Annotated in this window: 111 protein-coding genes, 1 riboswitch and 2 other annotated features (1 of these 114 running past the window's edge); of the genes, 70 read left to right on the top strand and 41 right to left on the bottom strand. The window is 38.9% G+C overall.

All coding sequences use genetic code 11. From position 1 onward, the window contains the following. A partial coding sequence (locus AC5WOF_RS08035) for a helix-turn-helix domain-containing protein (RefSeq protein ID WP_496049425.1) occupies positions 1 to 1,203 on the bottom strand: 1,203 nt, incomplete at its 3' end. 313 nt (positions 1,204 to 1,516) lie between these two features. Here AC5WOF_RS08035 and AC5WOF_RS08030 point away from each other — a divergent pair. The 5 genes from AC5WOF_RS08030 to AC5WOF_RS08010 all read left to right on the top strand — a co-directional run bounded on the left by AC5WOF_RS08030 (position 1,517) and on the right by AC5WOF_RS08010 (position 3,836). Then, positions 1,517 to 1,783: a hypothetical protein gene (locus AC5WOF_RS08030; RefSeq protein WP_496049424.1), complete on the top strand. Its 267-nt coding sequence runs from the start codon at positions 1,517 to 1,519 to the stop codon at positions 1,781 to 1,783. Between the two features lie 22 nt (positions 1,784 to 1,805). Next, a complete protein-coding gene (locus AC5WOF_RS08025) occupies positions 1,806 to 2,126 on the top strand; it encodes a hypothetical protein (RefSeq protein WP_496049423.1) in 321 nt (106 codons plus the stop codon). 264 nt (positions 2,127 to 2,390) lie between these two features. Beyond that, positions 2,391 to 3,266: an Rpn family recombination-promoting nuclease/putative transposase gene (locus tag AC5WOF_RS08020; RefSeq protein ID WP_496049422.1), complete on the top strand. Its 876-nt coding sequence runs from the start codon at positions 2,391 to 2,393 to the stop codon at positions 3,264 to 3,266. 26 nt (positions 3,267 to 3,292) lie between these two features. Beyond that, a complete protein-coding gene (locus AC5WOF_RS08015) occupies positions 3,293 to 3,559 on the top strand; it encodes an Rpn/YhgA-type helix-turn-helix domain-containing protein (protein WP_496049421.1) in 267 nt (88 codons plus the stop codon). A 22-nt stretch (positions 3,560 to 3,581) separates the two neighbouring features. Then, positions 3,582 to 3,836: an Rpn/YhgA-type helix-turn-helix domain-containing protein gene (locus tag AC5WOF_RS08010; protein WP_496049420.1), complete on the top strand. Its 255-nt coding sequence runs from the start codon at positions 3,582 to 3,584 to the stop codon at positions 3,834 to 3,836. 192 nt (positions 3,837 to 4,028) lie between these two features. Here AC5WOF_RS08010 and AC5WOF_RS08005 read toward each other — a convergent pair whose 3' ends face one another. After that, positions 4,029 to 5,378 (bottom strand): tetratricopeptide repeat protein, encoded by a 1,350-nt coding sequence (locus AC5WOF_RS08005; RefSeq protein ID WP_496049419.1) that lies wholly within the window; start codon positions 5,376 to 5,378, stop codon positions 4,029 to 4,031. A 180-nt stretch (positions 5,379 to 5,558) separates the two neighbouring features. Between AC5WOF_RS08005 and AC5WOF_RS08000 the strand changes: the two genes are divergently transcribed. Then, positions 5,559 to 5,723, top strand: a complete 165-nt coding sequence (locus AC5WOF_RS08000) for a hypothetical protein (RefSeq protein ID WP_496049418.1) — start codon at positions 5,559 to 5,561, stop codon at positions 5,721 to 5,723. A 221-nt stretch (positions 5,724 to 5,944) separates the two neighbouring features. On the opposite strand, the gene AC5WOF_RS07995 is transcribed toward AC5WOF_RS08000, so the two are convergent. From AC5WOF_RS07995 to AC5WOF_RS07975, 5 genes are all read right to left on the bottom strand, one after another. Beyond that, complete coding sequence (locus tag AC5WOF_RS07995; protein WP_496049417.1) at positions 5,945 to 7,051, bottom strand: GerAB/ArcD/ProY family transporter; 1,107 nt, start codon at positions 7,049 to 7,051, stop codon at positions 5,945 to 5,947. Between the two features lie 26 nt (positions 7,052 to 7,077). After that, positions 7,078 to 7,281, bottom strand: a complete 204-nt coding sequence (locus tag AC5WOF_RS07990; protein ID WP_496049416.1) for a hypothetical protein — start codon at positions 7,279 to 7,281, stop codon at positions 7,078 to 7,080. A 6-nt stretch (positions 7,282 to 7,287) separates the two neighbouring features. Continuing rightward, positions 7,288 to 8,505 (bottom strand): Ger(x)C family spore germination protein, encoded by a 1,218-nt coding sequence (locus AC5WOF_RS07985; protein ID WP_496049415.1) that lies wholly within the window; start codon positions 8,503 to 8,505, stop codon positions 7,288 to 7,290. Continuing rightward, positions 8,498 to 10,087 carry a spore germination protein gene (locus tag AC5WOF_RS07980; protein WP_496049414.1) on the bottom strand — a complete coding sequence of 530 codons (1,590 nt, stop codon included), beginning with the start codon at positions 10,085 to 10,087 and terminating at the stop codon, positions 8,498 to 8,500. The genes AC5WOF_RS07985 and AC5WOF_RS07980 overlap by 8 nt, the downstream gene beginning before the upstream one ends. Before the next feature lie 203 nt (positions 10,088 to 10,290). Then, the gene (locus AC5WOF_RS07975) at positions 10,291 to 11,478 is read right to left on the bottom strand and encodes a glycosyl hydrolase family 18 protein (protein ID WP_496049413.1); all 1,188 of its coding nucleotides are present in this window, start codon (positions 11,476 to 11,478) and stop codon (positions 10,291 to 10,293) included. 172 nt (positions 11,479 to 11,650) lie between these two features. Between AC5WOF_RS07975 and AC5WOF_RS07970 the strand changes: the two genes are divergently transcribed. The 7 genes from AC5WOF_RS07970 to ilvD all read left to right on the top strand — a co-directional run bounded on the left by AC5WOF_RS07970 (position 11,651) and on the right by ilvD (position 17,913). Continuing rightward, on the top strand, positions 11,651 to 12,169 hold the full coding sequence (locus AC5WOF_RS07970; RefSeq protein WP_496049412.1) for a hypothetical protein: 519 nt from the start codon (positions 11,651 to 11,653) through the stop codon (positions 12,167 to 12,169). Positions 12,170 to 12,448: 279 nt separating this feature from the next. Continuing rightward, positions 12,449 to 14,137: an arginine--tRNA ligase gene (gene argS, locus AC5WOF_RS07965; RefSeq protein WP_496049411.1), complete on the top strand. Its 1,689-nt coding sequence runs from the start codon at positions 12,449 to 12,451 to the stop codon at positions 14,135 to 14,137. 44 nt (positions 14,138 to 14,181) lie between these two features. Then, positions 14,182 to 14,302, top strand: a sequence feature (ribosomal protein L20 leader region). 24 nt (positions 14,303 to 14,326) lie between these two features. Beyond that, complete coding sequence (gene infC, locus AC5WOF_RS07960; protein ID WP_496049445.1) at positions 14,327 to 14,848, top strand: translation initiation factor IF-3; 522 nt, start codon at positions 14,327 to 14,329, stop codon at positions 14,846 to 14,848. Positions 14,849 to 14,868: 20 nt separating this feature from the next. Further along, positions 14,869 to 15,066 carry a 50S ribosomal protein L35 gene (rpmI, locus tag AC5WOF_RS07955; protein WP_496049410.1) on the top strand — a complete coding sequence of 66 codons (198 nt, stop codon included), beginning with the start codon at positions 14,869 to 14,871 and terminating at the stop codon, positions 15,064 to 15,066. A 21-nt stretch (positions 15,067 to 15,087) separates the two neighbouring features. Beyond that, positions 15,088 to 15,441: a 50S ribosomal protein L20 gene (gene rplT / locus AC5WOF_RS07950; RefSeq protein ID WP_496049409.1), complete on the top strand. Its 354-nt coding sequence runs from the start codon at positions 15,088 to 15,090 to the stop codon at positions 15,439 to 15,441. Between the two features lie 238 nt (positions 15,442 to 15,679). After that, positions 15,680 to 16,087, top strand: coding sequence for a hypothetical protein (locus AC5WOF_RS07945; protein ID WP_496049408.1), 408 nt, complete (start codon positions 15,680 to 15,682; stop codon positions 16,085 to 16,087). 155 nt (positions 16,088 to 16,242) lie between these two features. Next, positions 16,243 to 17,913 (top strand): dihydroxy-acid dehydratase, encoded by a 1,671-nt coding sequence (gene ilvD, locus AC5WOF_RS07940; RefSeq protein ID WP_496049407.1) that lies wholly within the window; start codon positions 16,243 to 16,245, stop codon positions 17,911 to 17,913. A 41-nt stretch (positions 17,914 to 17,954) separates the two neighbouring features. On the opposite strand, the gene AC5WOF_RS07935 is transcribed toward ilvD, so the two are convergent. The 4 genes from AC5WOF_RS07935 to AC5WOF_RS07920 all read right to left on the bottom strand — a co-directional run bounded on the left by AC5WOF_RS07935 (position 17,955) and on the right by AC5WOF_RS07920 (position 23,646). After that, complete coding sequence (locus AC5WOF_RS07935) at positions 17,955 to 19,517, bottom strand: SagB family peptide dehydrogenase (RefSeq protein ID WP_496049406.1); 1,563 nt, start codon at positions 19,515 to 19,517, stop codon at positions 17,955 to 17,957. Between the two features lie 14 nt (positions 19,518 to 19,531). Next, positions 19,532 to 21,475, bottom strand: a complete 1,944-nt coding sequence (locus AC5WOF_RS07930) for a TOMM precursor leader peptide-binding protein (RefSeq protein WP_496049405.1) — start codon at positions 21,473 to 21,475, stop codon at positions 19,532 to 19,534. Next, positions 21,472 to 23,238, bottom strand: a complete 1,767-nt coding sequence (locus AC5WOF_RS07925; protein ID WP_496049404.1) for a hypothetical protein — start codon at positions 23,236 to 23,238, stop codon at positions 21,472 to 21,474. The genes AC5WOF_RS07930 and AC5WOF_RS07925 overlap by 4 nt, the downstream gene beginning before the upstream one ends. A 117-nt stretch (positions 23,239 to 23,355) precedes the next feature. Then, positions 23,356 to 23,646, bottom strand: coding sequence for a heterocycloanthracin/sonorensin family bacteriocin (locus AC5WOF_RS07920; RefSeq protein WP_496049403.1), 291 nt, complete (start codon positions 23,644 to 23,646; stop codon positions 23,356 to 23,358). 712 nt (positions 23,647 to 24,358) lie between these two features. On the opposite strand from AC5WOF_RS07920, the gene ilvB reads away from it, so the two are divergent. The 9 genes from ilvB to AC5WOF_RS07875 all read left to right on the top strand — a co-directional run bounded on the left by ilvB (position 24,359) and on the right by AC5WOF_RS07875 (position 33,064). Then, the gene (gene ilvB / locus AC5WOF_RS07915; RefSeq protein ID WP_496049402.1) at positions 24,359 to 26,092 is read left to right on the top strand and encodes a biosynthetic-type acetolactate synthase large subunit; all 1,734 of its coding nucleotides are present in this window, start codon (positions 24,359 to 24,361) and stop codon (positions 26,090 to 26,092) included. Further along, positions 26,089 to 26,592 (top strand): acetolactate synthase small subunit, encoded by a 504-nt coding sequence (gene ilvN / locus AC5WOF_RS07910; protein ID WP_496049401.1) that lies wholly within the window; start codon positions 26,089 to 26,091, stop codon positions 26,590 to 26,592. The genes ilvB and ilvN overlap by 4 nt, the downstream gene beginning before the upstream one ends. Positions 26,593 to 26,622: 30 nt before the next feature. Continuing rightward, positions 26,623 to 27,633 (top strand): ketol-acid reductoisomerase, encoded by a 1,011-nt coding sequence (gene ilvC, locus AC5WOF_RS07905; RefSeq protein WP_496049400.1) that lies wholly within the window; start codon positions 26,623 to 26,625, stop codon positions 27,631 to 27,633. A 31-nt stretch (positions 27,634 to 27,664) separates the two neighbouring features. Then, the gene (locus AC5WOF_RS07900) at positions 27,665 to 29,227 is read left to right on the top strand and encodes a 2-isopropylmalate synthase (RefSeq protein ID WP_496049399.1); all 1,563 of its coding nucleotides are present in this window, start codon (positions 27,665 to 27,667) and stop codon (positions 29,225 to 29,227) included. 3 nt (positions 29,228 to 29,230) lie between these two features. Further along, positions 29,231 to 30,307: a 3-isopropylmalate dehydrogenase gene (gene leuB, locus AC5WOF_RS07895; protein ID WP_496049398.1), complete on the top strand. Its 1,077-nt coding sequence runs from the start codon at positions 29,231 to 29,233 to the stop codon at positions 30,305 to 30,307. 446 nt (positions 30,308 to 30,753) lie between these two features. Next, a complete protein-coding gene (locus AC5WOF_RS07890; RefSeq protein ID WP_496049397.1) occupies positions 30,754 to 30,909 on the top strand; it encodes a hypothetical protein in 156 nt (51 codons plus the stop codon). Between the two features lie 103 nt (positions 30,910 to 31,012). Then, complete coding sequence (locus tag AC5WOF_RS07885) at positions 31,013 to 31,267, top strand: hypothetical protein (protein ID WP_496049396.1); 255 nt, start codon at positions 31,013 to 31,015, stop codon at positions 31,265 to 31,267. A 291-nt stretch (positions 31,268 to 31,558) separates the two neighbouring features. Next, on the top strand, positions 31,559 to 31,741 hold the full coding sequence (locus AC5WOF_RS07880; RefSeq protein ID WP_496049395.1) for a hypothetical protein: 183 nt from the start codon (positions 31,559 to 31,561) through the stop codon (positions 31,739 to 31,741). Between the two features lie 1,023 nt (positions 31,742 to 32,764). Then, entirely contained in the window at positions 32,765 to 33,064 is a 300-nt protein-coding gene (locus AC5WOF_RS07875; RefSeq protein WP_496049394.1) for a hypothetical protein, read from the top strand. A gap of 174 nt (positions 33,065 to 33,238) precedes the next feature. On the opposite strand, the gene AC5WOF_RS07870 is transcribed toward AC5WOF_RS07875, so the two are convergent. After that, complete coding sequence (locus AC5WOF_RS07870) at positions 33,239 to 34,447, bottom strand: PhoH family protein (protein WP_496049393.1); 1,209 nt, start codon at positions 34,445 to 34,447, stop codon at positions 33,239 to 33,241. 279 nt (positions 34,448 to 34,726) lie between these two features. Next, positions 34,727 to 35,767 (bottom strand): aldo/keto reductase, encoded by a 1,041-nt coding sequence (locus AC5WOF_RS07865; protein ID WP_496049392.1) that lies wholly within the window; start codon positions 35,765 to 35,767, stop codon positions 34,727 to 34,729. Positions 35,768 to 35,993: 226 nt separating this feature from the next. On the opposite strand from AC5WOF_RS07865, the gene AC5WOF_RS07860 reads away from it, so the two are divergent. The 4 genes from AC5WOF_RS07860 (at position 35,994) to AC5WOF_RS07845 (ending at position 38,604) form a co-directional block, all read left to right on the top strand. Further along, positions 35,994 to 36,677, top strand: a complete 684-nt coding sequence (locus AC5WOF_RS07860) for a DsbA family protein (protein WP_496049391.1) — start codon at positions 35,994 to 35,996, stop codon at positions 36,675 to 36,677. Continuing rightward, positions 36,674 to 37,087 (top strand): disulfide oxidoreductase, encoded by a 414-nt coding sequence (locus tag AC5WOF_RS07855; RefSeq protein WP_496049390.1) that lies wholly within the window; start codon positions 36,674 to 36,676, stop codon positions 37,085 to 37,087. The genes AC5WOF_RS07860 and AC5WOF_RS07855 overlap by 4 nt, the downstream gene beginning before the upstream one ends. A 95-nt stretch (positions 37,088 to 37,182) precedes the next feature. Then, positions 37,183 to 37,350, top strand: a complete 168-nt coding sequence (locus tag AC5WOF_RS07850) for a hypothetical protein (RefSeq protein WP_496049389.1) — start codon at positions 37,183 to 37,185, stop codon at positions 37,348 to 37,350. Between the two features lie 162 nt (positions 37,351 to 37,512). Continuing rightward, the gene (locus AC5WOF_RS07845) at positions 37,513 to 38,604 is read left to right on the top strand and encodes a M42 family metallopeptidase (protein ID WP_496049388.1); all 1,092 of its coding nucleotides are present in this window, start codon (positions 37,513 to 37,515) and stop codon (positions 38,602 to 38,604) included. Between the two features lie 200 nt (positions 38,605 to 38,804). On the opposite strand, the gene sspI is transcribed toward AC5WOF_RS07845, so the two are convergent. Next, entirely contained in the window at positions 38,805 to 39,014 is a 210-nt protein-coding gene (sspI, locus tag AC5WOF_RS07840; protein WP_496049387.1) for a small acid-soluble spore protein SspI, read from the bottom strand. A 47-nt stretch (positions 39,015 to 39,061) separates the two neighbouring features. Between sspI and AC5WOF_RS07835 the strand changes: the two genes are divergently transcribed. The 5 genes from AC5WOF_RS07835 (at position 39,062) to sleB (ending at position 45,084) form a co-directional block, all read left to right on the top strand. After that, a complete protein-coding gene (locus AC5WOF_RS07835; protein WP_496049386.1) occupies positions 39,062 to 39,871 on the top strand; it encodes a TrmH family RNA methyltransferase in 810 nt (269 codons plus the stop codon). A gap of 105 nt (positions 39,872 to 39,976) precedes the next feature. After that, positions 39,977 to 40,192 (top strand) — a binding site (T-box leader). Positions 40,193 to 40,229: 37 nt separating this feature from the next. Beyond that, positions 40,230 to 41,231 carry a phenylalanine--tRNA ligase subunit alpha gene (pheS, locus tag AC5WOF_RS07830; protein WP_496049385.1) on the top strand — a complete coding sequence of 334 codons (1,002 nt, stop codon included), beginning with the start codon at positions 40,230 to 40,232 and terminating at the stop codon, positions 41,229 to 41,231. A gap of 15 nt (positions 41,232 to 41,246) precedes the next feature. Then, complete coding sequence (gene pheT / locus AC5WOF_RS07825; RefSeq protein WP_496049384.1) at positions 41,247 to 43,673, top strand: phenylalanine--tRNA ligase subunit beta; 2,427 nt, start codon at positions 41,247 to 41,249, stop codon at positions 43,671 to 43,673. Between the two features lie 12 nt (positions 43,674 to 43,685). Further along, entirely contained in the window at positions 43,686 to 43,937 is a 252-nt protein-coding gene (gene zapA / locus AC5WOF_RS07820; protein WP_240874653.1) for a cell division protein ZapA, read from the top strand. 427 nt (positions 43,938 to 44,364) lie between these two features. Further along, the gene (sleB, locus tag AC5WOF_RS07815; RefSeq protein WP_496049383.1) at positions 44,365 to 45,084 is read left to right on the top strand and encodes a spore cortex-lytic enzyme; all 720 of its coding nucleotides are present in this window, start codon (positions 44,365 to 44,367) and stop codon (positions 45,082 to 45,084) included. Between the two features lie 35 nt (positions 45,085 to 45,119). Here the strand turns inward: sleB and AC5WOF_RS07810 are convergent, their stop codons facing one another. Continuing rightward, on the bottom strand, positions 45,120 to 45,455 hold the full coding sequence (locus tag AC5WOF_RS07810; protein WP_496049382.1) for a phage holin family protein: 336 nt from the start codon (positions 45,453 to 45,455) through the stop codon (positions 45,120 to 45,122). Between the two features lie 97 nt (positions 45,456 to 45,552). On the opposite strand from AC5WOF_RS07810, the gene AC5WOF_RS07805 reads away from it, so the two are divergent. The 8 genes from AC5WOF_RS07805 (at position 45,553) to AC5WOF_RS07770 (ending at position 55,409) form a co-directional block, all read left to right on the top strand. Then, positions 45,553 to 47,904: an endonuclease MutS2 gene (locus tag AC5WOF_RS07805; protein WP_496049381.1), complete on the top strand. Its 2,352-nt coding sequence runs from the start codon at positions 45,553 to 45,555 to the stop codon at positions 47,902 to 47,904. 139 nt (positions 47,905 to 48,043) lie between these two features. Then, positions 48,044 to 48,985, top strand: coding sequence for an aromatic acid exporter family protein (locus tag AC5WOF_RS07800; protein ID WP_496049380.1), 942 nt, complete (start codon positions 48,044 to 48,046; stop codon positions 48,983 to 48,985). A gap of 49 nt (positions 48,986 to 49,034) precedes the next feature. Continuing rightward, a complete protein-coding gene (locus tag AC5WOF_RS07795; protein WP_496049379.1) occupies positions 49,035 to 50,603 on the top strand; it encodes a M2 family metallopeptidase in 1,569 nt (522 codons plus the stop codon). Between the two features lie 134 nt (positions 50,604 to 50,737). Continuing rightward, positions 50,738 to 51,001 (top strand): hypothetical protein, encoded by a 264-nt coding sequence (locus tag AC5WOF_RS07790; RefSeq protein ID WP_496049378.1) that lies wholly within the window; start codon positions 50,738 to 50,740, stop codon positions 50,999 to 51,001. Between the two features lie 151 nt (positions 51,002 to 51,152). After that, positions 51,153 to 51,743, top strand: coding sequence for a TetR/AcrR family transcriptional regulator (locus tag AC5WOF_RS07785; RefSeq protein WP_496049377.1), 591 nt, complete (start codon positions 51,153 to 51,155; stop codon positions 51,741 to 51,743). A 20-nt stretch (positions 51,744 to 51,763) separates the two neighbouring features. Then, the gene (locus AC5WOF_RS07780; RefSeq protein WP_496049376.1) at positions 51,764 to 52,198 is read left to right on the top strand and encodes a DoxX family protein; all 435 of its coding nucleotides are present in this window, start codon (positions 51,764 to 51,766) and stop codon (positions 52,196 to 52,198) included. A gap of 317 nt (positions 52,199 to 52,515) precedes the next feature. Beyond that, the gene (nrdJ, locus tag AC5WOF_RS07775; RefSeq protein ID WP_496049375.1) at positions 52,516 to 54,780 is read left to right on the top strand and encodes a ribonucleoside-triphosphate reductase, adenosylcobalamin-dependent; all 2,265 of its coding nucleotides are present in this window, start codon (positions 52,516 to 52,518) and stop codon (positions 54,778 to 54,780) included. A gap of 182 nt (positions 54,781 to 54,962) precedes the next feature. Further along, entirely contained in the window at positions 54,963 to 55,409 is a 447-nt protein-coding gene (locus AC5WOF_RS07770; RefSeq protein WP_496049374.1) for a GNAT family N-acetyltransferase, read from the top strand. 134 nt (positions 55,410 to 55,543) lie between these two features. Here AC5WOF_RS07770 and AC5WOF_RS07765 read toward each other — a convergent pair whose 3' ends face one another. Beyond that, positions 55,544 to 55,912 carry a hypothetical protein gene (locus tag AC5WOF_RS07765; protein ID WP_496049373.1) on the bottom strand — a complete coding sequence of 123 codons (369 nt, stop codon included), beginning with the start codon at positions 55,910 to 55,912 and terminating at the stop codon, positions 55,544 to 55,546. Between the two features lie 275 nt (positions 55,913 to 56,187). Between AC5WOF_RS07765 and AC5WOF_RS07760 the strand changes: the two genes are divergently transcribed. Next, positions 56,188 to 57,471: a phytoene desaturase family protein gene (locus AC5WOF_RS07760; RefSeq protein ID WP_496049372.1), complete on the top strand. Its 1,284-nt coding sequence runs from the start codon at positions 56,188 to 56,190 to the stop codon at positions 57,469 to 57,471. Between the two features lie 14 nt (positions 57,472 to 57,485). Here AC5WOF_RS07760 and AC5WOF_RS07755 read toward each other — a convergent pair whose 3' ends face one another. Next, positions 57,486 to 58,055 (bottom strand): UbiX family flavin prenyltransferase, encoded by a 570-nt coding sequence (locus AC5WOF_RS07755; protein WP_496049371.1) that lies wholly within the window; start codon positions 58,053 to 58,055, stop codon positions 57,486 to 57,488. 158 nt (positions 58,056 to 58,213) lie between these two features. On the opposite strand from AC5WOF_RS07755, the gene AC5WOF_RS07750 reads away from it, so the two are divergent. Then, on the top strand, positions 58,214 to 58,504 hold the full coding sequence (locus AC5WOF_RS07750; protein ID WP_496049370.1) for a YciI family protein: 291 nt from the start codon (positions 58,214 to 58,216) through the stop codon (positions 58,502 to 58,504). 43 nt (positions 58,505 to 58,547) lie between these two features. On the opposite strand, the gene AC5WOF_RS07745 is transcribed toward AC5WOF_RS07750, so the two are convergent. After that, positions 58,548 to 58,718: a hypothetical protein gene (locus tag AC5WOF_RS07745; protein WP_496049369.1), complete on the bottom strand. Its 171-nt coding sequence runs from the start codon at positions 58,716 to 58,718 to the stop codon at positions 58,548 to 58,550. Positions 58,719 to 58,803: 85 nt separating this feature from the next. Then, positions 58,804 to 60,189, bottom strand: coding sequence for an RsmF rRNA methyltransferase first C-terminal domain-containing protein (locus tag AC5WOF_RS07740; RefSeq protein ID WP_496049368.1), 1,386 nt, complete (start codon positions 60,187 to 60,189; stop codon positions 58,804 to 58,806). 60 nt (positions 60,190 to 60,249) lie between these two features. On the opposite strand from AC5WOF_RS07740, the gene AC5WOF_RS07735 reads away from it, so the two are divergent. Both AC5WOF_RS07735 and AC5WOF_RS07730 read left to right on the top strand, forming a co-directional pair. Next, positions 60,250 to 61,509, top strand: a complete 1,260-nt coding sequence (locus tag AC5WOF_RS07735; RefSeq protein ID WP_496049367.1) for a purine/pyrimidine permease — start codon at positions 60,250 to 60,252, stop codon at positions 61,507 to 61,509. A gap of 127 nt (positions 61,510 to 61,636) precedes the next feature. Continuing rightward, positions 61,637 to 63,307, top strand: coding sequence for an AMP-binding protein (locus AC5WOF_RS07730; protein ID WP_496049366.1), 1,671 nt, complete (start codon positions 61,637 to 61,639; stop codon positions 63,305 to 63,307). A gap of 100 nt (positions 63,308 to 63,407) precedes the next feature. On the opposite strand, the gene AC5WOF_RS07725 is transcribed toward AC5WOF_RS07730, so the two are convergent. After that, a complete protein-coding gene (locus tag AC5WOF_RS07725; protein ID WP_496049365.1) occupies positions 63,408 to 63,689 on the bottom strand; it encodes a hypothetical protein in 282 nt (93 codons plus the stop codon). Positions 63,690 to 63,918: 229 nt separating this feature from the next. Between AC5WOF_RS07725 and AC5WOF_RS07720 the strand changes: the two genes are divergently transcribed. The 12 genes from AC5WOF_RS07720 to AC5WOF_RS07665 all read left to right on the top strand — a co-directional run bounded on the left by AC5WOF_RS07720 (position 63,919) and on the right by AC5WOF_RS07665 (position 76,644). Further along, positions 63,919 to 64,749: a metallophosphoesterase gene (locus AC5WOF_RS07720; protein ID WP_496049364.1), complete on the top strand. Its 831-nt coding sequence runs from the start codon at positions 63,919 to 63,921 to the stop codon at positions 64,747 to 64,749. A 132-nt stretch (positions 64,750 to 64,881) separates the two neighbouring features. After that, on the top strand, positions 64,882 to 66,636 hold the full coding sequence (locus tag AC5WOF_RS07715) for an ABC transporter ATP-binding protein (protein ID WP_496049363.1): 1,755 nt from the start codon (positions 64,882 to 64,884) through the stop codon (positions 66,634 to 66,636). Position 66,637: 1 nt separating this feature from the next. Further along, positions 66,638 to 68,458 carry an ABC transporter ATP-binding protein gene (locus AC5WOF_RS07710; RefSeq protein ID WP_496049362.1) on the top strand — a complete coding sequence of 607 codons (1,821 nt, stop codon included), beginning with the start codon at positions 66,638 to 66,640 and terminating at the stop codon, positions 68,456 to 68,458. 212 nt (positions 68,459 to 68,670) lie between these two features. Next, positions 68,671 to 69,267: a fatty acid metabolism transcriptional regulator FadR gene (fadR, locus tag AC5WOF_RS07705; RefSeq protein WP_496049361.1), complete on the top strand. Its 597-nt coding sequence runs from the start codon at positions 68,671 to 68,673 to the stop codon at positions 69,265 to 69,267. A 1-nt stretch (position 69,268) separates the two neighbouring features. Then, a complete protein-coding gene (locus AC5WOF_RS07700) occupies positions 69,269 to 70,048 on the top strand; it encodes an electron transfer flavoprotein subunit beta/FixA family protein (protein WP_496049360.1) in 780 nt (259 codons plus the stop codon). A gap of 13 nt (positions 70,049 to 70,061) precedes the next feature. Next, a complete protein-coding gene (locus AC5WOF_RS07695; protein ID WP_496049359.1) occupies positions 70,062 to 71,045 on the top strand; it encodes an electron transfer flavoprotein subunit alpha/FixB family protein in 984 nt (327 codons plus the stop codon). Positions 71,046 to 71,134: 89 nt separating this feature from the next. Beyond that, positions 71,135 to 71,458: a thioredoxin gene (gene trxA, locus AC5WOF_RS07690; protein WP_240874681.1), complete on the top strand. Its 324-nt coding sequence runs from the start codon at positions 71,135 to 71,137 to the stop codon at positions 71,456 to 71,458. 128 nt (positions 71,459 to 71,586) lie between these two features. Then, complete coding sequence (gene trxA, locus AC5WOF_RS07685; protein WP_496049358.1) at positions 71,587 to 71,907, top strand: thioredoxin; 321 nt, start codon at positions 71,587 to 71,589, stop codon at positions 71,905 to 71,907. A gap of 53 nt (positions 71,908 to 71,960) precedes the next feature. Further along, positions 71,961 to 72,386 (top strand): GTP pyrophosphokinase, encoded by a 426-nt coding sequence (locus tag AC5WOF_RS07680; RefSeq protein ID WP_496049357.1) that lies wholly within the window; start codon positions 71,961 to 71,963, stop codon positions 72,384 to 72,386. Positions 72,387 to 72,452: 66 nt separating this feature from the next. Further along, on the top strand, positions 72,453 to 74,225 hold the full coding sequence (gene uvrC / locus AC5WOF_RS07675; protein ID WP_496049356.1) for an excinuclease ABC subunit UvrC: 1,773 nt from the start codon (positions 72,453 to 72,455) through the stop codon (positions 74,223 to 74,225). Positions 74,226 to 74,467: 242 nt separating this feature from the next. Next, a complete protein-coding gene (locus tag AC5WOF_RS07670; RefSeq protein ID WP_496049355.1) occupies positions 74,468 to 75,124 on the top strand; it encodes a TetR/AcrR family transcriptional regulator in 657 nt (218 codons plus the stop codon). A gap of 29 nt (positions 75,125 to 75,153) precedes the next feature. Beyond that, positions 75,154 to 76,644, top strand: coding sequence for a phytoene desaturase family protein (locus AC5WOF_RS07665; protein WP_496049354.1), 1,491 nt, complete (start codon positions 75,154 to 75,156; stop codon positions 76,642 to 76,644). Between the two features lie 50 nt (positions 76,645 to 76,694). Here the strand turns inward: AC5WOF_RS07665 and AC5WOF_RS07660 are convergent, their stop codons facing one another. Continuing rightward, entirely contained in the window at positions 76,695 to 77,318 is a 624-nt protein-coding gene (locus tag AC5WOF_RS07660; protein ID WP_496049353.1) for an FMN-dependent NADH-azoreductase, read from the bottom strand. A gap of 62 nt (positions 77,319 to 77,380) precedes the next feature. Further along, positions 77,381 to 77,995: a superoxide dismutase gene (locus AC5WOF_RS07655; protein WP_496049352.1), complete on the bottom strand. Its 615-nt coding sequence runs from the start codon at positions 77,993 to 77,995 to the stop codon at positions 77,381 to 77,383. 227 nt (positions 77,996 to 78,222) lie between these two features. On the opposite strand from AC5WOF_RS07655, the gene AC5WOF_RS07650 reads away from it, so the two are divergent. Next, positions 78,223 to 78,861 carry a helix-turn-helix transcriptional regulator gene (locus AC5WOF_RS07650; RefSeq protein WP_496049351.1) on the top strand — a complete coding sequence of 213 codons (639 nt, stop codon included), beginning with the start codon at positions 78,223 to 78,225 and terminating at the stop codon, positions 78,859 to 78,861. A 405-nt stretch (positions 78,862 to 79,266) separates the two neighbouring features. Continuing rightward, a riboswitch (Lysine riboswitch) is annotated at positions 79,267 to 79,449 on the top strand. Positions 79,450 to 79,611: 162 nt separating this feature from the next. Beyond that, positions 79,612 to 80,844 (top strand): aspartate kinase, encoded by a 1,233-nt coding sequence (locus AC5WOF_RS07645; RefSeq protein ID WP_496049350.1) that lies wholly within the window; start codon positions 79,612 to 79,614, stop codon positions 80,842 to 80,844. A 12-nt stretch (positions 80,845 to 80,856) separates the two neighbouring features. Here the strand turns inward: AC5WOF_RS07645 and AC5WOF_RS07640 are convergent, their stop codons facing one another. Beyond that, on the bottom strand, positions 80,857 to 81,690 hold the full coding sequence (locus tag AC5WOF_RS07640) for a lipase family protein (protein ID WP_496049349.1): 834 nt from the start codon (positions 81,688 to 81,690) through the stop codon (positions 80,857 to 80,859). Between the two features lie 251 nt (positions 81,691 to 81,941). On the opposite strand from AC5WOF_RS07640, the gene AC5WOF_RS07635 reads away from it, so the two are divergent. Further along, the gene (locus AC5WOF_RS07635) at positions 81,942 to 82,514 is read left to right on the top strand and encodes an acetylglutamate kinase (RefSeq protein WP_496049348.1); all 573 of its coding nucleotides are present in this window, start codon (positions 81,942 to 81,944) and stop codon (positions 82,512 to 82,514) included. A 45-nt stretch (positions 82,515 to 82,559) separates the two neighbouring features. Here AC5WOF_RS07635 and AC5WOF_RS07630 read toward each other — a convergent pair whose 3' ends face one another. The 7 genes from AC5WOF_RS07630 to AC5WOF_RS07600 all read right to left on the bottom strand — a co-directional run bounded on the left by AC5WOF_RS07630 (position 82,560) and on the right by AC5WOF_RS07600 (position 88,590). Next, positions 82,560 to 82,745 (bottom strand): hypothetical protein, encoded by a 186-nt coding sequence (locus AC5WOF_RS07630; RefSeq protein WP_496049347.1) that lies wholly within the window; start codon positions 82,743 to 82,745, stop codon positions 82,560 to 82,562. Positions 82,746 to 82,802: 57 nt separating this feature from the next. Then, complete coding sequence (locus AC5WOF_RS07625) at positions 82,803 to 83,915, bottom strand: hypothetical protein (RefSeq protein ID WP_496049346.1); 1,113 nt, start codon at positions 83,913 to 83,915, stop codon at positions 82,803 to 82,805. Between the two features lie 302 nt (positions 83,916 to 84,217). Beyond that, positions 84,218 to 85,249: a type 2 isopentenyl-diphosphate Delta-isomerase gene (gene fni, locus AC5WOF_RS07620; RefSeq protein WP_496049345.1), complete on the bottom strand. Its 1,032-nt coding sequence runs from the start codon at positions 85,247 to 85,249 to the stop codon at positions 84,218 to 84,220. A 35-nt stretch (positions 85,250 to 85,284) separates the two neighbouring features. Further along, positions 85,285 to 85,665: a globin domain-containing protein gene (locus AC5WOF_RS07615; RefSeq protein WP_496049344.1), complete on the bottom strand. Its 381-nt coding sequence runs from the start codon at positions 85,663 to 85,665 to the stop codon at positions 85,285 to 85,287. A gap of 33 nt (positions 85,666 to 85,698) precedes the next feature. After that, positions 85,699 to 86,355 (bottom strand): pyrophosphatase PpaX, encoded by a 657-nt coding sequence (gene ppaX, locus AC5WOF_RS07610; RefSeq protein WP_496049343.1) that lies wholly within the window; start codon positions 86,353 to 86,355, stop codon positions 85,699 to 85,701. 479 nt (positions 86,356 to 86,834) lie between these two features. Continuing rightward, positions 86,835 to 87,551: a hypothetical protein gene (locus tag AC5WOF_RS07605; protein ID WP_496049342.1), complete on the bottom strand. Its 717-nt coding sequence runs from the start codon at positions 87,549 to 87,551 to the stop codon at positions 86,835 to 86,837. A gap of 226 nt (positions 87,552 to 87,777) precedes the next feature. Then, positions 87,778 to 88,590 carry a DUF4238 domain-containing protein gene (locus AC5WOF_RS07600; protein WP_496049341.1) on the bottom strand — a complete coding sequence of 271 codons (813 nt, stop codon included), beginning with the start codon at positions 88,588 to 88,590 and terminating at the stop codon, positions 87,778 to 87,780. Positions 88,591 to 89,324: 734 nt separating this feature from the next. Between AC5WOF_RS07600 and AC5WOF_RS07595 the strand changes: the two genes are divergently transcribed. The 6 genes from AC5WOF_RS07595 (at position 89,325) to AC5WOF_RS07570 (ending at position 93,099) form a co-directional block, all read left to right on the top strand. Further along, a complete protein-coding gene (locus tag AC5WOF_RS07595) occupies positions 89,325 to 89,468 on the top strand; it encodes a hypothetical protein (RefSeq protein ID WP_496049340.1) in 144 nt (47 codons plus the stop codon). A 135-nt stretch (positions 89,469 to 89,603) separates the two neighbouring features. Continuing rightward, positions 89,604 to 90,017, top strand: coding sequence for a hypothetical protein (locus AC5WOF_RS07590; RefSeq protein WP_496049339.1), 414 nt, complete (start codon positions 89,604 to 89,606; stop codon positions 90,015 to 90,017). Positions 90,018 to 90,258: 241 nt separating this feature from the next. Continuing rightward, positions 90,259 to 91,368 carry an ABC transporter ATP-binding protein gene (locus AC5WOF_RS07585; protein WP_496049338.1) on the top strand — a complete coding sequence of 370 codons (1,110 nt, stop codon included), beginning with the start codon at positions 90,259 to 90,261 and terminating at the stop codon, positions 91,366 to 91,368. A 164-nt stretch (positions 91,369 to 91,532) separates the two neighbouring features. After that, on the top strand, positions 91,533 to 91,919 hold the full coding sequence (locus AC5WOF_RS07580) for a carboxymuconolactone decarboxylase family protein (RefSeq protein ID WP_496049337.1): 387 nt from the start codon (positions 91,533 to 91,535) through the stop codon (positions 91,917 to 91,919). 23 nt (positions 91,920 to 91,942) lie between these two features. Continuing rightward, on the top strand, positions 91,943 to 92,353 hold the full coding sequence (locus AC5WOF_RS07575) for a MerR family transcriptional regulator (protein WP_496049336.1): 411 nt from the start codon (positions 91,943 to 91,945) through the stop codon (positions 92,351 to 92,353). Positions 92,354 to 92,355: 2 nt separating this feature from the next. Further along, entirely contained in the window at positions 92,356 to 93,099 is a 744-nt protein-coding gene (locus AC5WOF_RS07570; protein WP_496049335.1) for an SDR family oxidoreductase, read from the top strand. Positions 93,100 to 93,134: 35 nt separating this feature from the next. Here AC5WOF_RS07570 and AC5WOF_RS07565 read toward each other — a convergent pair whose 3' ends face one another. Further along, complete coding sequence (locus AC5WOF_RS07565; RefSeq protein ID WP_496049334.1) at positions 93,135 to 93,719, bottom strand: LysE family transporter; 585 nt, start codon at positions 93,717 to 93,719, stop codon at positions 93,135 to 93,137. 111 nt (positions 93,720 to 93,830) lie between these two features. Between AC5WOF_RS07565 and AC5WOF_RS07560 the strand changes: the two genes are divergently transcribed. The 3 genes from AC5WOF_RS07560 (at position 93,831) to AC5WOF_RS07550 (ending at position 95,992) form a co-directional block, all read left to right on the top strand. Beyond that, entirely contained in the window at positions 93,831 to 94,385 is a 555-nt protein-coding gene (locus tag AC5WOF_RS07560) for a helix-turn-helix domain-containing protein (protein WP_496049333.1), read from the top strand. Between the two features lie 301 nt (positions 94,386 to 94,686). After that, entirely contained in the window at positions 94,687 to 95,109 is a 423-nt protein-coding gene (locus AC5WOF_RS07555) for a MarR family winged helix-turn-helix transcriptional regulator (RefSeq protein WP_496049332.1), read from the top strand. Between the two features lie 70 nt (positions 95,110 to 95,179). After that, on the top strand, positions 95,180 to 95,992 hold the full coding sequence (locus tag AC5WOF_RS07550) for an SDR family NAD(P)-dependent oxidoreductase (protein WP_496049331.1): 813 nt from the start codon (positions 95,180 to 95,182) through the stop codon (positions 95,990 to 95,992). Positions 95,993 to 96,156: 164 nt separating this feature from the next. Here the strand turns inward: AC5WOF_RS07550 and AC5WOF_RS07545 are convergent, their stop codons facing one another. The 5 genes from AC5WOF_RS07545 to AC5WOF_RS07525 all read right to left on the bottom strand — a co-directional run bounded on the left by AC5WOF_RS07545 (position 96,157) and on the right by AC5WOF_RS07525 (position 101,659). Continuing rightward, positions 96,157 to 96,984, bottom strand: coding sequence for a carbohydrate ABC transporter permease (locus AC5WOF_RS07545; RefSeq protein ID WP_496049330.1), 828 nt, complete (start codon positions 96,982 to 96,984; stop codon positions 96,157 to 96,159). Positions 96,985 to 96,997: 13 nt separating this feature from the next. Further along, on the bottom strand, positions 96,998 to 98,299 hold the full coding sequence (locus AC5WOF_RS07540; protein ID WP_496049329.1) for a carbohydrate ABC transporter permease: 1,302 nt from the start codon (positions 98,297 to 98,299) through the stop codon (positions 96,998 to 97,000). A gap of 65 nt (positions 98,300 to 98,364) precedes the next feature. Further along, positions 98,365 to 99,639 (bottom strand): ABC transporter substrate-binding protein, encoded by a 1,275-nt coding sequence (locus AC5WOF_RS07535; protein ID WP_496049328.1) that lies wholly within the window; start codon positions 99,637 to 99,639, stop codon positions 98,365 to 98,367. A 17-nt stretch (positions 99,640 to 99,656) separates the two neighbouring features. Continuing rightward, positions 99,657 to 100,679: a Gfo/Idh/MocA family protein gene (locus tag AC5WOF_RS07530; RefSeq protein WP_496049327.1), complete on the bottom strand. Its 1,023-nt coding sequence runs from the start codon at positions 100,677 to 100,679 to the stop codon at positions 99,657 to 99,659. Between the two features lie 11 nt (positions 100,680 to 100,690). After that, positions 100,691 to 101,659, bottom strand: a complete 969-nt coding sequence (locus AC5WOF_RS07525) for a sugar phosphate isomerase/epimerase family protein (protein WP_496049326.1) — start codon at positions 101,657 to 101,659, stop codon at positions 100,691 to 100,693. 313 nt (positions 101,660 to 101,972) lie between these two features. On the opposite strand from AC5WOF_RS07525, the gene AC5WOF_RS07520 reads away from it, so the two are divergent. Further along, positions 101,973 to 102,983 (top strand): LacI family DNA-binding transcriptional regulator, encoded by a 1,011-nt coding sequence (locus AC5WOF_RS07520; protein ID WP_496049325.1) that lies wholly within the window; start codon positions 101,973 to 101,975, stop codon positions 102,981 to 102,983. 4 nt (positions 102,984 to 102,987) lie between these two features. Here AC5WOF_RS07520 and AC5WOF_RS07515 read toward each other — a convergent pair whose 3' ends face one another. The 5 genes from AC5WOF_RS07515 to AC5WOF_RS07495 all read right to left on the bottom strand — a co-directional run bounded on the left by AC5WOF_RS07515 (position 102,988) and on the right by AC5WOF_RS07495 (position 105,566). Beyond that, on the bottom strand, positions 102,988 to 103,347 hold the full coding sequence (locus AC5WOF_RS07515; protein ID WP_496049324.1) for a hypothetical protein: 360 nt from the start codon (positions 103,345 to 103,347) through the stop codon (positions 102,988 to 102,990). Positions 103,348 to 103,425: 78 nt separating this feature from the next. Further along, positions 103,426 to 103,584, bottom strand: coding sequence for a hypothetical protein (locus tag AC5WOF_RS07510; protein ID WP_496049323.1), 159 nt, complete (start codon positions 103,582 to 103,584; stop codon positions 103,426 to 103,428). 515 nt (positions 103,585 to 104,099) lie between these two features. Beyond that, on the bottom strand, positions 104,100 to 104,408 hold the full coding sequence (locus AC5WOF_RS07505; protein ID WP_496049322.1) for a hypothetical protein: 309 nt from the start codon (positions 104,406 to 104,408) through the stop codon (positions 104,100 to 104,102). Positions 104,409 to 104,619: 211 nt separating this feature from the next. Then, on the bottom strand, positions 104,620 to 105,177 hold the full coding sequence (locus AC5WOF_RS07500) for a hypothetical protein (RefSeq protein ID WP_496049321.1): 558 nt from the start codon (positions 105,175 to 105,177) through the stop codon (positions 104,620 to 104,622). A gap of 80 nt (positions 105,178 to 105,257) precedes the next feature. Then, positions 105,258 to 105,566: a hypothetical protein gene (locus tag AC5WOF_RS07495; protein WP_496049320.1), complete on the bottom strand. Its 309-nt coding sequence runs from the start codon at positions 105,564 to 105,566 to the stop codon at positions 105,258 to 105,260. A gap of 306 nt (positions 105,567 to 105,872) precedes the next feature. Here AC5WOF_RS07495 and AC5WOF_RS07490 point away from each other — a divergent pair, with 306 nt between their 5' ends. Then, the gene (locus AC5WOF_RS07490; RefSeq protein ID WP_496049319.1) at positions 105,873 to 106,643 is read left to right on the top strand and encodes a hypothetical protein; all 771 of its coding nucleotides are present in this window, start codon (positions 105,873 to 105,875) and stop codon (positions 106,641 to 106,643) included. 206 nt (positions 106,644 to 106,849) lie between these two features. After that, on the top strand, positions 106,850 to 107,200 hold the 5' portion of the coding sequence (locus tag AC5WOF_RS07485) for an HAD family hydrolase (protein WP_496049318.1). Its footprint extends 423 nt past the window's final position; 351 of the gene's 774 nt are visible here — the first part of the coding sequence; its start codon is at positions 106,850 to 106,852; its stop codon lies beyond the right edge, outside the window.

The raw sequence follows: 107,200 nt of genomic DNA, 5'->3' as shown, positions 1-107,200 counted from the left end.
TTGTTCCGCCTCAGTATAAATGCTGATTGCTTCATCGTACATCTTATTGTGCAAATACCATTTTCCTAAAACAAGTAATGAACGAGTGTAATAACTTTGATTGTTGACGGATTGACTGATCTTGATGGCTTCTTCAATGTATTCTTTTGCTTCGTGTAATCGATTAAGTTTTATTAATAGATTCCCATAATTCATGTAACAAAAAGGAAATTTTTGGGATGTAGGGGCTTTTTTGCGAATATCTAATGCTTTCACATAGTATCTTTCTGCCTCCTCGTTATTTCCCAGTTTTGAGTATGCAGTACCCACGATTGTCCATAATACAAAAAGACGTCTATATCTACGATTAATACGTGCAATGTTAATTCCTTCCTCTGCAAATTCCAAGGCAATTTCAGGTCGGTTCATTTTTGTTAAAACATTCGCAAACATCGAATACATTTGGATGAGTGTCTCTAATTCGACTCTTTGGAACAGATCGTAATTTTCTTGCTTTAATTGTAAAATTTCTTCCTGCATTTTTTCTAACCCACGTAATGATTTTTCATAATGACCAAGTTCATCAAGGTAGATTGTTTTATTAAGGAGTAGCGAATATTTGCGATCTGGTTTCCCTTCATCGGGAATAAACGCTTGTAAGCCAGCTTCTGCGTAAATTAATGCTTGTTTATAATCGTTCTCAAGATAGGCGATTCTGCTTAATTCATTTAAGGTAATTGCTTTGTAATTGGTGCTTTCTAACGAAGGCACCGAATCAATGGTTTTCACCGCAATCGAAAAGTTCTCTTTTGCTTTGGGAGAGACTTTATTTTTTTTTCGATTTTCCAGATAGCATTTTCCATATAGGTAGTGGGCAACAGGTGCAAAAGTGCTCATTTTTAATATGTTGTTCTCTTTGTTTAAGTCATTTAGAGAAGAAAGTGCTTTATCTGGATCAGAATTAAGCATTTCTTCAATGTCAAATAACCTCTTTTTTATTTTCCGTTCCTCTAACTCTGATTCGCTGACAATCCCAAACAGTTTTTCTGCAAGTCCTAATAATTCTGCATACATCACATATTTGTCCTTAATGACATTGGGCAATCCTCGTTCGATATTGCTTAGTGTTGTTACCGATAGATTTTCATTTGCTAAATCTTCAAGTCTAAGCTCTCGATTATTCCTTTCGATGCGTAGAATCATGCCGATTTTTTGCAAGTTCACAGCCAAAACTCCTTTTTATAAAAAACGGAAATTTGATTTTCAAAATACAGTACAATACACGGCATAAATAGTCAAACTATTTTTTATTATAAAAATAATACTTATTAATATAATTTTGAAAATAATTGGTAATTATTTTATGATTTTAGTACACCTTACCAAAGAGAGGAAGGTTGTCCTAGCTGCTTTCTTCTTCTCTTTTATAAATAAATAGGAGGTGTATCCTATGGGTGATCGAAATTAAATTGATTCATAGGGATAGTTATTTTTATATATTTTTTGGAATGTCAGTAGTTTTGCGGGAGGGATGAGGATGGGGTTCAGAAGATCAGTAAGTCTCGACTGGATCATCGAGAATCGCACCATCCCGCTGGAAGTCACTGATGTTCTTCAACAGGTAGCAGATGAATATGGATATTCTGCTGATCAGATGTATCAACAGAGACAAGGTATCGTGGATGAACTCCAAGCAAGAGGAAAGGGGTACATCGTAAAGTTTCTGTTTCCAAATAGCATCAAGGACGAGGAACGCTTTATTCATGCATTGATCCGAATGGAAATAAGGCGTTTGCAAAAATAAAAGGAAAAGGCTGTGGTCAAAAATGGCATTGAAATTGTGCGTGGAGGGCAGCAGAGATAAAGTGAGAGATTTTGTGGAGTCGATCCGAATGATTCCTCAGTGGCGGTTTTACAGCGGATCAAAGGTGACGATTGGAGCAGACGAACTGAAGATGGAATACTACTTTGATAAAAAGCCTTATGAGAAACCTTCTTTACAAACGAGAAAAACGTCAAGGTTAACGATTACGAGTATCGACGATCAAAAAATTGAAATCGATCTATTAGATGCAGAAGTGACAGATATGGGGAATGGAACTACTTTTGTTCAAGGTAGAAATTTTGATATTTTTGCAGATAAGTAATTGACTAGGTTTAAGACAGGTAAATCTTATGGTACTACAAAGTACTGATACTTAGATTTGCCTTTTACTTTTAAAAAATAAATACTTTTCATCTTCGAGGTGATTTGCATAGCTGATGGTATAAATTAAAAATAATATTCCAAAAAATACTTGATTTTTGAAAATAAATCCTTTATGATATCCGCAACGATCCGAACATACATACGATATAAACAGATAAAGGCTTCGTGATATACTAATATTAAGCATAGGGGCTGACTTTGCGTGACTTATGATTTGCTCGATCCGAAGAATGATTTTGTGTTTAAACGTATTTTTGGCAGTGAGAAAAATACCCAAATTTTATTGGCTTTTCTTAACAGCATCTTGCATAAAGATGTGGAGGAACCAATGCTCACGGAGATTGTTTTGTTAAATCCGTACACGGATAAGGACTCACCAAGTGATAAGCAGTCCATTTTTGATATAAAAGCAAAAAGAGCGGACGGTTCCATCGTAAATGTGGAAATGCAGTTGTTTAACCGGTATGATAATGAAAAACGAGCATTGTATTATTGGGGTAAACAATATACGGAACAACTAAAGGAAGGCGATCCCTACAAACAGCTAAAAAAATGCGTTGTGATTAACATCTTGAATTTTTCGATTATCTCAAACGACAGGTATCACAACGTATTTCGTTTATGGGAAGACAGCGAACGGATTCTTTTTTCAGAGGATGAAGAGATTCACATCTTGGAATTATCCAAGCTGGTAGGGAAAAGTGCCCCTAAAACAAGCGGTTTACTCAATTGGTTATTGTTTTTGAAAACCAAAGACAAACGATATTGGGAGGTGTTGAAAATGAATGAGCCAATTCTTGGGAAAGCGATGAAGGAATTGGAATATTTAAGTCAAGATGAAGAAGCACGCAGACTGTATGAAATGCGCCAAAAAGCACTTCATGATGAGGCATCTTCTATAGCAGGAGCGAAAGAAGAGGGAATAAAAGAAGGGGAAGAGAAGTTGAAAGAAAAGATAGTGAAGATGATGCTACAAGAAAAAATGGATATTCAACTGATATCGAAATTAACTGGGATAGAAAAAGAGGTTATCTTAAAAATGAAATCAAATATTTCAACTTCTAATACGAAAGCATGAATCTTCAAGAAGAACAGGCCAGAAAAATGATACAACATAACGAAGAAGCGCGCAGATTGTATGAAATGCGCCAAAAAGTACTTCATGATGAGGCATCTTCTATAGCAGGAGCGAAAGAGGAAGGGCTAAAAGAAGGTGAGAAGAAAGGGATAAAGAAAGGAACGGAAAAGGTAGCGAAAATGATGCTACAAGAAAACATGGATGTTGGGCTAATATCAAAGCTAACTGGTTTAACAGAGGATGTTATCTTGCAGTTAAAATCAAATATCTCAAGTTCCAAATCGAATGAATAAAGGTTTCAGGAGAGGCTGAATAATGCAAATAGGACGGACAATGACAGAAAGACAATTGCTGAGTGAAGAGGAAGAAGCGCGCAGACTGTATGAAATTCGTCAAAAAGCCCTTCATGATGAAGCCTCTTCCATTGCTGGAGCGAAAGAAGAGGGGATAAAAGAAGGGAAAGTAGAGGTAGCAAAGATGATGCTACAAGAAAAAATGGACATTCAACTGATATCGAAGTTAACTGGTCTAGCAGAAGATGTCGTTTTGAAGTGGAGAAACAAAAGTTAGTGTGATCTTTGCAATGTAATGCTTTAAAGTATCCAAATGGATATTTTAAGGCTTTTTTTGTTTTTCAAAATGAAAAAAGACAGCATCTCTGCTGTCTTAGTAGATTATAATTCCAAAAAATTAAACTTCTCTTAAATATGTATTATTTGCCAATAGGGTCTTTGCGTCCAAAATAGGTCATAGAGACACCCCCTATACATGAATCCCCCACTTCATATTGGCTTGAAGTTCAAACATTTTTTCGAGACATTGCATATAGGAAGTGTGGTCTTCTGTTTTTTTATAACCATAGCATAAACCTAAAATTACTTCATGTTGTTTTTTTATTAATTTGTATTTTTTTGCTAATTCGAATGCTTTTTGTAGGGGATTTATCGCTTTTTGGTACTGTTTTTGCTCATGATAGCAATTTCCTAACAATATTAAGGAATCTAACATAGCTAATTCATCTCGATTATTTTCGGAAATCAAAAATGCTTCAGATATAAAGGAATGCGACTTTTCATATTCTTGTTTAGCGATATATAGTTTGCCTAAGTTTGTCAATGCGTAAAAAATATCTTGATCTTCTACTTTTTCTCTGATGGACAATGCTTGAAAATAATATTTTTCAGCTTCTATTGTGTCGTTCATGCTTTCGTATATCTCTCCGATCGTAATCCAAAGCGACACTAATTTATCAAACTTACCATTGATTCTAGCTATTCTTACTCCTTCATCAGCAAATTCAAGAGCGCTTTTATAATGCTTGGATTTCGTGAGTACTCCAGCAAAAATGACATACATCTGTAAGATGGAATTAAGTCCGATGAGCGTCAAAACCTTTGTTCCGTCTATAGCAGAAAGTCTTTCCCATAGTTCTTCCAGTGTTTTTAAAGATAGCTCATCTCTGTTCAATTGTTCAAGATAGTTTGCTTTATTTAAGAGTAAAAAATAGATATTTTCTTGTCGTTGTCCATTCTCGCGAAATGCTTTTATCCCATTTTCCGTGAGTTCCAAAGCTTTTTCGATGTCGAGTAGATGATAATAAATTCTTCCTTGTTCATTTAAAGAGGCTGCTTGCAGGTTAGAATCACTTAATTCTGGACTTTTTTCTACCAGACGAAGAACTTCACTGTAATGTTTTTCTGCTTTTCGCAGCATGATATCATTATTTTTCTTTCTCTTTCCAAAATAACAGCTTCCTAATAAAAAGTGATATAAAGCAGAAAGTCTGCTGTCTCTTTTTAAAAAGCTCCATTCTCCCTCTAATCTATGGAGAGAATTATCGATATCAGCAGAAATGATATCTTCTAAATATAATAGCTCCGCTTCTAATTCTTTATCTTTTTTCTCCGCTGCGCTGATAATGCCGAAGAGTTCACCGCCCATGCCTATTTTTTTCGCATAATACTCCATTTTTTCTTCTGTGACATTTGGTAGTCCGCGTTCAATATTGCCGATCGTAGCAGCAGATATAAATTCATCTGCTAAACTTTCCATGCTCTCTTTTATTTCCTTTCTTCGTTCTTTTAGTTTTGCCCCTAGTATTTTTCTATTCATTTGTCACATCTCCCATAATAGAGAATGTATTTTTTATTATAGATTCGCAAGGGAATTGCAATTTCCTCTAAAAGGAGAGAAAAACATAATAAATATCCCGTTAAATATAAATATTGAAATATTTAGATTTTGGATTTATAATTCTAATATATACCAAATCGATTAGAGGGAGTCTTTTAGATGCTAAACGTACAAGATATATCGAGAACGAAACCTCACTCATCAGATTTAACGCTATTTATTGAAGGTGAGGAAGGGTTTGAGTCTGGCTTTATTCATCTTCAAAATGTTACTTTTTTCCGTTCTCCGTCAGGTATATCTATAATATTTAGCTATGAAGATTAAAAATATAATTTTTTCAACAGAAAGAATCTACCTAATTTGTGAAGGTAAATACGACAATCGGAATAAAAAATGATTGTAAATGGTGTACCAGTTAGTAACTGCTATTTTTACTTCCAACTTTCTGGCTGGAAAGTTGATTTTTTTTGCAGTCAAACGGAATTCAGTGAAGGATATTTTTATGTTCAAAGCGTCCTGAGAGAGTCGCCAATCTAGTTTTTTTGTCAAGACGATTTCTTTTTAGCAAATTTCTTCTTGATTAGTGCCACTCCTAACAAAAGTAAGGGAAAAATAAATCCAAATGTCAAGGCATAGAGGGGCCAAACAGTGATATTAAAGGAAAGAAGATAACTTAAATTTGGAGTAATGATGATAGATAATGCAAATAAAATCATAGCCAATGGCAGTGTGAGTGGTCGATAATCGGAGAGATTTAACGTCTGGGCAAGACAAACCACTGTTATATAAAAACAAATGGCTATCTTAAAGAAGATGGTGATAAACCAAATGAGTGCAATGATAGCTTCTATCCTTTGAATAAATTCACCTATTTCAATTTTCTTCGCTAATTCAAAACTTGCATAGATATCATTAGCAGAGCTCTCCGCACCTAAAACTAATATACTTATCAATGTAATGGTAAATAAGACAAGTCCACCAATCAACACTCCCATATAAAATGCTTTTCCTGCTTTTTTTGGATTTCCTACGTTTGGGAAGATCATTAGTATTAAGATTAATTCTAGAAATGGAAACCCAATATAGGGGAATGAAGATTGTAGGACAGGGGTTACTCCTTTTGCTAGTACCGGTTGAAGGTATTTCCATTCGAATTTAGGGATTAGCAATAGGACGAATATGAAAAAAAGCGAAACAATCCATGGAAAAAAGAGATCCGAAGTTCGAGCAATATTGGAAAGTCCATAGCGAACTCCGATTACCACTATACATAAGTATACAATATGAATTGCTTCAATTGGTGTTTCCGGCAGCATGGTTGAAGCAAGAAAGTCACCGAGATCTCGCAGGACAAGCGTATTTAAAATGAGGAAAAACGAAAAAAATAGAATGGAAAGGAGTGTACCAAGCCATTTCCCCAAGATTTCTTTGCTAGATTCTATTAAGGTTTTGTCAGGAAAGAAACTGCCTAATACATTATAGAGCCATACTAATAAAAATCCAGCACCCATTCCAATAATTGCGGAAATCCAAGCATTCTGTTTGGCACCAGCAGCGAGTAAGGACGGAATCAATAGGATGGAGGTACCAATGATGTACATACTAATCAGTTTTTGAAATTGTTCGGCTTTGATTTTTTCTTTTTTCACCATTAGTGTTATTCCTCTTTCATCCCTTGCTAATATCCGTAAATGATCCTAATCCATTCTAGGGGAGTTGGGACTTCGATTCCGATACTTATGACTATATTTAGTGAAATACCTACAAGCAGCAAAATAGAAAAAGTATATAATTCTTTTCGTTTTTTTTGTTTGACCAGAGATGGAACTTCGATGACTGCGATGATGATTCCAACGACTAGACTGATGATGACAAACCACACTGTATTTTATTCCCCCATTCTTTCTGTTAAAGATTTTGAGGTTTTATACATACGCCTAATTTTTGATTCTACTTCAACCTTTACTTCGATACCGGGGAATACTTGACTCCACTTCTTTTTCACTCGTTCCCAATATTCAGGGGAACTTCTCTCAACTTCTTCTCCAAAGCCAAAAATGTCTGATTTATATGTTTGTTGTACGGTATTTACCGCTGAGACGATAGAGTTTTTAATTTGCTTTTCCGTAAGTTGTTCTACTAGTGTGATGTCAGATGGTGTTGTAAAATCCATATCACATTGTGCATCACTGATGACACCTTCTGTTTTTAATTTGAGATGAATTACCGGTTTATCATGTTGTTTCATGATCACTTTAATATCATTTTTTGTGTGGAGTAGTTCTACGGTTATGTTTTTGTAGCTATCTTTTGGACAAGTTAGAAGGACTGAAGTACTTTTTATGTTTCCCTGGGTATAATTGTATCCAATACTTTCTTTCTGATTTAACCAACCGAGTAGTTTATCTTTTTTAAAAACAGCCAGCTCTCCGTAAGCTAGTCTGAGGGGAGTAGAGATTTTCTCTGCATTTTCTTTCTCATTTAGAAACTTTTGATCACCAGTCATCTTAATTCCTGATAATACTGGTTCTCTTCCTTTGCTGATGATAGAAGAAATAAAGTCGTCAATTTTAACTGCTGTGGTTTCTCCCCATGCTTTAGATGAAAATTCAAGAGCAGCTCTCAGTTTCGTTGCAGGTGTTTTTTCCAGAGAAGTGAACACTTTTAGAACATCTTGTGCTTCTTGATTATGAGCAATTGCAACATAAAAATCTTTTCGATATTCATGGTCTCGTATGATATGATCTAGAATCTTACTTACGCCCTGTTTGGCGAATTCCTCTCCAAAAACGAGTATTTGTAGTTGCCCAACATATATTTTTCTTGTACCTCGATTTGTCATTTTTCTAGCAGCCTCTTGTATTCCTTCTCCTTTTGATTGATACAGAGTGACAGGAGCAACGTTAGCACCACCACCCTTTTGTCCCGAGATGGCTTCTGGAATAAGAATCTGATCCGTCAATAAAATTTTCTTACCTGCTTTATCTATTCCAATTGCCACCGCAACTGCTAGATCATTTAGCTCGCGGCGATTCCAGCATCCGACGATAAGTATTGTACAAATGATAAAAATAAGTACCCTGATGAATTTCTTCGTATTAACCACTTCCTTCTGGCTCGGGTTTCGAGGCAGAACTATTTTCTCGAATTATATTTTGTTCCTTGGCGATTTTAGGACGTTTTGTCATTTTTGACCAAGGAACACGCAGATACAAGGAATCTTTTTTATCCTTTGTATGGGTAGGAGCAAATGGATATAAGAAGGGAACTCCAAAAGACCGCAAATTACAGCTTTCTTGGATATGTAAAATGAAACCAGCGACAATACCAAATAAACCAAAAGTAGCTGCGAGAACCATAAACCCAAAACGTAAAATTCGAAAGGCGATCGCCATGTTATAAGAAGGAATCGTGAAACTAGCAATCGCCGTTATGGAAACAACAATCACCATTGCTGGTGATACGATTCCAGCTTGAATGGATGCTTGGCCAATGACCAACGCGCCTACAATAGAAATCGCTTGTCCTACTGCTCTTGGTAAACGGGTTCCTGCTTCGCGTAAAAGTTCAAATGTTAGTTCCATCAAAAATGCTTCAATGAAAGCGGGAAATGGTATTCCCTCTCGTTGTGCAGATAAACTGATCAGAAGTTGAGGTGGCAGCATATCTGGATGAAAGGTTGTGATTGCAATATACATAGATGGTCCTAACATGGATATAAACAAACCAAGATAGCGAAGCACACGCAGAAGGGTGGAAATATCAGCACGTTGGTAATAGTCCTCCGCCGTTTGGAAGAATTGGGAAAAAATAGCTGGAACCAAAAGCACAAATGGTGTTCCATCAACCAAAATAGCAATCCGTCCTTCCAAGAGCCCTCCAGCAATTACATCCGGTCTTTCGGTATTATAGATCGTGGGAAAAAGCGTAAATGTTTTATCTTGGATTAACTCTTCAATATATCCGCTTTCAAGTATGCCATCGATATCAATACGACTGATTCGATCTCGGACTTCTTTCACTACGTCTTCCTGGACAATGCCATTAATATACATAATAGAGACAGGGGTCTTTGTAACACGGCCTACTTGGAAATTTTCGAGCCATAGGTTGGGATCTTTGATCTTTCGACGTACTAAGGCGATATTCGTGGCAATATTTTCGGTGAATCCTTCTTTTGGACCTCGTATAACTGTTTGAGAAGTTGGTTCCTCAATTGCACGCTGTTCCCAGCCTTTAGAAGTGAGCAATAAACAGCGATCATACCCTTGACATAAAAGAACAGTATCTCCAGATAAAATTGCCGTTAACAGAGTGTCAAAGTTCTCCGTATCTTGGATACCACCAACTGGGAGTAATAATTTTTTTATTGCTCCCAGCAAATCCTCGTCCGATGAAGGTATCAAAAAAGAATGATCGTCATCGTGATGTGACATTAAAGGTTCCATGATAAATTGATTGACTAGTTTAACATCGGCTAGGCCGGAAGTATAAATAATTGCCACTTTGGTTTGGCTGAAGTGCCATTCTCTTACTATGATATCTGGGCTATTACCCAAAGATTTTATGATCTGCTGGATATTTTCTTGGAGTTCTGTTTTTAGACAAAGTGCTTCCTCATTTTCAGCTTTCTTTTTCGTATTGGTGATCGGAGAACGCTTGGTTTTGGTAAATGATTTGGCTTTCATATATGATCCGACTCCTAGGTATAACGTACTATCCAGTTTTCCCTTTTCGTTAATAATGATATACATATTTTAGAAAATGGAGGAGTCTGGACAATACCTGTAATCAACCGATAAGCAATCACTATTGATGTGTGGGATAAAAGATAATTTTATAAACAAAAGATCACTTCTCCTGACAAAAAACGTACCTAGCAGCCTGTTTATCAGTACTTATGAATATGGAAGTTTTCTTCTAGCAATGTCCAATTGCGGGGAAAGTCTCGATGGCTGATGGCCCAATATCCAATGCCGCGAAGCTTATATTTTTTGACCAAGTTAAACTTGGCTTGTGCACTCTGTTCGTTTTCATACCAAACTTCGTGCTTGTTTCCGCTGTCATCTTGATAGGAGAAAGAAGGTACTTGAGCTCGGTTATCATAGTAAATATTAGCTCCAGTAGACAGAGCGATCCTACTGGCCTCTTGAGGAGACACCAGCTTTGCAGGTTTATTGTCTTTCTTATAAGGAACGATCCAATCATATCCATACAAAGGAAATCCCATCATAATTTTGCTACTGGGAATTTTCGTAATGGCATAGTCTAAAACTTTGCTGATTTCTGGAGTTGGGGCAATAGGATTTGGGGGGCCTTCACTATACGCCCAGTCATATGTCATTAACACCACAAAGTCTGCTATTTTTCCATGGAAAGCATAATCATGTGCGCCTGCCCAAGGACCATCTTGCTTATCACTTGATTTGGGTGCTAAGTCGGTAGAGACGATAAAGCCATTTTGTTTGACGATGGGGATGAATGTTTCTAAAAATCGATTGTAAAGTACTTTATCTTTTTCATCGATATGTTCAAAGTCAATATTTAGAGCACGAAACCCCTTTTGTTTCATTGTGGATAGGATGTTGTGCATGAACCTTTTTTTTGCTGTGGGATTGGTAAACAGGGTATGAGCAATAGAAGCAGAATAGTTCTGTTCCCCAAGATTCGTGATGACCATCATTGGAGTTGTATGTTGTTTATGAGTTGCTTTTAGAGGAGTATCATCCTTTACAGAGACTAATTGTCCATTTGCTTTCGCGTTGTAACTAAAGAAGGCTATATAGGTCAATTGAGGAGAAAATCGTTTAATATTTTCGGTCGCTCTTTTGACGTTAGAGGGATCAAGGAAACCAAGGATTTCTACCGTTTGCTTGTTAGTTGTCGAAATCGGTTGATAGATTTCGTTGTCATTGATCGGTGGTGCATGATTGCGATGAGTTTCGACAGTATTTGATTTTTTGACTACTTGTGTCTGTTTGGGTTGTATCGCGTTATTTCGTTTTGGATCACTTTGTTGTTTTGAAGCGGTACAAGCAGTAAGTATAAGGGTCAATAGTAAGAAATAGATCTTTTTCATTATATAATTCCTTTGTATTCGGTAGTTAATATAGGTTTTGGTATTTTTGAATTTTTTATGCTCTATTAGGTTTGTCATCTATTATCCATCAGAAAATGATTGTCCTGAATCTTTGCAAAAAGTATAATTTTATTTATGTGCACAGTCTTATCGCGAAAGGAAAATGAACATATTGGCTGCGAGAAAGTTTGGATGGTTAATTGGTAGTTTATTATTGCTTTTAGTATTAGCCGGTTGCGGAAATAGTGGAGTTTCCACAGATGTACTTGAACCGCTTTGGACAAAACAAGTGGATCAAGAAGTAACACCATGGATGAAGGATGTATTTGCTCCTGTTTCTTCGAAAGTAACTTCGGAGCTTATCTTTTACTCAGATTCCAGCTGGGATGTCCCGGAAGATAAGCTCCCTAATTACAAATATGGTTTACAGCATGCCAAAGAAACTGTAAATGGTGATTTGGACCCGTTGTTAGTGGTGCATGTGAAATTGAATGAACCATTTGAAGCCTATGAAATCAATCAATTAAAAGAACAAATTTGGTCTGCTATCCAGCAATTGAAAATAAACGGAATCAAGAGTGGAAAAATAAAATTGGAATATGGACAAAAGGCATATTTCAGTGGTCCGATTCAATCGATCAATGAACCCGGAGATATGGAACAGTATTTCACCATCAATTCAAAAGGTTAAGCAGGCTTGACCACAAGGCGCTTTTTTGGTAAATATAGTGATTATCATATATCGGTAAAGAAAGAGTAGGGAAATATCGATCATCGAAGCGAACTGAGGATAGTGAGAGCTCAGTATGAGTATTTTCCGAAACGCATTCTTGTAAGCTACTGATCGGGGAACACCCCGTTAACAAGGGTAAAGTGGTGCTTTGGGCACAAGCGGAGTGGTACCGCGGGCAGAACGCTCGTCTCCTTTTTTGGAGATGGGTGTTTTTTATTTATTTTAGGAGGAATGAAAATGGATTACAAACGCATTTTTGCAGAGCAATTATCAACTTGCCTTGGAGATATTCTGCCGATAGAGGAAATCGAAAAAGTAATCGAGAAACCCAAAAAACAAAATCTAGGGGATTTCGCTTTTCCGTGTTTTGTCCTAGCAAAGCATTGGAAGAAGGCCCCAAATATGATAGCGAGCGAATTAGCACCGAAAGTCGTACACGATTTGTTTCAAAAAGTAGAAGCAGCAGGGCCGTACGTCAATGTTTTTCTTGATCAGAAGCGAGCAAGTAAGCAGATTTTAGATGGAATCTTGCGATTGGGTGATCAGTATGGAGCAAATAAGAATGGAAAAGGGGAGACAGTGACAATCGATTTGTCGTCACCGAATATCGCAAAAGCTTTTTCCATGGGACATCTGCGTTCAACCGTAATTGGCAACAGCATAGCCAACATCGCTGAAAAAAACGGTTATCGTCCTGTTCGGATTAACCACTTAGGAGATTGGGGTACCCAATTTGGGAAACTGATTGTCGCTTATCGCAAATGGGGAGATGAAGAGGCCGTTCGTAAAAAGCCGATTTCTGAATTAATGAAGTTATATTTGCGTTTCCATGAGGAAGTAGTAGATGATCCATCTTTAGAAGAAGCGGGTAGAGAAGCATTCAAACTGCTGGAAGAGGGAGATGCAGAAAACTTTACTTTGTGGGAGTGGTTCCGTGAGGAATCTCTTCAAGAGTTTATGCGAATCTATGATCTTTTAGATGTTCAATTTGATTCCTTCGCTGGAGAAGCATTCTATAACGATAAAATGGAAGCAGTTGTAAAACTTTTAGAGGAAAATGGTTTGTTGGTGGAAAGTGAAGGGGCAAAAGTAGTTTCTTTGGAAGAGGAAGGTTTACCGCCTTGTTTGGTTCAAAAATCAGATGGAGCAACACTTTATGCCACAAGGGATTTAGCTACAGCGATCTATCGGAAAAAGGAATATAACTTTGTAAAGTCTCTTTATGTTGTTGGCAGTGAACAGAGCTTACATTTCCAACAGCTAAAATTAGTATTACAAAAAGCAGGCTTTAAATGGGCAAAAGATATGGAGCATGTTTCTTTTGGGATGATGTTGCGTGACGGCAAAAAAATGTCCACACGTAAAGGCCATGTCGTTTTACTAGAAGATGCTTTGACAAGTGCTATTGACCGGATACGAAAAATCATTGAAGAGAAGAATCCTGCTTTAGTAGAAAAAGAAAAAGTGTCTCATGACGTGGGGATTGGTGCAGTTATTTTTCATGATCTCAAACATTTCCGTACGAACGATGTAGAGTTTTCCATGGAACAGATGCTTAATTTTGAAGGTGAGACTGGTCCCTATCTACAGTATACACATGCCCGCTGTCATTCGTTGCTCAGAAAAGGGGCATATACACCTAGCACAGAAGCATTAGAGGTGGAAGATGAAGAAGCATGGCCAATTCTGTCTTTGTTAAAAGATTTTGATCAAGTAGTAAAATTGGCTTGGCGTGAATATGATCCATCTAAGATCGCAAGATTTGCTTTGGACTTAGCTCGCACACTCAATCAGTATTATGCGCATGTTCATATTTTATCAGATGAGAAGAATAAAGATGCCAGGCTAAATCTCATTTTTGCAACGGCAACAGTGTTAAAAGAAGCCCTTCGCATACTTGGGCTCCATGCTCCAACAGAAATGTAATCGAAGTTTGACAGGGATGCCAAAGACATGCTAGAATAACAACATTGTGTAAGCAGAAGCGCCCGCTTCTCACCTGGTCGACGCAATTAGGTTGTTGCTAGGTTAGTTGAGGAATACCGTAATCTTTTACGTGTGGGCGACTTTCGTCCACACTTATTTGCATTGGCAATTCCCAATACTGGAGGTGTAATTATTAGCAAAGAACAGCAACAGGTCAACGAAGCGATCCGCGCTCGTGAAGTGCGACTTATAGGGGCAAATGGTGAGCAACTTGGAATTCAACCACTCAGAGAAGCACTGCGTTTGGCGGGAGAACAAAATCTCGACCTTGTCAATGTAGCTCCACAGGCGAAACCACCCGTTTGTAGAATTATGGACTATGGCAAATACCGTTATGAGCAAAGCAAACGTGAGAAAGAAGCACGTCGGAACCAAAAAATCGTTCAATTAAAAGAAGTACGTCTCAGTCCTTCTATTGAGGATCATGACGTTCAGACTAAGCTCAAAAATGTAGTGAAGTTTTTAGAGCAAGGTGACAAAGTGAAGTTGAGTATTCGTTTCCGCGGACGGGAAATCACGCACCAAGACCTTGGTCGTCGGGTGCTCGTACGGATGGCTCAAGAAGTCAAAGAAATCTCTGAAATTGAAAGACATCCTAAGTTAGAAGGACGTCAAATGATTATGATCTTAACTCCAAAATCGTCAAACTGACATCGAAGGGAGTATATACGATGCCAAAAATGAAGTCTAAAAAATCAGCTACCAAACGTTTCAATAAAACAGGTACTGGTAAAGTGAAGCGTAATCATGCATTTACTAGCCACTTACTAGAAGGCAAATCTGCGAAACAAAAACGCAAATTACGTAAAAGTGCCATCATGGCTAAAGGTGATACCAAACGTATCGAACAATTAATCGCTTATAAATAGAATGTTTAGGAGGGAATTTTTATGGCAAGAGTTAAGGGTGGTACTGTTACCCGTCGCCGTCGTAAACGCGTGCTGAAACTAGCTCGTGGATACTTCGGTTCCAAACACCGTTTATTCCGTACTGCGAAGCAGCAAGTAATGAAATCTCTTATGTATGCATATCGTGACCGTCGTCAGCGCAAACGTGATTTCCGTCGTCTTTGGATTACACGTATTAATGCAGCTGCTCGTACCAATGGTTTGTCATACAATAAATTGATGCACGGATTAAAAGTTGCTGGTGTTGATATCAACCGTAAAATGCTTGCTGAATTAGCTATTTTCGATGAAAAAGCTTTTAGCGAACTCGTGCAAGTTGCGAAAAAAGCACAATAGGCTCTTATTCTCTTTTTAAATCTCATAGATATTATCTATGAGATTTTTTGATTGGTTTAAAGTCTAAGTTGGATATAAGAGTAAGTCATTTAGTACTAAGTACTATTTTGACAAATATTGATAACAATTTAAACATTGGATGTTCTATGTGTAGTATATAATAGATTAGTGATGACTTATAAAAAGAGAGGAATAGCCCTCTGTTTCTCTAATCCATATTCAAAGGAGTAGGGGCTGAATGCTGGTTAATTGGATCAAACTTGAGTATGAACAGTACGGGCATTTAGATGCACAAGGCAATTTGTGTTTACCCCTTGAGTATGCAGAGGACTTTGTCCGTATTTGCTTTCAACACAATATTGCACTTATAGGTGTAGACTTTATTTTTAGGGCAGAAGATGACAATTATTATCATATAACTAGCCTTGACTGTAGTGAGATCATTTGGAGTTTTGCAGATTGGAATCAATTAGTAGATTATTGTAATCAAATTGTATGGAATGTCATTGTGCAAGAAGGCAGTAAAGAAGGAACGGAATATTTTATCCCTTATTTAATGGAAGAGTACGAATGGTTGATGCAAAAAATCACAAATGAACACGATAGTCTTGAAGATGGTTCTAGTTATGCTAGTGGTAATTTTTGAGAGAGCAGGCGCAAGAAAAGCCCTGCTTTTTTTCATGCAGATATGATAGTATATAATCTAATTTAGTAGATCAAAGTTTTATTTTTCTACAAAGCCTTTTGAGGCTTGCCATATTGGTAAGTTTTTTTATTATTTTATAGAGTAGGTGAGCTATAGTGAGAAGTGACAAAATCAAAAAAGGCGTTGATCGAGCACCCCATAGAAGTTTGCTCAGGGCTGCTGGTGTGAAAGAAGAAGATTTTGGGAAACCATTTATCGGAATTTGCAATTCATTTGTAGAAATCGTACCTGGCCATATGCATTTAAATAAATTTGCTGAAGTAGTAAAAGATGCCGTTCGTGCAGCCGGTGGGGTACCTTTTGAATTTAATACCATAGGCGTGGATGATGGTATAGCGATGGGACACATCGGTATGCGTTATTCTCTTCCCAGTAGAGAAGTCATCGCAGATGCGGTAGAAACAGTAGCCCTCGCACACTGGTTTGATGGTCTTATCTGTATCCCGAATTGTGACAAAATTACGCCAGGGATGTTGATGGGAGCAATGCGGGTTAATATTCCTACTATCTTTATCAGTGGTGGACCGATGAAAGCCGGCATGACACCATCAGGGAAATCAATCGACTTGGTATCTGTGTTTGAAGGAGTAGGAGCTCACCAAGCCGGTAAAATAGATGATAAAGAGCTATATGAATTAGAACAATTTGCATGTCCGAGTTGTGGTTCTTGTTCGGGGATGTTTACAGCTAATTCGATGAACTGCTTAGCAGAGGCGTTGGGTGTAGCTTTGCCAGGTAATGGCAGCATTTTGGCAGATACACCAGAAAGAAAAGTGTTGGCACAAAAAGCTGCTGCTCAGATCTTGAAGCTGATCGACGCAGATTTGAAACCGAGTGATATTGTGACACAAGATTCCATCGATAACGCGTTTGCGCTTGATATGGCAATGGGTGGTTCTACCAATACAGTTTTACATACATTGGCTATCGCTCATGAAATCGGAGTGGAGTATCCACTGACGAGAATCAACGAAATTGCGGCAAAAGTACCAAATCTATGTAAAGTAAGTCCTGCTGGCAAGTGGCACATGGAAGATATCGATCGTGCTGGAGGAATCCATGCTATCCTTAATGAGTTATCCAAAAAAGAAGGCATTCTTAACGTGGATTGTAAAACGGTAACTTTAAAAACATTAGGAGAAAATATTAAAGAGCATGAAATTTTAGATGAGGAAGTCATCCACCCAATTACCAATGCCTATAGTGAGACAGGCGGATTGTGTGTCCTATATGGAAATATTGCTCCAGATGGTGCGGTAATCAAGACTGGTGCAGTCGATCCTTCGATCAAAACATTTAGTGGACCAGCCGTTATCTTTGAATCCCAAGATGATGCTATCGCTGGTATCTCGTTTGGGAAAGTGAAATCTGGAGATGTAGTCGTTATTCGCTCCGAGGGACCAAAAGGCGGGCCAGGAATGCCAGAAATGCTTTCTCCTACTTCTGCAATCATGGGTCGAGGGTTAGGAAAAGAAGTTGCTTTGATCACCGATGGCAGATTTTCCGGCGCAACTCGCGGGATAAGTATCGGCCACGTTTCTCCAGAAGCTGCTGACGGCGGCCCTATCGCATTTGTGGAACAAGGGGATATCATTCATATTGATCTGATCAATAGAACGATAGAGCTAGAAGTACCTGATGATGAACTAGCAAGGAGAAGAGAGAACTGGACACCTCCAAAAATCGAAGTTGGCGGACGATTCCTGCGCCGTTATGCGAGTTTGGTTACCTCTGCAAATACGGGAGCAGTTTTAAGAGATAGTTAATCATTAATAAAAAGCATCTACCAAAAAAAGGTAGATGCTTTTTATGTTAAGATTCCTTCCCATTTACTATACGATTGGAATGGACCGATTGGGATTTGTATCAAACTCTTATAAGAGCGTTGATCAAAGGGATATAAGGAGTCAATCATCTTTGTATCAAATCCAAGCAGAGGATGAGCACCGAATCCAATACTAGATGCGGCGAGTGCCAGTCGCTGTACGAGTATACCTGTTTGCATCTGCTGGATGCGATAGCCTCTTACACCCAATGTTTCTTTGTGGTAGATTGGTTTGCCGAAAATGTGTAAACAGATGGGAACTTGAAAAATATTGATATGAGTTTCGAGTGTAGATTGTTGCAAATACGAGCGAAAATCACCTTCCCGTAGGAGATTTAAAGCATTTCTATCTGGATCATATACATAAAGCCCATTTGGGACAGCTTCTATGTGATGAAAGTATCCTGCTAGTATTCGTTCATTTGAATCAGCGATTTCGTACAAGTCATTAGCATAATCAATATGTTCCGTTGCCGTTTGTAGAATGGTGGTGAGTTGCTTCTTCGTTACGCCTTTTAAAGTGAAGTTCATTCCGGGAGAAGTTCTTTTTTTACAAATGGTATAGAAGGATGGCGCCGATTCTCGATTAGGAGATAGTGGGATGGATTTGTCTGTTTTTGGTAAAGCACTTTTTTGCGATGATACGCGACAGAAATCCTTTGTCGTGTTTTGCAAAGATTGCGTATGTATTTTTTCAATTAGCGGATAAGGCAGTATATTTTTGGCGTTCAGTCGGTAAGGGTGATGGATAGCTGGTATTTGTTTACACAAGGTTTCACTTGTTAATACATCATTGCTTCTTTGCTGGAAATGTACTTTCTGCTTATCAGTTGACAGAGTTATGACGGCATAAACACTTTCCTGTTCTGTAGTGATACCTAGCAAATGATTGGCTGCTTTATCGAGAAATTGGTAGTAAACTGTTTTTTGATAAGGGACTTGTTTTGTACATTCTAATAATTGCCCAATAACAATACCACTGTCTAATCCTTGCAGGCGGTAGGCAAAGTTATGGTATTTAAAAAAGTTTTTCCAAAAAAGAGTGGATAAAAAAATGGTGGCAAAGCAGTTTGTGATTGTACCTCGTCTGCCTAATAAATTGGTGATAGACGCTGCAAAATCTCCTTCTCGTAATAGGACTAAGGCATGTTTGGCAACATCATAGTGATAGACTCCTTTTGGTACATCTTTGATTTGTAGATACAGATATATTTCATTTGGATAAAGGGCACCACCAGAAGGGACAAATTTTCTACATACAGTGGAATGCTGGAGCTCATGATTTGCTGAATGTGTTGGAAAAGGGCACTGGACAATTTTTGTCATTCCATAGACATACCACAATAAATGGCCAATGTCTTGGATGGTAGGAGTTTGGGCGGTTGGATGAAAATTTTCTGGTATTTCACGAGATAAATGGATAAATGGATTTTGCTGATACTGTTTATACGGTAGTGGAGCATCATTCCAATCCACTTCCCAATCCGCCGGTTTTAATTTCTCAGGATGATCATGAAGATGAGAGAAAAATGTATCGCTATCCATGCTTTCCTCCTCTATTATGGGAATGGATGGGGATGAGGATTTAGCTCCTCCATTGTTAGTGTGTTTTTTGTAAAGCCAAGTTTCTTAGGGATTTCAAGTACTCTTGATAATCCAGTCAGCCGAGTTAAGTGATGACCAAATGTCATGGGAAGCATACCTGGAATAATCACTTTCACACAGTGTAAATTTTGTTTTTGTAATTCACTTGTAGTTTGATTGACAACAAATATTTCCCTATTTTGTCGGTGGAGAATCTGGATGACATGTTCAAGATCCTCTTTTAAATCAGTTTTTGATACAGGCGGGCAATGGATGTCTTGAAATATCTGAGTGTTTTCCTTTTGCTGGAGTAAAAAATCAAGCCGGTGTTCCGTCTCTGGTATACTGTACAACATCGAATGATCGGGCATTTCTTTTACCAGATGGGGTTTATCGATCATGTTTACATACTTTGCTCGCTGGTTTTCCGCTTTTGCATCTAACGTCAGCATCATACCAGCGAGTTCATGGAGGGCATTTTTCGTCGCTTTAACAGGATCAAAGTGAGTCCCTGCTGCACAGATCAAATGAAATCCTCTGTTCTTCTTGTTTCTAGCTACTGCCCAAATACTAGGAATTCCATGCTCCATTGTCGCGTTAAACAGATGTATTTCATAACCTGCTATTTCATGGATACGATGAAGCATCAAATCTAATTCTGTGTTTCCAGAAGAAAAAGGATCAATTCGAGGCAGCGGCAGCCTAGCATACCATGTCAGCAAAAAAGCATCTCGTTCTAAAACTTCCATGATCCCGTGAAAGATGGCTTCTTCTAGACTTCCTCCTAATGCGCATCCATTGGAAGTTTCATAGACAAATCCTTTGCCGCCCCCAAGGCTGTAGTAAGCCAAAAGCTCTGGAACGAGGATTGGTTTTTGTCTTGTGATACAGTAACTCCAGACCCAATTCATTTTTTTCTCAGGATCAAATGCTTGGAAAGGGAAATCTGGAAAAGCATATTGTTCTTTGGAATGCGTGCCTACTGATAGTGGGTCAAGGGCCTTTTCCTGCAAATGGTAATAATGATCGTGAACAACAATACGGCTTCCTCTTGGCGCAATGCCACAGGAACGTTCCAGCCCTTCAAATATAGCTGTAATTTCACTATCACCGAAGCGGTGTGTTCGGCCAGCAGTTGCTTCTTGGCCAATAGCAAGAGGCAAATATACACTTGCCGAAGCGAAGGGAGATAGGAGATCGTGAACATTTCCCATTAAAACGCCTGTTCGATTTTCGTAATAGGTTTGTTTTAAAGTATTTTTCCATGAATCTAATGATGTAACCCGAAAACTATCTTCCTTTACCTTAGGATTGGATTGCAAATGAATTGCAGCTCTAACAGGGGTGTCATCTGGAAGGGTATTACAAATGTTACAAAGTGGATCTGCAATGATGGTATGTTTACTTGTTTGAAGGGTGTGCAGGTTTACAAATATCATCGTATCTTGGAGGTTCGACTGCTGTTCAAAGATTTGGGATACTTCTTGTAAGAGAAGGTGTTTCAAGTGATGGATTGAGAAGGAAGAAATTTTGGGATCAGCAAAAGCAGGTGGCTCTAGCGATAATTGATGATATAGTTGCCACATTGCTTTGCGATCTTTCGCACTCATTAGCAATCGACGGTCCGCACAATGAAAACAAACTCCCTCAGATTGAACGAACGGACCAATAATACCTTCACCAAACTGGACAAAACAGCGTAACCACGGAATAGAAGTAGAAGAGACGACATGCTGAACTTCCCGATGGAGACGAGCATTCCAATTGTCACTTAGTACAAGCAGTAAATCTGCATCTTTCCACGTTTTGTCCTTCCAAGTTGATCCAAGAGGGAGAATGGTATAGAACATTTCAAATGCTTTAGCAGTAACCGCTGCTAAATGTCCTTCTCCTATAATTCCTATGATCGGTTTTGTCATGATTTTTCCTCCTGAGTTGTCACCGCAACAACAGAGAGGTTTTGGGAGATGATATCTTCCAGTTTTATATCGAATACTTGTAATTGTTTATTTTGTAATTTCAAACGATGAGTAATAGTTTCTAGCGTTTTTTCGATTGATTCCAATGGGATATGCTGATGAAGATGATGATCAATAGATTTATTTTGTACAGAGTGTAACGCTCTGTGCAATGCAGTTTGCAAGGCCATGTCAGTATGCAATCCCACACTGCCAAACCAAGAATTATTTACTTCTACCCAGCCAATAGGAAAGCCATAGATGTGATCCTCTAAGTATAAGGTAGGATGTGCACCCAATAGGCTGAGGCACTCTGCAAAATACTTGCTGGTCTCTCCCTTCCGTTGTATTTTTTGCGGATGAGTAGGTCTGTTTTTTTTACCTGCTTCCAAGTGCTTGAGAAAAGCACGGCAAATTGCTTCTTGACGATTTTCCCCGACTCCAATTGCTACTTTTCCTTTTAGATCGTGTGCGATTTCTGGAAACAGAGAAGCGTATGCTTCTAAGCCGCTTAACCCTGCTTCACGACGTGCTTCTAAATGTGTTAATGCTGAACAAATAATTGGGGTGGTCTGCTGTTTATCAAGTGGATCAGCTATTTCTACAAGACATTGCGATAAGGGTAACTGCAACAAATTTTCTGGTCCAAGAGATCGAAATATTCCTGTTTCCTCAGAGGTGATAGGAGCAAAGATACTTTGTATATGAGTTGTTTGAGAAGAAGACAACCATTCAGTTGAAGCTAATGGTTTTATTGTTTCATTGGTCTTATGTGTGAGTGGATGAGATAAAAAAGAATGCCATTTGCCTTCTAGAGTCTGCATATCAAGCAAGAAAACTTGGCGGTTTTCTAATGGAATCACTCCATTGACTAGTTGAAACCAGCGGAAGGATAGGAGGTTTGCAAGGATAGATATTGCAGTATGATTGATTTCTTTGTTAATGCTGTCTGATGTTTTCGCCAGTCTACGCCATGCAGATTCCCAATCTATTATCGGTCCTACCATTCCTGTGTTTTGATAGGTGATAGCAGGTATAAAATGTTTGTTTTCTTGCTCACAAAGTGTTGCTAGGTCTATTATTTGCTCTGCATCTGACTCTGTTCCTACAAATAAAACAGAGTCATAGGGCTGTATTATTTTTGCCCAAGGATGTATATCATCTTGTGTGATATCAGTGATCTTTACCGCGGAGTCTGTTTCTAGATATCTCATACGTTCCATATTTGTGTTCGATTTATTAGTAAGAAAAAGAGCAATCTTTTGGAGTCCGGATTCAATCAGGGAAGATATCAGCGAAGTGAGAAAGGAACCATGCCCAATAACTAGTAGATTTGCATGTCGATATTTTTCAAAGTGATGAGCACCAGAGCCGACATGATGATCTAAGTAAACAATTTGTGACTGATAGCATTTCATTAGCTTTTCACTTAAGGTATGCGGTTTATCTTTGCTGATATCTCGAATAAATCCTTCTTGTAGCAATAGGTTTGAAAGTTCATAAACTCTCTGCTGGTGAGTATCAGGTAATCCCTCTGTTATTTCTTGCAAGGTATGGGTACCATCCAGCATGGGGATTAGTCTTTCCATCCATTGGTATACATTGGAACCTTGCATTCGGAAGGAATGTCTGTGGTTGCGAAAATATATACCGCCTTCTGAATCAGGAACATAGTAGGTATCTTGATTTGCTTTTAATCGTGCAGTTGGAAGCATAGTGAACATTGATTTATCCTCACCCCTAAAAAGCAACTATTTCTTTATATTATGTAGAGATATTTGTCTACTTGCCCTATAAAAAATAGCCCTGAATAACAGGGCGCCGATAATGTTGAAAACTCTTTAGAAAAATGGGAAGAAGGGAAAGAATGGAAATAGAGGTGCACAACCTCCGCAACCGCCACAACCGCCACAACCACCACAGCCACCACAACGTCGGAAACCGCCACATCCACCACAACCGCCACATCGGAATCCACAGCGTTGTGCTAATTCTAAATCTTCATGCTGCCCATATTGCTCAAGTTGCTCATATTGTTCATATTGTTCCATGTACTCATGCCAGGGTGTCACTTCGCCTTTGCTATATTCGTCAACACTAAGTTCTTGAATTTCCTTTTGAAATTCGCTCATTTGTCCAACCTCCAACAAGCATGTTTTCGGGAGGTAAGTCGTGATAATAGCCCTCCTCGACAAGATATATGTATGATGAGAAAAGAATTAGGTGACTAAACAAAATGAATAATTGTTATTCACAAAAAGTGTTCAATTTGGTCTCTCTATGGTATATTTATGTAAATTGATTTAATATTGTCTTTGTTATCATTTCATTCATAACCATCTTAAAAGTAAATCACTTTTAATAAGTGATCACATAAAAATTTATGAAATTACAATGACAGCGCTGTCATTTTTGTAATATAAAATATCGGAATAGTGGGTTGACAATCGAAAAGTGTGATCGATATAATAACACCTAAATAATAAAAAATAACTGTATTTCTCAAAACTTAAAAACAAATTAAATGGAATTTATAAAAACAATGACGAGGATATAAGTGATTTGCCAATACGCGTTACAGAGAATTTGGGATTTGCTGAGACCCAAAACCGTAAGTATTTTGCTTCTCACCTCTGAGTTACATGTCGAAAGAGTAAAGGCTTACTTGAGTAGATCATGATCGGTTGTCACCGTTATCGACCGAGTACACATGTACTTGATGAGACTGTATGCTGTGAAGCATCAGTGAACTTGGGTGGTACCACGAACTGTTCGTCCCAATTGGTGATATTCTTCACTTGGGATCGTACGGTTTTTTTTATTTGGAAAAAAGGAGGAATTACTTTGGCTCCCCAATTGGAATCAAAGACAAGTTCTATTGATTTGGATGAAAAAAAGTACACAGGGTCTGAAATTTTGCTTCGTTCTCTAGTAGAAGAAGGAGTAGACATGATTTTTGGTTATCCTGGGGGTGCAGTCCTTCCTATTTATGATTCGCTGTATGATGGTCATGTTCGTCATATGTTGGCAAGACATGAACAAGGTGCAATCCATGCAGCAGATGGTTATGCGAGAGCTACAGGTAAACCAGGTGTTGTAATGGCTACTTCAGGTCCAGGTGCTACCAACTTGGTAACAGGGATCGCTACAGCGATGATGGATTCTATTCCTCTAGTTTGTATTACGGGGAATGTGCCACTTAGTCTATTGGGAACAGATGCATTTCAAGAAGCTGACATTACAGGTATAACGATGCCGATTACGAAACATAACTATCTCGTCAGAAGTGTTGATGAGATTCCGATAGTCGTAAAAGAAGCTTTTACAATTGCTGTAACAGGAAGACCAGGACCAGTTCTAATTGATATTCCAAAAGATGTATCTCAGGCTGTCAGCACCTTTTCTTATCCAGAAAAAGCGGAGATTAGAGGGTTACATGCTCCAGAGAAACCGAGTCAAGTTCAAATCTCCCGCCTTCATCAAGTAATTCAGCAAGCTGAGCGTCCTGTGATTTTAGCTGGCGGTGGAGTAGTTCGAGCAAATGCACAAGCAGAACTGATTGAATTTGCTGAAAAATCCAACATACCTGTAACCACAACGTTAATGGGATTGGGTGGATTTCCTAGCAGAAACCCGCTTTGGCTAGGGATGCCAGGAATGCATGGGACTTATGCCGCCAACCACGCATTGCTAGAGTGTGATCTGTTGATTGGAATCGGAGCCCGGTTTGATGACCGTGTGACGATGGGGAGAATCGATAAATTTGCTACTGGTGCTAAAATTATTCATATCGACATTGATCCAGCAGAAATTGATAAAAACGTACACACTTATGTGCCAATTGTTGGTGATGTCAAAGAAGTATTAGCTGCTGCAAACAATCAATTACCTTCTGCTGACTCGAGTAACTGGTTGAGCCTCTGTGATTCTTGGAAAAAGGAATATCCATTGCAGTATAACGATTCAGATGAAAATGGCTTAAAACCTCAATGGGTAATTGAACATTTAGATGAGACAACAGAAGGAAAGGCCATTGTAGCAACAGATGTTGGACAACATCAAATGTGGGTAGCTCAGTATTATCAATTTTCTGAACCCCGCTCGTTGCTTTCCTCTGGAGGACTTGGAACGATGGGCTTTGGTTTTCCAGCTGCTATCGGAGCACAACTAGCATATCCAGATCGTACGGTTATCGCTGTAACTGGTGATGGTGGTTTTCAAATGACAGCCCAAGAGTTGGCTGTTATCGCATTAGAAAAAATCCCTGTAAAAATAGTGATCATCAACAATCAATGTTTGGGTATGGTACGTCAGTGGCAAGAAGTATTTTATAAAGAGCGTTACAGTGAAGTAGACTTATCTGGAAGCCCTGATTTTGTAAAACTTGCAGATGCTTATGGTGTGAAAGCTTGGCGTGCGAAGAACAAAGAAGAAGCGATACAAGCTTGGAAAGAAGCATTGGAACATCCAGGACCAGCAGTACTTGATTTCTGGGTAAATCCAAATGAAAATGTATATCCAATGGTTGCTCCAGGAACAGGATTAGATGAGATGATGATGGGAGATGAAGAGCAATGAGGCATATTTTCTCTGTATTAGTGAATAATCGCCCACGCGTCTTAGCTCGTGTCTCCAGTCTTCTGGGACAACGTAACTTTAATATTGAAAGCATCAGTGTAGGGAAATCAGAAGAGAAAAATTTATCTCGGATGATCATCGTCACCGGCGGTGATGAGCGAACCCTCAATCAATTGTCCAAACAATTGTCCAAATTAATTGATGTTATTGAAGTGAAAACCATCACAGAAACAACTAGTGTAGAGCGTGAATTGATGCTCATTCGAGTAGCAGCTGAACCAAATGTACGAATGGAAATTCAAGGAATTGTTGATCCGTTTCGGGCAAATGTTGTAGATGTGGGACATGATTCTATCATGCTGCAAGCTACAGGAGATAGAGCGAAATTAGACACTTTGACAGAGCTGCTTCGGCCATATAATATTTTGGAAATTGCCCGTACTGGTGTAATTGCACTTAGTCGGGAAATAGATAAAATTTCACTTACAACTGTTATCTAAAGAATTTAAAAATCTGGGGGAATAAAAAACATGAGTAAAATGTATTATGAAGGCGATGCAAATCTACATCTTTTCAGTGGCAAAACAGTAGCAGTAGTTGGATATGGCAGTCAAGGACATGCACAAGCACAAAACTTGCGTGATAGTGGTGTAAAGGTTGTAATCGGACTGCGCCCTGGAAATTCATGGGAGCAAGCGGAAAACGATGGTTTTCAAGTTTTTCCAGTTGATGAGGCAGCTAAGCAAGCAGATGTAATCCAAATTTTGTTGCCAGATGAGCATCAGAAAAAGGTATATGAAACACAGATCAAAGAGAATTTGGAAGCTGGAAATGTATTGATGTTCTCTCATGGATTTAACATTCATTTCGGACAAATTGTAGCTCCAAATGATGTGGATGTTATCCTAGTTGCACCAAAATCACCTGGACATTTGGTTCGCCGTGTCTATCAAGAAGGGTTTGGAGTTCCATCCTTGATCGCTGTTCACCAAGATGCGAGTGGAACTGCAAAAGATGTGGCTCTTGCTTATTGTAAAGGAATTGGAAGTACCCGCGCAGGTGTTATCGAAACGACATTCAAAGAAGAGACTGAAACAGACCTATTTGGAGAGCAAGCCGTACTTTGTGGCGGGGTGACTGAACTCGTGAAAAATGGGTTTGAAACACTAGTCAGTGCAGGTTACCAGCCAGAAATCGCATATTTTGAGTGTCTGCACGAGCTGAAGTTGATTGTCGACCTCATGTATGAAAAAGGTCTAAGCGGAATGCGCTATTCTATCAGTGATACTGCTGAATATGGAGATTATGTAAGTGGAAAACGCGTAGTAGGAGCTCCTTCTCGCCAAGCGATGGAACAAGTTTTGAAAGAAATCCAAGATGGAACTTTCGCTAACAATTGGATCGCGGAAAACCAAAATGGTCGTCCAGAATTCAACAAAATCGCAGCTAGTGAAAAGGAACATGCTATCGAGCAGGTAGGAAGCAAACTTCGCCAAATGATGGTTTGGGTAAACAAAGAGCCAATTGGTTCCAAAAACTAAAAAATAAGTAGAAAAGGAGGAGCAACGAAAAATGCGGATGATTCAGATTTTTGATACCACTTTGCGTGATGGAGAGCAGTCACCTGGTGTTACGCTAACAAAGGGAGAGAAGGTGGAGATCGCCCTCCAACTCGAGCGACTTGGTGTGAATCTTATTGAAGCAGGATTCGCTGCTTCTTCACCTGGAGACCGGCAAGCAATCACAGCAGTTGGGAAAGCAGTAAAAAAAGCAACTGTTCTAAGTTTGGCACGTTGTGTGGAACGGGATATTGATCATTCTTGGGAAGTTTTGCGAGAAGCTAATGCTCCCGCGATTCATTTGTTTATCGCTACTTCCCCCATACATCGTGAGTTTAAGCTTAAGATGAGCAAAGAGCAGGTGATGGAGCAAGCTCTAGCTGCAATTCGCTATGCAAAACGTTATTTTTCTATGATCGAGTTTTCCTTTGAAGATGGAGGAAGAACAGAGATCGACTTTTTGACGCAAATGACAAGAGCTGTGGTCGCAGCTGGCGCGAATATTGTCAATATCCCAGATACTGTCGGTTATTTGGCTCCGATGGAGTACGGAAACATCTTTCGTACGATAAAAGAACGAGTTCCTGAGACAGAAAGTGTCATTTTAAGTGCGCACTGTCATGATGATTTAGGGATGGCTGTCGCCAATAGTTTAGGTGCGATTGAAGGCGGGGCTGGACAAATAGAAGGAACGATCAATGGTATTGGAGAACGCGCAGGGAACGCAGCGATTGAAGAAGTTGTGATGGCTTTGAAAACAAGGGCTGCACACTATCAAGCACAGACCACTATCAATCATCAAGAGATCAGTCGTACCAGCCGTTTGGTTAGCAAGTTGACAGGTATGGTCGTTCCGGGAAATAAAGCAATTGTTGGGGCGAATGCATTTGCTCATGAATCGGGAATTCACCAAGACGGTATGTTAAAACACCCTGAAACCTATGAGATCATGACACCAAAAACCGTAGGTTTGGAAGAGAGCCGTTTGGTATTGGGCAAGCATTCAGGTCGACATGCATTTAAAGATAAACTAATTCAATTGGGTTATCCTCAAGACGAACAACAAATCAATCATTTGTTTGAACGGTTTAAAAACTTAGCTGATCGCAAAAAAGAAGTTTTAGATGAAGATATCATTGCTTTAATAGAAGAAAAAATTGGAGAGAGGTCAGAATATTTCCGGCTGCTTTCTTTCCAACTATCTTATGGCAGTCATGCAGTACCTACTGCTACCTTGCGTATAGAAGAAGCGTCTGGTGAAGTCAAAGAAGAGGCTGCTTGTGGAAATGGTTCGGTCGATGCCATTTTCAAAACGGTAGATCGAATTACGAATGAAGAAGTGGAACTAGCTGACTATCGGATTCATTCGGTTACACATGGTAAAGATGCACAAGGAGAAGTATCCATACAACTCAAACAAGGGAATCTTACCGTTCGAGGTCGCGGTGTGAGCACAGATATTTTGGAAGCAAGTGCTCGGGCTTATATTGATGCAGTAAACCGCATAGTAGCCAGAAGAACGGATCGAGAACCAGAGGGTGTATTAGAAACTGCTGCTCTGTCAAAGGGGGTGTGAGGATTGGGAACAAATAAAGATATAGTAGTGATACCCGGTGATGGAGTAGGAACAGAAGTAATGACAGCAGCACTTGCTGTATTGGATGTGGTACAAAAAAAGTATAACTATGACTTTACCTACCATGAGGCACTTGCTGGTGGTATTGCTACCGATACAGTAGGGGTTCCTTTACCAGAGGAAACACTAGAAATAGCAAAAAGAGCAGATGCGATTTTGTTTGGAGCTGTAGGCGGGCCAAAATGGGATAACCATCCCCCTCATCTGCGACCTGAACATGCATTACTTGGATTGCGCAAAGAATTAGGACTTTACTCCAATTTACGACCGATTGTCCTCTTCCCGGGATTAGAAGAAAGTTCGACCTTAAAAGCCGAAGTCATCCAAGGTGTCGATTTTGTTGTCGTCCGTGAGTTGACTGGTGGTATATACTTTGGTGACAAACGAAGAGCCAAAGACAGTGAGGGAAAAGAATATGCTTCTGATCTTCTTCTCTACCATGAGGATGAGATTGAGAGAATCGTACGCCTTGCCTTCCAAATGGCTCAAAATCGCCAAAAACAGCTCACTTCTGTAGATAAAGCGAATGTACTCGAAAGTTCACGACTATGGAGAACGGTAGTAGACCGGGTGAAGGCAGATTATCCAGATGTAAATGTGGAGCATATGTTAGTGGATAACTGTGCAATGCAGCTCGTTCGCCGTCCAGCTTCCTTTGATGTCATTGTAACAGAGAATATGTTTGGAGACATTTTGAGCGATGAAGCAGCAATACTCACTGGATCGATTGGGATGTTGCCTTCTGCTAGCTTAGGAGAAGGCTCACTTGGGTTTTACGAACCTGTTCATGGCTCAGCTCCGGATATCGCTGGTCTTGGTATCGCAAATCCAACGGCAATGATCCTATCGATGGCGATGATGCTTCGCTACTCTTTCCAAGATGAACTGGCAGCTGCTGATGTAGAAAAAGCGGTAGAGCAAGTTCTACATATGGGTTATCGTACACAAGATACAAAGACTGATCAGGATAAAACCCTGACTACGATGCAGTTTGCAGAAAAAGTAGCTAGTTTGTTATAAAATAAAAATCCAGCCCTCATGAAGGCTGGATTTTTTCGTATATAAAAATGTAAATACATCAAAATCGGCTTCAATTTTTAGTGGTTGCAATCTGGTTCGTTACAATAACGCATTCAAAGCACCTCCTTTGCAAAAAGGAAATGATTTTCTATTATTATATCAAAGCGGGAAACAATAAAAAAGAATAATGGGAAAATTTATTATCAGAATATTCTTCTGGAATTTCGGCTGGATAGTTTTTGAAAGGTGCAGGATTTATTCTTCTGGAATTACCCAAAATTAATCAGCTGATTTATATTGGGTAAGAGTTTGGGAGAAGAAGTATTTTTTACCTATGTGGTATAATTCATATAAGGTAATAGAAATCAGCTATGGAATGGATTTTATTTCTATTCGGATAAAATGTTGTATTCATGATGTGGAAACCTGAAAAGGTGGGATACGCTGTGGATAAAAAAGATAACTTGCTATCACAATTTAAAAAGCTCCCGACGGAACGCAAAGCCATGATCGCAGAGACAGCTGTTGTAGTGATTGGCTGGTTGGCGAAGAAAGCTGTTCATTACTATCAACATCGGAAGAAGAAAAAGGAAAGCGTTTAAGCTTTCCTTTTTTGTATGGAGAAGATAGTACATATCTTTATTTACAAGCATGCGGTGTTTTCATAAAATAAACGTAAGTCCCCTACTAGGGAAGGACAAGGACATGACCACTCAGGGCACCACTGCCATGGAGACCAGCGAGAAGAAGCTCAACGAGGCATGGAACATCCTCGAATCCCACGCTGAGCTCGCTCCGGAAGAGGAGTTGAGCCACCTCAAGAAGCGATACAAGGCGGTTCGGAAGATGGCTGAGCTTTGTGGAACCCTTGATGAGGAGTTCGGCGAGAACAGCCACATCCTTCTCAGGAATTTCGTGCTCGACGTGCAGGCGGCAGCCCTTGGCTGGCATGCCAGTTGATCTGAGCTGGTTCTGTCACTCCGGGATGAGAGTCCATGCGATAAGCGTGGTGCTCCATCTCGGAGCTGGAAAGCAATCGAAAGTAATATAGATACAAAAACTGCTAAATATGTGGCAGTTGTTTATTTTATTTGTGATATGACCAAAATTTGAGTTATATATTGGTCATATAATATGGTTAGTTTTTATTTTCTATACTTTAAATGTTTACAAATTGACATGGTAGTCTTATACTTTTGATTGTAAGTAATTCCGACTTCTCTTATCGTTTAGATGAGAGAAAGGACTGATATGCTATACACCGACAACCGCCAGAACAAGGTGCTCGACAACTTGATCGATCGTGAGCAGGAGCTGCGAAGGCGTTACAACGTCCACACGCCTGTCATCCCGATGGACAAGCGTCATCTGTTCATTGAGATCGATGAAGGACTGGCGGTGCTCACTGACCAGAAGGTCGGTGTCGTCGTCTGACAAACCTGATCAGTCACCCGGAGTGGAGCAGCGTGTGTGCTCCGCTCCGGGAACCGCATATGATAGGAAGACTTAGATAGATAAAGCTGCCATTTCAATAGAGAAGGTAGCTTTTTTGCATACATATTTTTGTGTGTGAATATATGAAAAGGAAGAAAGATGGGAAGCACAATAGTATTTTTGGATATATACATCTAATATTGGTACATTAGAAAAATGTGGTGATCGCTAAGTATAAAAGAATCCACTGGTAGAAGTGGAATGTATTATATTTCTTCTATTTTGACATTTTAATATTTACATAAATCAATGAATGTCCTATAATTTAATTACCTTGTAACTCCAATGTCTCATTGCGAGACAGAAGGGAACACCACAATGACCACGCTCGAGAGCGACGAGTCGACCTGATGGGTCACCGGCTCAACCAGGATCAGAACCTTTTTTTGACCGCGGTCGCCGCGGACACCATCAGCGCCTGAGACCACGTCGCCGGCGTGTGGCCGGTGGGATCATCGACTATCGTCGATAGATAGTATGAGAGAACCTTATACACCCGCCGGTCAAGCCCCCGATGGTTAGCAGAGCTATATCATCGAGGGCACCCGATAATATGATTCAGCACATAAATACGAAAGCTGCCATAATCAAATGATATGGTAGCTTTTTGTTTGTTTACATCTGATCTTTTTTCTAGAAATTTCACTTTGTAGATATAGGGAAGTTCTACTTCTCATAGTAGCCTTCTCAATGGGAAAATTTCAAATAGACGGTGCATCCCATTATTGTGCCTTCGTAACTACTATAGTTTACTTGGGCACCAAAGCCCTTATCGATGATGAGATTGAAATCTTCTTCAATTCGTTGTGTGGTCAATGTTATTAAATCTACATTTAAGGAATTAGATGAAAGTGATTTATCATTAAATTTTGCTAATTTGACATTTTTATATTTACAAAAAACAAAGACTGCAATATAATCAAATCAGACACAAAAAGCCTCTCAACTTGAGAAAGGTTCAACATGACCACGACCGCGCAGATGGAGCCGACCGAGATGAAGTCCGAGACGACCGCCGGGACCGCCGCCGACCCGACCGACCAGTTCGAGACGACCGCCGGCACCGCCACCGATCCGACCGACCAGTTCGAGACGACCGCCGGCACCGCCACCGATCCGACCGACCAGTTCGAGACGACCGCCGGCACCGCCACCGATCCGACCGACCAGTTCGAGACGACCGCCGGCACCGCCAACACGACGTCGTACACGACCGGCATCGTCGCCGACCCGACGGCCGCCGCGGCCACCATCTCCGGCTGACGCCGGCGTGGGAATGGGGCCGGCGGGTTGATGCGGACTAACCGTATCAACCCGCCGCCCCACCCCGGGACGGAGGACACGAGAAATCGTGGACTCCGCCCCGGACCCTGTATAAAATGTTTGAATAAATAGATACAAAAGCTGCCATACTCAAATGAGATGGCAGCTTTTGTTTTACATCTGATCTGCTTTTCTAGCAATTTCACTTCGATAAATATAGGGAAGTTCTACTTCTCCATAGTAGTCTTCACCGCGGAAAACTTCGGATAGACGACGCATCCCATTATTGTGGCCTTCGTAACTACTATGGTCTACTTGGGTATCGAAGTCTCCATCGATGATGAGTTTGGAATCTTCACCAATCCGCTGTACAGCCAGTTTCATTAAATCTACATCTAAGTTTTGGGCTTCGATGATATAGACGATTGCTCGAAGTCCAGTTGTATCAAAGCCGCGAATATCACTAAATGGCAAGAGTAACAGTTTGGGCGGTTCTTTTTCTTTGCCCTTTAACAATTCTTCAACGATCATTTTATCTCCAAATTTGCTGCATAACATCGAACCGATCGCAGAATCCATGATCTTTTCATCTCTTGTTCCCGGATAAAAGCCAAGTTTGGCGCTGTTTCGAGAAGCCATCGGATTTACAAAACAAATCAAGCGGTCATACTTGCCTTTTTCGATTTCCCGCATGGCATAACTCAGAGCAATTAATGATTTCCCTGAACCTGCTTTTCCTTTGATCATGGTGATGGTGTTAGAACGTAAACTATCGAGCGCACAGCGTTGATAGGCATCTTTTGGAGAAAATTTGCCAAAATAGGTAGTATCAAACCCTCTTGGCCGCACATAGACATGTGTTTCCCCTGTCCACTTTAATAGATCAGCATAGTTTTCCCCATCTTTAACTACCAAGTATTGATTGTTCAAAAGTCCGAAATGATTCTGATCGAGATTGTGGCATAGTGCAGTATATCTTTCATCTTCTACATCACATTCTAAGTAGCCCTCGTATCGTTCTTCTTGTGATACAAGTTCCAACAAAGGAATTTTAAACCCTCTTGCTTTTTGTTTAAGGAGCAAATCATACGTGATTAATCCATATTGATTGTCGATACAACACTGCAAAATTTTATTATCAGCATAATGAGCATCGAAGTCACTTCCAAGCTCAACGGTATAATCTTTTACATCGAATAAGATGTCAGCATGATGATGTTCCAAATAGCGAGTAGCAGCACGTGCGTGGAAGGCAAGCGCTTGATTCTGCGATAGTTTGTGTTTTTCTAACTCTCGTAAAACCATAGAGGGAATGACAATATGCTCATGATCGAGTTTTTCCATACTGTTTAATAATACATTGGTATCGACTACATATCTCATGGAGGCGAGTATCCCCCGTTCTTAGATTATTATTTTCAGTTTCTCCCATTTCACAAAAAACTGTTTATGCATTTTTTGGTAGATAAAAGGAAACTTTATTTACTTCATCTTGTGCAGATTGAGCTTCTATGAATCAGGCAAGAAATTAATAGAAAGAAACAGTGGAGGTAGGTAGTGATAGCTTTCAATATCTTTTATTTTATGACAAAAGAGAGAGTTGGAACCAGTTCTTTTATCTAAATTTTAGCGAAAAAGAGGAATCCATCGATTCCTCTCTTCTTATTGTTTTACAACTACTGGTGTGGGTTTGGATGTGCTGTTGGAAAAAGGTTGTTTAAGGGCTTCTTTTTGTCCGTTTTCCCATAATTCTTCTACTTTGGCTAATTCTTCAGCAGTAAAGGCTGTTTTTTCACTTGCTTCTGCAAACTCTTTTAAATTTGCTTCACTTGTAATGTTTGGTAATACCGATTTGATTGCAGAACTAGCAAGCGAATAAAGAATAGCAGCTTGTCCGATTGTGCGGTCTGTTTCTTTGTAGAGGAAGCTCCAATCGCGAACTGCTTGTACACCAGCTTGCATCCATTTTACCGGTCTATGGTTACGATGGTCTGATTTATCAAAGTGTTTGTCAGGATCATAAGAACCATCGAGCAGTCCAGAAGCGTGTGGAACACGTGCGATCAAAGAAGTGCCAGCTTCTTCCGCTGCTTTAATCAAGTCTCTTGCAGGGTCTTGCTCGATTAAGTTATTGATGATCTGAGCCATGTCCATTTTTTGTTTCAAAATGGTAGCAAGCCCTTCTTCTCTCCAGCCGATATCTGGTCCTAGAGCAACTCCGTAACTTCTAATTTTTCCTTCTTCTTTCAAGCGTTCTAACGTTTCCATCACTTCATCACTGATGATAGCTTCCATACGAGCATTGTGCAGTTGGTACACATCAATAGTCTCGATATTTAAGCGTTTCAGGCTTGCTTCACATGATTTGCGAATGGATTCTTTGTCCCAGTATTGAGGTAGTTCGCTATGCCCGCCATGACGATCTCCCCGTTTTGCAAAAATGTCATATCCAAATTTAGTTGCGATGACAACTTTATCGAGTAAACCTTCGAGTGCTTCTGCAAGCAAAGTTTCCCCTTTGCCTTGTCCATATACATCAGCTGTATCAAAAAAAGTAATTCCATAATTTTCATAAGCCGATCTAAGTAATTTTTTTGCTAATGTTTCATCTTTCACTCCCCACCAAGGTGTAGCGACAGACCAAACGCCAAAGCCTACTTCTGAAACTTTTTTATCTACGTTTTTCATTGAACGATATTTCATCAAATATCCTCCTTGTTCTAACAAACACAAGTATGTAATTTAGCATTTTTAACAAATTCATTGTATCACATTGCATAGCCTAACACTTTATCATGCACAATAACAAGATGAACTACTCCAATTATTTTCCTACAGATTAGAAGGTGAAATTTTTCACTATCCCTGATATTATTTTCTTTGTATACTCAAATAAACTTGATACAAACAAACAATAGAGGTGAAGTCGGTGGCGAATAAGAAAAAATCCCGAGACATGCAAGGTTTAGTGGTAGTTACTATTCTCGTATTAGTACTGGCACTTGGAGTTTATGGGGTAATCAATCAATTTACAGGAAGCAAACAAGAGGCTACGGACAAAGTAACTCCGATTGATTATAAAGGACAACCTTTCTTAGGGAAAGAAAATGCGCCTGTTAAAATTATGGAATTTGGCGATTTTAAATGTCCAGTTTGTAAGCAGTTCCATGAATCCATATTTCCACAATTGAAAAAGGATTTTATCGATACGGGTAAAGTTTCTTTCTATTTTACGAATACGCAAGTAATCGGCCCTGATTCGTTGACAGCTGGTGAAGCTGGAGAAGCTGTATTTAAACAAAATCCTCAAGCTTTTTGGAAATATTATGACACAGTTTACAGCAATCAAGGAAATGAAACTGTAGAGTGGGCAACACCTGCATTTCTCGTTGATTTGATTAAGAAGAATATACCAGAAGTAGATGCAAAAAAAGTTTCAGATGATTTATCAAAGAAAACATTCCAAAAACAAACACAAGAAGATAATACAAAATTCAATAATACAGGGATCACAGGGGTACCAGCTATCTTTGTGAATGGTAAGTATATTCAAAATGGTTTATCATACAGCGATATTAAAGCTGCGATTGAGAAAGAGTTGAAAGCCAAATGAGATCATTAGCGGATCGTTTTGGTCTGTATTTCGCTTGGTTGGTATCGATTGTAGCCATGGGTGGGAGTCTTTATTTTAGTGAAGTTTTAGGACTTGTTCCCTGTGTTCTTTGCTGGTATCAACGCATTCTCATGTATCCTTTAGTGATTCTTTTGGGAATTGCCACATATCGACAAGATAAAAAAATATCCACTTATGTGTTACCTTTATCTTTGATCGGGTTGGTTATTTCGGCATATCATATTCTTATTCAAACTTTTCCAAACCTAGCTTCAGAAGCAACTTGCAAAGCTGGTGTTCCATGTACCGTCGATTCTCTTCATCTATTTGGTTTTATTACCATTCCAATGTTGGCAGGCACAGCTTTCCTGTTGATCAGTATTAGTATGCTGCTCATGCGTAAATCATAAAATAGGTAAAAAAGTGTGTGTATGTCCATTGCGAATCTTCCTTTTGAACATAAGGTATGAATATAGAGAAAGTGTTACAAAAGGAGGATAACGACATGAGTGGATGTGGATCTTTTGGGTTTTTAGGAACTGGTATCGGAGTTCTTATCGCTATCATTATCATCATTGTCGTGCTAGCCCTTATCTTTGGCTGGTTTAGCTTGGGTGGTTTTGGTGGCTTTGGTGGCTTTGGACCTGGCTTTGGTGGTTTTGGATGTTTTTAAATCCTCCTTTGGAGGGTTTTTTTGTTTGTTAAAAATATTTTGACCAACCAAATCTTTTGTAGCATAATGATTGGATATGAAGTAACAATAATCCTCATTGGTTTTAAATACATTAAATTTTTATGGGGTAAAAAGGAATTCAGAAAGGTAAAGTGGTGTTTTATGTTGCAGACAACAACGACACGGCATTCGTTTGCCACTATGCTACAAGAATTGGTTGATGTTGCTGGTCCTCCAGGTCATGAGCGTGCAGTGCGGCAAGTGATGCAAAAGTGGTTAAAACCATATTCAGATGAGATCATGACAGATCGACTTGGCAGCTTGATTGCTCGAAAAGGATTATCGGGTCCAAAAGTAATGCTAGCGGCTCATCTGGATGAAATCGGTTTCATGGTTACACGTATTACAGAGGAAGGCTATCTTCGGTTTCAAACATTAGGAGGCTGGTGGAGTCAAGTACTACCAGCCCAGCGTGTTGAGGTTCATTCACGAAATGATAAGTTTTTAGGGATTATAGGCTCCAAACCTCCCCACCTTATGTCGCCAGACGAGCGGAAAAAGGGGATAAACATAGATGATTTATTTATTGATTTAGGTTTAGAGTCGCTCGCGGAAGTGGAAGCATTAGGAATTCGACCCGGAGATACGGTTATCCCTTATTCTCCTTACACCCAAATGAGCAACCCAAATCGTGCAGTTGGAAAAGCGATGGATAATCGTATTGGCTGTGCTGTTGTAACGGAGGTACTATATCGCTTATCTCAAGGAGTACGTCATCCCAATCAAGTATTTGCTGTGGGAACGGTAATGGAGGAAGTTGGTCGGAGAGGAGCTAAAACTGCTACAGCAGTTGTAAAGCCGGATGTGGCTTTTGCGATTGATGTAGGAATTGCTACAGATACGCCGAAGATCGGTTTTACGCCAACTTCTCTTCATCTTGGAAAAGGTCCCGTACTCGCACTTTATGATGCTGGGCATATTGCTCATCAACCTTTATTACAATTAGTACGAGAGGTAGCAGAGGAAGAAGGAATTCCTTACCAATATGAGGTTGTTACGCGTGGCGGTACAGATGCTAGTCATATACATGTGCATCATCATGGAGTGCCAACTCTCACTTTGGGAGTACCCTCTCGCTATATTCATAGTCATACTTCTGTTATCGATCAACGAGATGTTGATCATTTGGTTAATTGGTTAGTAGCACTGACATCTCGCCTCGATCGCAGAACGATTGAAAAATTAACGAGATAACATAAAAGCCACCAATGGTGGCTTTTATCATTTAGCCGAGAAGCCCAGTGAGTAGGTAGGGTGAATCGGCTTTTTTGTTATGTTTTCAAACTTTGAGTTGCAATCATTCCCACTCTTGTTATAAACTACGAAATAAATAAGCAGAACAAAAGTTTGGGGTGAATGAAAAAAGAAAGAAAACAAGGGAAGAAAGCTTTTGCTTAATTTTGGATTCTATCATGTAATGTCTGGATCATGGTTTGTTGTTCTGCCTCATCGCTATTTTTCCAAATTACTTCAAACAACACCCCAAGACCAGGAAGTAGTTTTTCTTCACCTTGGGTGATCGAATCTTCGATTAAACCAACTAACTCATTGTTATTCATATGTTGAATATTTTGGATAACTGCTCCTCGTATGTTAAAATTCATATACTATCACCTCATAGATCTCCTATGTGAATGAAGGAGAATTTTTTATGTACTATTCCATAACTTCTCCCCAAAACCAACAAGTTAAACGTTGGAAAAAATTGCTGTCCAAAAAAGGTCGCCAATCAGGAGGAGCTTATTTAGCAGAAGGCGTCCATTTATTACAAGAAGCCTTGATAGCAAAAGGGGAAATAAAATCCATTATCATTCGAGAAGGATTTGTAGACTCAGAAAAATTGATAGAAGCAAATCAAGCACATATTCCAGTGTATCAGCTAAGTTCTCCTATTTTTTCAACATTGATTGATACAGAACAATCACAAGGAGTTATTACAGAAGTCACTATACCTCACTGGAATATCGAAAACCAGTTGGAGAAAAGTAATTTAATACTTTTGCTAGATGAAATACAAGATCCAGGTAACCTCGGCACAATCTTGCGAACGGCGTCTGCCGCTGGTGTTGATTTAGTGGTACTAGGAAGGGGAACCGTTGATCCATACAATAGCAAGGTAATTCGTTCGACGATGGGAGCTGTCTTTCACTTACCAATCGCAGAGGCGGATTTACTGGAAGTGATTCCCATGTTAAGGTTGAAAAATATAACAGTAGTAGGAACTTCGCCTCATAATGGTATATATACATTTAATTATCCGTTTCCAACAAAAGTGGCGATTGTACTTGGAAATGAGGGAAGGGGAATACAAGAAGCTGTTTTACAACAAATTGATCAAGCATTGATGGTTCCCATGATAGGAAGAGCAGAATCCTATAATGTATCCATCACAGCAGGAATGCTTTTATATGAACACCTCAGACAACATCATCACATAAAAATGAATGAACAAAAGATATGATTTTAATGTTATCAACAAACCATCAAAGATATCATGAATATTAACTTTAGGAATTGCAAGTTTTTCTCTGATCCGATATAATGGTTGCGATCTTTATTCATTATATTTTTGGCAATGACAGAGACAGGGCACAATGTATCTATTACAGGGAGGAAAAGTCTTGACTGGAAACTTTTCCATAGCGCTACTTGTGTTATTCACTCTCGAGCTGCCCCTTGAAACTTCAGTAGGGGGGACCGGCAAGCTGCTGCCGTTATCAGCAAAAAGTGGGGGAGATATTTCTCCTCAACAAGGGTGGTACCGCGAACTCTCGTCCCTTAGGGATGGGAGATTTTTCTTTTTTAAAGGGGAGCGTGCGATGCGTGATCGATTATTAGCACTGCAAGAAGAAGCGTCCGGGGTAATTGTGGATGCACAAGACCTGGAAACGCTAAGAGAAGTAAAAGTAAAATACCTTGGAAAAAAAGGTGAAATTACTGGTGTCTTAAGAGGCATGGGAAAGTTATCAGCTGAAGAACGTCCTATTATCGGAGCATTAGTAAATGATGTACGTGCAACTCTCAGTACTTTGATTGATGAAGCTGAATCAAAGCTGGAAGAAGCAAAATTGGCAGAGAAATTAGCACATGAAAATGTGGATGTTACGCTTCCTGGTAAGGCTATTTCTATCGGATCTTTACATCCGATCAATGCAGTGCTTGAACAAGTGGAAGATATTTTTATCGGTATGGGTTTTCATATTGCCGAAGGACCCGAAGTAGAAACGGATTATTTCAATTTTGAAATGTTAAATTTGCCGAAGAATCATCCAGCCCGTGATATGCAGGATTCTTTTTATATTTCACCTGAAACGCTGCTTCGAACTCATACTTCTGCTGTACAAGTAAGATCGATGATCGATAAAAAAGGGGAAGTTCCTGTTCGGATTATTAGCCCAGGAAAAGTATATCGTCGGGATGATGATGATTCTACTCACTCTCATCAATTTACACAAATTGAGGGATTAGTAGTAGATAGTGGTGTATCCATGAGTGAACTTCATGGTGTGCTTCTTCACCTTATTCACCAATTGTTTGGAGAAGAGACAGAAGTTCGACTACGTCCAAGTTATTTCCCGTTTACAGAGCCTAGTGTCGAAGTAGATATCTTCCATCCTGAAAAAGGTTGGATCGAGATCCTTGGTGCTGGTATGGTACACCCGACTGTTTTAGAGAAAGCAGGATATGATTCAGAAAAATATACTGGATTCGCTTTTGGTATCGGGGCAGAGCGAATCGCTATTTTAAAATACGATATAGATGATATTCGCAATTTTTATCAAAATGATTTACGTTTTATTAAACAATTTAAGTCGGTTTAAGAAGGAGGGTAAAACATGTTAGTTTCATATGAATGGTTATCGGAATATGTAGATTTAAAAGGGATTTCACCTGAAGATATTGCGGAAGAGCTAAATCGTACAGGAATAGAAGTGGAAGTTATTTATACAAGAGATGCAGGTGTATCCCGTGTTGTAGTGGGAAAAGTACTCAACTGTACTCCTCATCCTGAGGCAGATCGATTGAATATTTGTTCCGTGCATGTGGGTCATGCTACTCCTTTGCAAATTGTATGTGGAGCAAAAAATGTTGCTGCTGGTCAGTTGGTCCCTGTAGCGTTGGAGGGGGCAACACTGCCTGGGGAGATAAAAATAAAAAGAACAAAACTTCGCGGTGTCGAGTCAAACGGTATGATCTGTTCTGCAAAAGAATTAGGTCTTCCAGATAAGGTTTTGATGAAAGAACAACAAGACGGTATTTTAGTTCTTGGTAAAGATGCTCGTATCGGTCAAGATATCAAACAATATCTGGGTATGAATGATCAAGCGATCGAATTGCAACTTACTCCAAATCGATCCGATTGCTTAAGTATGTTCGGTGTAGCCTATGAAATAGCAGCTATTTTTGATCGTGAGCTTCGTTTACCGGAAGTGGAAGTGGAGGAGTCACCTGAGCAAATCGCTCCCCTGACCATTACCATCCAAAGTGAAGGAGATTGTCCGATCTATTCTGCACAAGTTGTTCACAACTTGCGTATCGGTCCTTCCCCACAATGGATGCAAAATAGATTGATAACAGCTGGTATACGTCCAATCAATAATATTGTAGACATCACCAACTATGTCATGATAGAAACAGGTCAACCTTTACATGCTTTTGATTACGAACAAGTACGGGCTGGTCAGATTGTTGTGCGTCGCGCAGTCGAAGGGGAACAAGTGGTGACATTGGATGGTGTTACTCGTACCTGTGACGATGAGACGTTACTCATTACAGATGGTCATGAAATTTTAGGTTTAGCGGGGATTATGGGTGGGGAATCAAGTGAAGTAACTTCTGTGACTTCTACTATTTTATTGGAATCAGCTTATTTTGATCCACAAGTGGTTCGTAAAACCTCTCGTAAACTCGGACTTCGTTCAGAGGCAAATCATCGATTTGAGCGCGGTGTGAATCCGGAACGAGTACAGCCTGCTTTAGCCCGTGCTGTGCAACTTTTGCGTGAGATAGCTTATGGGGAAGTAGCATCAGAGATGGTAGTAGAAGGTTTTGGGGAAGTGGATGCCATAGACTTAACACTTCGACATGATCGTCTCACTACTGTCATGGGTGTACAGTTGGAACAATCAGAAGTCTTAAATATCTTTGAACGTCTACAGTTTCCAGCAATCGCAGATGAAGGGGTATATGTTGTAAGAGTTCCAATTCGTCGACCTGATATAAATCTAGAAGTGGATCTGATTGAAGAAGTAGCTCGTCTATATGGATATGATCGCATACCTACATCTTTACTGTGGGGACAACAGCAACCTGGAGAAAGAACATGGGAACAGAAGAAAAGACAAGTAATTCGCCATACTTTGCGTGATCTTGGCTTGAATGAAGTTATTACCTATAGTTTGACTTCGGAAGCACAAGAGCAAGAAATTGCGTACCCATTAACAGTTCCGTATATTCCTATTCCGATTGCGATGCCAATGAGTAATGAACATGCAATTTTGCGTACTAATTTGCTACCGCAATTGGTGCAAGTTGCAGCTCATAATCGAAACCATGGTGTTACAGATGTTTCTATCTTTGAGTTAGCAAAAGTGTATCTTGCTAGCGAAGATAACCAACATACTCTTCCAGAGGAACGTTTTCAACTTGCATTTTTGCTGACGGGAAACTATCACCAGGCAAATTGGGCAAACGCAGCTCAAAAAGGCGGAGATTTCTTTACAGCAAAAGGTGTACTTACTACTTTATTGGAACGTCTTCATATTACTGATGTGGATTATGAAGCAATTCAAGTGGAAGGATTCCATCCAGGCCGTACCGCGATTATCAAACGTGATAATCAAGTGATAGGGATATTAGGTCAACTTCATCCAGCTTTGAGTAAAAAATATGATTTAGATGATACGGTAGTATGTCAACTTGATCAAGAACTGCTGCTAGACGCGTCCTTTGATGAACTCAATTATCAGCCAATACCAAGATATCCTGGGATAACACGAGACTTGGCATTGATCGTAGAAGAATCTGTTCCAGTGAGTCAGATTGAAGCAGGGATTCGAGCTGTTGCTGGAGAATTACTCAAAACAGTGACTTTATTTGATGTCTTTACGGGGGAACAAGTAGAGGATGGTAAGAAGAGTATTGCCTTTAATCTCGTCTATCGATCTGATGATCGCACGCTAACAGATGATGAAGTGCAACACGCACACAGTGGAGTAGTGGCATATTTAGAGGAGACATTTGGGGCAAAATTGAGACAATAATGTGGTGGTCCTATGAGCAAAAATAAAATGTCTGTCGAAATATATGGTCAATCTTACCCCATAGTCAGCAAAGCAAACCCTGCGCATATGCGTGAGGTGGCTAGTCTTGTGGACAACAAGATGCGAGAACTTGCGGAGATGAACCCACGGTTAGACACCACCAAATTAGCTGTTCTATCTGCTTGTAACATAGCTGATGAATTTTTGCGACTAAAACAAGAGTTTGATGAGCTCATGCATTTGGTTGAAGATGAATCAATTTAAAATTTTGAAATCCACTTCTTAACGGAGTGGATTTTTTATATGTAAATGAATTTTTTGGGTGCGCAGCCGGGTCCCAAGGGTCCCGACTGCGCAGAGCTCACTGCTTCGCGTCTCTTCTGTTTCTGTTGCGGAACCTGTTGATCCCACAAACAAGAACACAGACTGCACCCAGCACAATCGCGACGATTGCGAATGGCAGGTCACTTGACCCATTTGGGGAGATGGCAAGTGGCATTGGAGCTCCTGAGGTGGCGGAAGGGAGTTTCCCTCACGAGACCTCGAGTTCAGTTTAAACATTATATTTCCATTATTCAATATTAAAAAATAATATATCTTACTTTTTTCACAAAATTATGGATGTATAGGGAAATTCGTAAGAGGAATAATACTGTTAGATTTCAACCTAGAGAAAGGTTGTGTTTGGCAGTTGAGAAAGAAGTGGGTTGTTGTCGTAACCCTTATTTGTATCTTATTTGTACCATTTTTGGTCAGTAATCAAGTCGTGGAAGCTAAGCCTTTTGGGAAAACAACGCTTCGTTATGGCGCCAGTGGCGGGGATGTCTATGAATTACAAGGAAGATTAAAGCATTTAGGATACTATGCTGGTAAAATAGATGGTTCCTTTGGAGTAAAAACAAAAAATGCGGTAACATGGTTTCAATGGAAGTTTGGCTTGAAATCAGATGGACTTGTAGGGGCAAAGACAAAGTTAAAGTTGTGGCAAGCCACGAAGGCTTGGAAGCCAAGCGGAACTACAAGCACAAGTAAACCCGTGCAGTCTTCCAGTGGATTTTCAGCTCAAGACCTCAAACTGCTCGCTCAAGCTGTATATGGAGAAGCCCGGGGAGAACCATATACTGGACAAGTTGCAGTTGCAGCTGTTATCTTAAATCGGTTAGAAGACTCAAACTTTCCCAATACGGTCTCAGGGATTATATTTGAACCTCTTGCCTTTACATCCGTAGCAGATGGTCAAATTTGGTTAACCCCCAATGGTACAGCTCGAAATGCAGTTTCAGATGCTATCAATGGATGGGACCCCTCAGGTGGAGCGACTTATTACTTTAATCCAGATACGGCGACATCAAAATGGATTTGGAGCAGACCGCAAATTAAAAAAATAGGAAAACACATATTCTGTAAATAAAAAGGGTTACTGGACGAAATCCAGTAACCCTTTTTCTACTCGGCTGCTTTCGATCTTGTAGTAGGAACAAAAATATCGATTATCCCGATCAAAAGCGATGCAATTAGTGCAGACAAGAAACCAATCCGATATCCCGGCACGATAAATTGAATCACATATAAGATGGCTGCGCTCACTAAAAATCCGACAATTCCTCTGCCATAGGGAGTTATTTTATGTCCAGTGAGGCTTTCGATCAACCAGCCGACTACCATAATAGCTAAAGCAGCTAGCAATACAGAGCCAAAACCAGCAATTCGAAATCCGGGAACCAAAAAGGCAACCACACCTAAAACGATTGCAGACACAATAAAGCGAATGACATGGCGCAAAATATAACACCTCCCTATCTCTAGTCTGTATCCATTGCTGTTTTTTACTCCTATAGTGTTATAATAAAAATGTTTGCTGGCACGGAGGTGTAGGAAAGTGGAAGATTCATCATGGAATACATTGGAATATACGACGATAAAAAATAGGATTAAAAATTTAGCAATGACTTCACTTGGACAAGAGGTAATAGAAGCGATGAAGCCATCCTCTGATTATTTCCATGTGGAACAACAACTTCGAATTACCCAGGAAGCGATGGATTTTTTACGTCTTAAAGGAGAAGTCTCGCTTTATGGATTAGAAGATATTCGAGTAGCGTTAAAACGCGTAACAAAAGACAGTATTTTGCTGATAGAAGAATGCTGGGCAGTATCTACAACGATTCACGCTGGTCGTCAAGTAAAATCGGCAATGCGTCAACTTCCAGAAGAAAGTGCAACGCTCCCTTATTTGCGGAAGAACTGTGAGCAAATTGCTAGCTTGGATGATCTTGAAACTGAAATAAAACGATGTATTAGTGAAGATTTAGAAGTAAAGAGTACAGCGAGCGAAGAGCTTCGAGCAATTCGACAAAAGCTGATTACAGGAAGACAACGGATACAAGAAACATTACAGCAGATGCTTCGTTCTTCCCGAATTCAAAAAATGCTCCAAGAATCATTAATTACGATTCGAAATGAACGATATGTCATTCCGATCAAAGCAGAGTATCGAGGTTCTCTTGCTGGTATTATTCATGATCAGTCTGCATCCGGTGCTACCTTGTATATCGAACCTCAATCTATAGTGGCTCTCAATAATCAACTGCGAACATGGGAATTAGAAGAATCTCGAGAGATAGATAAAATTTTAGCTGCTCTATCTAACTTAGTAGCAGAAGTAACCAACGAATTAACCGAAAATGTAGCAATCTTAGGAGAACTGGATGGTTTATTTGCTAAAGCAGAGTATGCAAGGGTAGAGCGAGCCATTGTTCCAAAGATAACCCAAAAGGGGCCACTTAAGCTAAACGAAGCTCGTCATCCTCTTCTCGATCGAGAATTAGCTGTTCCTATCGATCTTGAATTAGGGAGTGAAACCCATGCCATTATCATTACTGGTCCCAATACGGGTGGTAAGACAGTTACATTAAAAACCGTTGGTTTGTTAGCGCTAATGACGCAGAGTGGATTTCCCATTCCTGCGTTAGATGGAACCGTAATGCCTGTATACAGTGGGGTATATGCAGATATTGGCGATGAACAGAGCATCGAGCAAAGTTTGAGTACATTTTCTAGCCACATGACAAAAATTATTCGAATATTACACGAGATAGATGGGCGTAGTTTGGTTTTATTCGATGAACTTGGCGCTGGTACAGATCCAACCGAAGGGGCTGCCATGGCAGTAGCTATTTTAAATCATGTGCTTCAAATTGGTTGTTCGATTGTAGCTACCACTCATTACAGTGAACTAAAAGTATTTGCCCATACCCATCCAAAAGCAGTGAATGCAAGTGTGCAGTTTGATGTGGAAACCCTTCGCCCGACTTATAAGTTAGAAGTCGGGGTACCTGGTGAGTCCAATGCTTTTTCGATTGCAAAGCGGTTAGGATTGTCCGATGAAATTATCGAAGCAGCCAAAAAAGAGATATCGCAAGAAGAGAGCAGACTAGAAGAAGTAATTACCTCTTTGGCTAAAGCGAAACGAGAAGCAGAAGAAGAAGGCATAAAAGCCCTGTCACTCAGGGAAGATGCAGAGAGATTATATCAAGAAATACGCGAGAAATGGCAATTATGGGAAGAAGAAAAGTTTCAATTGCAAGAGAAGGCAAGACAAGAAGCTCGCTCGATTGTAAATATTGCAACACGTGAAGCAGATGAAGTGCTGTCAGAGCTTCGTCAATGGGCCAAAGAACGTCCGCAAGATGTAAAAGAACATAAGCTGACAGAAGCACGCAGCAGGTTACAACAAGCTAATCCAGGCGTTACTTTAGTAGCACAGACGGAAATCTTTGCTCCTGAAAAGGAACAATTGATTGTTGGAGATGAAGTAAAGGCGAAGAGCTTTGGGCAAAAAGGTACGATTGTCGAGGTGCTGGCTGATGATCAATACCGGGTGCAAGTTGGCTCTCTAAAGTTGGTATTAGATCGCTCAGGACTTACCAAACTAAAATCAACTGCAACTGCTACAAAGCCAATAACTTCTGTCCGCAGTCGGTCTTTTGTAAAATCAGAAATAGACCTTAGAGGAAAATTGGTGGAAGAGGCACTTGTCGATATTGAAAAATACTTAGATGATGCGATCCTTGCTGGATTTAAGCAAGTACATCTTATTCATGGAAAAGGCACAGGAGCCCTCCGTAAAGGAGTCCATGCCTATCTCGCGAAACACCGTCGAGTTGCTGCGTTTCGAAATGGAGAATACAGTGAAGGCGGTCTTGGAGTTACTGTAGTAGAATTAAAGTGAGGGAATTGGAATGAAATATTTACCTCCGATTTTGGGCGGGGTATCCCTGCTCTTTTTGGTAATTGGTATTCTATGGTTCTATTATCATGCAACATAAAACATAAATTCTACTCGATACAGCAATCGAAGGTGACACATAGTGAAAATTGGTTCTAGAATCCTAAAAACAGCTATTGGAGCGGGTATATCCATTGCGATTGCCCAAGCATTTCAGCTTACTTTTTACGCATCCGCTGGTACCGTTACTATGCTGTGCATCCAACGAACGAGAAAAAAATCATACGAGATTGCATGGCAGCGTTTTTTAGCTTGCTTGATCGGTTTGAGTGTGGCAGCCGCCATATTTACTGTTTTAGGCTATAACCCATGGGCAATTATCGTTATCTTGCTCATCAGTATTCCATTGATGATCCGTTTTAAAGCTAAAGAGAGTGTTATTGCAAGTTCCGTGTTTATCTTTCATTTATATGTAATGAAGCATATTACTTGGCAACTTGTCATTAATGAACTCGCTCTGATGATAATCGGGATTACGGTTGGTTTGTTGCTGAATTTATTTATGCCTAGCGCAGACCAAGAGCTGCGCAGGTATCAACAAAAAATTGAAGAAAATTTTCGGATTATTTTCCATGAGATGGCTCGATATCTACGTGAAGGAGATCATGATTGGAGTGGAATGGAGATCGTCGAGACAAATAGACTATTAAAAGAAGCAAAAGAACGATCCGTACACAATGTAGAAAATCGTTTTGATGATGAGGAGTTGAAGTTTTATCGTTACTTTCAAATGAGAGATAAACAATTCGATCTCATCGATCATTTGATTCCTCATTTGGTTTCTTTCCACCCCTACTCAGATCAAGGTGAAAAACTAGCAGATTTTTTAGATCAATTGGCAGAAGGGGTTCACCCGGGAAATACCGCAGATATTTATCTAGAACAGCTAATGGAAATGACACAAGAGTATCGTAAATTGCCGCTGCCTAGTACAGAAGAAGAATTTAATATGAGAGCTACGCTTTTCCTGATTATGAATGAGATAAAGAGATATTTAAAGATCAAAAAAAGATTGGCAAAATAAAAGTATTTTCATTGATTGATTTAGGGATGATAAATAGGGGGAACCTCAAATGGATCTTTTTCTTCGTGATGAAAATAAAAAGTTGAGTTCCATGCTAGGGACTTTAAGTGAAGCAATGTGGAATGTGAATACGACAGGAGAAGAAAAATGGCAAAAAGCGGAGATGGAAGCGGAAAAAGCGTACCGTCAATATGTCTCTGACAAAGAACGTTTTGAAAAGCTGAAAGCACTGCGACAAGAAGTCAAAAAAGATAGCTTAGAGGCGAGACAAGTAGAGCGTCTGTATCAAGATGCATTCTCCAACCAGCTTTCTTCAGAAATTATTCATGAGTTGGTGCAGCTTTCCTCTACTTTGAGTAATCAATTTAATACATTCCGGGCGAAAGTGGATGGAAAAGAAGTAACCGAAAATATCATTCGAGAAACGCTCCTGACAAGCACAGATATGGAACAACGAGAAAAAATATGGCATGCGAGTAAGCAGATCGGAAAAGAAGTAGAAACTGGGTTACTTCAATTGGTAAAACTGCGAAACAAAGCAGCTCAATCACTTGGTTACAAAGACCACTATGAAATGTCATTTGAGTTAGCAGAATTAAACTTAGAGGAAGTTTTTTCCGTTTTTGAAGACCTTGTCCGTCAAACTGATGAACCATTTAAACGCGTTAAGACAGAGTTGGATGACGAGTTGAGAAACCAATATGGTATTACGGATAAAGTGTTATATCCATGGCACTATCATGATCCGTTTTTCCAAGAGGCTCCGTCCATTCCAGGAACAGATTTAACTCCCTATTTAAAAGGAAAAAATATCGAACAGCTTACAATTGATACTTTTTCTTCGCTCGGTATGGAAATTCGTGATTTACTAGCAAAAAGTGATCTATATGAACGGCCAAATAAAAATCAACATGCGTTTTGCTTAGATATAGATCGTCAAGGTGATGTAAGGGTACTGTGCAATATTCAATCGAATCAATATTGGCTGGAGACGATGCTTCATGAATTTGGGCATGCTGTCTATGATAAATACGTAGATCGTGATCTGCCATTTGCCCTGCGTACTCATTCACATATTTTTACAACAGAAGCTGTCGCCATGTTTTTTGGGAGAATGGCAAAAGAAGAAGAATGGTTACATAAATTTATGGGCTTATCCAAAGAGGAGCTTATATCCTGGATGCCTCTGCAACACAAAATGCAGCAACGAAAAATGCTAATCATGGCTCGGTGGATTATTACATTTGTCTTTTTTGAAAGAGAGTTATATCGGAATCCAGATCAAGACTTAAATGCATTATGGTGGAAACTGGTGAAAGATATTCAAGGAGTAGAGCCTCCAAAGAATCAAGATTACCCACATTGGGCAGCAAAAATTCACTTCACGATCGCACCAGTTTATTATCAAAACTATTTGTTAGGGGAATTGATGGCCTCACAAATGCATTATTATATTCAAGAGCATGTTTCATCGGAAATCTTTACAGAGCAAACAGGACAGTTCTTTATTCAAAAAGTATTCCAACCAGGGGATCGCACCGATTGGCGTGGATTGATCAAAGGGGCGACAGGTGAAGCGTTAAACCCAGCGTATTTTGTGAAACAATTTGTATTATGATGAGATGCTTATTTTAAAATTATTGGATTTCATATAAACATTACAAAGAAGATTTATATTTTTGGATCGAATTCCAATGCTTTATGTTATAATGCCACAGAAGGTGTACATCAACCTTTACTCAAAAGGGAATCATGACTGAGAACGCCAGAGAAACTTGTGTCCATCAGTTGACTGTCAGCTCTGATATGGAGTTTTTGGCGGATGGCATCCCCATTCCGCTTCGCTCCGGAAAGAACGGAGGCAATCTCACGTTTTGTGGAGTGGAGGACAAAGAAAACAACCGCTTCACACTCACGTCTGGCGGCCCTGTAGTACTAGTCGATGAGAGCGGCCAGCGCAGCTTCACTGGTCGTGTGGGAGCCACGCTGACGGTCAAGCCGTTGAACGCAGGCTGACGCCTGCATGATTCCGATCCTGAGTGGTGCGCAAGTGCCACTCAGGAGTCCCGAAACACAACCTAGGAAAATAATAACCTAGGTTTTTTAAAACCATTTACAAACCAACGTCCGGTATATATAATAAAATTATCAGGTATGGAGGTAAAACATGAAACAAGAAGAACGTCGTTTTCAAACCAAAAAATTATTACTCGATACGGTAATATCCCTCATTCAATCAAAGGGATGCGAAGCAATTACAATGGCTGATATCGTCAACACTTCCGGTTTATCCAAAGGAGCCATTTTTCACTATATCAAAAGCAAAGACGAACTGTTTACTTGGGTTTTGCAAGATCGCTTAGAACAAGTCAACGAAAGATTTATGCAACAAGTGGCTAAAAATCCAAACTTTGAACAGCCTATGAAGCAAATAGCTGATAGTTTATGGGAGTTAGAAGATAAAAATGATATCACCAATCAAGTATGGATGTATCTTCTCAGTAAATCAGATCAACCAGTTGTGGGAGAAGTGCTCACCCGTTTTTATGATCAATCCTATTCTTACTCCAAAGCTTGGATTGAACAAGGTCAAATCCATGGTGTTATTCCCAAAGAGCTCGATATTAAAAAAACAGCCGAAATGTTTGTTTTGATATCTTATGGGATTCGATTACGTTCTGCTATCCCTAATGTAGAAGCATCATTTGGGGTTTCAGACTTTATTTCGTTCATCAACCAACAGCTAATAAAAAAATAATATGATGAGGAGGAACGAATATGGCACCTTTGGTTGCGTTACTTGCTTCATTTGTCTTTTTTCGTTTGATTGGATTTGCAGGAGTTTCTTATTTTGATGAATGGCATACTCCTTTACAGGGGGCAGTAGCGATGATGTTTTTACTCACAGCGTCTGCTCACTGGGGAAAACGTCGGGAAGATTTAATTCGAATGGTACCGAGTTCTTTTCCAAGTCCTGATTTATTGGTAACTGTTACAGGATGGTTAGAGATCATAGGGGCTATTGGTATCGTTATCCCCCAAACGTCTGTATACGCTTCGTTGGGATTAGCAATTATGCTAGTCGCAATGTTTCCTGCAAATATAAAAGCAGCGCGGGAAGGATTGACGATAGCTGGACAACCGACTCCTAAAATCGTGGTTCGCACAATCTTGCAAATCATTTTCCTAGTTGCTGTCTTGTTGGCAGGGTAAATGGAGAACGTTATAAGAAAGTAAAAGAAACCTTTTCAGAAAATAGAGGAAAACGGTTTCTTTTTTGATTTTTTCAAGGAATAAAGGAAGATTTTTCGATTGATACTAACAAAATGAAAGCAGGAAGTACTTCTCTATTGTTCCATTATTGCACGAAAAATTAGATTCTTTTCACTTCCGTTTACCCCCTTTTCTCAATATATAGTATGAGTTATACTCTAATAGGGCTACATATTGATTATCAGCAGTCATAACCTGCATCCAAACTTAAAACATATCGATATCGATACCTATCCATAAATTAGAGAGAAAAGGAAATGAGACAAATGCACTTATCCGATAATTTTTTAGAGCAATATATAGGCAAAAATCCAAAATGGGGCTTTGAAGGTCTCGGATATATGGTTTACTTACGCACATATTCCCGAAAAAAAGCAGATGGGACACAAGAAGCTTGGTGGGAAACGGTAAAGAGAGTAACCGAAGGTAACTTTTCACTGGAAGAGAAGCGTCTTAAAGAGATTGGTAAATGGGACTATGGGAAAGAAGCGAACTTACGAGAAGAGATGGAACGATTTTACCATCTGATGTTTAATCTTGTGTTAACACCACCAGGACGCGGACTATGGATGTCTGGAACGGCTTATGCAGAGAAAATAGGGGATGCAGAAAACAATTGTTGGTTCATCTCCATGCGTCCACAAAAATATGGAGTCAGTAAGATTAAACCAGCAATCGGCTCCATTGATGAGCTACTGCCTTCCATGCCTGCCGTCTTTACATTTGATCAAGCGATGAAAGGTGGAGGCGTTGGCGTAAATTTGCAACGGAAAAATACAAATAGGATGCCAAAAGTAAAAAATGAGATTTCCCTTTATTTTATCAGTGATCCAAACCATGACGATTATTTTGGGGAACTCAATGCTTTAGGAGTAGCTCCTGTGGTTGCCAAAGATGATGCTTCGATTTATCGAGTAAAAGACAGTCGAGAAGGATGGGCAGAAGCACTCCAATTGGTAATTGATTCTCATTTTATTGAAGAAAATAAGTATCTTGTTATAGACATCTCAGAAGTTCGCCCTCGTGGTTCCGAAATAAAAGGCTTTGGCGGTGTCGCTAGTGGCCCTGCACCTCTCGTGCAAATGCTGGGAAAAGTAAATGAAATTCTCAATAAAAGAGTGGGAGAGCAAGTTCCTTCTGTAGAGTGGGGAGACATCATTCAAAATATCGGTTGTTGTGTCGTTGCTGGCAATGTCCGCCGGACTGCTCTTATCTTGATTGGGGACAAAGAAGACAAGGACTTTATTGAATCAAAAAACTACAGCCTAGAGAAAAATCAAGAGGCAAGTCAATGGCGTTGGGCGAGCAACAACAGTGTTGCGATTGACGAAGATGTCACACCAGCAGATTTAGAAGAAATGGCGAAAAATATTTACTACAATGGGGAACCAGGGATCGTCAATATTGAGCTTTCCAAGCACCATGGAAGAATTGCCGAAGGACTGCAAGAAAATATCGATGGAGAAGTCGAAGGATTTAACCCTTGTGGTGAAATTACATTACCAAATGCCTCACCATGCAATTTATTTGAGATCAACTTACCCAAAATACATGAATTGATCGATGCGGGAAAAGAAGACAGTAACCTGTATAATGAAGCAAGTTGGTTGGCTACTCGATACGCATACCGCATCACTTTCCGAAACTATGAATGGGAAGTGACGAGAAATATCATCGAAAAACATCGTCGATTAGGAGTTGGAGTAACAGGTATCGCCGATTGGGTACTGATGAAGTTTGGAGATCGAGCAGTGCTCGGATTTGACGAACAACATCAGCCTATTTTCAATGAAGATGTGGAAGCAGCATTGGATAGACTGTACCAAGCAGTCAAAGAAACCAACTTGACTCATGCGGAGGAATTAGAAGCAAAACCATCTATCAAACTAACAACAGTGAAACCTTCCGGTTCAATGTCCCTACTCATGGGTGTTAGCCCTGGTATGCATTGGCACTGGTCGAAATATATGATTCGCCGGGTGCGATTTTCAGCAAATTCACCGCTGATTCCAGCTTTGATCGATTGCGGATATTATGTGGAACCCGTGATCTCAGGTTTCCAAAAAGACGGCAGTCCTAAAATTGATCAACATACCCTTGTCGTTGAATTTCCAACAAAAGCACCTACCGCTGAACATCCAAGATTCCAAGCGGAAAATGATGTTCCACTAGCGGAGCAAGCAGCAGTGCAAGCATTGCTGCAGTCTTACTGGTCGGATAACGCAGTCTCTGCGACACTCACCTTTAATAAAGAAGAGGGCAGAGAAGAAAATACTATTGCAGAAATCGCAGCAGTACTCGAACAATCTACACAAGTACTAAAATCTACCTCTCTTCTACCACATGACTCCAATACGTATCCTCAAATGCCATTGGAAGCTATTACGAAAGAAGAGTATGAGAAAAAGAAAACAAAAATAACCGCAAAACCTTGGGAAATGCTTGGGGAAGTGAGAATGGAAGAAGAGGACGATGCGGATGTCATCGGAGAATGTAAAGGTGGCGTTTGTCCAATAAGATGATGTTGTAAGAAGCCTACGTTTTGTGCGTAGGCTTTTTTGTTTAATAGTAAATTTTAAGGATAAGGGATAAGGCTTAAAAATGGTAGTTTAACATATATGTGTATTTGTTAAACATATCAGCCGATTATGTTAATATTGTGCAACAGTAGAACCGTTCCGGTTAAGAAATGGAGAGTACACATATGAAATATACTACTTCTCTAGAAGCCGTAACCTCACAACAATTAGATGGAGGTTTTTTTGTTGGATGGCCGAATTCTCCATCTCCAGAAGCACATTTTATGCTATTAAAAAATAGTTATAAATGTGTGTTAGCAATAGATGAAACATCAGAAAAAGTAATAGGATTCATTAATGCTATCAGTGATAGTGTCTTATCTGCCTATATCCCCTTTTTGGAAGTATTACCAGAGTACCGGGGAAGAGGTATTGGAAAAAAACTTGTAAGATTGATGCTAGAAGAGTTAAAGGACTTGTATATGATTGATTTGCTATGTGATGAACATTTGCAATCTTACTACAATAAGTTGGGATTACAAAAAAACCAAGGTATGTTCATTCGGAATTATGAACATCAATCAGGGAAAGCACAAATGAGGAAGATGAAAACACAGAAATTGGAGAAATAAAGTATTTATTGTATGTTGTACCAAAAACGACTGATCGGCTGAATCTGTTATTGTATAGATTCAGCCGATCGTAGTCCGCAAAAAGCGAACCCAAGATTTACTAATGAAGGACACTTGGGTTATGTCACTGACCTTTATGCTTGGTCAGCAAAGAAGAAAGGAAGCTTTTCTTTCATCTGCTGTACATTCTCATCCGGAATTTCAACCTTTTTGAGGGCATCTTGGATAAGGATGAGAAGAACATTGCCACACTTGTCACACATCTGGGTGCGAATCAGCAGATCGAACTCTGACCAACTGTTGTGGATGTTGGTTGGATCGAAACAATTACAAGGATAAGAATTGTACGAATTGTACCATTCGATTTGAAATGAGAGTACTTCGAAAATTTCTGGGCTGAAGTCATTTCGATCAATTTGGTCGGCAACGTCGTAGATGAAAGCCTGAGCTAGAGCCTCCAGTTTCTTCTTTTCAAACCCATCGACGAGAGCGAATTCATCCATCTGTTTCTCTCATTCTCTAGTGAGCCATACCTAAATGAACCTAATATAATTATAGCTCGTAATTATTGTTTCTCACATTATGAAATACGCTTTTTTGAATATATTCTTATTTATTTCTAATGTATTGACAATACGAATAAAAAGATATATCATAGATATATATTATCCATGATTAAATGAATATAGATTTTTTGATTTATTGAACTATTTTTTTATCTAAATTAGAGATAAATATTATCTATAATATCCTGGTATGTGAAAATGGAGGTTAAGGCATGAGTAAACAATTTGATGCAGCAGTTATTGGTGGAGGCTTGGCTGGTTTAACTGCGGCTATTTATCTAGCAAAAGAAAACAAATCTGTGGTTCTCTTTGAAAAAGCAGCAAGATTAGGTGGCTACGCGCAGACGACTGAAAAAAATGGTGCATTGTTTAACTTTGGTCCTCATGCCATGTATGAAGGAGGCGCCGCACTTCAAATTTTGACGGAATTGGACTGTTTACCAGCAGGCGGGTATGCGAAGAAGATAAACAGCGGTCTTATTGGCATAAAAAAAGGAAGTCTTGTACATATGCCAACCGATTTGACGGAAGAAGCGAATTTAGAATGGGCACAGTTAATGGGAAGTTTAAAAGTTATAAGCGTAGAAGAAATAAATGATGTAAGTTTAAAACAATGGGTGGAAGAGAACGTACAACATAGCCAAGTAAAACAATTTTTCTATGCATTATGCCGTCAGTGGTCGTATTGTGATAATCCAGAAGTTCTAAGCGCAGGTTATGTCCTGCGTCAAGGACAGCTCGCTGGAAATGGTGTGCGCTATGTAGAAAAAGGTTGGCAAACGGTAGTAAACATATTAGAGGCAACAGCCTTGCAATTAGGCGTGGAAATTCATACCAATAGTAAAGTAAATAAAATAGATATCCAAAATAATGCTGTTACAGGTGTGCTGTTTGCAGATGGAACAAAAGTACTCACTCAAAATGGCATAACTGCCCTAGGACCTATGGAGGCAAGTCGTCTTGTTCCTGAGTCACAAAATATTAGTATGGGAGCTTGGAATGCCAATTCCCGTCCGCTGTATGCTGCGACGCTGGATGTTGCATTGAAAAAACTGCCTCATCCTGATCGAGTGTTTGCTATTGGATTAGATCAATCCATTTATTTCGGTGTGCATTCCTTATCTGTCTCCCTGAGCAATAATGGTGCTCATGTTTTACATGTTTTAAAGTACAACGATAATAATACACAGACAGATCCAAAAGCAGATAAGCAAGAATTGATGGAGATTTTGGAGTTGCTGCAACCAGGATGGGAAGAAGAAGTTGTTGCAACAAGGTATTTGCCGAAAATACTAGTTGCAAATGATACGCATACGGTTTCCCATCATGGAGCTGGTTCTGCACCTGATCCATCCGTACCAGAAATAAAAGGTTTGTATGTCGCTGGTGATTGGGTTGGGAAAGAAGGCCGATTAGCAGACAGTTCGATGGCAAGTGCAAAACTAGCAGCACAACATATTTTACAATCTAAAAAGCAAGAATCCTCTATTGCTTAAGAGGATTCTTGCTTTTATTTTTCTCCCCATCGTTCGACTGTGCCTGTATCGATTCCAAAAAGGTCAAGTGCACGTCCAACGGTATGGTTTACAATATCTTCTAGCGTATTGGGGCGAATATAAAAAGCAGGGACAGGTGGTGCGATGATGCCGCCGCTCTCTGTTATGGCCAACATGTTTTTAATATGGGCAGCAGTAAGTGGTGTTTCTCGAAGCAGAAGAACTAATTTTCTCCGTTCTTTCAGTGCTACATCAGCAGCACGAGTTAATAAATTATCAGTTATGGTATGAGCGATAGCAGACATTGTTTTGATCGAACATGGTGCTACGATCATGCCCATATTATGAAAAGACCCACTGGAGATAGCAGCCCCTACATCTTGAATCCCATAGTTCACATCTGCTAAGCTGCGTAATTCTTTTACACTCATATCTGTTTCATAATGCAGGGTCATCTCAGCTGCTTTGGACAAAACTAAGTGGCTCTCAATCTCTAGTTTCTTTAAAACTTCTAGTATGCGTATCCCATAAATAACACCGGTTGCTCCACTGATTCCAACAATTAGTCGTTTATGTGTCGTCATATTTGAATCCTCTTTCGTTTGTATGTCAAGATATTGTTATTATAGCAACATTTCTTTACTGGGACCTAAACTCACATTAGTAAGTTTTCTTTTTCTCTACGAAAATTATTTTAAAAAATATTTTTAGGTATATCGATTTTGTCATTTGAGAGGCAAGGATGACATATAAGAGAAAATTAGTGAAAGAGGGTGTACTGCTAGCGACAGATTCCTTTCAACCTAGTGCTACTGGTATGAGAGTATCGTATTCTTCTCATCTCGATGAACCAAAAGTTCAAGTAGGTTCTTTCTCCTTAGATGGGACATCGTGGATGACGGAATATATCATAATTGATGTTGAAACAGAGAAAGAGGCTTTAAAATGGGCGTTACAGATGCCAGTGTGGTTTCCAAAATGTAAATTCATTCTTTACAAACCCATGATAATACCAATAATATTCTGCTTTTAGTAAAATGAAGAAAACACATTGTCGTATGCACAATGTGTTTTCTTCAATCGAGTCGCGGATGAAAGACAATCCGCATTTCTGAAACTACAGGGAGAGGAGCTATTTCTTCTTCCGTTTCCTCTTCTTCTAAGAAATGGCTCATATATATCCATTCAGGCTGAATCATTCCAAGGGCAATCCAGTATTTATTTGCAGCAGGCTCTTTAAGCGTCATTTTTTATTTTCCTTACATATGTTTTTGTAGAAATATACATAAATGCAATTACAGTATATGTAAGGGAGCTTGGGCAGATGCAGAGTTAATTTGGTTGATCATAGGAGAAGCGCAGCCACTTGGGATAATGATTTTTTAATATTCCTCCGGCACCTTTCCCCCATCCGAGAGAATATCCATCAACGGTTACAAGTGTCCAAGCTTTGTGAGCTGCTGGGACTGTTTCTCCTTGTAAAAAACGATATAATTCGCTATCCCTAGTGTGATACGATTGAACTTGTTTTACCGAATTGGGCTGGAGTGACATAGCCCAAGCATGAGAAGGAAGAAAGCGATTTTTTCGTATTTCCCCCAAGTATCTGCCTGGTTGTGCAACTTTACACTTATCCAGATTGGGGAGATCAAGTGGCGCCTCATACAGATGATCTCCATAGAGTACCATATTCCCTGAAAAAGAGACTGTCTCTACAAATGTATCTTCTGTAAATGCTTTAAGAATAGAAGAAATTTGTTTGGGAATACGTGTATTTTTTGCGCCTTTCTTTGATTTTTTTTCGACTTTATCCTCTTCTACACCCTGCTTTTTTTGTAGTACTGCTAAAAAATGTCCCTCTCCCCGCAGCAAATGGGGCCATAAGCGACTCGTCCTAGCAGTGGCAGCTGTTAATCCATTTTGAAAATGTTGGTGGCTAGGAACTTCCATTAATTCAAACTCAGGATGGTTTTGAAGGAAATTCTCCAAAGTGTATTCATTTTCTCGGCGATTAAAAGTACAAGTGGAGTAGACTAGTCGACCGCCGGGTTTTAACATTTTAGCAGCTTCTGTTAGGATATATTGTTGTAGGTCAGCACATTTCTCACTGTTTTTGATACTCCAATGTTCACACGCCTCTGGGTCTTTTCGAAACATTCCTTCACCTGAGCACGGTGCGTCAACCAGAATACGGTCGAAATAAGCAGTGAACCGCTCACTGAATCGATGCGGTTGTTCATTTAAAACGACAGCATTTGTCACTCCAAAACGTTCTAGATTGCTGATGAGTACTTTACATCGTTTTCCATCTACTTCATTTGCAACAAGAATGCCCTCTCCATTCATCTTAGCAGCGATCTGGGTCGTTTTTCCTCCTGGAGCAGCACACATGTCGAGAATTTTTTCACCCGGTTTTGGTTGCAGAGCTTCAACAGGTGCCATTGCACTTGGTTCTTGAATGTAATAAAGACCTGCTGCGTGATAGACATGTTTTCCAGGTCGAGTACTTACAGGAAAATAAAACCCATCTGAGCACCATGGGATCGGTTCCAAGTGAAAAGGGATCATGTTTTCAAGCGTTTTTGGTGAAACTTTCATTATGTTGGTTCTTAGACCTTTGACAGCAGGTTGCTCATAAGTAGCTAGAAAGTCGTCAAATGTATCGTTTAGTTCTTTTTTTATTTCTGTTAAGAAGTCTGTAGGCAGTACATTCATCATTGATAACTCCTGTTTTTTTATCTGAAAATATTATTACTTAAAATCGTGGAGGCAATAAAAATGAGTTATTCTTTACGTTCTCTTCAATGGTTTATTTTTTTAATTGCCAATGGGCTCGCTGTACCTATTGTAATTGGACAATTATATCATTTATCTCCTACAGAAGTAGCAGAATTCATTCAGCGAACATTTTTTGTTATTGGTATCAGTACTTTTCTTCAAGTTGCTTTTGGACATCGACTTCCTTTAATCGATGGACCAGCAGGAATATGGCTTGGAATATTTGTCGTTATGGGGCAAATCGCAGCGAACAAAAATACGTTGAATTCCTTGACAGGTATGCTTGCCGTAGCAGGTGTTGTACTGATGATATTTGGATTCACTGGTTTACTCAGTAAAATGTTAGTCATTTTTACTTCTATAGTGACAAGTACGTTTTTGGTTTTGCTTTCTCTGCAATTAAGTGGTGTATTTTTAAAGGGAATGCTTGGAATTACTTCTGATATTACTTATTTTCCGCTAAAAGAAGCAGCAGTAGCCATCTTTATTTTTGTTTTGGTATTTGTTTTATCGATGTGGGGAAAAGGTTGGATGAAAACCTATAACGTACTGATTGGTATTGCATTTGGGTGGATTTGTTTTTTGATCATTGGTGCCCCAAGCAAAGCGATGGGTACACATGCTTTATTTTCTATTCCGCAAGTTTTTGCATGGGGTATTCCTCAATTTGATTTAGGAGGAATCGTTTCTGGAGTCCTGATCGGTATTGTTCTCATGTCCAATACAGTGGCAAGTATTGCGGCCTTGAATCAAGTTGTCCCAAAAGAACAAAGAGCTGATAAAAAAGAATTGAACCAGTCAGGTTGGATTGGGGGGATTTCTCATCTTGTGTCTACACTTTTTTCTACTATAGGAATGGTATCCTTAACGGTTACAGCAGGCTTTGTAAAGACAACAAATCAAACGAAAACAAATGTATTAAAAATAGCTTGCATTGCCTTAGTCATTTTGTCTTGTTTTCCTCCTATCATGTCTCTTTTATCCCAGTTACCCAGTCAAATTGCGTATGCTGCTATTTTACCATCATTTGCGCAGATGTTTGCAATTGGCATACGAACACTAGTGAATGAAAAATTGGATGATCGTAGAGTCACCATCTTTAGTTTATCCGTATCGTTAGGGGTCGGGATTATGTTTTTACCTCTTCCGGTCTTTCAAAAATTTCCTTCGGTGGTTCAATACATTTTTGGAAATGGATTGTTAGTAGGTGTGATAATTGTAATTTTGCTTGATCAATTGTGGAAGAAGAAAACCATGTGAAAGAAAGCACAAGATGAGTGAAAAGTCAAAAAGAAAAGATGCAAACTTTAGGTATAGTTGGATACAATATAGGTAGCAAGATTATTTCCACTTGGTGGATTTCATTCACCTCTAGGAGGGAGCCTGGATGACGGTGTCAAAACCATGGCTACACCAATATCCGCCTCAAATCCCTAAAACATTATCTTATCCAGATGTAGCCCTGACCGCATTGTTGACTGATGCTGTAACGCAATATCCGGACAGAGAAGCCATACATTTTTTAGGTAAGAAAATTTCTTATCGGACTTTATTGGATGAAACTTATCGTTTTGCGGAAGTTTTGAAAGAAATAGGAGTAAAAGCAGATGATCGAGTTGCTATCATGCTGCCTAATATCCCACAAGCAGTTATTTCGTATTATGCTAGTTTGTTTTTAGATACAGTTGTCGTTCAAGTAAATCCGATGTATACAGAGCGTGAATTGCTCCACATATTGACTGATTCAGGAGCAACTTCGCTCATCTGTCTCGATATTCACTTTGATAGAGTCGAAAAAATTTACTTGCAGACAAATTTACAGCGAATCATTGTAACAAGTGTCGCTGAATATTTGCCACTTCGCAAAAAATTACTCTATCCGCTTACCCAAACATCATTGCCAAAAATTCCTCGAGAAGATCACGTATATCTTTTTCAAAATTTGCTCCACTTGGTTCCTTTTGCAAATCCCGTTCAAACATCTAAACAAGCCGATGATTTAGCTTTATTGCAATACACCGGTGGAACCACTGGTTTAGCAAAAGGCTCTATGTTAACACATCGGAATTTGGTCGCAAATGCTCATCAAGCATCAGCTTGGATGTATAAGACAAGAGAAGGACAAGAAAAGATCCTTGGTGTTTTGCCGTTTTTTCACGTTTATGGGATGACAGCTGTGATGAATTTGGCGATTAAACTTGCTGCGACCATGATCTTACTTCCGAAATTTGATCGTGATCAAATTCTCAAGACCATTGCCAAAGAGAAACCGACTATTTTTCCTGGCGCACCGACGATGTATGTTTCATTGATCAATCATCCTCGAATTCATAAGTACCAATTAAACTCCATCGACGCATGTATCAGTGGTTCTGCACCATTGCCAATTGAAGTACAGGACAAATTTGAGCAACTCACAGGAGGTCGATTGGTAGAAGGATATGGATTGACGGAAACATCACCAGTTACGCACACCAATTTAATTTGGGATCGAAAAAAAAGTTCTACGATCGGCTTACCTTGGCCAGACACGGAATGTCGAATCGTTTCGATGGAAACAGGGGAAGAATTAGCTCCTGGGCTTATTGGAGAACTTCAAATACGCGGACCACAAGTGATGAAAGGCTACTGGAACCGACCAGAAGAGACTGCCCAGGTGATCAAAGATGGTTGGCTATTCACTGGAGATATGGCGAAAATGGACGAAGAGGGTTATTTTTATATAGTAGATCGACGAAAAGACCTCATCATCGCAGGTGGATTTAATATATACCCGAGAGAAGTAGAAGAAATATTGTACGAACATCCTGCTGTAGATGAGGCGGTCGTAATTGGAGTCCCTGATGCTTATCGGGGAGAAACAACAAAAGCTTATATCGTAGTCAAAAAAGGAATGTCTATTACATCTTCGGAACTCGACAAGCATTGCCGGACTAATCTAGCAAGTTTCAAAGTTCCTAGACTCTATGAGTTCCGAGATGAACTGCCAAAGTCTTCCATAGGTAAGATTTTAAGACGAGTATTACAAGATGAAATAAAAGCAGAGAAGAAGAATTAGTCCAGCGAAATACTGGGATTTTTTATCTTCGATATTGGGAGAAGCTGGACAATTAAAACAAAGCCTTTCCAAAGAATGGAAGGGCTTTTGTTATCTAGTTTTAAGAAATAGGGGCAATTTTTTTGTCATGAATCGTTTTAACTGCTGCCAAATAATACTTCTCAATTTCTTCTAATCTTGTTGCTGCCTCGTTCGTAATCATTGTTTTGTCCCACTCATAAACATAAGTTCCTAGCTTGTAGTGCTCTACAAATTCCTGATCTTCTTTTGACAACTCAGATGGTCCAACGCCTGCTTCTTCATTGTCTTTGAACCAATTCCAAACGCTTGTATCATGTCGTAAATTATACATAAGTCCTACTAGTGGTGGTAGATTAGCCATTTTCATCCTACTTTTTATAAATAGTTTTATAAATATCATAAATTAATTGTAAGCTTCAAGGTCAAAAATATTATATAATTTCAAGGGGCTATTATTGGAGTAGCAGGGATATAGTTATCTTACATGGAATATATAATTATACCTAAAATTGTAAATAAAGCATGGTAAAGTTGTTTATTAACAAAACTTATAACTAATTTCACAAATACTTTTCTTTTAAGGGGCAACAATGAATCAACATCTCAGTCGTCGATCGTTTTTAAAGCGGTCGTTGCTTGGTTTGCTCAGTCTTATTCCTTTGACAGCTGGGTATAGTTATGGAATAGAACGTAGGTGGTTAGAAGTCACAGAGAAATCCATACGTCTTCCGCGGTTAGCTTCAGCGTTTGAAGGGATGCGGGTTGTAGTATTTGGTGATTTGCATGTTGGATTTCATATGAACGCAAACGATGTGTCTGACGTAGTTGCCAAAGTAAATGCTTTAAAACCTGATTTATTGTTATTTACTGGTGATTTGGTAGACGACAAACAAGACGTTCTTTTTCCAATCCTCTCTCATCTCCAAAAGTTACATGCCCCATTTGGAAAATTTGCTGTTCTTGGAAACCATGATTATCAAGGGGATCTAGTTGCACCAAATCTTGAACACGTTGGTTTCCATGTTCTCCGAAATAGGCATCATTTGATCAAAAAAGGACAGGATACGTTAGTGATCGCAGGTGTAGAGGATATGTTGATGGGGAAGCCCTCTTTATATCAAGCAATCGAAGGAGCCCCTGACTCATGTACGTTACTGCTCTCACATTGTCCTGATTTTGTATCCAATATCACAACAAATAAAGTGGATTTACAAATATCTGGTCATAGTCATGGTGGGCAAATACGATTTCCATTTCTCGGCGCTATGATTACCCCTCCAGGCGGGAAAAATTATATTGATGGCTTTTATTCGTTAGAAAATACGAATGTATATGTGAACAGAGGGATTGGCACTACCATATTACCCTTTCGGTTTAATTGTCGACCGCAGATTTCAATCTTACATTTATCTCGTACATAACTTTACCAAATCAAACTTCTGTATCGACAAGGATGAATTTTGCTGTGAAATTACTTCGGATTGCTAAATATATGAGGATAGAATAAAATTCTAATTAGTGTAAATGGCCGGATTGCAAGGAGGAGAAAGATAATGGGGTCCATTCGTGCTTTAGGCAAGTTTATGAAACCTTATAGAGGGATTGCGATACTCGGACCGCTGCTGATGGTATTAGAAGTTGCCATGGATTTACTTCAACCTACTATTATGCAACATATTATTGATAATGGTATCGCAAATCAAGATACGGGTTATGTGATTCGTATGGGTATTTTGATGATTGTAGCTGCATTGATCGGACTGGTTGGCGGTTTAGGGTGTATTTTTTTCGCGACGAAAACTGCTGTAAATTTCTCGGGAGATGTGCGCCTTGCGGTATTAAGTAAAATTAGCAATTTTTCTGGGGAAAATCGTGAACGGTTTGGTGCAGGCAAATTAATAACGAATGTCACCAATGATATTGTTACCATTCAAACTGCACTTACGATGACATTGCGTGTACTTGTCAGGGGACCATTTTTGTTTCTTGGAAGTATGGTAATCGTTTTGTTTTCTTCCAAGGGGCTTTCACCTGTTTTATTTGTGGTTGTACCTGTATTGTTGATTACAGTCTTTTTTATTGCTAATAGGTCAAGTCGAATGTTTCAAAAAGTACAAGAAGCGATTGATAAAGTGAATACGAAGTTACAAGAGAATTTAGCTGGTATGAGAGTAATTAAAGCATATGTGCAGCAAAAGCAAGAAATACAGCGGTTTGCTGGAGTCAATAATAAACTGACGAAAGCAAACCGTTCGGCAGTACAAGTGATCTCTATCATGATGCCTGTGATCATGCTTGTCATTAACGGAGGAATAATAGGAACTTTATGGCTAGGTACTTATAAAGTTGCTGATAACAGTATAGAAGTTGGAGCAATACTCGCTTTTATCAATTATTTGATGTTAATTTTGATGGCACTTATGCAAGTCAGTATGGTTTCGATTCTCATCACACGTGCTGTTCCTTCAGCAGCAAGGGTACAAGAGGTATTGGATACAAAAATAACGATCACCGACAAGTCAGATAATTATGAGCCAAGTAGGGTAAAGGGCCAAGTAGAGTTTCGAAATGTTTCCTTTAGCTACAGTAAAAATGAAGAGCAAGTATTAAAAAATATTTCTTTTTCCGTGCAAGCTGGCGAAACAGTTGGCATTATCGGTTCTACTGGAAGTGGAAAGTCAACACTAGTAAAGCTTATCGCGAGGTTGTATGATGTTGATTCTGGTGAAATTTTACTCGATGGAATCAATATCAAACAGTATAATCTTCATGCCTTGCGGTCTTCTATTGGTTTCGTAACCCAAAAAGCTACGTTGTTTTCTGGTTCTATTCTGGAAAATATTCAGTTTGGAAATGAAGAAGTAGAGCAGTCTGAACTACAAGCTGCTGCTGATGATGCATGTGCTTCAGAATTCATCAATCGATTGGAAGATGGCTATGAATACACGCTTACTCAAGGAGCTACGAATTTGTCTGGAGGTCAAAAACAACGGCTATCCTTAGCGAGGGCTTTTGTCCGTTCTGCTTCTATCTTAATTCTCGATGATTCAACATCTGCTGTAGATGCAAAATCGGAAGAAACCATTCAGGCTGCCCTGCGTAAGTCTACCAAGCAGACTATTTTTTTAATCGCATCGAAAATTTCTTCCCTTATGGATGCAGATAAAATTTTAGTACTGGAAGACGGTGAATTAGTTGGTTTAGGAAGTCACACTGATTTAATAGCTACTTGTGAGGTGTACCGTGAAATTTATCAATCTCAAGGTGGTCAGATTGATTTTCTAGCAGAGACAGGAGGGAAGAGCTAAGATGAGCGAAACAACAGGAACACGATCCGCTTCAAACCAGCGTTTTGGATTTCGTGGTGGTGGTCGATTTGGCGTGCAAATGGAAAAGCCAAAAGATGCACGAAATACTGTAAAACGCATATGGAAGTATTTGGGAGAACAAAGTATAGGCTTATTTGCTGCTATTGTTCTAGTTTTACTCACATCCTTACTCGGTTTGCTCGGACCTTATTATATAGGAGTAATTATTGATAAGTATATCATCCCTCAAGATGTTAATGGCTCTGTACGAATGATTCTCTTTTTGGCGGGGATTTACTTGCTTACTACTGCTCTAACATGGCTGCAAACTTATATTATGATCAATATTTCTCAGAAAAGCATTAATCAGTTGCGATATGATCTATTTGTAAAGCTGCAAACTCTATCACTGCGTTTTTTTGATAGCCGTCCGCATGGTGATCTGATGAGTAGAGTGACAAATGATATAGATAATCTCAATAGTGCTCTTTCGCAAAGTGTTACGCAAGTGCTATCCTCCATTATCTCTATTGTCGGGGTAATGATTGCCATGTTTTCGTTGAATTGGATATTGGCAATCATCACATTACTGATTGTGCCTTTAATGATTCTTTCTACAAAGAAAATATATGAGTATAGCAGCAGCAGTTTTATTAAAAGGCAAAGAGATATTGGTGAGTTAAATGGTTTTGTAGAAGAAAAGATCCAAGGTGCAGAAGTAGTCACACTCTATGGAAAAGAAGCTCAAACCATCGAACAATTTCGTGAGATTAATGACAGATTGCGTGAATCTGGCAGACAGGCAGACACTTTTTCAGGATTTATCAATCCGATTATCAATTTTATCAATAACTTAGGTCTAGGGCTGGTGATTGGGGCAGGTGCACTACTCGTATTGCATGAAAGCATAACGATTGGGATTATCGCATCGTTTGTGAGCTATTCCAGACAGTTTTCTCGACCAATCAGTCAGATTGCAACATTATTAAATACGATTCAATCCGCCATTGCTGGTGGTGAACGTGTTTTTGAAATCATGGATGAAGTGCCTGAAATGAAAGATAAAGAAAATGCGTTAACCGTAGAGAAATTTCGGGGGGAGGTTAACTTTCAGCATGTTTCCTTTGGCTATCAATCGGATCAATTTGTTTTAAAGGATATCAATTTGCAAGCAAAAACTGGAGAAATGATCGCACTTGTTGGCCCGACTGGTTCGGGGAAAACTACGATTGTGAATTTATTGACAAGATTTTATGATATTCAAACTGGTCAAATTTCCATTGACGGTAAAAACATTAAAGACTATCGAATCGATGATTTACGAAAAAGAATCAGTATCGTGTTGCAAGATACCTATCTGTTTTCTGGTACAATCCTTGAAAATATTCGTTATGGCCGGCAAGACGCCACTGAGGAAGAAGTAAAAAATGCTGCAAAGATGGCTTGGGCGCATTACTTTATCAAGCATCTGCCAAAACAATATCAGTCTGAAATCGTATCAGGAGGAACCAATCTCAGCCAAGGACAACGTCAATTGATCGCCATCGCTAGAGCAATACTCATGAATTCGGATATCCTTATTTTGGATGAGGCTACTTCTAACATCGATACCCGAACTGAACTTCACATTCAGCGTGGATTAAAAAATCTTATGGCAGGTCGTACCAGCTTTGTCATTGCTCACCGCTTAAAAACAATCGAGAATGCCGATGAGATTTTAGTGATTCATCAAGGGGAAGTAATCGAACAAGGAACCCATGAGGAATTATTGAATAAAAGAGGATTTTATCAAGAGTTATATACTACACAGTTTGAAATCTGAGAAAAATTTTAGCTCAGTTCCTTTTTTTGGGAGCTGAGCTAAATGTATTTTCCTGTTCCTTTTGCTTTGGTGTTTATCAAGGGTTTGACCAAGTTGCTAAGGAAAAAATACAATTTACATTGTTTTCTTTTTTTGTTTGACAATGAAAACATGTGTTTATAAAATTGAGATAGAAAATGAATCACCATTCAGCAAAGAAAGGAATAGGGGAGATGGCAAAACGGACTAGTCAGAAATATGATGCCATCTTAGAAGCATCTATTCGTGTTATTGCTAAGTATGGCTATCATCGAGCGCAAGTGTCTAAAATTGCAAAAGAAGCATGTGTGGCAGATGGAACCATTTATTTATATTTTGAAAATAAAGAGGATTTATTGATTTCGATTTTCAGGGAAAAAATTGGTAATTTTATTTGTTTAGTCAAACGGAAAATTTCTACTGCAAAAGATGTAAAAGAACAGTTATTTCACATTATTGCTTTGCATTTGGGTTACTTAGAAACAAATCCATTGCTAGCTGTAGTAGTTCAGATGGAAATACGCCAGTCTGATCCCTATGTTCGCAAAGAGATTGCTGAATTGATGCAAGCATACTTAAACCTTATTGAGCATGTAATGGAACAAGGCAAGAATTCAGGTGTTTTTCGTTCTGATTTGGATGTGCGTTTGGCACGAAAGATGATCTTTGGAACATTAGATGATCTTGTAACTTCATGGGTTATCCATCAACAAAAATATTCCTTACAAGCATTAGCAAAACCAGTTTACCAGATGTTTGTAGACGGGATTACTGCGAAAAAGGGGGATTAACATGAATTTTCTAGTCTGCTTAAAACAAACCTTTGATACAGAAGAGAAAATCGTGTTAAAAAATGGACAGATAAGTGAAGAGGCTGTTGAATTTATTATTAATCCGTATGATGAATATGCCATAGAAGAAGCAATTCGCTTAAAGGAGAAGCATGGTGGAGAAATAACAGTACTTACAATAGGTCCAGACCGAGCGGAACAAGCTCTGCGTTCAGCTTTAGCAATGGGAGCGGATAAAGCGATATTAGTAGAAACGGAAGAGCTGGAAGTAGAATTAGATGAACATAGTATCTCCCAAGTTATTTATGCTGTATTACAGGAACAAGACGATGAGTTTGACTTGATATTGTGTGGTTATATGGCAGTAGATGATGGTTCTGCACAAGTAGGACCACGACTTGCGCAATTGTTGCAAATTCCTCATGTATCTACCATTACTAGCATTTCGCTGGATGGAAAAAATGTTGTCATTGAAAAAGATGTGGAAGGTGATACAGAACATATTCAGACAACATTACCCTTATTAGTAACCACTCAACAAGGATTAAATGACCCCAGATATCCTACCATTCCCGGCATTATGAAAGCCAAAAGAAAACCATTAACCCGCTATGAACTCGATGATTTATCCCTTTCAGAAGAAACAATCCAATCCAAAACAATTCAAAAGGAAATATTTTTACCATCCAAAAAGACCGCTGGCCTGATTTTGACTGGAAGTATAGAGGAACAGGTTACTTCTTTAATAGAGAAATTGAATAAAGAAGCAAAGGTTTTATGAAGGAGGGGATCAGATGAGCAAGAAAGTGCTTGTCTTTGCGGATCGAAAAGAAGGGCAGTTGCGTCAAGTTACACTGGAAAGTATTTCAGCTGCACGCACGATTGTAAATGATGGTGAAGTGGTGGTAGCATTACTTGGCTCAGATGCGAGAAAAGAAGTAGATACTCTTGCACATCATGGAGCTGATCGTGTTCTTCTAATTGAAGACAGCCAATTCGATACGTATATAACTGATGCATATTTTTTTGCATGGCAGCAAGTCATTGATGGAGAAAAACCAGACTTTATTGTAACAGGTCACACAACAGTAGGGAAAGATGTGTCTCCTCGGATTGCTGCCCGTTCTTCTTTTGGATTGATATCAGATTGTATATCTATTGAACGGATTGGGGATGAAGTTCTATATACGCGTCCCATTTATGCAGGGAAAGCTTTTGTCAAAAAGAGTTTTCGAGCTGGCGTACAATTTGTTACTATTCGCCCAAATAATATACCCCTTCTCTCTGTCGATCCATCACGCTCTGCACAGATAGAAGAACATACTGTTCCCATAAAATCTGATTTGTTGCGTACAATTGTGACAAATGTGGTGAAAAAAGCTACGGCGGGTATCGATTTATCGGAAGCTAGAATCGTCGTTTCTGGTGGAAGAGGAGTAAAAAGTGCAGAAGGTTTTAAGCCATTGCAAGAATTAGCAGAAGTCTTAAACGCTGCCGTAGGAGCATCGAGAGGAGCATGCGATGCTGGCTACTGTGATTATGCGCTGCAAATTGGTCAAACGGGAAAAGTTGTTACTCCTGATCTGTATATTGCTTGTGGTATTTCAGGAGCTATCCAACATGTAGCAGGGATGTCTAGTTCCAAAGTAATCGTGGCTATAAACAAAGACTCCGATGCTCCTATCTTTCAGATCGCTGATTATGGGATTGTAGGCGATTTATTTGAAGTGGTTCCATTGTTAACCAAAGAGTTAAAAAAACTCCTTCCTCCTGCATAAACTGCTTCGGATCGCGAAATAGTTGATATTTCGTATAAAAGTGATATACTAACTTATGAAATGTAAGTACCATTTAGGAGGAATTACCAATGGCAATCGTTGAAGTAACAGATAAAGATTTTGGCACAAGTGTTGAAGGTGCAGAAAGCGGAACCGTTCTAGTTGATTTCTGGGCTCCATGGTGTGGTCCATGTAAAATCATTGCTCCTATTTTAGAAGAAGTAAACGAAGAGATTGGCGAGAAAGTGACCATCGCAAAATTAAATGTAGATAACAACCCAGAATCAGCTAGCAGATTTGGTGTGATGAGTATCCCTACTCTGATGGTTTTTCAAAATGGAGAGATGAAATCCAAATTGGTTGGACTTCAGCCAAAAGAACAGTTGATTCAATGGCTGGGTGAATATATGTAAAGGAGAGAAGTGTCCGGGTAACGGGCACTCTTTTTGTATGCATGATTTTCTATTTTGAGGCAATTCTTTATTCTTCAATAATGATATACTACTTATTGCAGTATACATATACTCGGGAGGAAGAAGAAATGGCTCTAATAGAAGGAACAGATCAAACTTTTGCAATAGATGTAGAAGGGGAAAAGGATCGAAAGGTTTTGGTTTATTTTTGGGCTCCATGGTGTCCTCCATGTAAAGTCCTAGGTCCAATCATAAAGGAAATAGATGAGGAAATTGGCGATAAGTTAAAGATTGTAAAAATAAACGTCGATGACAATCCTGAATCAGCTGGTAATTTTGAAGTAATGAGTATTCCAACATTGATCGGTTTTCAAAATGGAGAGATGAAATCCAAATTGGTTGGACTTCAGCCAAAAGAGCAGTTGATTCAATGGCTAGATGAGATGTGAAAACGAAAAAGTGTCCTTGTGGGCACTTTTTTATGCTAAAAAGAGGTGAGGACATGAATTTGCTAGAAAAAGCAATTTTGATTGCTACGAAAGCACATGCAGGACAAGAAGATAAGGGAGGACAGGCGTATATCCTTCATCCTTTAGCCGTTATGTCACGTGTTCTTTCTACTGATGCAAAGATAGTAGCAGTACTACATGATGTGATCGAAGATACACCCATCACCATTGAAATTTTGCAGAAAGAGGGTTTTCCTGTCCATATAAGAGAAGCTATTTTGGCAGTAACGAAGCAAGGAGAAGAAACATATGAAGCCTTTATAGAGCGAATTGCTCAAAATAGTTTAGCGGTAGAAGTAAAGTTGGCGGATTTAGAAGAGAATATGAACTTAGATCGTATTCCACAGGTTACTTCAAAAGATAAAGAGCGCTTTTTTAAGTATCAGCAAGCATATAACCGCCTAAAAAGCTTGATTTAGCTGCCTATTGGTGGGATTTGTATAGATGTCGTAAAATAGAAAGGAGAACAAGTGAGGGAGAAACACATGTTAAAAGAAAAATTGAGTTTACTGCCAAATCAACCCGGTTGTTATCTGATGAAGAATAACCAAGCGGAAATCATATATGTGGGGAAGGCGAAGAACTTACGCAATCGTGTTCGTTCTTATTTTTCTGGTTCCCATGATGCGAAGACAACTCGACTAGTGATGGATATTGTCGATTTTGAATATATCGTAACATCAAGTGATCTTGAGGCATTGATACTCGAATCCAATTTGATCAAAAAACATCATCCGCATTACAACATCATGCTAAAAGATGACAAGTCTTATCCTTATATACAGTTGACCAAAGAGAGGCATCCGCGGCTGCTTGTTACACGAAAATTGGTCAAAGACGGCTCTAAATATTTTGGTCCTTATCCCAATGCTGGTGCTGCACAGCAGACGAAAAGGTTACTCGATAGGCTTTTTCCACTCCGAAAATGTACGACATTACCTAAACGTGTTTGTCTCTATTACCATTTGGGACAATGCTTAGCTCCTTGTGAATATGAAGTATCGGAAGAACAATATGAGGAATGGACACAGAAGATCACTCGTTTTCTAGGAGGAAATCATCCAGAATTAAAGAAAGAATTAAGTCAACAAATGCATGAAGCTGCCGAGTCTCTACAATTTGAAAAAGCAAAAGAACTACGTGATTTGATTAACGATATCGATACTTTAATGGAAAAACAACATGTTTCCCTTGCGGATCAAGTAGATCGAGATGTGTTTGGTTATTATGTGGAAAAAGGCTATTTGAGTGTCCAAGTATTTTTTATCCGGCAAGGAAAACTCTTGGAGAGAAATGTCTCTATTTCTCCGCATTTCCAAGAGCCAGAGGAAGATTTTCTCAGCTTTGTTGGGCAGTTTTACTACGATGCCCCTGCTTTACCAAAAGAGATTGTCTTACCAAATGGAATAGATGAAAACTTAGTATCTGGACTCATCCCAGAGGGAAAAATTGTGATCCCTCAAAGAGGCACCAAACGAAAATTAGTGGAAATGGCAACAGAAAATGCAAAGATTGCCCTTTTGGAGAGGCTCCGTTTGATGGAACGCGATGAGAGTAAAACCACTTTATCTCTTACTCAATTAGCCGATGCAATTGGGATGGACTTGCCGAAACGAATAGAAGCATTTGACAATTCCAATATTCAAGGAACAGATCCAGTATCAGCGATGGTCGTATTTATCGATGGGAAGCCAGCCAAAAAAGAATACCGTAAATACAAAGTTCGTACCGTAGAAGGTCCAGATGATTACGAAACAATGCGTGAAGTAGTCCGACGTCGTTACACAAGAGTTTTAAAAGAAAACTTACCTCTGCCTGATCTGATTCTCATTGACGGTGGAAAAGGTCAGTTAGCAGCAGCCTTAGATGTATTGGAAAATGAATTAGGACTTGCTATCCCAGTTGGAGGTATGGCAAAAAATGAGAAACACCAAACGGCAACTTTGATTATGGGAGAGCCACCTTCGGAAGTTCCATTGAAACGGGGAACGGATGGATTTTACTTATTGCAACGCATTCAAGATGAAGTTCACCGTTTTGCCCTGTCCTTTCATCGGCAGACGAGAAGCAAAAGCTTTCTCCAATCCAAGCTCGATGGGATTCCGGGTGTTGGAGAGAAACGTAAACAGCAACTTTATCGGCATTTTGGTTCGATGGATAAGATACAAGCAGCGAGTATAGAAGCTTTACAAGAAGCAGGAATCCCAGCGAAGTTGGCAGAAGCGATTAAACAGCACCTAGTGACAAAGGAGAGGTAAAAGACATCCCCCTCGATCTGCTTCTGATTGGAGCGAACCAAGGGGGATGGCACTTTGATATTGATTTTATTTTAACGGACTCTTTGTAATTTGCAAATGAGATTATGTATGAAGTGGGATAAACATTTTTATTTCGGAGATGAAAATACATAAGAGATGTAATTAACCTAACCATGAGTATATGTTTTCTGTTGTTTGCTAGCCTTAAAGCTATCAATTATAATTAATAGTATTAAGATTTTATGAGCAAAGGAGGGATTCTTATTATTCCTCAAACAATTTCTAAGCGTCCACCTGGCAGACCTAAGAGAAACACAAATAGTGATTTAAAAGATACAGAAAAACTCATTTTATTTCATGCTGGTCGTCTATTTATGAAGAGTGGCTATGCAGCTGTTTCCATCAGTATGATCACAGGGGAAGTAGGTATTACCAAGCCTACTTTGTATCATTATTTTCCAGATAAAGAACTTTTATATGCAGCGGTTCTATGTGAACGCTTAGAGCGTGTTCGTGCAGAAATCATGAAAAGTATGGAGAACAATCTGGGCATGAGAGAAAAGCTGTTTTCTTTGGCGTACGGTTTTTTTAAATACGCTTCCATGTGCATATCCACATTGATGAAAGATGTTAATGAGCATTTGTCCGCTGATCTAATCCGTAAAGTACATTTAGCATATGAGCGGTCTATCGCCACACCTCACCGCAATATGATTCGAGAGGAGATGAAAAGGGCTGAGTTACAAAATCAGTTAGATTGTGTTGATTTGCTAACGGATGTATGGCTCGGTTTGCTTGATTCGTTGTCCCAACAAGCATTTGCAAGAAAACAAGATGAGGCTGCACTTACACGGCTGAGTTTGACGGTAGTCTCTGTCTTTTTAGATGGAGTTGCCTAAATCATAAGCTTCTGTGAGGGGGAACGAAAATGGCTAGAGGAGTGGTAATTGGGGGTGGACTATCCGGTCTGGTTTCAGCTGCTATCCTATCTGCGCGTGGACATGACGTAGTACTGCTCGAAAAACAGCCAAAACTTGGTGGGAAAATCCAAGAGTTACAGCTAGATGGTTATCATTTTGACTTTGAACCTTCGATGATTACGATGCCTTGGATTTTTGAGAGAGTCTTTCGAGAAGCAGGTAAGACAATCGATCCAAAACTTCGTTTTATTCCATTGGCTGTAAATAGCCGGAATTTTTTTGAAAGTGGGACGATCATCGATCTTACATCTGATCCTGACTACATGATGGATCAAATGAGAGAGTTCTCTCCTGAAAATAGACAAGGTTTTATTGACTATTTGATGGAATCCGCGAGGTTGTATGAAATTGCAGATGCGAAATTTTTCGAGAATCCTAACATTAATTGGTCTGATTTTCTATCTTTTCCTTGGTTGAAATCGTTTCTATCCGTATATCCGCATCTGACAATGGATGCTTTTCATAGAAGATTTTTTGATGATCCACGTTTATTGGCAATGATGAATCGCTATGCGACTTATGTTGGCTCTTCCCCTTACCGTGCACCAGCAGCACTAGGTTTTTTTGCTTATCTGGAATTGGTACAAGGTGTTTATTATGTGGAAGGCGGCAACTACCGTTTAGTAGAAGCTTTTGAACGATTGGCATCGGAATTAAATGTTCATATTTTCCATGAAACACCAGTACAACAAATTATAGTGAAAGATGATTTTCGGTTTGAGGTGAAAACGGAAAAATATTTGTGGGATGCTGATTTTGTTATCTCTAGCGTGGATTCTATTACATTACAAAATTTGATGAAAGCACGTCAGCAAGAAACTAAAGTGAATTTGGAACAGAGTTCTTCTGGCTTTTTGTGCTTGCTCGGAGTAGATAAGAAATATAAACATTTGCATCATCACAACTATTTCTATCCACTAGATCATAGTCGTCAATATGTGGATATCTTTGAACAAAAAGAGTGGTCATTGACCCCTGCATTACATGTTGCTTTTTCAGGGCATTCGGAATCGTCACGTGCAAATCAGGGAAGTAACCTAGCGATTTATGTCAACGTACCCTCTTATGATAAAAATCATCGTCTGCATCAAGCATCTTACTATGATTCCTATCGAGACTTTATTGTACATTGGTTAGAAACAAAGCTAGGCTTAGCTGATTTGGGGAAATCGGTCGTGACCCAAAAAGTATATGGACCGAGAGAATTAGAGGCAATGATTGGTACAAAACATGCTGTCATTGATCGAGTAAATGCAAGTAGTTTTTTTCAACCGAATATAAAGGATAAAAGTGTTGAAGGACTTTATTATACAGACAGTAGTACACATATCGGTGGAAGTATTGTGATGTCTGTGATAAATGCATTAAATACGATTCCATTGGTTGAAGAGGACCTCACAAAAAAAGATAAAAAATGGTCTACTTTGTTGGAATACTAAAGACAAAAAAAGGGAGCAGGTAGCATAACCAAACCTGCTCTTCTTATTTGTTAAAACGTTTCTGCGACCTTAGCTGATTTTTCGATTCCTTGCTGAATAATTTCCTCTTTGCGATCTGGATATTGGTTATGTCCCTCTGTGATGACAGTTGTGATGTCAGTAACACCAAACAGCTGCAAGTTCGAAAGAACCAAATTAACTGCCATTTCGGTAGTAGCTCTCTCTCCAGAGTAATCTCCACCACGTGCATTTAGAATGACAACTTTTTTATCAGTTGCAAGACCGATTGCTCCTTCAGGAGTAAAGCGGAATGTCGCTCCAGCTCTATTTAAATAATCAAAGTAAGTATGCAATACACCTGGAACGGTTTGATTCCACAATGGAAAAGCAAATACGATTTTTTCAGCGGCTAAAAATTGATTTAAATATTTGTCCGCTGTTTCTACAGCTGTTTGTTCTTCTTGAGTCAATTCATATCCTTGACCTGCTTTAAAAATACCAGTGAGCATTACGTTATCATAATAGGGGAGATGTTCTTCGAATAAATCTAATTCAATGAATTCATCATTTGGATATTGTTCATGATAGCTTTGTACAAATGCATCATACATTTGTACGCTGACGGCTTGATCACTAGGACGATTGTTTGCTTTTATAAATAATATTTTGGACATGATATTTCTCCTTAAATGAGTTATTTATTGTTTTTAGTCAATCTTTCATATTGCATTCAGCTTTAAGCCCGAATTTGTTTATACTTTTCATTGACAATATCCCAATTGATTATTTGGAAAAAGGCAGCAACATAATCTGGTCTTTTGTTTTGATAACGCAAATAATAGGCATGTTCCCAAACGTCTAATCCCAATATAACTTGTTTTCCAGTCATCAACGGGTTGTCTTGGTTAGGTGTATGTACAATCTCTAAACCGTTTTCATCTGCTACTAACCATACCCACCCAGATCCGAATCGACCAAGAGCTGCTTTGGTAAATTCATTTTGAAAAAAATCGAAGTTGGTAAATTGATCATCAATTGCTTCCGCAATTTCATGGACAGGTTGTTTTGAAACGCCAGGGGTGAGAATTTCCCAGAATAAACTATGATTGTAATGTCCTCCACCATTGTTTTGGACAGCGGTTTGAATGGAAACAGGCAGTTCATTGATATTTTGCAACAGTTCTTCTAATGATTTATTTGCTAATTCTGGATGATTTGCGAGCGCTTCGTTCAATTTATCTACATAAGTTTGATGATGCTTCCCATGATGAATCAGCATAGTTTCTTTATCGATATGGGGTTCAAGAGCTTCAGGTGAGAATGGTAGTGCAGGTAAAGTAAAACGGGACATAGTCAATCTCTCCTTATTTTTATACTTTTTAAACCTATAAGTATAAAAAGTGATATATTGATATTTAATCGTAAAGGCAGGAAAAAGGCAATAGATTTTTAAAAAGAATTTTTCACATTCTTTTTGCTTGTAAAGAAAATTTATCCAATAATGGTTGTATGTTTTTTATACTTTATGGTATAAAAAATGTATCCCATATCACTGTGTATGAGAAAGTAGGTGGAGAAATGTTGCATATGAATGCTACCACGAAACAGATCTTAGATCTCATAAAACGCCAAAACGAAGTTTGTGTTAACTTTCTTGCTAATGAACTGAACATTACACATATGGCTGTTCGAAAGCATTTAAATAAATTAGAAAAAGATCAATTGATTACTACTTTACAAAGCAAACAATCAGTGGGTAGACCCGCTACTCTATATCGTTTGACAAAAGCAGGAAAAGCATTATTTCCTCAAAATTACGGAACACTGTCTGTTGAATTTTTAGAAGATATAGAGGTGCTAGATGGAAAACAAAAAGTAGATATGCTTTTTCAGAGAAGAGAAGAAAAGTTAAAACAAAAATACACAGAACGGATAGCATCGAAATCAACCTTTAAAGAGAAGGTAGCAGAATTAAAAAGGATTCAATCGGAAAATGGTTATATGGTGGAAAGTGAAGAAATCAATGATGGGGAAATTGAGTTCATTGAGTATAATTGTCCTATCTTTGAAATAGCCAATAAATATAAAAAAGCATGTGATTGCGAACTTTCCTTGTTTAAAGAAGTGCTGGGAGTAGATTCGATAGAACGAACGACATGTATGTCTGATGGAGATCATAAGTGCCGATATGTAATGAAATCTCATAAGTCTTCTTAAATAACTCTTTGTTTCCAGCGAGCAAAGGGGTATTTTTTTGTTATTATAGTATTGGACAAGGGAAGGATTTTTCCTTCACCAGTCCAACCTATGAAAAAAACAGGTTTACAAACAAGTATTCGCATGGTAATATATGTATAGTCACAGCAGACGAGACCCAAGTTGCTCGCGGCAAAGAAGAAATCAACAAACGGAAAGCCGTGGGGTACTCGGGTTAGCTTGGTAATGAAATAGTCATAAGGCTATCGTCTCAAGAATCCAACGATTTTAGCCGTGTGGAGTTGTCAAGGTATTCTATATAATGATGTATTGCCTGTTATGAAAATGATAGTAATCTCCATTTGAAAAACATATTGTCATTCTAGTAAATCATATGCTAAACTAAATAAAATTTCACATTTTTACCTGTGTAGTAGAGGTTGCGATAAAGATAAGTACTCATACGGAGGATTTGGGTCCTATGAAGGATGAGGAAAGGTTTTGTCGCCGAAGTCGATTATTCGCCTAAAACGGATAAACGATTGGGGTCGTAGTCAAATAGATGCGACACTGTCACAAGAATTTTTCTTGTGGAGTACTATCTCACAGAGAGAAGTCGCGAATAGACGACAGCTAGTGTTTCTCTCTGCTGTGGTCTTTTTATTTTGTAAAGAAATCTTGCCGATGAGACTTACTTAGTGGTTTAGTTGCATTTATACAGATAAGATAAATGATATGATTCTTATCTGTAAAAAAGGGAGAGACATACTGTTGAAGATCATCGTAATGAAATTTGGTGGAACTTCGGTAGGAAGTACAGAGAGAATCCGCGAAGTCGCCAAAAGAGTTGAGGAAAAAGTTCAAGCAGGATATAAATGCGTTGTTGTATTATCGGCAATGGGAAAAACAACGGATACATTAATTGATATGGCAAAGGAGCTAAATCCACATCCTTCCCCACGAGAGTTAGATATGCTGCTGACAACAGGAGAACAAATTAGTATATCGCTATTGAGTGTTGCACTACATCAACTAAATTTAGAAGCCCGTTCCTTTACTGGTTGGCAAGCTGGTATTGTAACAGATGAGGTTCATGGCAAAGCGGTAGTGAATCAGGTTAAATCAGACAAATTGCTTTCTTTTTTGGAAAGAGGAGAAATTGCTGTAGTAGCAGGATTTCAAGGTGTTACAGATAAAGGCGAGATTACCACTCTCGGTAGAGGTGGATCAGATACAACAGCTGTAACGCTCGCTGCTGCATTAAACGCGGAATACTGTGAAATATATACAGATGTTACAGGTGTTTATACCGCTGACCCAAGGGTTGTCAGTCAAGCACAAAAAATAGATGAAATATCCTATGAGGAAATGCTGGAATTAGCTCGATTGGGAGCTGGTGTGCTGCACCCTCGCTCAGTTGAATGTGCATTGACTCATAAAGTAAATTTAGTTGTGCGTTCTAGTTTTGAAAAGGTACCAGGAACATGGATAAAGGAGCAAGATCAAATGGAAGAAAGTTTACAAGTCAGAGGTATAGCTCATGATCTGGATGTGGCAAGGATAAAGTTATTGGGTCTGCCAAACAAGCCAGACAGTTTAGCTCAGCTTTTTACTGCGTTAGCAGATGCCCACATCAATGTTGATATTATTGTGCAAAGTGAGCATCAAATAGATCGAATTGATGTTGCCTTTAGTATCTCCGAAGATGAAGGTGAAGCAGCTAAAAAAGTATTACGAGAAAAACAAAATATCCTTGGATTTCAAGATATGTTGTTTGAAGGTGGTCTAGCAAAAGTATCTGCTGTTGGAGTTGGGATGATGACTCGCCCAGGTGTAGCAGCTAATATGTTCGCATGTCTCAGTGAAGCAAATATCGCAGTAAAGATGGTATCTACGTCTGAGATCAAGTTATCTTGTGTCATAGATCGTGACAGAGCGATTGAAGCAGCGAATCGTTTGCATGATTATTTTGGACTTGGTGCAGATGTTGAAGTTTCTGTATAAAGGAAGTTTTCTTTATAAATCGCTTCGAATAGATGGGCAAAATCGTGGATTTGCTTGGCATATTTGTTCCGTGTATTTTGGTGCAAACCGAGAGAGAGCCGAAAAATATCTATCCAATTGATGGTTTTTTAACAAGGGGAACTTAAGTGGAGAGTTCCCTTTTTTGCATTGAAATGATATGGGGAAATAACCTTTCACATGTTGATAGTTTAATCCTTTTTTTGTAAAGGGTGGTTTAATATGAGCTTGTGGTTCAAGAGGGATATAATCATGAACATTTACAACACGAATGTTTTCATTAATTCTTAGATCATACGTCATCGCAAAAGCGGGATCACCGACACGTGGTGAACCGAATGTGTATACCCTTGGATGTCGGAAAGGGGTATGTTTGGAGATATCGAGTGCAGCTATTGTTGCAATCGCTCCACCTAAACTATATCCAGTAACATATAAGCTTCTTTTCACGTGTTTATCAAATGCACATAAAATAGAGAGAATCGAAGAACGTATACAATTGTATAAATAAGTGAAACCTTCATGGGTTTTACCCGAATTAGAGATAAAAGGGTATTTTGTCTGATATAAATTTAGATCAATAGAAAGATCAAAAGCCCGGATACTGGTTCCTTTAAAGACGAGAATGAGATTTTTTTTACTCTCCAAGAGATAACCAAAAGCCTCGTAGCCATACTTTTTTGGAAGGCAAAATACTTGTACCAAACGATACCCAAAATTTTTGGGAACGATAAAACGAAATCGTTTATCTAGGTTTCTCGCTTGGCCACAACAAGCGAGCATAAAAAGCGCGTTTCTCACAATGTGTTTATTTGGATTACATTCCATCTTCTCTCCCCCAAAAGAAACTACTTTAACCATCTTATGCAAAAGAGAAAATAATGGTTTTCCTATTTGCTTGCTAGACAAGGCAATGCTTAGCCTTTCGAATAGTTTGTTCTAATGGGAAGATGAATTTTAATATGAAATGGTGATGTCAGCGAAAAAGAGGCAGAAATAAAAAGATTAATTACACTAGTTATTCACCCAAAAAACAGATGGAGAATAGGTTGTAGAAAGAAGTAGCTGGGGGAGTGAACATGTATTTTAGCTCAATGGATACTTGTATAACTAGATCAGAAGTGGAATGGAAAAATTACATCCGTTTATTATGGGAACAGCATGTAGAATGGACGAGATTGACGATTGTCAGCTTGGTCTTTGATTTACCGGATACCAAATTTGTAGTCGCCCGTTTACTGCGAAATGCTATAGATATGGGAAACTCTCTTAAACCTTTTTATGGAAAAGAAACAGGAGAGAAGTATGAAAAATTAATCAGGGAACATTTAGTAATCGCAGCTGATCTGGTGAATGCAGCAAAAGCTGGGGATCAGAAAAAAGTAGACGAAATAGAGAGAAAGTGGTACGTAAATGGAGAAGAAATTGTAGTATTTTTGAACAGGATAAATCCATGTATTGAAATAAATGAAATGAGGAAAATGTTTTTTGAACATCTAGCCCTTACAAAGTCTGAGGCTGTGTATATGCTGCAAAAAGATTTTCAATCGAGTATTGATGTGTATGAAACCATCGAGGCAGAAGCTTTGCAAATGGCTGATACCATAGGTGATGCTATTGTTACTCAATTTTACTCATCTTTTCATGATTAGGATAAAATGAAAAAGAACCAGCAAATTGAAGCTGGTTCCCTTTTGTTATTTGCTATCTTTCCAAGGTTCTTTGCCTTGTAATTCTCCTGGAAAAATTATCTTGCTATCCCGAACTTCTAAAATGACAAACTCCGATTCGATATCTATGATAGATATCCGTGGATAGGTAAGATGATGCTTACCTACGTAATGGTAAACTTCTGTATCTGATTTGAGTTCCTCTTCTTCCACTCGCTCCCCATTTTCGGTGTAACAAAAACCTGTATAAATGGCCAGTCCCTCCTTGACCTAAATATCGACTAATCTATTTTGAAGTTGGATCGTAGTGATGTATTGCTTAACTTGTTCATTTGATAAAACTTCTAATACTTCCAGATTTGGTTTTAATGCCTCGTGAACAGGGGTACAAAAGGTAATATCCCAAGATCGATCTCCTAATGTATTTCCTCCTAATATCACCACAGGAACCTCATTTAGCTTAGGGATGTGATGGAGTGTACCTTCGCCAAAGAGCCAATTTTCGGGCATTACTGCTGCGGGTATTTTACCTTCCCCATCTAAAGCATGGAAGTCGTAAAACCCAAACAAGGCATGATCATATATTTGTTCTTCTGTGTCCGAAAGATCTCCGCCTTTTGCAAGATGAATTGCTTTTTCGTTTCGATTGAAAATTGCAAAATCTGGATGACTACCAAATTGAGTAAGATACAAATCCTGTAATAATGTAAAGAAATGAAAATTGTTTTGGATCATATCTGCTTTGATCCTCAAACCAGTGTCACTCTGCGGATGGAGGATGATCATTTCATAATCATCTACACTATACAAAACTTGTTTTAGATAATAGAGATTGTCCACCTCATCTTCTAACTGGATAACTTGATGGATCAAAGGGGTGTTTGTTCGGATACTCTGTCTTGCTTCTTTTAACCGACATATAGAGGTCATCGCTGCCAAAACAACATATGAAGAAGTAATACTAGCCTTTAGAGCATCAGAATCATAGGCAAAAAAGAACTCTAATTCCTTTGGTGATAAAGGACCGCCTTCCCATCCTCCTTGCTCAGCTAAAGATAAGAAAGATTCCGTTGCTGTTAAATGATTTTCTAGTTGTTGGATGATGTGATCAACGACAATTTTTGGGTTTCCGCCAAATTCAATGAGACTTCCACAAATTAGGCAAGTAAGTCCTTTCTTGTACATATCTAAATCTAGCGGCATTACCATTGCAATACTAGTGAGTATTTCGTCTAAACTATCGCGATTTTCAATAGCAAAATGCAGTAACTGTTTAATCGCAGGTTCTTGAAACGCTGTCTGATCTTGCTTTAAATCTTGGCCATTTGTAATTGGTTTATGTAAAAAATCAATATAATCTTGTATAACCTTTTGCAGGGTCATAAACACTCTCCTAGGTATAAGAAAACAAGTATTTTGCTGCGGGAATCTCTTTTTAAATGGCAAGTTCGTTCCATTGTACGATGGGATTTGTATTTTGTGAAGTGTTTGTTCTAACAAGTTTTTGTATGTTCTTTGGTGATTTTAAGTCTTTTTATATATGAAATCTTTTGTTCTAGCTTGAATGGATTGTGTTTATATTGTCTCTATTTAATATTTTTTAAAAATATAGATTAAATGGGAAGTTTTATTTATTTCATAGTTGAAAAAGAATTCGTACCAAAAGGAACGAATTCTAAAAAAGTTTAACTTATTTTGTGGATCATTTTCTGGCTCAAAGAATCAATCGTATCTGCACCTACTCCAAACATAGCCAGTTTTAATTCTAATTCCACTTGTGTCATCTTTTCCACTAGTTTGGTTGGGTCGTTTACTGCATCACGAAGTAGAAATCGCCCGAATCCTGCTAAATTAGCACCGAGTGCAATGGATTTTGCAACATCTACCCCATTTTGTAAGCCTCCACTAGCTATGACCGTTTCACCTGGGTTTTTTGCTCGGATATCGTGGATACATTCAGCAGTTGGAATACCCCAATCGAGGAAAGCTTTTGCAGCTTCTTTTAGCATAGGAGTCGAACGAAAACTTTCTACTTGACTCCAAGAGGTCCCTCCTGCACCAGCGACATCAATAAAATGTATTCCACAATCATACAGCTTTTTTGCTAGCTTCCCATGAATTCCCCAACCCACTTCTTTTACTCCAACAGGCATATTCAACTCGGCACATATCTTTTCTATTTTTTTTAGTAGTCCTGAAAAATTTGTATCCCCAGCAGGTTGAAATGCTTCCTGCATGGAGTTCAGATGAAGGATCAGTCCATCTGCTTCTGCAATCTCCACAATTTTTTGGCAATGTTCTACCCCCATTCCTTTGTTCAACTGGATGGCTCCTAAGTTTACTAGAATAGGTATATCAGGGGCATAGGGGCGCATCTGAAAAGTAGAATGAGTTTCTGGGTTTTCAATAGCAACACGCATAGACCCAAGAGCTAATGTCCAACCTCGCTCTTGGGCAGCTGTTGCTAAAACTCGGTTTATGTTTCCAGTATCTTGTGTTCCGCCAGTCATGGAACTAATCAGGAGGGGTGTAGCTAAGGTGTGATCTAAAAAACGAGTGTTAAGAGAGATAGAATCAAAATCAATATCTGGAAGTGCTTCATGTACAAGGCGATATTTTTCAAAGCCAGTAGTTATCCCTTGTCCTGACACGTTTTCATTTAAAACAATCTGCACATGCTCAGCTTTGCGCTGTTTGGTGTCATTTTGCAGTGTCATTCCCGTCCATCTCTCCTCGTTATTCTAAAATATGTTTAGTACGTTTCCTCGCCTTGGTTGACCATGTGATAAGCAGTCATCACCAATCTGTCCCACATTTCTTCCCGGATTTTCTCCTCGATGCCGACTTCCTCTAATGCTGCTGACATACAAGCTAACCAAGCCTTTGCCGTTTCAGGATAAATGGGGAAGGGTAAGTGTCTAGCTCTTAAACGGGGATGGCCTCTTTTTTCGGTATAGAGAGGAGGTCCGCCAAAAAATTGACTGAGAAAGAGGTACTGTTTCTCCATCGTTTCCGTGAGGTCTTCTGGAAATAAATGCCTTAACTCGGGATGTTGTTGAACACGAGGGTAAAAGGCTTCGACAATTTCCCAGATTGTTTTTTCTCCCCCTATTTTTTCATAAACAGATTGCATTTCGTTGTTCCCTCTCTAAGAATCAATTCATTTTTAATTGTTATATTTGGTGTCCTCAAGTCCTATAATCTTCAAAATTTCCCGCATATCTTCTACCCAATAGGTAGGTTGATGATTTTTAACGTCTTCGACATGTAAACTCCAAGCTACACCGATGGAATCAATCCCCGCACGTTCAGCTGCTAAGATGTCATAACGGCTATCTCCGACCATGAGAGTTTCATGAGGAGTGACTTTTAATTGATCCATCGCACGGAGCAGCATGTCTGGATGTGGTTTATTTCGCTCAGCTTCATCTGCACAAATAATAATCTTCATCCATTTATCTATTCCGAAACGTCTCAAACCTTGTTCAACAGCAGCACGGCGTTTATTGGAAATAACACCCATCGTAATTCCGTTTTGATATAGTTTTTCTAAACAATAGAGGACATGAGGAAATTCTTCTACCAAACGATCATGTTCTGTTTCATTGAAAAGACGATATGTTTTTACCATCTCCTCTGCTTGGTTAGGATCAAAAAAGTACATCTGATCCGGTAGAGGCTCTCCCATGATTGGCATGACATCTTCTCTTGTAAATTTATTGGGGCAGTGGATATCAAAGGTATGTTCAAAAGATGCTAAAATAAGTTCATTTGTGTTAATGAGAGTACCATCTAAATCAAATAGTATAGTGGAATATTTCATGTAAGATCACCTCTTTCTAATGGTACTACAAATATCATGTGGTTTTAAGATTTCTTTGATACAATTACTTTTTTAATAAAATAGAGGGCAGGATAGATAGAAAGAGGTAGTAGAATTGAGATTGTTAAAAATATCTGTATTGGATTTCTCAATTGCCTTTTCAAGAGGTAAATAAGAAATTCTGCTGAGTTGAAAAGCCTTGATTTATAAGGGTTTTTGGGCAATGAAAAATACAAGGTTACAAAAGAATCGTTTTGTAACCTTAAAAAGAGTCGAAAAAGAACCACGAGAAGGTAGTTAATCAGTTGGATTTGTTTTAATAAAAATAAATCACAAAACATCAAAGGAGAGACAAGTGAAGGAAAACGGAAAATGAACAACAGAGGAAAATAAAAATAGAAAAATTCTGAACACAAAACCCCCGAATCACCTGGAAATCCCCATGCGGATTGTGGGGCAAAAATTCGGATATCAAAAAATCAATTTGGGTTTTCTGCTTTAAGGAATTTGTGGTCTAATATTTCTTCTTTCAAATCACGTATTTCACCTGAATCAATAAGTTTTCCGCGTTCTTTTATTTCATTAACTGTTGGATTTATTTCATCAGAAAAGTAACATCTCCACCATTCGATTTCTCCCTCCGGAGAAGCACTTGGCCCAAATTCAAATAATAAACTGCATTCAAACCTTATACCTGTTGTCGTAATGAGATAATAAGAATAAAGGGCATTTTCGGTTCTAGGTTGGATTGTTGAAACAATTATTGCTAATATTATTTTGAATTTAAATGCATCACCATATTCTATTTTTTCATTGGAATCTGTATCATATTTGCTCAAAAGTTCATTTACAAGATGGAAATCGCCTATTATATGAGTACCAGATTCTTCTCTAGGTCTTAGGTAGTGGTTATGCAGACTAACAGGAACATTTTTTATATTGGTAGCATATAAGCAGATTTTACGAAGCCCTTCTTCATAGATGAGATTCGCGGTGAATTTTAATTCCGGTTTTGTAGCTTCTTTCTCTTTTTTCCTAGCTTCCTCCATTTGCTGATTTGCCTGATTAACTTGCTTTAGAGCAATTCTTGCAGTCCAAACAGTTGCTAATGCACCTATCATTTGTCCGATTGCTGCCCACATATTCCAATCCGTCCAATCTCTTTTTGAAAGCCAATCATACATATTTTCTAACACATAAACACCCCTACACAAAATTCAATAAATTCATAATAACAGATAAAATCTATTATTTCAGAATGTAAATAAAATGTAATGATGTAATATTCGGAATATAATGCAAACACAATATGGAGACTTTGAGAGAATGAGTGTGATTGTCAACAAACTCCAAGAGCACAGGAAACAAAAAGCAATTGCAACTGCATAATAAAGAAAACCTCTTGTAAATGATAACAAGAGGTTATTTTAATGATAAACGTGTAACAATCTCTTCTAAAATGTGTTTGTCTCTTGCGACTAAGAGTTCGGTTGCATTAAGTGCAATACTATTGTTAACATCAATCACTAAATCCATTGAAATGACCTCTGTTTGGTTTTTACCTGATATACCAGTAATCATGCAGATTTCAGAGGATATAGGCATTACAAAATTCTTATTTTTTGTGATAAATGTTGGTTCATCTGATGTTATGAATTGGCTTCCTTCTGGTGCAAGTAAAAAAGATATATTCTGTTGACTCATCCTTCCGATCGCTCTATCAGCTAATTCACAGAGACGTTTATTATTCGTATAATTTGCTGCAATTAGCCTATTCATTTGGTCATTCAAGACATCTTGTAACCCTGTTTTTTCATAAATTGGCTTTAACTCATCTTTTTCTAGGATTTGTGAGATCATTTCTATCGGCATTGTTTCTGATAGATTCTTCTTATTTACTGTCCTAGCATGTTGGACTCCAGCAAAATCAATTAAAACATCTCTTTGTTCTTTGGATAAAAATTTGTTTCTTTTTATGTCAGTGAATAAACCCTTATTTAGACTATCCCCATAGGAAGTTTCTATATATTTTGATAGGTTTTTTTCGAAATCATTATTTAAGTTGCCATTCACATCAATAGAACTATGAATTTGATTTTCCCAAAGAATTTTTTTGGCTGATTTTCTTTTGAATTCTTTTTTCTCTTTAAAATAGACATGGACATACTTATTTTGATCAGCAAAGTTCTTTTGATGAACAACAGGAACGGTGTGATGTTTTTTTGGTTCGTTCATAATTCACCCCTCATAAAACTCTACAAAATGGAAGTGTTTAGGTTAGAAAATTCTAACATTAGATTATAGAACTAGCAACGCTTCTGTAATAAAACAATATATAAATAAAGACCCCGAAGCCTTAAGTTATTTCTGCTGAGTTTTTCAAGCTTCAAAACTATATACATTTGATGCTACTTTCGGGTCTTTTTGCATACCACTTAGATATCTAAGTGGATTATTTATGTCTAAAAAGGGAGTTGTACCTTTTGGCTACTACAGAACCTGCAATATTTTATAGTAGGGATATGTATGCTGGATTACAAAAACATAGTGAAAGAGATATTAAGTAATTTTGAGAATGTGGAAGAGCTTGATGGACGGTTAAGAGGTATAGCTTTACTTGGCAAGATGAGAAAGTGGAAAGGATATCGTTGCAGACTATGTCGTTAGGCGATACGGATTTACTAAATATGCATTCGGTGAACAATTATATTTAATTTTGGTTTTAAAGCCTCTAACTCTCTCTTCCTAAGCTTCTTCCATTTGTTGTATTGCAAGTTTTGTTTGTTCTAATGATGGTTAAAAATCAGCTTTATTAATTTGTTTAAGACATGATTTCAGAAAGGATATAATGATTAATAATCACTTTATAAACAGTATAATACAAAATGTATTTCTTGGTAAAGTTGTGCCTAACAGGATTTTTTTGTTGTTAAGACCCTATTGCCTTTCATATTGTGACATATGGGAGAATGATTATTGCTTTGATAGAAAAAACACCTAAAATAGAATTATCCAGTAATAATCGTCGAACGCTGGAGTTTTTTCATGAGTGTCAATCTTTCCACTCGGATCACCAAGGTTCTGGTGTTGATGTGGGAAATCCTGATCTTTAAGATGTATTATCTTACAAAATTGTAAGTTATATTTAAGTTGGATCGATAACAAAAAAGATAACTAGTTGTTAATATAAAACAGAATTAAGCAAATTTAATTCGGAAAATTACAAATTTGAAAAGGAAAGATGTAAGGTGAAAAATTATTCGAAATTTATTGGTGTTCTTGCTTTAACTGGTGCTTTGTTATTAGGTGGGCTTAGTTTTCCTCATGAATCGAATGCAAAACCAAAGTGTTTGGTCAGCGGCAGTACAAACATAGCATCATGGAAATTTTCAAAAGGTTTTACATTTCATGCTTCGAGTAAATTCACACCAAAACTTGATATTACCTTATATGGTGATGCAAATGGTGACTACATTCCTACTCTGGAGAATGATAAAGGTAAAATGGTTGCAGGGGGGACAGGAGATCATTATAGTACCAGAAAACAAACCAAAACATTGGTCTTATCAAATAAAAAGCTGGGTGCAGGGAAATATACCCTTTATTTTTCAAACGGAGGGAAGAAAACACTTCATATCACTTCTATGTGTCTTCATAATTAACAAAAATCCAGCCACTCTTTTTTGAGTGGTTATTTTTATGGTTAAATTTTGAGAAAATTATGTATCATGTAGTAATAAAGGAACTTTTATTATAGGTGTTATTTACTGTAAAATATTTAATGTGGAATAAATAATTCTTGAGATATAAGGCTTTTTTGATTATCATATAAGTAGGTCTGTTATTAGATAAGTAGCCAAATCTACGCTATTAATAATGAAAAGTGAAAAGAGGTCTTCATCTATGACTGGAGTGCGTTTAAATAACATTTACAAACGTTATGGAGATACTACCACCATTGATAATTTGGATTTGGAGATAAAAGATAAAGAATTTCTTGTATTAGTTGGTCCTTCTGGATGTGGAAAAACAACAACACTGCGAATGATTGCGGGTTTAGAAGAGATTTCAGAAGGGGAACTGTACATCGGTGATCGTCTGGTAAATGATGTTCATCCAAAAGATCGGGATATTGCTATGGTTTTTCAAAGCTACGCCCTTTATCCCCATATGTCTTGTTATGAGAATATGTCTTTTGCCTTGAGATTGAAAAAGACCCCAAAGAAAGAGATTGATGAGAGAGTAAGAGAGGCTGCTAAAATCCTCGATATTGAGCATCTATTAGACCGCAAACCGAAAGCGCTTTCAGGCGGTCAACGTCAACGGGTCGCTTTAGGACGCGCGATTGTCCGCGAACCTGCGGTGTTTTTAATGGATGAACCATTATCTAACTTAGATGCAAAGTTACGTGTACAAATGCGTACCGAAATTAGTAAACTGCATCAACGTCTCCAGACTACTGTTATTTACGTCACTCATGATCAAACGGAAGCAATGACGATGGGGACACGGATTGTGGTTATGAAAGATGGAGTGATTCAGCAAATTGATACTCCAACAGAAATCTACCAGCGTCCAGCAAATCAATTTGTGGCAAGTTTTATCGGTTCTCCAGCAATGAATTTTGTAAAAGGGAAACTTCGGGAAGAGGGTCAAGAACTTTTCTTTGATACAGTTAATGGAGAAGTAAAGTTTCCAGAGGGACGGTCATCTATCCTACGACAGAAAGGATATGTTGGAAAAGAAGTAGTTTTAGGTATCCGTCCTGAGGTATTACATGATGAACCAGTTGTGATGGATACACTAAAAGATAGTTTATTCCAAGCGAATATCGATGTGGTAGAAAACATGGGCTCTGAAATGTTTCTCTATGTAACTGGTTTTGGAGATGACACATTGACCGCAAGGGTAAGTGCTCGTACACCGTTTGCTCCAAATAGCTCTATCCAGTTAGCAATTGATATGAATAAAACTCATATATTTGATCAAGAAACGGAAGAACGTGTTATCTAATCCCTTCTTTAGAAGGGATTTTTTGTTTTATGATATCAGAATATATAAAATATACTTTCTTTTATCTGGATACTTGCATTGGAGTTAACTCTAAGGTGTATAGTTACCCCATAAGCAAGAGTAAGAGAAAACAACACAGAAAAGCACAAAAGGAGCCGATCAAAATGGCAGAAGAAACAAGATTTGAACGTGGACTGGCGAAATTGGCAGAAGTAGATGGACAAGCAGGGAATGATGTAGTAAGTCCCTTAGGAGATTTGGGGAAATATATTGTAGAGTTTGCCTTTGGAGATATTTATAGCCGTGAAGGATTGAGTCTAAGGGAGAGAGAAATTGCAGCCATTGCGATGCTAACGGTATTAGCAGGAAGAGAGCCGCAATTGAAAGTACACATCGGGGCAGGATTGAACTTCGGTCTTACTCCAGACGAAATAGAAGAAGTCATTATCCAAACCGTGCCTTATTCTGGTTTTCCTACAGCTATTAATGCACTCCATACGTTAAAACAAATAATGAAAGCAAAAAGCGATAAAACTCATACATTAGAGTGAACTTAAAGGTGTATACTTGGAATATGGAAAAAATGCTAACGATACAAAAGATGTCACAAGTCACTGGCTTGAGTACCCATACCTTAAGGTATTACGAGAAGATTGGGCTTATCTCTTCTGTTCGTCGCAAGGAAAATGGTTATCGTCTATATTCTGAAGCAGATATTGTATGGGTGGAGTTTCTAAATCGCTTAAGAGCGATCGGAATGCCTATTCAGCAAATGCAGGAATACGCTGCACTACGTATGAAAGGTGACAAGACGATAACACAAAGACGTAAAATGCTAGAGGATTACAATCAACAAGTACAGCAGCAACTATTCGACGTGAAGCAAAATTTAATCGCAATCCAAGATAAGATTAAACTGTATCGGAAAATGGAAGAAGAATATGAGAGGTCAAAAGGTACGAACAGATTAAAAGAAGGAAGTTAAAAATGGAGAAAAAATTAACAGGGAAAGTAGCATTAGTAACTGGTGCATCAAAAGGGATAGGAAAACAAATTGCGTTAGACTTGGCATCACATGGAGCAAAAGTAGTGATCAATTACGCCAGTAGTACAGCTCAAGCAGAGGAAGTTGTCGCTCAAATTAAATCAATTGGGTCTGATGCAATTGCGGTAAAAGCAGATATAAGTAAATTGACCGAGATCAAAGATCTGTTTTATCAAACGCTGACTGCTTTTGGCAGCTTAGATATCCTTATCAATAATGCTGGTACGATGATAACCAAACCATTGGTACTGATGACAGAAGAAGAATTCGATAATCAGTTTTCGATTAATGTAAAAGGGACGTATTTTGCTATCCAGCAAGCTGCGATGTTTATGAAAGAAAATGGACGTATTATCAATTTATCTACATCCGTAGTAGGACAAATGTTTCCAAACTATAGTGCCTATGCTGGTACAAAAGGAGCTGTTGAGCAGTTCACCCGCCAGTTAGCAAAGGAGCTGGGTTCAAAAGGAATTACGATCAATGCGATTGCTCCAGGGCCTGTAAATACTGAGCTGTTTACAGTTGGAAAAACAGAAAAACAAATTCAAACAATAGGTGGGGCAAATGCGTTTGGGAGATTAGGTGAGCCAGAAGATATTTCAAAAGTTGTATTGTTTTTAGCAAGCAATGAATCTGAATGGGTCACAGGGCAAACCATTCGAGTAAATGGCGGTTTCATTTAATAGTAAAAAGCTGACTGTAGAAAGGTCAGCTTTTTCTATTCCATGAAGATGGTAATCGAAATGTAAACCAATGATAAGGCCATCACGAGATTAAAAGGTTTTCGGTATTTGGTTAAAAAAGTCTTAAACACAGAGCCAAATAAACTCCAAGTCAATGTTGCTAAAAAGCCAAACAGAGCAATAAGAGCGGAAAGCCAGATGAGAGCCAAATTTGTATGATAATAAGGTAGGATGAAGGTTGTGATCAACGTAATACCAGATAGGATACCTTTTGGATTGATAAACTGTAACAAGATAGCAGTAAAGTAAATATGATCTTGTTTTTTATCATTCTTCTCATCTATCCCTTTACTTGTGATGATTTTATAGGCAAGATAAAGCATATAGATTCCGCCTAAAATAGTCATCGCAAATTGAATATTTGGCATGATATCTTGCAGGAAAAGATTCAAGTAGCAACAGGCTAACATAACAAAGAAATAACCCGTTCCGACTCCTAAACAAAAGCGAATGGATTTTTTGATCCCATATTTGTTTCCGAAAATCATGCCCATGATGTTATTTGGTCCTGGAGTAAAGCTGGTTACAAAGACATATAGCAAAAAAGAAAAGACAGGCATGCCAAATCGCTCCTTGTGGTATGTTATAATGACTGATACAGACACTATAACATACAAAACGTTTTATTGTACATATCGTGCGTTATAATGTTTTATTAAAAGGAGTTTAAGATGGAAGAAATAAACCTTATTATTGCGAAAAATTTAAAGGCATTGCGAGAAGAGAGAAAACTGAGTTTAGAAAGAGTGGCAGAACTAACGGGTGTAAGCAAAACGATGATAGGTCAGATTGAAAGAGGAGAATCGAGTCCTACTATCAAAACAATTTGGAAGATAGCAAGTGGACTTAAAATTTCGTTTAGTTCCTTAATAAATACTCCTCTTCCAGATACAAAAGTAATTCCAAAAAATGAATTGCAAACGTTGACCGAATGCGATGGGAAATATCGAGTTTATTCGAACTTTCCTTTTGAGGATGGAAGGAGATTTGAAATTTATACGGTTGAAATTGAATCAGGGGCATTTGTTCAATCAGAAGCACATTCAGAAGGCACGGAAGAATATATCACTGTTTTTGATGGAGAATTAACAGTGAGCATAGGCGATGAGGAATTTGTCGTTCATTCAGGGGATTCCATCCGTTTTAAAGCAGATCGACCACATGATTACATCAATAATGGACAAGTGCAGACGAATTTAAGTATGATTCTTTATTATCCTTCCTAATTATAATAGTTAGACGTGTATGAGATGAGTGAATCTTGGGCAGAGTGTAAGTGATGGCTGAGAACGTTAACTTAGCCTATATGGAAAACAAAAAATCTAATTCGATGCTTTTCATTTAATTACTAATTTCAAAATAGTTACTATCTTACTGTGAAGCCAATCTGACTAATCGATGGACTGGTTTTCATTTTTGTGGTTTCCATCGATCCTTAAACTCCAATTTCCTTTTGCTTGACAACTTAAATTTATGGTGTTACTATGTGGTAGAAATATTAGCCGGCAAAGTAAAAGAGGGGATTACATGCATTCATTTAAAGATGATATAAGCTTCTCTCTTATTCAATTGATCAAAGAGCATCGAAGGCAAAGCGATGAAGCACTCAGACAGCTTGGATTACATGCATCGCAAGAGTTTGTACTTTTCCTTCTTTGGGAAGAAGATGGTTTATCTCAATCCCAACTAGCTGCCCACCTCAATTTAGAGCTGCCCACGATTACTAGATCAGTGCAACGTATGGAGCGTGCTGGTTTGGTAAAGCGCCATGTTGATGAGCAGGACACACGTATATCACGTGTCTATCTTACCGAAGCCGGGCGAGCACTCTATGAGCCAGCAATGCAGGTATGGAAAGATCTCGATGCTCGTATTTGTCATCAAATGACTGAGATAGAACAGGTTTTGCTACGTCGACTGCTTCAACAATCTCTTGTTAATTTTTCTTAGAAGAGGAGCTTCCTCTTTTTTTTGAAAAAATAAATAGCCGGCAAATTATATTAAGAAGGAAGGATATAAGATGAATATGGAAGTACCAATGATGAAAGATCGAATTGCTTTAGTGACAGGAGGAAGTCGTGGTATTGGTGCAGCAACCGCAATTCAGCTTGGAAGGCATGGGGCTCATGTAGCTGTCAACTATTATCGAAATGAAGCAGCTGCCCAAGAAGTCGTAAAGACCATTGAGAGAGCTGGAGGCAAAGCGCTTGCCTTTCAAGCAGATGTCACGAAGCAGGATGAGGTTGAACGAATGGTATTGCGCGTTCGAGAGAGTCTCGGACTTATTGATACGCTGGTTCTCAATGCCCCAGCTTCAAGCAGTAATTCTTCTGAGATTCCTGCCCACGAACAACTTCAGGCGATTCTTGCCTCTTTTCAAGGGAGCCGTTGGGACATTTTGGATTCATTTGTTCGAGGCCAACTGCAAGCTGCTTATTATCCAAGTCAAGCAGTTCTTCCTGATATGGTGAAACAACAGCGAGGAAGCATAATCTTTGTAAGTGCCACCCATGCTCGCCGACCAAATACAGGGGGAATTGCAGTATCAGTGGCAGTAGCTAAGGCTGGCGTGGAGGCAATGATACAACATATGGCAGAGGAGCTAGGTCCCATCGGGATTCGAGTTAATACGGTGGGTGGAGGAATGATTCTTACAGATCTTAACGCCGGAGCTCCACAGGTAGTAAAAGATCAGATGGCCCAACAGACTCCTTTGCGGAGAAATGGCCAACCAGAAGATATGGCTTCTGCTATTACCTACCTCGCCTCAGATCAAGCCTCTTTTGTTACTGGTGCCTATCTCACTGTGGATGGCGGTAATTTTATCATTTAATTGTCTCATTGTGTTAACAAGGAATCGCTCAAAAACGATCAAAGCAGAAAGTGAAATAGATTGTTTTCTATACTACACTAAAAAAATCAACATAGAAAAAACAGTGATTACTCATATCACTGTTTTTGGTATTTTATACAACACATTTAATTAATTAATATAGCCTACTCTTTCACTGCGCCAGAAGTAAGTCCTGCGACGATCCAGCGTTGGAAAAATAAGACCAAGATAACAAGTGGAACAGTCACGATAACAGATGCTGCTGCGATATCTCCCCAAGGGATGATAAATTGACCTTGGAACAAAGCAATACCTACTGGGATTGTTTTGTAGAGTTCTTCTGTATTGATGGTAAGAGCAAATAGAAACTCGTTCCATGCAGCGATGAAGACCAAAATGGCAGTTGTAAAAGTACCTGGTAATACGAGAGGTACAATGATTCGATAAAATCTCTGAAAGGCTGAGGCTCCATCTACTTTCGCTGATTCTTCTAATTCCAATGGTATTTGCTTGTAGTAAGTTGTCAAATTCCAGATGGCTAGCGGTAGGGCAAAAGTAGTATATGGCAGAATCAAACCAAAATAACTATTGGTTAAATCAAATTGTTGCAAGAACAAATATACAGGTGCTATCGTTGCGATTTGTGGAAACATCGACACAGCGAGAATCACACCGAGCAAAATATTTTTACCTCTAAAATGCAATCGTGCAATCGCATAAGACGTAAAGGAAGCAATGATCAAGCTAAAAGCTGTGGTGATCGAAGCTACAACTGTACTGTTCCATAAATAACGAAGAAATGGTCGTTTTTCGTCTGTAAATACATTGATATAACTCTGTAGGCTAGGGTTGGTAGTATAAAAAGAGAATGCCCGCTCACCAAACAGGTCCGATGGCGGTTTGATAGACGTTATAAATTGCCAAAAGAATGGGAACAGAACAGCGAAGAGAAACAAGCATACAAATAGATAAAATATTATTTTCTTACGCATGACTGCCCCTCCTTTAATTCGATTGATTATTACTCATGATATTGGCACCTAGAAAGCGAATGTAGAAAATGCTGATAATCGCGATACAAATGAAACCGATTACAGAAAGGGCAGAACCTTCACCAAAATTCAATTGTGCAAACATTGTTTTATACGTATAGATCGAAATGGTCTCCGTTGCGTTTGCAGGTCCACCACCTGTCAATACATATACAAGATCAAAAATTTTAAATGCATCCAAAGTACGGAATAAAAGCGTTACCAGTATGGTTGGCTTTAACAAAGGAAGCGTTATCTTAAAGAACTGCTGTGTACGTGATGCACCATCAACATGTGCAGCTTCGTATAAAGAACCTGATATCGTTTGTAGTCCGGCAAGCAGTAGCAGCGTCATGAAAGGTGTTGTTTTCCAAACATCAGCGAAGATCACGGCGAACATGGACCAGAACTTTGATGTGAGCAATGTGCCCATGTCTGGTATAAGTCCAATGAAATGAAAAAATTTTGCCATAATCCCATTTTGTCCATCGAACATAAACTTCCACATTAGGGCGGAAACGACGGTTGGAATTGCCCATGGAACTAGGACAGATGCTCGAACAATACCACGACCTTTAAACTGTCTGTTGATAAGAAGCGCAATGGCTAGACCGAGCACTAATTCAATAGCAACCGAAATTATGGTGAAAACAGAAGTATTCCAGAGTGACATCCAAAAACGAGGTTGACGGAGTACATCGGTATAATGACTAAAACCTACAAAGTTTGGTTGAATGACTGTTTTTTGCAATCCATTTAACAGTCCCAGCATTCCTTGTTTATCTGTATCTTTTATGTGTAATTTTTTAATTTCCAATTGAAGCGTTTTCAATTTATCAAGTAAAGATGTCGCGGATATTTTGTTTAACGGATATGTGATTAATGATTCAGGTACATTTCCATCATCCATTTGGATAGAATCTACTTGGTCGTACTGTTTTTCAAAGTTAGGATCATTCGCTAGACTCTCTTTTACTTCCAATACTAGCTGATCTATTTGTTTTAGTGTCGTTTCACTTGATTTGTTTTCCGGCTTTTTGAGAGAACGATCAAGGAGACTAACTAAAATAGGATATTTTTCCACAAATCCATCCATATCTAATTTATAACTATAGTAAATATCATTTTTTGAAGGGTCATTAAGGCGAACATCGTACATGCTTAACCAAAAGGTACGAATTACTGGATATACGGCTATCACAAGAATAATCAAAACCGCAGGTAAGATAAATAAGTATGCTATGTTTTTTTCACTGAAGCCCCGCTTTTTGTCCAAATCATTCACCACCTATAGAATAGGGAGAGTCATGGAGGCGACTCCCCATCTGTTCTATTCCTTCATCATTTTTTCAGGATAGCTTTCAATTTCGTCTCGATGTTTTTCACTGTTACTTCAGCTGTTTGTTGTCCGGTAATAGCTTTGGATAGCTCGATTTGCATTGCATCGGAAATTTCTGGGTAAACAGGTGAAACAGGACGTGGAATTGCTTTGCTAATTCCTTCAATGAAGCTTTTATTCGCATAGAGTGGATTCGATTTTTGCACATCTTTATCATCAAAAGCAGGTAGATATGTTGGTGTAGAACCATACTGAGCAGAGATTTTTTGACCTTCAGGACCAGTGATAAATTTCAAGAATTCCCAAGCTTCTTTTTTATGTTTGGAGTATTTGCTAATACCAGACATCCAACCACCAAGAGTGGCAGCTGATCCTTGGTCACCAGCTGGTAGTGGAGCTACACCGACTTTACCAACGATTTTGGATTGTGTTTTATCTTCTGCAAGAGAATATTGATATGGCCAGTTACGAATGAATGGAGATTGACCTTGAATGAAAGCAGTATGAGATTCTAACTCTGTGAAAGTTGAAATATTTTTAGGTACTACATCCGATTGGGCAATCTCCATCATTTTTTTCAACCCTTTGATTGTTTGAGGGCTGTTTACCACAATATTTCCTTTGCTATCTAAAATTCTTCCACCGTATGAACCAGCAAACTCGATGAAATTACATACAAGACCTTCATATTGCTTTGCTTGCATGAGGTATCCAAACTGCGTACCGCCTTGCCCCTTCAATTGTTTTGCTTGTGCTAGCAGTTCATCCCATGTTTTAGGAGGATTTTTTACTAAATCCGTGCGATAAAACAAGAGACCAGCATCAATAAAACGAGGCATTGCATATTGCTGACCGTTGACATTACCTGCTTCAACAGCACCTTGGACGTATTTATCCATTGGGATGTTGTCACTTTGAATATAGCGGTCTAAAGGTTGAAGATATCCAGCTTGTCCGAATTCAGCAGGCCAGATTACATCTAGGTCAATAACATCAATCTCACTAGATTTGCTGCTGAGCATGGTAACGAGTTGATCATGGTTTTGTCCAGAATCTGCAGGCATTTCTTTGAAGTGTACTTTAATATTTGGATGAGTTTTTTCAAATGCTTCGATCAATTTTGTTGTACTACCATTTACATCTTTTCCACGAGCGAATGTTAGGTTTACGACTTCCGATTTTTTCGTATCATTTGCGGCGGGAGTGGAACAAGCAGTTACACCGACAACCAAACTAGCAATAATACCAAGCGATAGAAGCTTTTTCCCCAATTTCATCATGTTTCCTCCATGTTCTAGTATGCGATAGGAATAGTCTTTCTTTCTTCACTTGATTGCAAGGCAGCTATAACTACTTTAATGGAGTTTAATCCATCCTGGCCTGTAATGGGGACAGGTTGTTTGTTGATCAATGCTTCTACAAAAGCATCGATAACTCCACTATTCAATTGTACTTCGTTTGTGGAAACTGCTTCTGCTGCATGTTTTTCCACAAAGCTGTCACGATATTCAACGACTAGTGGGTATTCAGGATCCACTAATAGTTTCATTGTGCCATTTTCAAAATGGATGGTGGTGCTATTATCTTCTCCAGGTACAAGTGTCCAGCTGGTAGTGATCGTACCGATTGCCCCAGAAGAGGTTTTGGCTACGATAGCAGCATTATCATCGACGTCACCTGGTTTTTGTAATGTAGCAATAAGTGCACTCACTTCTTCGATTTTTTCATCTAATAACCATGTGATGAGGTCGATTTTATGGACGCCAAGATCTCCAAGGGAACCGATGAATGCTTTCTTTTTGGAAAAGAACCAAGAATTTTCTTTTTCTACGCTCCATTGCTCAGGACCACCGTGGGCAAAGGTAGTACGGAAAGTTAGTACTTTTCCGAGTTTGCCGCTTTGAATGATCTCTTTTGCAATAACATGAGGTGAGAAATAGCGTTGATTGTATCCAATCATCAATTGCACATTATTTTCTTCAGCAGTCTGAATCATCGCTTCTGCTTCTTCCAATGTAATAGACATTGGTTTTTCACAGAGAACATGTAAACCATGTTTCATTGCTGCAATCGAGATAGGTGCATGAAAAGCGTTTGGTGTACAGACACTAACTGCATCCAATTGTTCGTTTGCTAGTAGTTCATAACAGTCATTATAGGCATTGCCGCCGTAAAGTGTAGAGAACTCTTGAGCTCGTTCTAATACATCATCTGAAAAAGCGACCAGTTTAACATTTGGGTTTTGGGCGTATTCTGGAATATGGCGATGCTTGGCAATGCTACCACAGCCAATCACTCCGATACGTAAAGGTTCCATGGTATTCACTCCTAATTCCACCATAAACTTGGTAATGGCTCTTGTGGGATAACTTGTTTTAGATTGTCTACTGCTTTTTGGAAACCTTCATCAGCTGAGAAGAATGCATCTTCATGCTCGATACTCACTACATAATCGTAACCAACAACGCGGAGTGTACTGAGAATGTCAGCCCAAGTTTTCAAATCGTGGCCAAATCCAACTGTACGGAACTGCCAAGCACGAGTTTGTAAGTTTTCAAATGGTTGCATATCTGTCACACCATACATATTTACATGTTCTTGATCGATGATGGTGTCTTTCGCATGGAAATGATAGATTGCATTTTCTCTTCCTAAGATTTTGATTGCTGCAACTGGATCAATTCCTTGCCACCACATATGACTTGGATCGAAATTGGCACCAATCACCTCCCCTACAGCCTCCCGTAATTTCAACAAGGTCGCTGGAGTGTGAACAGAGAAGCCGCCGTGAAGTTCCAAAGCGATTTTCACATTGTGTTCTCCGGCGAATTTTCCTGCTCCTTTCCAATAAGGAATAATTTTCTCTTCCCACTGCCATTTTAAGACGTCGCGATACTCGGTAGGCCAAGTAACGACAGGCCAGTTTGGATATTTTGCATTTTCTTGGTCCCCAGGGGTACCAGAAAAACAATTAATTACTGGAACATCTAACTTTTCTGCTAATCGTACTGTTTGGAGAAATAAATGGTGTGATTCCTCAGCATAAGCACGATCTGGAGTTAGTGGATTCCCATGACAACTAAAAGCACTAATCGTTAATCCTCTATCATCAATTGCTTTTTTGAAAGCCCGTAATTTGGACTCATCCGCTAGGAGCTCCTCTGGATTACAATGTGCGTTGCCAGGATAGCAACCTGTGCCAATCTCCACTGCTTCAATGCCTTTTGCTTTGACATGATCTAGCATGTCTTCGAAATTCATTTTGCTAAATAGTACTGTAAAAGTACCGAGTTTCATGTAAACCATCCTTTATAAAATACTGGAAAACGTTTGCACCAAATGGATAAATTATGCAATCCATCGTGCGAAGATGTCTGACAACTTGACACAAAAAAAACAAAAAGTAACCGCTTTCATATATGGCAAATTACCAGACTAACGTTTGCCTCTATCCTACAATAAAAAAAACGATATGGAAACAGTTTTTTTTATGCAATTTTAGGCAATGTTGAAGAAATTATATCGAAATATATAAAATTCTATACGTGCTTTGCATATGTTTTCTTATCTGTTAATATGGTAGTGGAAACGTTTGCACTGGAGGTGGAATATGACTGCTGTAACAATTAAAGATGTAGCTCAGTTAGCAGGTGTTTCGCCTTCGACTGTATCTCGGGTGATATCGAATCATCCAAAGATAAGCCAAGCTACAAGAAAAAAAGTGCGAGATGCAATGCATCAGTTAGATTATCATCCAAATATCATGGCTAAAAGTTTAGTATCAAAGAATACAAATACAATTGGTCTTGTCCTTCCATACTCTTCAGATAATTTGTTTATTAACCCTTTTTTCTCTGAAGTTTTAAGAGGAATGTTAGCATATGCAAATAATAAAAATTATGACCTGCTCCTATCATCTGCTAGAAATCAGAGTGAAGAGTTAGAAGCGATCAATCGAATGGTATTAGGAAAACGTATAGATGGTGTAGTATTAATGAGTCCAAGCCGGGACGATGTAATTGTAAAAAAATTAATGGAGTATGATTTTCCATTTGTATTATTAGGAAGGTCTTTGGAATATCCGGATGTTTTATCCGTTAATAACGATAACATAAAAGCTTCTTTTGATCTAACCAACTATCTAATAGCTCAAGGACATCAAAAGATTGGGATTGTGACTGGAAAACCAGAGTTAGTAGTATCAGAGGATCGTTTATCTGGCTTCCAGCGAGCATTGAGACAAGCAGGCCTTTCGTTAAATCCAGATTGGATGATCAGCGCGGAGATGCTGGAGAAAAATGCTTATCATACCATTTCTATGTTGATGAATGCAGGCAATCGTCCAACCGCGATTTTGGTAATCGACGATGTAATTGCAATTAGTTTGATTCGCGAACTTGCAGAAATTGGTTTTGGGGTACCTGAAGATGTCTCCGTTGTCGGCTTTAATAATATTTATATGTCAGAAATGAGTAATCCATCACTTACTACCATTGATGTAGGGATCTACCAATTAGGCTATCAAACGATACAACAATTAATTCGTAAATTGGCTGGAGAAGACCACTCATCAAAAGTAATCGTACCTCATCGGTTGGTTGTTCGAGAATCAACGAAATAGAGACTTAGTTGTAAGGGTCTATTTCGTGAATAAGATATGGTTTGATTTCAGATATGAGGAGATCGAACATTTTATTTTCCAGTTCAAAATCGTGGACTTCTATCTTGTCGATATATGCTAAAATAACATCTACAAAAGTGGTTACCTTTTTGAGCTGATCAACCTCCCATGCATAGTGATAGGGGAAGGCGGATATTTCTTTTTTGAAATGCTCCAAACTTTTATTAGAGGTAATTGTGGCATAGAGGAAAGCGTGAGGTACTTCTACAATTCCTAGATAACCAGTAGAGTCCTGAGGAAAAGATTGATCCCATATCCCTTTTTGTTTTTCCATATGTAAACAAAAATCGTCGATTACATTCATATCTTACATCTCCTCAAAGAAATCTAGTCTTCTTAGCTTAACAGAAAGATCACACCTTTTGGTGCGATCTTTTCTAAATTAGGTGCACTTTGGTATACCTGCTTGCTCTAGCAGAGTAGCTTGTGTTTTGGTAATAGGAACAACTACGGGTCCAGATGCATTATCATTCATTGTGATGGTAATTTCCAAAGTATAGTGATCATCTATTGCGCGAATACAGTTTTCAACAATACTCATAGTTAAACCTCTTCTCTTTTCATCCTTTATTAATTTATGCGAAATAAATGGAGTAAGTGAAAGGCATTGGTGTAAAGATGGTGATTGTGGTGAGATGTCATTATACAACCATACTTTATTTAAAATGGAATTTAGCAGGGATGGAATAGATAAAGTATTCATCGATTAATGAAAATATTTGCGTTTTAATTGTTATTATGGTAAAATATCCACCGTGTTGAAATATGCAAGGTGTAAACAGAGAAAGTTCTATTGTTGGAAGCCCAATTCATTTGGCGCGGTCTTCGGAGCCGCAAAGATGAAAGAGAGGTAGGGCTTTTGTCGTTTTAGGTTTTCCATGCAAGGTAAAAGAGAAGTTTCTTTGTTTCTCGGAAACAGTTCATCATATAAAAAGCCGCGTCCATTTGGGTGCGGCTTTTCCAATCTATTTTTATGGTGTATTTTTGCGGCCTGACAGAGAAAGCGGAGCTGCTCACTCTGTCAGTTTGTTCTGAGACGAAGTAGCCGTAAGACGATCATCGTTCGGAAAGACGCTTGATGATGTTCGTCAGCCTAGAAGACTGGAAGTCTTCTTCCGCAACATCGACCGTCGCAGGCTGAAGATTGGACAGAATCAACTGAAGATCACAGTCTCCCTTGGTGAAGTCATCCCGAGTTTCGATGGCAGCTGCAAAAGCATTCTGCTTCGTTCCGTTATTGCGAAAGACATCGAGAGCGGCATCCTTCATCAGGCGCACACCCTCGGATATCTTTGCAATGGGGACAATAGACTCACACTCCTTGAGGAGCTGTGCGATCATGTCCTGAAAATCAGTCTGGGGCATATTCCGTTTTCTCGCTCAGTTAACTCAGAACTTCCAATTCTTATTTTACATACTATAATTTTTATTTATTATTAGCAATGATTGAGATTGATTTGGTATAAAAATTAAAAATCCACACCTTTAGCGTGGACTTTTTTGTATATATAAGTCTATTATTTCGGCCCCCGGCAGAGAGGAGTTGCAATTCTCTGCCGGGTGGTTCTAAGAGTGATTAGGCTTTGGGTCGTGACCGACGAGCAGCCTTGACGTCTACATTGAACATGAAATCTTCCCGAGCAGCCCTGACTGCATCGGTGAGCTTTGTAAGAAGCACAGTCTCCAGTTGTTCATCACGGTCGACAAATTGTTTGCAAGCCTCCCGAGCAGCCTGACTGGCTGCAGAGCGTGCATGCTTGCCTTTCTGCTTGAAGATCAGCTGGGCAGCAATCTTCATCGCGAGAACACCGTTTTCGATCTTCTCCGTAGAGAAGGTGGCTTCGAGGGTGGCAATGTCATCCACGGATGCCATCAACTTTTGGGCATCAGTGTCGCCGTCCTCAGCTTTATTGATGACTTCCAGAGCGTCGTTGATGAGATCACGAGTCAAGTACTCCGCGAGCTCCAACTCCAGTGCCTGTCGGGTGCCCTTACGATTGGTGGTGAACTCCCGAGCAGCATTATCTGCAGCTTGGAAGGCTTCCTGCTGTCCTTCAGGAGAATCCGGATTCGTTCGAAGAACTCGGAGTGCAGCAGCAAGCATAACTTGCTGACCCTGCTCGACAGTGCTCATGTTCCTCTTCAAGTCATTCCTTTCTTAGAACCGATAATTCCTAATCATTATATTATAATTTTTATTTTTATGGTGCAACATTATGAACTTTCGGCTTGGATTTTAAAATCTTTTGCCACAAATGTCTTTTCATGCCCGACAAACCAATGGAATTTACATTTGCTAAAAATCATAAATCTTTGCAAGAGCTTCAAAGTATTAGGGCGCTGCAAGGCTTGATCTACTGCTTCTTCAGAGGAAAAAAAGATTTGAACTTGATAAAAAAGATTGCGCAGGGGAGTTTGGTCATATTGGTTAAATGGAGTAGACCTAAGTTGAAGGCAATTAATTTTTTCAATTTCAGGTATGAGGAGGGAAGAAGATGCGATTTTTTCTTCATAAAATTCCATAATCTCTTCATGATTGGTCTCTGGGGTTAATTCCAATATAAGTGTTATGATATACATGAGAACAACCTTTCTTATTTTAGATAAAAGAATATTTAATAGACTTCAATTCGCTAGAATATCTTCATATTCCTACTTGCGGATATATTTATTTTTGGTTCCAAAATAGTTTTTAAAACGCATACATTTTTAATCATGAAAAAATATAACCAAAATGGAGTATTGGAATAGTATCATCTGTTTTTTTAACATGCTACAATTACAAATAGAAAAAGAAACTGTGGAATTCCCTAGGATTTAGGAGTTATAGTGTGTTCTGAGCTCAAAGAAATGGATGGAGTGGTTCCGACCATTCATCTGGAAGAACCTTTGCTTCCTGAATGGTTGCAGGTTGCGATTGACAGTACTTGGCATGGTCCAGGATACAACGGTACCATCTATGCTGCTATCGTCAGTGAAGATGCTCGGAATATCAGGCTCTTTCCTACAACATTTGCAGTCCTGATAAACAGGGACAAGATGCTCAAGCTTCGGATCAACAGATTTTTCCGACATATGTCCCTACTGGCACTTGGTGAGGCTGTTAGGCAGCTAAATGAGACAGAACTGGATGCCTCCATCAAGTTGAAGGCAGAGATAGTTGGAAATGACCTGCATGTAGTAATCCGTTTCCAGACTGTCAACATTACTACTGTGGGCGTATGCCGAAGTAGAAAGAATAAGAGACTAGCAGTCTTGGGTTACGATCCCCGTGTAGGTATTTCTGCTTTCGGGGGGATACTCGATTTCCCCGATCTCTTCGCTCATGCAGAAAGAGAAGTTTTCGAAGAGGCAGGATTTCGTGCAAAGAACTTGCGAATTGTCGGAATGATTCGTGTCGAGAAATCGGTTATTTTGGTGGGCGTCTTTGATGCACCTGCCAAGTGGATCTGTCGGCTCCGTTTTCCTTTCCGGCAAGATCACGATAAAGAGATGAAGTCACTTGTGTTTATTCCGGAAGACAAGGTCAGGGAAGTACTTCATCTTGGGCAAAAGATGTGGTCGCCATTGCCTCAGGTTCTAGAAAAGGCATTTAGCTAAATCCCTGAATGCCACAAGCACACCCCATTCCTTTAACAAGGGAATGGGGTGAAGAATTTTAAGGAGAATTTTTTAAAAAAATGAACGAAAGTAGTAGATTGAATATTCAAATACAGGAAGTAAAGAATGCAATCGTACGGAAAATAGAAAGATAATAATTTGATATAATAGAGGGGTAAATCGACCCTTTTACCCAGAGAGGTACAATGAATCTCATAGATCCCTTTGCAAACTGGAACAGTAGTGCTATGGCATATCACCTACGAAAACTGATAAGTTCTGCTAGGGCAGTGTGCTTCGACTTTGATGGTCCTGTTGTAAAACTCTTCAAAGGATACCCTGCTGAAGAGATTGCCGATGCCATGAAGAGTGTTATCCGTCGCCATGGTTTGTCCGTAGACTGGAGAGAAAAAGATCCGCATGTGATCTACCGGCATGCTGCGGTTTCTTGGCGAAATCATCCAGTCTTTGAAGAGCTAGAAGATTTGCTGATAAGGACAGAATGTTTGGCTGCCCTCACAGCAGAACGAACTCATCTGTATCGGTTTTTGGTAGAT

It is taken from the genome of Shimazuella sp. NTD250 (assembly GCF_059510375.1).
The sequence above is the reverse complement of the archived record's forward strand: the minus strand, read 5'-3'. Positions and strand labels throughout refer to the sequence as shown.

Bases quoted from the DNA above. Each gene is read 5' to 3' on its own strand.
- rpmI (WP_496049410.1), top strand. From the start codon at position 14,869: ATGCCAAAAATGAAGTCTAAAAAATCAGCTACCAAACGTTTCAATAAA.
- AC5WOF_RS08030 (WP_496049424.1), top strand. From the start codon at position 1,517: ATGGGGTTCAGAAGATCAGTAAGTCTCGACTGGATCATCGAGAATCGC.
- AC5WOF_RS07640 (WP_496049349.1), bottom strand. From the start codon at position 81,690: ATGGAATGTAATCCAAATAAACACATTGTGAGAAACGCGCTTTTTATG.
- AC5WOF_RS07595 (WP_496049340.1), top strand. From the start codon at position 89,325: ATGATTATTGCTTTGATAGAAAAAACACCTAAAATAGAATTATCCAGT.
- ilvC (WP_496049400.1), top strand. From the start codon at position 26,623: ATGAGTAAAATGTATTATGAAGGCGATGCAAATCTACATCTTTTCAGT.
- AC5WOF_RS07500 (WP_496049321.1), bottom strand. From the start codon at position 105,177: ATGAGCACTGTCGAGCAGGGTCAGCAAGTTATGCTTGCTGCTGCACTC.
- argS (WP_496049411.1), top strand. From the start codon at position 12,449: ATGGATTACAAACGCATTTTTGCAGAGCAATTATCAACTTGCCTTGGA.
- AC5WOF_RS07880 (WP_496049395.1), top strand. From the start codon at position 31,559: ATGCTATACACCGACAACCGCCAGAACAAGGTGCTCGACAACTTGATC.
- sspI (WP_496049387.1), bottom strand. From the start codon at position 39,014: ATGAATTTTAACATACGAGGAGCAGTTATCCAAAATATTCAACATATG.
- fni (WP_496049345.1), bottom strand. From the start codon at position 85,249: ATGACACTGCAAAATGACACCAAACAGCGCAAAGCTGAGCATGTGCAG.
- AC5WOF_RS07900 (WP_496049399.1), top strand. From the start codon at position 27,665: ATGCGGATGATTCAGATTTTTGATACCACTTTGCGTGATGGAGAGCAG.
- AC5WOF_RS07560 (WP_496049333.1), top strand. From the start codon at position 93,831: ATGGAAGAAATAAACCTTATTATTGCGAAAAATTTAAAGGCATTGCGA.
- AC5WOF_RS07980 (WP_496049414.1), bottom strand. From the start codon at position 10,087: ATGAAAGCCAAATCATTTACCAAAACCAAGCGTTCTCCGATCACCAAT.
- AC5WOF_RS07570 (WP_496049335.1), top strand. From the start codon at position 92,356: ATGGAGAAAAAATTAACAGGGAAAGTAGCATTAGTAACTGGTGCATCA.
- AC5WOF_RS07635 (WP_496049348.1), top strand. From the start codon at position 81,942: ATGTATTTTAGCTCAATGGATACTTGTATAACTAGATCAGAAGTGGAA.
- AC5WOF_RS07995 (WP_496049417.1), bottom strand. From the start codon at position 7,051: ATGGTGAAAAAAGAAAAAATCAAAGCCGAACAATTTCAAAAACTGATT.
- AC5WOF_RS07935 (WP_496049406.1), bottom strand. From the start codon at position 19,517: ATGGATAGCGATACATTTTTCTCTCATCTTCATGATCATCCTGAGAAA.
- AC5WOF_RS07730 (WP_496049366.1), top strand. From the start codon at position 61,637: ATGACGGTGTCAAAACCATGGCTACACCAATATCCGCCTCAAATCCCT.
- AC5WOF_RS07530 (WP_496049327.1), bottom strand. From the start codon at position 100,679: ATGGAACCTTTACGTATCGGAGTGATTGGCTGTGGTAGCATTGCCAAG.
- fadR (WP_496049361.1), top strand. From the start codon at position 68,671: ATGGCAAAACGGACTAGTCAGAAATATGATGCCATCTTAGAAGCATCT.
- AC5WOF_RS07600 (WP_496049341.1), bottom strand. From the start codon at position 88,590: ATGAACGAACCAAAAAAACATCACACCGTTCCTGTTGTTCATCAAAAG.
- AC5WOF_RS07495 (WP_496049320.1), bottom strand. From the start codon at position 105,566: ATGGAATTTTATGAAGAAAAAATCGCATCTTCTTCCCTCCTCATACCT.
- AC5WOF_RS07920 (WP_496049403.1), bottom strand. From the start codon at position 23,646: ATGAGCGAATTTCAAAAGGAAATTCAAGAACTTAGTGTTGACGAATAT.
- AC5WOF_RS07865 (WP_496049392.1), bottom strand. From the start codon at position 35,767: ATGAAATATCGTTCAATGAAAAACGTAGATAAAAAAGTTTCAGAAGTA.
- AC5WOF_RS07790 (WP_496049378.1), top strand. From the start codon at position 50,738: ATGACTGAGAACGCCAGAGAAACTTGTGTCCATCAGTTGACTGTCAGC.
- AC5WOF_RS07575 (WP_496049336.1), top strand. From the start codon at position 91,943: ATGGAAAAAATGCTAACGATACAAAAGATGTCACAAGTCACTGGCTTG.
- AC5WOF_RS07795 (WP_496049379.1), top strand. From the start codon at position 49,035: ATGGATCTTTTTCTTCGTGATGAAAATAAAAAGTTGAGTTCCATGCTA.
- trxA (WP_240874681.1), top strand. From the start codon at position 71,135: ATGGCAATCGTTGAAGTAACAGATAAAGATTTTGGCACAAGTGTTGAA.
- pheT (WP_496049384.1), top strand. From the start codon at position 41,247: ATGTTAGTTTCATATGAATGGTTATCGGAATATGTAGATTTAAAAGGG.
- AC5WOF_RS07780 (WP_496049376.1), top strand. From the start codon at position 51,764: ATGGCACCTTTGGTTGCGTTACTTGCTTCATTTGTCTTTTTTCGTTTG.
- AC5WOF_RS07515 (WP_496049324.1), bottom strand. From the start codon at position 103,347: ATGAATGTAATCGACGATTTTTGTTTACATATGGAAAAACAAAAAGGG.
- AC5WOF_RS07755 (WP_496049371.1), bottom strand. From the start codon at position 58,055: ATGACGACACATAAACGACTAATTGTTGGAATCAGTGGAGCAACCGGT.
- AC5WOF_RS07680 (WP_496049357.1), top strand. From the start codon at position 71,961: ATGAATTTGCTAGAAAAAGCAATTTTGATTGCTACGAAAGCACATGCA.
- AC5WOF_RS07725 (WP_496049365.1), bottom strand. From the start codon at position 63,689: ATGGCTAATCTACCACCACTAGTAGGACTTATGTATAATTTACGACAT.
- AC5WOF_RS07525 (WP_496049326.1), bottom strand. From the start codon at position 101,659: ATGAAACTCGGTACTTTTACAGTACTATTTAGCAAAATGAATTTCGAA.
- AC5WOF_RS07535 (WP_496049328.1), bottom strand. From the start codon at position 99,639: ATGAAATTGGGGAAAAAGCTTCTATCGCTTGGTATTATTGCTAGTTTG.
- AC5WOF_RS07930 (WP_496049405.1), bottom strand. From the start codon at position 21,475: ATGACAAAACCGATCATAGGAATTATAGGAGAAGGACATTTAGCAGCG.
- AC5WOF_RS07740 (WP_496049368.1), bottom strand. From the start codon at position 60,189: ATGATGAATGTACTGCCTACAGACTTCTTAACAGAAATAAAAAAAGAA.
- AC5WOF_RS07925 (WP_496049404.1), bottom strand. From the start codon at position 23,238: ATGTTCACTATGCTTCCAACTGCACGATTAAAAGCAAATCAAGATACC.
- AC5WOF_RS07565 (WP_496049334.1), bottom strand. From the start codon at position 93,719: ATGCCTGTCTTTTCTTTTTTGCTATATGTCTTTGTAACCAGCTTTACT.
- AC5WOF_RS07855 (WP_496049390.1), top strand. From the start codon at position 36,674: ATGAGATCATTAGCGGATCGTTTTGGTCTGTATTTCGCTTGGTTGGTA.
- AC5WOF_RS07765 (WP_496049373.1), bottom strand. From the start codon at position 55,912: ATGGATGAATTCGCTCTCGTCGATGGGTTTGAAAAGAAGAAACTGGAG.
- AC5WOF_RS07770 (WP_496049374.1), top strand. From the start codon at position 54,963: ATGAAATATACTACTTCTCTAGAAGCCGTAACCTCACAACAATTAGAT.
- AC5WOF_RS07555 (WP_496049332.1), top strand. From the start codon at position 94,687: ATGCATTCATTTAAAGATGATATAAGCTTCTCTCTTATTCAATTGATC.
- AC5WOF_RS07670 (WP_496049355.1), top strand. From the start codon at position 74,468: ATGAGCAAAGGAGGGATTCTTATTATTCCTCAAACAATTTCTAAGCGT.
- ilvN (WP_496049401.1), top strand. From the start codon at position 26,089: ATGAGGCATATTTTCTCTGTATTAGTGAATAATCGCCCACGCGTCTTA.
- AC5WOF_RS07615 (WP_496049344.1), bottom strand. From the start codon at position 85,665: ATGCAATCTGTTTATGAAAAAATAGGGGGAGAAAAAACAATCTGGGAA.
- AC5WOF_RS07875 (WP_496049394.1), top strand. From the start codon at position 32,765: ATGACCACGACCGCGCAGATGGAGCCGACCGAGATGAAGTCCGAGACG.
- AC5WOF_RS07655 (WP_496049352.1), bottom strand. From the start codon at position 77,995: ATGTCCCGTTTTACTTTACCTGCACTACCATTCTCACCTGAAGCTCTT.
- AC5WOF_RS07695 (WP_496049359.1), top strand. From the start codon at position 70,062: ATGAGCAAGAAAGTGCTTGTCTTTGCGGATCGAAAAGAAGGGCAGTTG.
- AC5WOF_RS07735 (WP_496049367.1), top strand. From the start codon at position 60,250: ATGAGTTATTCTTTACGTTCTCTTCAATGGTTTATTTTTTTAATTGCC.
- AC5WOF_RS07660 (WP_496049353.1), bottom strand. From the start codon at position 77,318: ATGTCCAAAATATTATTTATAAAAGCAAACAATCGTCCTAGTGATCAA.
- AC5WOF_RS07710 (WP_496049362.1), top strand. From the start codon at position 66,638: ATGAGCGAAACAACAGGAACACGATCCGCTTCAAACCAGCGTTTTGGA.
- AC5WOF_RS07585 (WP_496049338.1), top strand. From the start codon at position 90,259: ATGACTGGAGTGCGTTTAAATAACATTTACAAACGTTATGGAGATACT.
- pheS (WP_496049385.1), top strand. From the start codon at position 40,230: ATGCGTGATCGATTATTAGCACTGCAAGAAGAAGCGTCCGGGGTAATT.
- AC5WOF_RS07700 (WP_496049360.1), top strand. From the start codon at position 69,269: ATGAATTTTCTAGTCTGCTTAAAACAAACCTTTGATACAGAAGAGAAA.
- AC5WOF_RS07715 (WP_496049363.1), top strand. From the start codon at position 64,882: ATGGGGTCCATTCGTGCTTTAGGCAAGTTTATGAAACCTTATAGAGGG.
- AC5WOF_RS07510 (WP_496049323.1), bottom strand. From the start codon at position 103,584: ATGAGTATTGTTGAAAACTGTATTCGCGCAATAGATGATCACTATACT.
- AC5WOF_RS07545 (WP_496049330.1), bottom strand. From the start codon at position 96,984: ATGCGTAAGAAAATAATATTTTATCTATTTGTATGCTTGTTTCTCTTC.
- AC5WOF_RS07550 (WP_496049331.1), top strand. From the start codon at position 95,180: ATGAATATGGAAGTACCAATGATGAAAGATCGAATTGCTTTAGTGACA.
- AC5WOF_RS08015 (WP_496049421.1), top strand. From the start codon at position 3,293: ATGATACAACATAACGAAGAAGCGCGCAGATTGTATGAAATGCGCCAA.
- AC5WOF_RS07975 (WP_496049413.1), bottom strand. From the start codon at position 11,478: ATGAAAAAGATCTATTTCTTACTATTGACCCTTATACTTACTGCTTGT.
- AC5WOF_RS07750 (WP_496049370.1), top strand. From the start codon at position 58,214: ATGACATATAAGAGAAAATTAGTGAAAGAGGGTGTACTGCTAGCGACA.
- AC5WOF_RS07665 (WP_496049354.1), top strand. From the start codon at position 75,154: ATGGCTAGAGGAGTGGTAATTGGGGGTGGACTATCCGGTCTGGTTTCA.
- AC5WOF_RS07760 (WP_496049372.1), top strand. From the start codon at position 56,188: ATGAGTAAACAATTTGATGCAGCAGTTATTGGTGGAGGCTTGGCTGGT.
- AC5WOF_RS08010 (WP_496049420.1), top strand. From the start codon at position 3,582: ATGCAAATAGGACGGACAATGACAGAAAGACAATTGCTGAGTGAAGAG.
- ppaX (WP_496049343.1), bottom strand. From the start codon at position 86,355: ATGAAATATTCCACTATACTATTTGATTTAGATGGTACTCTCATTAAC.
- AC5WOF_RS07650 (WP_496049351.1), top strand. From the start codon at position 78,223: ATGTTGCATATGAATGCTACCACGAAACAGATCTTAGATCTCATAAAA.
- AC5WOF_RS07720 (WP_496049364.1), top strand. From the start codon at position 63,919: ATGAATCAACATCTCAGTCGTCGATCGTTTTTAAAGCGGTCGTTGCTT.
- AC5WOF_RS08000 (WP_496049418.1), top strand. From the start codon at position 5,559: ATGCTAAACGTACAAGATATATCGAGAACGAAACCTCACTCATCAGAT.
- AC5WOF_RS08005 (WP_496049419.1), bottom strand. From the start codon at position 5,378: ATGAATAGAAAAATACTAGGGGCAAAACTAAAAGAACGAAGAAAGGAA.
- AC5WOF_RS07885 (WP_496049396.1), top strand. From the start codon at position 31,013: ATGACCACTCAGGGCACCACTGCCATGGAGACCAGCGAGAAGAAGCTC.
- AC5WOF_RS07850 (WP_496049389.1), top strand. From the start codon at position 37,183: ATGAGTGGATGTGGATCTTTTGGGTTTTTAGGAACTGGTATCGGAGTT.
- AC5WOF_RS08025 (WP_496049423.1), top strand. From the start codon at position 1,806: ATGGCATTGAAATTGTGCGTGGAGGGCAGCAGAGATAAAGTGAGAGAT.
- AC5WOF_RS07505 (WP_496049322.1), bottom strand. From the start codon at position 104,408: ATGCCCCAGACTGATTTTCAGGACATGATCGCACAGCTCCTCAAGGAG.
- AC5WOF_RS07745 (WP_496049369.1), bottom strand. From the start codon at position 58,718: ATGACGCTTAAAGAGCCTGCTGCAAATAAATACTGGATTGCCCTTGGA.
- AC5WOF_RS07945 (WP_496049408.1), top strand. From the start codon at position 15,680: ATGCTGGTTAATTGGATCAAACTTGAGTATGAACAGTACGGGCATTTA.
- nrdJ (WP_496049375.1), top strand. From the start codon at position 52,516: ATGAGACAAATGCACTTATCCGATAATTTTTTAGAGCAATATATAGGC.
- AC5WOF_RS07520 (WP_496049325.1), top strand. From the start codon at position 101,973: ATGACTGCTGTAACAATTAAAGATGTAGCTCAGTTAGCAGGTGTTTCG.
- zapA (WP_240874653.1), top strand. From the start codon at position 43,686: ATGAGCAAAAATAAAATGTCTGTCGAAATATATGGTCAATCTTACCCC.
- AC5WOF_RS07870 (WP_496049393.1), bottom strand. From the start codon at position 34,447: ATGAGATATGTAGTCGATACCAATGTATTATTAAACAGTATGGAAAAA.
- AC5WOF_RS07580 (WP_496049337.1), top strand. From the start codon at position 91,533: ATGGCAGAAGAAACAAGATTTGAACGTGGACTGGCGAAATTGGCAGAA.
- rplT (WP_496049409.1), top strand. From the start codon at position 15,088: ATGGCAAGAGTTAAGGGTGGTACTGTTACCCGTCGCCGTCGTAAACGC.
- AC5WOF_RS07835 (WP_496049386.1), top strand. From the start codon at position 39,062: ATGTACTATTCCATAACTTCTCCCCAAAACCAACAAGTTAAACGTTGG.
- AC5WOF_RS07785 (WP_496049377.1), top strand. From the start codon at position 51,153: ATGAAACAAGAAGAACGTCGTTTTCAAACCAAAAAATTATTACTCGAT.
- AC5WOF_RS07845 (WP_496049388.1), top strand. From the start codon at position 37,513: ATGTTGCAGACAACAACGACACGGCATTCGTTTGCCACTATGCTACAA.
- uvrC (WP_496049356.1), top strand. From the start codon at position 72,453: ATGTTAAAAGAAAAATTGAGTTTACTGCCAAATCAACCCGGTTGTTAT.
- AC5WOF_RS07625 (WP_496049346.1), bottom strand. From the start codon at position 83,915: ATGACCCTGCAAAAGGTTATACAAGATTATATTGATTTTTTACATAAA.
- trxA (WP_496049358.1), top strand. From the start codon at position 71,587: ATGGCTCTAATAGAAGGAACAGATCAAACTTTTGCAATAGATGTAGAA.